107 protein-coding genes, 4 pseudogenes and 1 riboswitch (2 of these 112 running past the window's edge) are annotated in these 112,488 nt (G+C 71.7%); of the genes and pseudogenes, 64 read left to right on the top strand and 47 right to left on the bottom strand.

Annotation, left to right across the window (positions count from 1 at the left end):
- Both K4S16_RS38540 and K4S16_RS47070 read right to left on the bottom strand, forming a co-directional pair.
- Positions 1–1,205, bottom strand: partial view of a Dyp-type peroxidase gene (locus tag K4S16_RS38540; RefSeq protein WP_149264024.1) — the 5' portion only. Its footprint begins 130 nt before the window's first position; 1,205 of the gene's 1,335 nt are visible here — the first part of the coding sequence; its start codon is at positions 1,203–1,205; the stop codon falls past the left edge of the window.
- A gap of 731 nt (positions 1,206–1,936) precedes the next feature.
- A pseudogene (locus tag K4S16_RS47070) lies at positions 1,937–2,065 on the bottom strand (MFS transporter); the annotation flags it as partial.
- 283 nt (positions 2,066–2,348) lie between these two features.
- Between K4S16_RS47070 and K4S16_RS38530 the strand changes: the two are divergent.
- Complete coding sequence (locus K4S16_RS38530) at positions 2,349–2,639, top strand: helix-turn-helix domain-containing protein (RefSeq protein ID WP_200842356.1); 291 nt, start codon at positions 2,349–2,351, stop codon at positions 2,637–2,639.
- A 586-nt stretch (positions 2,640–3,225) separates the two neighbouring features.
- Positions 3,226–3,645, top strand: a complete 420-nt coding sequence (locus K4S16_RS38520) for an NUDIX domain-containing protein (RefSeq protein ID WP_149264022.1) — start codon at positions 3,226–3,228, stop codon at positions 3,643–3,645.
- Between the two features lie 253 nt (positions 3,646–3,898).
- Here the strand turns inward: K4S16_RS38520 and K4S16_RS38515 are convergent, their stop codons facing one another.
- Entirely contained in the window at positions 3,899–4,540 is a 642-nt protein-coding gene (locus K4S16_RS38515; protein ID WP_235037355.1) for a TetR/AcrR family transcriptional regulator, read from the bottom strand.
- 169 nt (positions 4,541–4,709) lie between these two features.
- On the opposite strand from K4S16_RS38515, the gene K4S16_RS38505 reads away from it, so the two are divergent.
- Positions 4,710–6,137, top strand: a complete 1,428-nt coding sequence (locus K4S16_RS38505) for an MFS transporter (RefSeq protein ID WP_235037354.1) — start codon at positions 4,710–4,712, stop codon at positions 6,135–6,137.
- A gap of 214 nt (positions 6,138–6,351) precedes the next feature.
- On the opposite strand, the gene K4S16_RS38500 is transcribed toward K4S16_RS38505, so the two are convergent.
- A complete protein-coding gene (locus K4S16_RS38500) occupies positions 6,352–7,170 on the bottom strand; it encodes an ABC transporter permease subunit (RefSeq protein WP_149264020.1) in 819 nt (272 codons plus the stop codon).
- A 38-nt stretch (positions 7,171–7,208) separates the two neighbouring features.
- Positions 7,209–8,111: an ABC transporter ATP-binding protein gene (locus K4S16_RS38495; protein ID WP_149264019.1), complete on the bottom strand. Its 903-nt coding sequence runs from the start codon at positions 8,109–8,111 to the stop codon at positions 7,209–7,211.
- Between the two features lie 83 nt (positions 8,112–8,194).
- Here K4S16_RS38495 and K4S16_RS38490 point away from each other — a divergent pair, with 83 nt between their 5' ends.
- On the top strand, positions 8,195–8,647 hold the full coding sequence (locus tag K4S16_RS38490; protein WP_149264018.1) for a GbsR/MarR family transcriptional regulator: 453 nt from the start codon (positions 8,195–8,197) through the stop codon (positions 8,645–8,647).
- A gap of 165 nt (positions 8,648–8,812) precedes the next feature.
- Here K4S16_RS38490 and K4S16_RS38485 read toward each other — a convergent pair whose 3' ends face one another.
- Entirely contained in the window at positions 8,813–9,862 is a 1,050-nt protein-coding gene (locus K4S16_RS38485) for a LacI family DNA-binding transcriptional regulator (RefSeq protein WP_149264017.1), read from the bottom strand.
- A 233-nt stretch (positions 9,863–10,095) separates the two neighbouring features.
- Between K4S16_RS38485 and K4S16_RS38480 the strand changes: the two genes are divergently transcribed.
- From K4S16_RS38480 to K4S16_RS38425, 12 genes are read left to right on the top strand one after another with little or no spacing between them, the layout of a single operon-like run.
- Positions 10,096–11,253, top strand: coding sequence for an ABC transporter substrate-binding protein (locus K4S16_RS38480; RefSeq protein WP_149264016.1), 1,158 nt, complete (start codon positions 10,096–10,098; stop codon positions 11,251–11,253).
- Positions 11,254–11,295: 42 nt separating this feature from the next.
- Positions 11,296–12,171, top strand: coding sequence for a branched-chain amino acid ABC transporter permease (locus K4S16_RS38475; RefSeq protein ID WP_149264015.1), 876 nt, complete (start codon positions 11,296–11,298; stop codon positions 12,169–12,171).
- On the top strand, positions 12,168–13,232 hold the full coding sequence (locus K4S16_RS38470; protein ID WP_149264014.1) for a branched-chain amino acid ABC transporter permease: 1,065 nt from the start codon (positions 12,168–12,170) through the stop codon (positions 13,230–13,232). The genes K4S16_RS38475 and K4S16_RS38470 overlap by 4 nt, the downstream gene beginning before the upstream one ends.
- On the top strand, positions 13,229–14,005 hold the full coding sequence (locus K4S16_RS38465) for an ABC transporter ATP-binding protein (RefSeq protein WP_149264013.1): 777 nt from the start codon (positions 13,229–13,231) through the stop codon (positions 14,003–14,005). Before K4S16_RS38470 ends, K4S16_RS38465 begins: the two co-directional genes overlap by 4 nt.
- Entirely contained in the window at positions 13,995–14,762 is a 768-nt protein-coding gene (locus K4S16_RS38460) for an ABC transporter ATP-binding protein (RefSeq protein WP_149264012.1), read from the top strand. Before K4S16_RS38465 ends, K4S16_RS38460 begins: the two co-directional genes overlap by 11 nt.
- On the top strand, positions 14,759–15,799 hold the full coding sequence (locus tag K4S16_RS38455) for a M14 family metallopeptidase (RefSeq protein ID WP_149264011.1): 1,041 nt from the start codon (positions 14,759–14,761) through the stop codon (positions 15,797–15,799). The genes K4S16_RS38460 and K4S16_RS38455 overlap by 4 nt, the downstream gene beginning before the upstream one ends.
- Positions 15,796–16,407, top strand: coding sequence for an urea carboxylase-associated family protein (locus K4S16_RS38450; RefSeq protein WP_149264010.1), 612 nt, complete (start codon positions 15,796–15,798; stop codon positions 16,405–16,407). Before K4S16_RS38455 ends, K4S16_RS38450 begins: the two co-directional genes overlap by 4 nt.
- A complete protein-coding gene (locus tag K4S16_RS38445; protein ID WP_149264009.1) occupies positions 16,408–17,802 on the top strand; it encodes an amidase in 1,395 nt (464 codons plus the stop codon). It abuts the gene before it with no gap.
- Complete coding sequence (locus tag K4S16_RS38440) at positions 17,799–20,102, top strand: molybdopterin-dependent oxidoreductase (RefSeq protein WP_149264008.1); 2,304 nt, start codon at positions 17,799–17,801, stop codon at positions 20,100–20,102. The genes K4S16_RS38445 and K4S16_RS38440 overlap by 4 nt, the downstream gene beginning before the upstream one ends.
- Before the next feature lie 47 nt (positions 20,103–20,149).
- Complete coding sequence (locus K4S16_RS38435) at positions 20,150–21,805, top strand: rhodanese-like domain-containing protein (protein ID WP_160161169.1); 1,656 nt, start codon at positions 20,150–20,152, stop codon at positions 21,803–21,805.
- Entirely contained in the window at positions 21,798–22,964 is a 1,167-nt protein-coding gene (locus K4S16_RS38430; protein ID WP_149264006.1) for a MalY/PatB family protein, read from the top strand. The genes K4S16_RS38435 and K4S16_RS38430 overlap by 8 nt, the downstream gene beginning before the upstream one ends.
- A 27-nt stretch (positions 22,965–22,991) precedes the next feature.
- A complete protein-coding gene (locus tag K4S16_RS38425; protein ID WP_149264005.1) occupies positions 22,992–23,540 on the top strand; it encodes a cysteine dioxygenase family protein in 549 nt (182 codons plus the stop codon).
- Positions 23,541–23,745: 205 nt separating this feature from the next.
- Here the strand turns inward: K4S16_RS38425 and K4S16_RS38420 are convergent, their stop codons facing one another.
- Together K4S16_RS38420 and K4S16_RS38415 are read right to left on the bottom strand one after the other, a co-directional pair.
- On the bottom strand, positions 23,746–24,768 hold the full coding sequence (locus K4S16_RS38420; protein ID WP_149264004.1) for an LLM class flavin-dependent oxidoreductase: 1,023 nt from the start codon (positions 24,766–24,768) through the stop codon (positions 23,746–23,748).
- Positions 24,769–24,840: 72 nt separating this feature from the next.
- Entirely contained in the window at positions 24,841–25,416 is a 576-nt protein-coding gene (locus K4S16_RS38415; protein ID WP_149264003.1) for a TetR/AcrR family transcriptional regulator, read from the bottom strand.
- A gap of 88 nt (positions 25,417–25,504) precedes the next feature.
- Between K4S16_RS38415 and K4S16_RS38410 the strand changes: the two genes are divergently transcribed.
- The 4 genes from K4S16_RS38410 to K4S16_RS38395 all read left to right on the top strand — a co-directional run bounded on the left by K4S16_RS38410 (position 25,505) and on the right by K4S16_RS38395 (position 30,191).
- Entirely contained in the window at positions 25,505–26,941 is a 1,437-nt protein-coding gene (locus K4S16_RS38410; RefSeq protein ID WP_149264002.1) for an MFS transporter, read from the top strand.
- 185 nt (positions 26,942–27,126) lie between these two features.
- Positions 27,127–27,723, top strand: coding sequence for a TetR/AcrR family transcriptional regulator (locus K4S16_RS38405; protein WP_149264001.1), 597 nt, complete (start codon positions 27,127–27,129; stop codon positions 27,721–27,723).
- Positions 27,724–27,959: 236 nt separating this feature from the next.
- The gene (locus tag K4S16_RS38400; RefSeq protein WP_149264000.1) at positions 27,960–29,153 is read left to right on the top strand and encodes an NAD(P)/FAD-dependent oxidoreductase; all 1,194 of its coding nucleotides are present in this window, start codon (positions 27,960–27,962) and stop codon (positions 29,151–29,153) included.
- Positions 29,154–29,288: 135 nt separating this feature from the next.
- A complete protein-coding gene (locus tag K4S16_RS38395) occupies positions 29,289–30,191 on the top strand; it encodes an RNA polymerase sigma-70 factor (RefSeq protein WP_149263999.1) in 903 nt (300 codons plus the stop codon).
- Between the two features lie 51 nt (positions 30,192–30,242).
- Here K4S16_RS38395 and K4S16_RS44710 read toward each other — a convergent pair whose 3' ends face one another.
- Positions 30,243–30,413, bottom strand: coding sequence for a hypothetical protein (locus K4S16_RS44710; protein WP_160161168.1), 171 nt, complete (start codon positions 30,411–30,413; stop codon positions 30,243–30,245).
- Positions 30,414–30,536: 123 nt separating this feature from the next.
- Positions 30,537–32,852 carry an NACHT domain-containing NTPase gene (locus K4S16_RS38390; RefSeq protein ID WP_149263998.1) on the bottom strand — a complete coding sequence of 772 codons (2,316 nt, stop codon included), beginning with the start codon at positions 32,850–32,852 and terminating at the stop codon, positions 30,537–30,539.
- A gap of 431 nt (positions 32,853–33,283) precedes the next feature.
- On the opposite strand from K4S16_RS38390, the gene K4S16_RS38385 reads away from it, so the two are divergent.
- From K4S16_RS38385 to K4S16_RS38315, 15 genes and pseudogenes are all read left to right on the top strand, one after another.
- Positions 33,284–34,558, top strand: a complete 1,275-nt coding sequence (locus tag K4S16_RS38385; RefSeq protein ID WP_149263997.1) for an MFS transporter — start codon at positions 33,284–33,286, stop codon at positions 34,556–34,558.
- Positions 34,559–35,022: 464 nt separating this feature from the next.
- Positions 35,023–35,188, top strand: a riboswitch (cyclic di-AMP (ydaO/yuaA leader).
- 13 nt (positions 35,189–35,201) lie between these two features.
- Positions 35,202–35,870, top strand: a complete 669-nt coding sequence (locus K4S16_RS38380) for a CHAP domain-containing protein (RefSeq protein WP_149263996.1) — start codon at positions 35,202–35,204, stop codon at positions 35,868–35,870.
- Positions 35,871–36,064: 194 nt separating this feature from the next.
- A complete protein-coding gene (locus tag K4S16_RS46145; protein ID WP_235037352.1) occupies positions 36,065–36,826 on the top strand; it encodes a hypothetical protein in 762 nt (253 codons plus the stop codon).
- 194 nt (positions 36,827–37,020) lie between these two features.
- Positions 37,021–37,950 carry a GntR family transcriptional regulator YhfZ gene (gene yhfZ, locus K4S16_RS38370; RefSeq protein WP_149263995.1) on the top strand — a complete coding sequence of 310 codons (930 nt, stop codon included), beginning with the start codon at positions 37,021–37,023 and terminating at the stop codon, positions 37,948–37,950.
- A gap of 24 nt (positions 37,951–37,974) precedes the next feature.
- Entirely contained in the window at positions 37,975–38,352 is a 378-nt protein-coding gene (locus K4S16_RS38365) for a PRD domain-containing protein (RefSeq protein WP_149263994.1), read from the top strand.
- A complete protein-coding gene (locus K4S16_RS38360) occupies positions 38,349–38,708 on the top strand; it encodes a DUF2620 family protein (protein ID WP_149263993.1) in 360 nt (119 codons plus the stop codon). The genes K4S16_RS38365 and K4S16_RS38360 overlap by 4 nt, the downstream gene beginning before the upstream one ends.
- 37 nt (positions 38,709–38,745) lie before the next feature.
- Entirely contained in the window at positions 38,746–40,134 is a 1,389-nt protein-coding gene (locus K4S16_RS38355; protein WP_149263992.1) for a YhfT family protein, read from the top strand.
- 1 nt (position 40,135) lies between these two features.
- Entirely contained in the window at positions 40,136–41,065 is a 930-nt protein-coding gene (locus tag K4S16_RS38350) for a phosphotriesterase (RefSeq protein WP_149263991.1), read from the top strand.
- On the top strand, positions 41,062–42,153 hold the full coding sequence (locus K4S16_RS38345; protein WP_149263990.1) for an aminotransferase class I/II-fold pyridoxal phosphate-dependent enzyme: 1,092 nt from the start codon (positions 41,062–41,064) through the stop codon (positions 42,151–42,153). Before K4S16_RS38350 ends, K4S16_RS38345 begins: the two co-directional genes overlap by 4 nt.
- The gene (locus K4S16_RS38340; RefSeq protein WP_149263989.1) at positions 42,144–43,316 is read left to right on the top strand and encodes an alanine racemase; all 1,173 of its coding nucleotides are present in this window, start codon (positions 42,144–42,146) and stop codon (positions 43,314–43,316) included. Before K4S16_RS38345 ends, K4S16_RS38340 begins: the two co-directional genes overlap by 10 nt.
- Positions 43,313–44,485: a phosphopentomutase gene (locus K4S16_RS38335; RefSeq protein WP_149263988.1), complete on the top strand. Its 1,173-nt coding sequence runs from the start codon at positions 43,313–43,315 to the stop codon at positions 44,483–44,485. The genes K4S16_RS38340 and K4S16_RS38335 overlap by 4 nt, the downstream gene beginning before the upstream one ends.
- Positions 44,486–44,703: 218 nt before the next feature.
- A complete protein-coding gene (locus K4S16_RS46635; protein ID WP_149263987.1) occupies positions 44,704–46,155 on the top strand; it encodes a glycosyltransferase family 39 protein in 1,452 nt (483 codons plus the stop codon).
- 62 nt (positions 46,156–46,217) lie between these two features.
- Entirely contained in the window at positions 46,218–46,685 is a 468-nt protein-coding gene (locus K4S16_RS38325; protein WP_235037360.1) for an RNA polymerase sigma factor, read from the top strand.
- Positions 46,682–47,821, top strand: coding sequence for a hypothetical protein (locus tag K4S16_RS38320; RefSeq protein ID WP_149263986.1), 1,140 nt, complete (start codon positions 46,682–46,684; stop codon positions 47,819–47,821). Before K4S16_RS38325 ends, K4S16_RS38320 begins: the two co-directional genes overlap by 4 nt.
- Before the next feature lie 21 nt (positions 47,822–47,842).
- A pseudogene (locus K4S16_RS38315) lies at positions 47,843–48,259 on the top strand (DedA family protein); the annotation flags it as partial.
- Positions 48,260–48,426: 167 nt separating this feature from the next.
- Here the strand turns inward: K4S16_RS38315 and K4S16_RS38310 are convergent.
- On the bottom strand, positions 48,427–48,987 hold the full coding sequence (locus K4S16_RS38310) for an SRPBCC domain-containing protein (protein WP_149263984.1): 561 nt from the start codon (positions 48,985–48,987) through the stop codon (positions 48,427–48,429).
- Between the two features lie 59 nt (positions 48,988–49,046).
- Here K4S16_RS38310 and K4S16_RS38305 point away from each other — a divergent pair, with 59 nt between their 5' ends.
- The 4 genes from K4S16_RS38305 to K4S16_RS38290 all read left to right on the top strand — a co-directional run bounded on the left by K4S16_RS38305 (position 49,047) and on the right by K4S16_RS38290 (position 52,208).
- Positions 49,047–49,517 carry a helix-turn-helix domain-containing protein gene (locus K4S16_RS38305; RefSeq protein WP_200842355.1) on the top strand — a complete coding sequence of 157 codons (471 nt, stop codon included), beginning with the start codon at positions 49,047–49,049 and terminating at the stop codon, positions 49,515–49,517.
- Positions 49,518–49,656: 139 nt separating this feature from the next.
- On the top strand, positions 49,657–50,631 hold the full coding sequence (locus K4S16_RS38300; protein ID WP_235037351.1) for a zinc-binding dehydrogenase: 975 nt from the start codon (positions 49,657–49,659) through the stop codon (positions 50,629–50,631).
- A gap of 65 nt (positions 50,632–50,696) precedes the next feature.
- On the top strand, positions 50,697–51,038 hold the full coding sequence (locus K4S16_RS38295) for an EthD family reductase (RefSeq protein WP_200842354.1): 342 nt from the start codon (positions 50,697–50,699) through the stop codon (positions 51,036–51,038).
- Between the two features lie 123 nt (positions 51,039–51,161).
- On the top strand, positions 51,162–52,208 hold the full coding sequence (locus tag K4S16_RS38290; protein WP_149263981.1) for an RNA polymerase subunit sigma-70: 1,047 nt from the start codon (positions 51,162–51,164) through the stop codon (positions 52,206–52,208).
- Here the strand turns inward: K4S16_RS38290 and K4S16_RS38285 are convergent.
- The 14 genes and pseudogenes from K4S16_RS38285 to K4S16_RS38225 all read right to left on the bottom strand — a co-directional run bounded on the left by K4S16_RS38285 (position 52,173) and on the right by K4S16_RS38225 (position 66,633).
- Positions 52,173–53,468 (bottom strand): MFS transporter, encoded by a 1,296-nt coding sequence (locus K4S16_RS38285; protein ID WP_149263980.1) that lies wholly within the window; start codon positions 53,466–53,468, stop codon positions 52,173–52,175. The two genes, K4S16_RS38290 and K4S16_RS38285, sit on opposite strands and share 36 nt — an antisense overlap.
- Before the next feature lie 207 nt (positions 53,469–53,675).
- Positions 53,676–54,134, bottom strand: a complete 459-nt coding sequence (locus K4S16_RS45305; RefSeq protein WP_200842353.1) for an endonuclease/exonuclease/phosphatase family protein — start codon at positions 54,132–54,134, stop codon at positions 53,676–53,678.
- The gene (locus K4S16_RS45300; RefSeq protein WP_200842352.1) at positions 54,088–54,474 is read right to left on the bottom strand and encodes a hypothetical protein; all 387 of its coding nucleotides are present in this window, start codon (positions 54,472–54,474) and stop codon (positions 54,088–54,090) included. The genes K4S16_RS45305 and K4S16_RS45300 overlap by 47 nt, the downstream gene beginning before the upstream one ends.
- Before the next feature lie 41 nt (positions 54,475–54,515).
- Positions 54,516–55,913, bottom strand: coding sequence for a tetratricopeptide repeat protein (locus K4S16_RS38275; RefSeq protein WP_149264056.1), 1,398 nt, complete (start codon positions 55,911–55,913; stop codon positions 54,516–54,518).
- Between the two features lie 5 nt (positions 55,914–55,918).
- Complete coding sequence (locus K4S16_RS38270; protein WP_149264055.1) at positions 55,919–56,371, bottom strand: cupin domain-containing protein; 453 nt, start codon at positions 56,369–56,371, stop codon at positions 55,919–55,921.
- Positions 56,372–56,564: 193 nt separating this feature from the next.
- A pseudogene (locus tag K4S16_RS38265) lies at positions 56,565–57,209 on the bottom strand (ABC transporter substrate-binding protein); the annotation flags it as partial.
- The gene (locus tag K4S16_RS38260; protein ID WP_149263979.1) at positions 57,206–58,348 is read right to left on the bottom strand and encodes a pyridoxal phosphate-dependent aminotransferase; all 1,143 of its coding nucleotides are present in this window, start codon (positions 58,346–58,348) and stop codon (positions 57,206–57,208) included. The gene K4S16_RS38260 and the pseudogene K4S16_RS38265, both read right to left, overlap by 4 nt.
- The gene (locus K4S16_RS38255) at positions 58,345–59,223 is read right to left on the bottom strand and encodes a carbon-nitrogen hydrolase family protein (protein WP_149263978.1); all 879 of its coding nucleotides are present in this window, start codon (positions 59,221–59,223) and stop codon (positions 58,345–58,347) included. Before K4S16_RS38255 ends, K4S16_RS38260 begins: the two co-directional genes overlap by 4 nt.
- A 13-nt stretch (positions 59,224–59,236) precedes the next feature.
- Entirely contained in the window at positions 59,237–60,001 is a 765-nt protein-coding gene (locus K4S16_RS38250) for an amino acid ABC transporter ATP-binding protein (RefSeq protein WP_149263977.1), read from the bottom strand.
- 10 nt (positions 60,002–60,011) lie between these two features.
- Positions 60,012–61,004, bottom strand: coding sequence for an amino acid ABC transporter permease (locus K4S16_RS38245; protein ID WP_149263976.1), 993 nt, complete (start codon positions 61,002–61,004; stop codon positions 60,012–60,014).
- On the bottom strand, positions 60,988–61,923 hold the full coding sequence (locus K4S16_RS38240; protein ID WP_149263975.1) for a transporter substrate-binding domain-containing protein: 936 nt from the start codon (positions 61,921–61,923) through the stop codon (positions 60,988–60,990). The genes K4S16_RS38245 and K4S16_RS38240 overlap by 17 nt, the downstream gene beginning before the upstream one ends.
- A 137-nt stretch (positions 61,924–62,060) precedes the next feature.
- Positions 62,061–62,876: an urea carboxylase-associated family protein gene (locus K4S16_RS38235; RefSeq protein ID WP_375708364.1), complete on the bottom strand. Its 816-nt coding sequence runs from the start codon at positions 62,874–62,876 to the stop codon at positions 62,061–62,063.
- Positions 62,873–64,945, bottom strand: a complete 2,073-nt coding sequence (locus K4S16_RS38230; RefSeq protein WP_149263974.1) for a hydantoinase/oxoprolinase family protein — start codon at positions 64,943–64,945, stop codon at positions 62,873–62,875. The genes K4S16_RS38235 and K4S16_RS38230 overlap by 4 nt, the downstream gene beginning before the upstream one ends.
- The gene (locus K4S16_RS38225; RefSeq protein WP_149263973.1) at positions 64,942–66,633 is read right to left on the bottom strand and encodes a hydantoinase B/oxoprolinase family protein; all 1,692 of its coding nucleotides are present in this window, start codon (positions 66,631–66,633) and stop codon (positions 64,942–64,944) included. The genes K4S16_RS38230 and K4S16_RS38225 overlap by 4 nt, the downstream gene beginning before the upstream one ends.
- A 231-nt stretch (positions 66,634–66,864) precedes the next feature.
- Between K4S16_RS38225 and K4S16_RS38220 the strand changes: the two genes are divergently transcribed.
- The 3 genes from K4S16_RS38220 to K4S16_RS38210 are packed head-to-tail and all read left to right on the top strand — an operon-like array spanning position 66,865 to position 69,456.
- The gene (locus tag K4S16_RS38220) at positions 66,865–67,611 is read left to right on the top strand and encodes a PIG-L deacetylase family protein (RefSeq protein WP_149263972.1); all 747 of its coding nucleotides are present in this window, start codon (positions 66,865–66,867) and stop codon (positions 67,609–67,611) included.
- Between the two features lie 28 nt (positions 67,612–67,639).
- On the top strand, positions 67,640–68,374 hold the full coding sequence (locus K4S16_RS38215; protein WP_149263971.1) for a 4-carboxy-4-hydroxy-2-oxoadipate aldolase/oxaloacetate decarboxylase: 735 nt from the start codon (positions 67,640–67,642) through the stop codon (positions 68,372–68,374).
- Positions 68,371–69,456 (top strand): 4-oxalomesaconate tautomerase, encoded by a 1,086-nt coding sequence (locus tag K4S16_RS38210; protein WP_235037350.1) that lies wholly within the window; start codon positions 68,371–68,373, stop codon positions 69,454–69,456. The genes K4S16_RS38215 and K4S16_RS38210 overlap by 4 nt, the downstream gene beginning before the upstream one ends.
- A 118-nt stretch (positions 69,457–69,574) precedes the next feature.
- Here the strand turns inward: K4S16_RS38210 and K4S16_RS38205 are convergent, their stop codons facing one another.
- Positions 69,575–70,249: a GntR family transcriptional regulator gene (locus K4S16_RS38205; protein ID WP_235037349.1), complete on the bottom strand. Its 675-nt coding sequence runs from the start codon at positions 70,247–70,249 to the stop codon at positions 69,575–69,577.
- A 217-nt stretch (positions 70,250–70,466) separates the two neighbouring features.
- Positions 70,467–71,432 (bottom strand): LysR family transcriptional regulator, encoded by a 966-nt coding sequence (locus K4S16_RS38200; protein WP_149263970.1) that lies wholly within the window; start codon positions 71,430–71,432, stop codon positions 70,467–70,469.
- A gap of 108 nt (positions 71,433–71,540) precedes the next feature.
- Between K4S16_RS38200 and K4S16_RS38195 the strand changes: the two genes are divergently transcribed.
- The 4 genes from K4S16_RS38195 (at position 71,541) to K4S16_RS38180 (ending at position 74,370) form a co-directional block, all read left to right on the top strand.
- Positions 71,541–72,164, top strand: a complete 624-nt coding sequence (locus K4S16_RS38195) for a LysE family translocator (protein ID WP_149263969.1) — start codon at positions 71,541–71,543, stop codon at positions 72,162–72,164.
- 30 nt (positions 72,165–72,194) lie between these two features.
- Positions 72,195–72,983 (top strand): alpha/beta fold hydrolase, encoded by a 789-nt coding sequence (locus tag K4S16_RS38190; protein WP_149263968.1) that lies wholly within the window; start codon positions 72,195–72,197, stop codon positions 72,981–72,983.
- A gap of 198 nt (positions 72,984–73,181) precedes the next feature.
- Complete coding sequence (locus tag K4S16_RS38185; RefSeq protein WP_149263967.1) at positions 73,182–73,508, top strand: hypothetical protein; 327 nt, start codon at positions 73,182–73,184, stop codon at positions 73,506–73,508.
- A 115-nt stretch (positions 73,509–73,623) separates the two neighbouring features.
- A complete protein-coding gene (locus K4S16_RS38180; RefSeq protein WP_235037348.1) occupies positions 73,624–74,370 on the top strand; it encodes a haloacid dehalogenase type II in 747 nt (248 codons plus the stop codon).
- A 38-nt stretch (positions 74,371–74,408) separates the two neighbouring features.
- On the opposite strand, the gene K4S16_RS38175 is transcribed toward K4S16_RS38180, so the two are convergent.
- A complete protein-coding gene (locus K4S16_RS38175; protein WP_149263965.1) occupies positions 74,409–74,834 on the bottom strand; it encodes a hypothetical protein in 426 nt (141 codons plus the stop codon).
- A 359-nt stretch (positions 74,835–75,193) separates the two neighbouring features.
- Between K4S16_RS38175 and K4S16_RS38170 the strand changes: the two genes are divergently transcribed.
- Entirely contained in the window at positions 75,194–76,927 is a 1,734-nt protein-coding gene (locus K4S16_RS38170) for an SAM-dependent methyltransferase (protein WP_160161167.1), read from the top strand.
- A gap of 439 nt (positions 76,928–77,366) precedes the next feature.
- Here K4S16_RS38170 and K4S16_RS38165 read toward each other — a convergent pair whose 3' ends face one another.
- The 3 genes from K4S16_RS38165 to K4S16_RS44705 all read right to left on the bottom strand — a co-directional run bounded on the left by K4S16_RS38165 (position 77,367) and on the right by K4S16_RS44705 (position 79,298).
- Entirely contained in the window at positions 77,367–78,395 is a 1,029-nt protein-coding gene (locus tag K4S16_RS38165) for an aldehyde reductase (RefSeq protein WP_200842351.1), read from the bottom strand.
- A 127-nt stretch (positions 78,396–78,522) separates the two neighbouring features.
- Positions 78,523–78,978, bottom strand: coding sequence for a MerR family transcriptional regulator (locus K4S16_RS38160; protein WP_149263962.1), 456 nt, complete (start codon positions 78,976–78,978; stop codon positions 78,523–78,525).
- A gap of 146 nt (positions 78,979–79,124) precedes the next feature.
- On the bottom strand, positions 79,125–79,298 hold the full coding sequence (locus K4S16_RS44705; protein ID WP_160161166.1) for a hypothetical protein: 174 nt from the start codon (positions 79,296–79,298) through the stop codon (positions 79,125–79,127).
- Positions 79,299–79,424: 126 nt separating this feature from the next.
- Here K4S16_RS44705 and K4S16_RS38155 point away from each other — a divergent pair, with 126 nt between their 5' ends.
- The 4 genes from K4S16_RS38155 to K4S16_RS38140 all read left to right on the top strand — a co-directional run bounded on the left by K4S16_RS38155 (position 79,425) and on the right by K4S16_RS38140 (position 81,658).
- The gene (locus K4S16_RS38155; RefSeq protein WP_149263961.1) at positions 79,425–79,649 is read left to right on the top strand and encodes a hypothetical protein; all 225 of its coding nucleotides are present in this window, start codon (positions 79,425–79,427) and stop codon (positions 79,647–79,649) included.
- Between the two features lie 443 nt (positions 79,650–80,092).
- Positions 80,093–80,932 carry a helix-turn-helix transcriptional regulator gene (locus K4S16_RS38150; RefSeq protein ID WP_235037347.1) on the top strand — a complete coding sequence of 280 codons (840 nt, stop codon included), beginning with the start codon at positions 80,093–80,095 and terminating at the stop codon, positions 80,930–80,932.
- On the top strand, positions 80,929–81,285 hold the full coding sequence (locus K4S16_RS46630; RefSeq protein WP_308800972.1) for a DUF397 domain-containing protein: 357 nt from the start codon (positions 80,929–80,931) through the stop codon (positions 81,283–81,285). The genes K4S16_RS38150 and K4S16_RS46630 overlap by 4 nt, the downstream gene beginning before the upstream one ends.
- A gap of 10 nt (positions 81,286–81,295) precedes the next feature.
- A complete protein-coding gene (locus K4S16_RS38140) occupies positions 81,296–81,658 on the top strand; it encodes a Uma2 family endonuclease (protein ID WP_149263960.1) in 363 nt (120 codons plus the stop codon).
- 243 nt (positions 81,659–81,901) lie between these two features.
- Here the strand turns inward: K4S16_RS38140 and K4S16_RS38135 are convergent, their stop codons facing one another.
- The gene (locus tag K4S16_RS38135; protein ID WP_235037345.1) at positions 81,902–82,471 is read right to left on the bottom strand and encodes a TetR/AcrR family transcriptional regulator; all 570 of its coding nucleotides are present in this window, start codon (positions 82,469–82,471) and stop codon (positions 81,902–81,904) included.
- A 60-nt stretch (positions 82,472–82,531) separates the two neighbouring features.
- Here K4S16_RS38135 and K4S16_RS38130 point away from each other — a divergent pair, with 60 nt between their 5' ends.
- From K4S16_RS38130 to K4S16_RS38120, 3 genes and pseudogenes are all read left to right on the top strand, one after another.
- Positions 82,532–83,272, top strand: coding sequence for an SDR family oxidoreductase (locus tag K4S16_RS38130; RefSeq protein ID WP_149263958.1), 741 nt, complete (start codon positions 82,532–82,534; stop codon positions 83,270–83,272).
- 37 nt (positions 83,273–83,309) lie between these two features.
- Positions 83,310–84,451: pseudogene (locus K4S16_RS47065) on the top strand (TIGR03857 family LLM class F420-dependent oxidoreductase).
- Complete coding sequence (locus tag K4S16_RS38120; RefSeq protein ID WP_149263957.1) at positions 84,448–85,479, top strand: phosphotransferase family protein; 1,032 nt, start codon at positions 84,448–84,450, stop codon at positions 85,477–85,479. Before K4S16_RS47065 ends, K4S16_RS38120 begins: the two are co-directional and overlap by 4 nt.
- 42 nt (positions 85,480–85,521) lie before the next feature.
- On the opposite strand, the gene K4S16_RS38115 is transcribed toward K4S16_RS38120, so the two are convergent.
- Positions 85,522–85,764: a hypothetical protein gene (locus K4S16_RS38115; protein ID WP_149263956.1), complete on the bottom strand. Its 243-nt coding sequence runs from the start codon at positions 85,762–85,764 to the stop codon at positions 85,522–85,524.
- 264 nt (positions 85,765–86,028) lie between these two features.
- Between K4S16_RS38115 and K4S16_RS38110 the strand changes: the two genes are divergently transcribed.
- The 4 genes from K4S16_RS38110 (at position 86,029) to K4S16_RS38095 (ending at position 90,660) form a co-directional block, all read left to right on the top strand.
- Positions 86,029–86,331 carry a WhiB family transcriptional regulator gene (locus tag K4S16_RS38110; protein WP_235037343.1) on the top strand — a complete coding sequence of 101 codons (303 nt, stop codon included), beginning with the start codon at positions 86,029–86,031 and terminating at the stop codon, positions 86,329–86,331.
- Between the two features lie 385 nt (positions 86,332–86,716).
- On the top strand, positions 86,717–89,494 hold the full coding sequence (locus tag K4S16_RS46625; RefSeq protein WP_268843302.1) for an AAA family ATPase: 2,778 nt from the start codon (positions 86,717–86,719) through the stop codon (positions 89,492–89,494).
- Positions 89,495–89,531: 37 nt separating this feature from the next.
- Positions 89,532–89,729 carry a helix-turn-helix transcriptional regulator gene (locus K4S16_RS47060; protein ID WP_149264048.1) on the top strand — a complete coding sequence of 66 codons (198 nt, stop codon included), beginning with the start codon at positions 89,532–89,534 and terminating at the stop codon, positions 89,727–89,729.
- Between the two features lie 163 nt (positions 89,730–89,892).
- Entirely contained in the window at positions 89,893–90,660 is a 768-nt protein-coding gene (locus tag K4S16_RS38095) for an SDR family NAD(P)-dependent oxidoreductase (protein ID WP_149263954.1), read from the top strand.
- On the opposite strand, the gene K4S16_RS38090 is transcribed toward K4S16_RS38095, so the two are convergent.
- The gene (locus K4S16_RS38090) at positions 90,620–91,624 is read right to left on the bottom strand and encodes a patatin family protein (protein ID WP_200842350.1); all 1,005 of its coding nucleotides are present in this window, start codon (positions 91,622–91,624) and stop codon (positions 90,620–90,622) included. The genes K4S16_RS38095 and K4S16_RS38090 overlap by 41 nt on opposite strands.
- A 314-nt stretch (positions 91,625–91,938) precedes the next feature.
- Here K4S16_RS38090 and K4S16_RS38085 point away from each other — a divergent pair, with 314 nt between their 5' ends.
- Positions 91,939–93,495, top strand: coding sequence for a serine/threonine-protein kinase (locus K4S16_RS38085; RefSeq protein ID WP_149263952.1), 1,557 nt, complete (start codon positions 91,939–91,941; stop codon positions 93,493–93,495).
- Positions 93,496–93,595: 100 nt separating this feature from the next.
- Here K4S16_RS38085 and K4S16_RS38080 read toward each other — a convergent pair whose 3' ends face one another.
- From K4S16_RS38080 to K4S16_RS38050, 7 genes are read right to left on the bottom strand one after another with little or no spacing between them, the layout of a single operon-like run.
- Positions 93,596–94,720, bottom strand: coding sequence for a molybdopterin-guanine dinucleotide biosynthesis protein MobB (locus K4S16_RS38080; RefSeq protein WP_149263951.1), 1,125 nt, complete (start codon positions 94,718–94,720; stop codon positions 93,596–93,598).
- A gap of 1 nt (position 94,721) precedes the next feature.
- Entirely contained in the window at positions 94,722–95,984 is a 1,263-nt protein-coding gene (locus K4S16_RS38075; RefSeq protein WP_149263950.1) for a hypothetical protein, read from the bottom strand.
- Positions 95,985–96,016: 32 nt separating this feature from the next.
- Positions 96,017–96,601, bottom strand: a complete 585-nt coding sequence (locus tag K4S16_RS38070) for a hypothetical protein (protein ID WP_149263949.1) — start codon at positions 96,599–96,601, stop codon at positions 96,017–96,019.
- Entirely contained in the window at positions 96,598–97,734 is a 1,137-nt protein-coding gene (locus tag K4S16_RS38065) for a hypothetical protein (protein WP_149263948.1), read from the bottom strand. The genes K4S16_RS38070 and K4S16_RS38065 overlap by 4 nt, the downstream gene beginning before the upstream one ends.
- Positions 97,734–100,436 (bottom strand): hypothetical protein, encoded by a 2,703-nt coding sequence (locus tag K4S16_RS38060; protein ID WP_149263947.1) that lies wholly within the window; start codon positions 100,434–100,436, stop codon positions 97,734–97,736. The genes K4S16_RS38065 and K4S16_RS38060 overlap by 1 nt, the downstream gene beginning before the upstream one ends.
- Positions 100,433–101,839, bottom strand: coding sequence for a hypothetical protein (locus tag K4S16_RS38055; RefSeq protein WP_149263946.1), 1,407 nt, complete (start codon positions 101,837–101,839; stop codon positions 100,433–100,435). The genes K4S16_RS38060 and K4S16_RS38055 overlap by 4 nt, the downstream gene beginning before the upstream one ends.
- 2 nt (positions 101,840–101,841) lie before the next feature.
- Positions 101,842–103,005 (bottom strand): hypothetical protein, encoded by a 1,164-nt coding sequence (locus K4S16_RS38050; protein WP_149263945.1) that lies wholly within the window; start codon positions 103,003–103,005, stop codon positions 101,842–101,844.
- 382 nt (positions 103,006–103,387) lie between these two features.
- Here K4S16_RS38050 and K4S16_RS38045 point away from each other — a divergent pair, with 382 nt between their 5' ends.
- The 3 genes from K4S16_RS38045 (at position 103,388) to K4S16_RS38035 (ending at position 105,295) form a co-directional block, all read left to right on the top strand.
- Positions 103,388–103,744 (top strand): TraR/DksA C4-type zinc finger protein, encoded by a 357-nt coding sequence (locus K4S16_RS38045; RefSeq protein WP_149263944.1) that lies wholly within the window; start codon positions 103,388–103,390, stop codon positions 103,742–103,744.
- 479 nt (positions 103,745–104,223) lie between these two features.
- Positions 104,224–104,652, top strand: a complete 429-nt coding sequence (locus tag K4S16_RS46115; RefSeq protein ID WP_305790881.1) for a pyridoxal-phosphate dependent enzyme — start codon at positions 104,224–104,226, stop codon at positions 104,650–104,652.
- A gap of 127 nt (positions 104,653–104,779) precedes the next feature.
- Positions 104,780–105,295 (top strand): hypothetical protein, encoded by a 516-nt coding sequence (locus K4S16_RS38035; RefSeq protein WP_149263942.1) that lies wholly within the window; start codon positions 104,780–104,782, stop codon positions 105,293–105,295.
- Positions 105,296–105,534: 239 nt separating this feature from the next.
- Here the strand turns inward: K4S16_RS38035 and K4S16_RS38030 are convergent, their stop codons facing one another.
- The 5 genes from K4S16_RS38030 to K4S16_RS44700 form a co-directional block, all read right to left on the bottom strand.
- On the bottom strand, positions 105,535–106,224 hold the full coding sequence (locus K4S16_RS38030) for a PaaI family thioesterase (protein ID WP_235037342.1): 690 nt from the start codon (positions 106,222–106,224) through the stop codon (positions 105,535–105,537).
- An 87-nt stretch (positions 106,225–106,311) separates the two neighbouring features.
- Positions 106,312–107,574: an MFS transporter gene (locus K4S16_RS38025; RefSeq protein WP_149263941.1), complete on the bottom strand. Its 1,263-nt coding sequence runs from the start codon at positions 107,572–107,574 to the stop codon at positions 106,312–106,314.
- The gene (locus K4S16_RS38020; protein WP_149263940.1) at positions 107,559–108,542 is read right to left on the bottom strand and encodes a hypothetical protein; all 984 of its coding nucleotides are present in this window, start codon (positions 108,540–108,542) and stop codon (positions 107,559–107,561) included. The genes K4S16_RS38025 and K4S16_RS38020 overlap by 16 nt, the downstream gene beginning before the upstream one ends.
- Positions 108,539–109,867 (bottom strand): YcaO-like family protein, encoded by a 1,329-nt coding sequence (locus K4S16_RS38015; RefSeq protein WP_149263939.1) that lies wholly within the window; start codon positions 109,865–109,867, stop codon positions 108,539–108,541. Before K4S16_RS38015 ends, K4S16_RS38020 begins: the two co-directional genes overlap by 4 nt.
- An 87-nt stretch (positions 109,868–109,954) precedes the next feature.
- Positions 109,955–110,092 carry a hypothetical protein gene (locus tag K4S16_RS44700; RefSeq protein ID WP_160161165.1) on the bottom strand — a complete coding sequence of 46 codons (138 nt, stop codon included), beginning with the start codon at positions 110,090–110,092 and terminating at the stop codon, positions 109,955–109,957.
- A gap of 297 nt (positions 110,093–110,389) precedes the next feature.
- On the opposite strand from K4S16_RS44700, the gene K4S16_RS38010 reads away from it, so the two are divergent.
- Complete coding sequence (locus tag K4S16_RS38010; RefSeq protein ID WP_149263938.1) at positions 110,390–110,779, top strand: YkvA family protein; 390 nt, start codon at positions 110,390–110,392, stop codon at positions 110,777–110,779.
- A 9-nt stretch (positions 110,780–110,788) separates the two neighbouring features.
- Here the strand turns inward: K4S16_RS38010 and K4S16_RS38005 are convergent, their stop codons facing one another.
- Positions 110,789–111,391, bottom strand: a complete 603-nt coding sequence (locus tag K4S16_RS38005; RefSeq protein ID WP_235037341.1) for a CGNR zinc finger domain-containing protein — start codon at positions 111,389–111,391, stop codon at positions 110,789–110,791.
- A gap of 56 nt (positions 111,392–111,447) precedes the next feature.
- Here K4S16_RS38005 and K4S16_RS38000 point away from each other — a divergent pair, with 56 nt between their 5' ends.
- Positions 111,448–112,488: the 5' portion of an MFS transporter gene (locus K4S16_RS38000; protein ID WP_149263936.1), read on the top strand. It continues 171 nt past the right edge of the window; 1,041 of the gene's 1,212 nt are visible here — the first part of the coding sequence; its start codon is at positions 111,448–111,450; its stop codon lies off the right edge, out of view.

The raw sequence follows: 112,488 nt of genomic DNA, 5'->3' as shown, positions 1-112,488 counted from the left end.
GCGCGGACGAAATGGGCGGGATCGCTCAGGTAGGCGCAGAAAAGCAGTCCCGCGTCGTAGGAGTCGTGACCGCTGCCGGAGTGTTTCAGCATGCCGCCGCTGTGAGAATGATCCGCGCCCGCAGCGTGGTGGTGCCCGCCGATCGGCTCCGCGATCCCCTGAACGCCATAGTCGTAGTTGTACGAGCGGCGCATCATCGGGATGTCCCGGATCAGGGCGAGATGGGAGTCGGCGGGAATGAGGGGCATGCCGTCCGGCCCGGTCTTGGCGAGGTCGGGTGCGCTGAATTCGTGCCCGCCGCTGAGCGGGGCTCCATCGTCGCGCCGCCGCCCGAATGTCAGGTCCTGCGTGTGTGCGGTAGCGGTGTCCCACTTCGGGAGGTCCATGCGGATCTTCCGGAAGGCCAGGTACGTGCCGCCGGCGAACCAGGCCGGTCCGGCCGCCGTCGCGGCCCACACCGTCCGGTCGAACTCGGCGCTCCCTGGGCGAGGGTTGGCGGTGCCGTCCTTGTGGCCGAACAGGTTGCGCGGCGTGGCGTCACCGAACCGGCCCAGGAACCCTTGCTGGCTCCAGCGCAGCCGGGCCACTCCCGGGACGCGGCTGCGGAGCGCGCGGAAGGCCCGGCTGATGATCTGCAGGTCGTCACCGCAGACCTGGATGAGAAGCTCACCGCCGCTCCACGCCGCCTCCAGCCGGTCGCCGCGGAAGGCCGGCAGGGGGGCCAGCCGTCCAGGCCGGTCCCGCTGTCGGCCGATCCGCTCGAACAGGTCAGGGCCCAGGCCGAAAGTGATCGTCAGGCGGGACGGTGCCAGGCCGTCGGCGATGCCGGAGTCCGGTGGCAGGTCCGGTCGTCGACCGGGTCTGGGTCCGGGCGGACGCCCCTGCACGAGGCGTTCGGCGACGTCCGTCCACTCCTGCATGAGCTGCCGCAGGTTCGCCTCCGTCTGCTCGATGTTCAGGCGCTCGCTGGTCGATGGGTCGGTGGTCTCCAGGTCGAAGGCCGCGAAGAGCGCGTATCGCTGCTGTGGAGTGGCGATGCCCGGCTGGTGCGCTCCGTGGAACGGCACGGTCCCAGACGGACGCGACGGCGCGGCATCGCGATCGCTCGCGGCCAGCACGCTCCCCGCCGCGGCGACACCGGCGGCCCCCGCGGCCGTGGTGATGACCGTGCGCCGCGACAAGCGGCTTGTCGGGCGATCGGACATGAGGCCCCCTTAGCGCGATCTGCATCAGCTGGTCGGGATACGCGGACCGGAGCACAAGTGTTGAAGAACGAGCGAAGTGATCTGGGTCATAGGCGATGAGGCGCCGGGGCGGCCAGAACTCATCTGAACTCGAGAGAGGCGAGGTCGTGCAGGGAATGACCGACGCGGTGCCCGTTCGCCTTGGCGGTGGTCCACCGCGCAAGGAGGCGCCCGGCGGGCGGTCAGCGGTTCGGGCTCGGCGCACAGCGGACGTCGTCGTGAGCGGCGCATGTCAGGCTCGCGGGCCGCGTCCGGCCGCGAACGCGCAGCAGGCTGATCAGTGTCGCGACCGCGAACGTGACCACGAACAACGAGTAGTCCCTGGTCGCGGTCGACAGCCCACCACCGTGCACGACGAGGATCCCGGCGACCACGGCGGGCAGTCCCATGCCCAGGTAGCAGATCACATAGATCGAAGAGAGAACGCCTGCGCGCTCGTGTTCTGCGACCAGTGGCACGACGGTGCGCATCCCGCCCTGGAACCCCGCACCGAAACCGATCCCACAGACGAGAGTGCAGGCGAAGAACCCCGTGACTGAAGACGCCTCGACGGCAAGGAGGGTACCGAGCGAGCCGAGTACGAGGAGCGTGATCCCCAGGAACATCACTGTCCTGGGCGGGATTCGCGCGAACGCGACGATGGTGACGGACGAGACCACGGTGAGCACGACCAGCCCGAGTCCGCCGATCACGGCGGAGTCCGAGCCCGACAACTGCCGGGCCAGCGCCGGGGCGAGTGACCCGTAGAAGCCGCCGAGTGACCACACCGCGAACAACACCGGTGCCACCGCGAGAAGGAGACGACGCAGATGCCGGGGCACCGCGAGTTCGGGTATGAGAGCGGCACGCAGTCCGGGCCTGCGGCCGGTGGCTTCCGTCAGCAGCGCCACACCGAGGGCCTGCGCGAGGAAGACCCCGATGAACACGAGGTAGACGAGCCGGGTGGGCGCCGGGAGATACTGGACGATCAAGCCGGACGCCAAGGCGCCGATCGACCAGGTCAGAGGCGCTTCAGACACGCTGAAGACATGACAGGACGAACCCCTGCGGTGCGTTGTGCATGCTCGTCCGCGAGTGCGTCGCACTCGGCTTCGGCAATGGGCCATGCGACGCCTCGGCGAACCGATCACGCTACGTGAACTCGCCCGGCACGCCGGCCTTTCGCAGCGCACCCTCATGCGCCGGTTCACTGAGGAGACCGGCACGACCCCGTTGCAGTGGCTGCTCAACGCCCGTCTCGGCCGAGCACGAGAACTGCTGGAGACCACCGACCACCCGGTGGACCGCGTGGCACGTGAGTGCGGACTCGGCACCGCCGCCAACATGCGGCTGCACTTCCGGCGTGCGCTGGACACCACCCCCACCGCCTACCGGCGCACCTTCGGGAGCAGTTGAAGCCGGCACCGGGTCCGCCGGCAGGCGGATCACGGCGCGGCTCACCGACACCCAGACCGATGCGCTCTGGCGGTTGAGCCGAGAGGAGGAGATGACCGCCCGCCGTTTGGCGGATCAACTCCAGGTCGATGCGTCGACTGCGACTTCGATGGATCGACCGGCTGGAGAGACTCGGTCTGGTCCGCCGGCTCCCGCACCTCAGCGACCGTCGCGTGAAGGTCATTCAGCTCACCGCCGAGGGGTGCGCCCTGCGGGATCGCGTCATCCGGCATACCGCCGAGCACTCCCCGTTCGCACGGCTGGACCGGGAGGGCAAGGTGCGCCTGCACGAGTTGCTGCGGGCCGCGGTCGACGGCGGCGCAACGGATCAACCTGTCCACGTTCATGGAGAAGCGCGGCAAGCTCGACCGCGCCGACCCGGACGTGGCCGGAACATGGGAGGCTCTCACCAAGGGCGGAGCCGGTGATCATTGAGACACCAGATGACCGGCGCCGTCGTTGAGCCACACTGGCCAAGGCCTGCCCGGCCCGGTGAGGCCGCTCCAGCCCGTTCGCGCCCTGATCGCTGACTGCGAGGACCGTCAAGGTGAGCAACCCCCCGACTTGGCCGGTATCCGTCAAAGGTGTCGCAGTGGTCGGCGGCCGCGTAGCGCTGGTGAAGAACGAACGCGACGAATGGGAGCTGCCCGGCGGCCGATTGGAACCCGGTGATGGCAGCCCCGAGGCGGCGGTGGAGCGAGAGATCCAGGAAGAGACCGGCTGGAGCGCCAAAGCGGGTCCACTCCTGGACGTGTGGATCTATCAGCCGCTGCCCGAGACGTCGCCGGAGCGGCGCGTTGTCATCGTCACCTATGGCTGCACCGTCCTGAATCCCGACACAGAACCCGTCGTGAGTCAGGAGCACCAGCAGCTCGGCCTGTTCACCGCCGGTCAGGTACACGGTCTGCGCATGCCCGACGGCTACAAACAGTCGATCGAGGCGTGGTTCAACCGGAGTCGACGGTGAGCCGGGGACGGAGGGCCGCGGTCCTTCGAGTTCGGCACCCGGGTGACGGGGGCTGACGGACTGATACCTCTTGGACCAGTGGTCGGCACCCGGGGATGCCGGCTCGGCCGTCTGATCCCGAACGGCACGCAGGCATGGAGGCGTCGCAGAGCGCGGACGCCGTAGGTGAACAGGGTGTCGTAGCGCCCGGTGTTGTCGTCGGCGCCGCGGCGATGCCCGCTGTGGCTGAGCAGGCTGACACCGGGACGGAGAATCAGCCTGGATCTCCGCTTTCCGGCAGGCGCACGCCGACGAGTTTGACGAGGAACCGGTCGATCTGGTCCGCCAGGGGCGGCAGTGCCAGGGCGGGTTCGTTGACCCGGATCGACACGGCGCCGTGCACGGCCGCGCGCAGGTCGAACGCGACCTCGGCGGCGTCGGCGGCGGGTGCGAGGCCCGCGTCGATGCACCGCTGCACGGCGGCGGTGGCGCGCTCGGCAAGTTCCTCCTTGAACGCCAGGCGCATCCGCTGGTTGAGAGTGCTCTCGTGCAGCACCTTGTACAGCCCCCCGTGGTCGTGGACCCAGGTCCCGAGGAACAGCAGGCGCGCCCGCAGCCGGGCCGCCGGGTCGTCGACTGCCGACTCGGCCTGTTCCAGGTCCTTCAGGAGGTCGCGAGTGCACTGCTCCAGTGCGGCGTAGACGAGGGCGTCGCGGTCGGCGAAGTGAATGTAGACCGAGGTCGCGGCGATGCCGACCGTGCGCGCGACGGCGCGCAGAGACAGCGCCTCGTCGTCTCCTAGTTCGTCCAGCATCCGCAGGGTGGCGTCGACGATGTCGCGGCGCAGCCGTTCTCCCTGACCTCGCCGGTTGCGGCCCCGAGCCGATGCGGGCGGGGGCGTGGATGTCGCGTCCATGCTCGGCATTGTATTGCGACGACCGTTGCCTTACAGTCGTAGCGCTACAGCCGTTCACTTATAGGAGAAGCATGGATCCGAAACTGGAGACCAACAAGCTCGTCGAGCGCCGGGACGTCATGCAGCCGATCCCGGAGACCGCCGCGAACCTGAACGGGATGTTCCAGCCGTGAGCGCCACGACCGCCGCGACGCGGCCGCCCGCCACCGTCCCGGACCCCCGGCGGTGGTGGGCGCTGGCCACGGTCGCCACGGCCCAGCTCATGATCGGTATCGACCTGACGATCATGAACATCGCGCTGCCCTCCGTGCAGCGCTCCCTCCACCTGACCGACCCGGCCCGGCAATGGGTGATCACGCTCTTCGCCCTCGGGTACGGCGGCCTGCTGCTGCTCGGCGGGCGGCTCTCGGACCTGATCGGCCGCCGGCGCGTCCTGCTGACCGGGCTGGCCGGGTTCGCGGCCGCCTCGGCGCTCGGCGGCGCCGCCACCGGCCCGGCGGCGCTGCTCACCGGACGGGCCCTCCAGGGCCTGTCCGGCGCCCTGCTCACGCCGGCCGTCCTCGCGACGCTCGCCGCCGCCTTCCCCACGCCCGGCGAGCGCGGCAAGGCGTTCGGCATCTACGGCACCGTGATGGGAAGTTCCTCCGGCCTCGGCGTCCTGCTGGGCGGGGTGCTCACCGACTACCTCGACTGGCGCTGGTGCATGTACGTGAACCTGCCGATCGCGGCCCTCGCCGCGGCCGGGGTGCTGTACACCGTGCGCCCCGCGCCCCGCACGGCAGGCGTGCGGATCGACGTCACCGGGGCGGTCCTCGCCACCGTGGGCCTGATGGCCGTGGTCCTCGGGTTCGCCCGCGCCGAGCCCGACGGGTGGACCGCCCCGTCCACCTGCGGCCCGCTGGCCGCCGGAGTCCTGGCGCTGGCCGCCTTCGTCCTGGTCCAGACCCGCGCGCGGAGCCCCCTGCTCCCTCCGCGGGTCGTCCTGGACCGCCGCCGCGGCGGATCGTACCTGGCGGTGTTCGGCCTGGCGGTGGGCATGTTCGCCGCGCTGTTCTTCCTCACCTTCTACCTGCAGAACGTACTCGGCTACTCGCCGATACGGGCGGGCCTCGGGTTCCTGCCGCTGACCGTCGGGCTCATGGCCGGAGTGCGGGCGGTGAGCCGCTTGATGGCACGGGCCCCGGTGCGGTCGCTGTTGTGCCCCGGCCTGCTGACGATCGCGGCCGGGCTCGCCCTGCTCGGTCTGCTGCGGCCCGACAGCGGCTACTGGACCCACGTCATGCCGGTGTTCCTGCTGGTGGGGCTCGGCACGGGCTGGGTGCTGGTCACCGCCAACAGCACCGCGACGCTCGGCGCGGGCCCCGACAGCGCCGTCGCCGGCGCCATGGTGATGACCTCCCAGCAGGTCGGGGCGTCGCTCGGCACCGCACTGCTCAGCACGATCGCCGGGACGGCCGCGGCCCGCCACCACCACGGCCCGCCCACCGAGGCCCTCGTGCACGGCTTCAACGTGGCCGGCGTGAGCGCGGCCGGCTTCCTCTGCCTGGCCGCGCTCGCCGTCTTCCTCATCACCGGCCCGCACGGGCCGCAGCCCTAGAGCGTGTCCGGTGGATCATGTGTTGATCCAGAGCAGAGCGGTGACCAGGACGATCGCTGCCCATCTTGTCCCGGCGGAGGCTGGGGCCTGCGGGGGCGCGGCGGCCCTGACCCTGCTGTGGAGCCGTGGACATGTCGTATCGGTGCAACGGAAGAGCCCGCCGCCCTATCGACCGCGGCGCCGTGCCGATCGTCCACCTCTTGGCGGGGCGAGGTCAGGTGAGGTCGCGGTGGGTGAAGCGCCAGGCACCGGTGGCGATAAAGGCGGCTGCGGTTGCGGCCAGGATGGCGGCGTCGGCGAGTTGGAGGCCGTTCTTCAGGGGTTCGCCGCCGATGTAGTACTGGTACGGGGTCAGGTTGCGGAGCCAGGTGGCGCCTATTTGCGGGGCGAAGCCGTGCAGGGCGTAGGCGGCGACGCCGATCCCGGCGGTGATGCCGAAGACGGTGGGGCGGCTCTTGCGTGTGGCGGCGCCGAGACCGGTGGCGAGTGCTCCGAACACGGTGGCGAGCAACGCCAGGTTGATCGCCTGGGCGGTGAAGTGGCCGAGGCTGATGGCGCCCAGGTCGGCACTGGAGCGGATGGCCGCCATCGCGGCCAGGACCACGGCGGCGATGGCGACGGCGCCGGTGGCCAGGGCGGCGAAGCGGTGCAGCAGCAGGCGGGTGCGGCCGACGGGGTGGGCCAGCAGCAGGTCCAGGTAGCCGGACTCCTCGTCGGCGGAGATCATGCGGGCTCCGGTGGCGGCGCCGTAGAAGGTGGCCAGAAGGGGGACGAGCAGGCCGAACACGGCGCCTTGGAGGTAGCCGGCGGCGCTGGAGACGTCGTCGAGACCGAAGCCCCGCATGGATTCGGGGACGCTCGCCATGGAGTCGGCGGAGATCTGCGGGTAGAAGCTGCCGTACATCATCGCCAGCAGTCCGGTGGCGGCTGCCCAGGCGGTGAAGACGCGACGGTTGTCGTAAAGGGTTTTGGCGAAGATCGAGCCGCTGAAGATGCGGGCCGGGCCGGACGTGCCGGGGACGGGGGTGGTCATGGTGCCGCCCTTTCGGGGACGCGATGGCGGAGGGTGAGTCAGGCGGCGGCGCTGGGAGCACCGGTGTAGTAGGCGTGGAAGAGCTCTTCCAGGTCCTGGGTGTCGGCGCGCAGGGCGGTGACGGTGTGCCGGGCGGCGGCCTTGACCAGGGCGTCGGGGGAGCCGTCGACGCGGAAGCTGAGCGTGGAGCCGTCGGTGGTCACCTGGGTGACGCCGGGCAGGGCGGCGAAGTCCTCGGCTCGGACCGGGTCGGCGAAGGTGATCCGCACCGTCAGGAAGGAGCGGGCGCGCAGTTCGGCGACGGTGTCCAGGGCGGCCAGTTCGCCGTCGCGGATGATGGCGACGCGGTCGGCGACCGCCTCGACCTCGCTCATGATGTGGCTGGACATGAACACCGTCTGCCCGTCGGCTCGCGCCTCGGCCACCATGTCCAGGAAGGTCTGCTGCACCAGGGGATCCAGGCCAGAGGTCGGCTCGTCCAGGACCAGTAGCTCGGGCTGGTGCATGAACGCCTGCACCAGGCCGACCTTCTGCCGGTTGCCCTTGGAGAGGGTCTTGATCCGGGCGGACAGGTCCAGCTCCAGCCGGTCGGCCAGCGCGGTGATGCGGTGCGCGGGGACGCCGCCGCGCAGGTTGCCCAGGAACGTCAGGCACTCGCCTGCCTTCTGCCGGCCGTCCACGACGAAGTCGCCGGCCAGGTAGCCGATGCGGCGGTGCAGTTCGACGGCGTCGGCGCGCGGGTCCAGGCCCAGCACGCGGGCGGTGCCCGAGGTGGGCCGGATCAGGTCCAGCAGCAGCCGGATGGTGGTGGATTTCCCGGCCCCGTTGGGGCCCAGGTAGCCGAACACCTCTCCGGCCTGCACTTGGAGGGTGAGACCGCGCAGGCCGCGCCGGGTGCCATAGGTCTTGGTGAGCTCGGTGAGCTCGATCGCCGTGTTCACGGAGCAGAAAGTATCAGAACTTTCAGAGAATTCTGAAGATTCGGAGCTGTTAGGATCCGATCAGATGAACCGAGGGGGACGGGTTGGCGGACACCACCGAGGCGGCCGAGTACCTGGCGCTGGTGCTGGCGGAGGGCGGTCTTCAGAAGGCGACCGCGCGAGTCCTGGCGGCGTTCATGTTCGCCGACCAGGACAGCATCACCGCACCCGAGTTGGTCGAGCGGCTGGGCATCAGCTCCGGTGCCGTGTCCGGGGCGATCAAGATGCTGTCCACCGTCGGGCTGATCGAACGTGTCCCGGCGCCGGGCAGCCGCCGCGAGCACTACCGGGTGCGCGAGGGGGCCTGGGCCACCCTGATGTCGTCCCAGAACGGCATGGTCCAGGCGATGTTCGAGGCCGCCGACCGCGGAATCGCCGCCGCCGGGGACGGCGGTCACGCGGCCCGCCGGCTGCAGGAGATGCGCGACTTCTACGGGTTCATGTTCCGCGAGATGCCCGCCCTGATCGAACGCTGGCGCACCGAACGCGGCACCTGACGGCTCCCTCGGCCGACGGTCGGACCGCAGAACCGTTCGCCTCTCCTGGCGTCGACCCGCAGGGCCGCAGGCCACGGCCGCAGCGACGCGGCGGACGTCCTCGGTGGTCATGACGCTCTTCAACGGTGCCGGGAACGTCCGCCCTCGCCCGGTGGTCGGCCGGGGTCAGTGTGACGAGAGTGCCGAGAACTCGGGGGCGCTCGACTGGCGGACCACCAGCTCGGGACGAAGCATGGTGGATTCGCTGGTCTCCCCTTCCAGCATGGCGATGAGCGAGCGCGCCGCCATCTCGCCCATCTCCCGCAGGGGCGTGTGAACGCTGGAGAGGGGGATGGGGAGGTCCCGCGCGATGGCGATGTCGTTGTAGCCGACCAGTGCCAGGTCGCGGCCGACGGTCAACCCGTGGTCCCTCAGCGTCCCCATGGCGCCTATGGCGGCCGAGTCGTTCACGGCGAAGATCGCTGACGGTCGGCGGGGGAGTTCGAGGAGCTGCCTGGCCGCCTGCCGGCCCCCCTCCGGATCGAAGTCCGTGTGGACGATCTGGTCCTGGCCGACGGTGATGCCCGCCCGCTCGAACGCCTCGACGCAGCCCTGGACCCGGTCGAGGGCGACGGGGTAGCGCGGCCCGGCGATGATGCCGATGTCCCGGTGGCCGCGCTCCAGGAGGTGCTCGCCCACCAGTCGTCCGCCGAGCCGGTCGTTGCCGGTCACCGAAACGTGCCCGGCCTGGCGGTGGTTGACGAGGACCTGCGAGGTCTCCGAGCGGCCCAGTTCCTCGTAGATCCCCTCGTCCAGAGTGGCGTCGCCGATGACCAGGCCGTCCACCTTGCGGCTGAGGAGCATCTCGACGCGCTTCAGGCGCTGTCCGGGGTCCCCGTGCGTGTTGGTGACGATCGTCTGGTAACCGAGGTTGAAGGCTTCGGCGTCGATCCCGCTGAGGATCGCCGCGAGCACGACGTCGTGGAGCCGGGGCATCAGGACGCCGATGACCCTGCTGCGCTTGGTCCGGAGGCTGGCCGCCGTGAGGTCCGGCCGATAGCCGAGGCGTTTGGCGATCTCGCGTACGCGCGCCTCGGTCTCCGCGAAGTCGGACCTCCGCGGTCCGGGCGGGCGGCGGAGGATCCTCGACACCGTGGAGGGATGGACCCCGGCCTCCTCCGCGATGAGCTTGTGCGTCGGTGTCCTCGGGCCGGGTCCCCTCGGCTCGTTCGTCAACTGTCGCCTCCTTGCGATGCGGCTCGAGCAGCGAGAACGCTCGGATGCACCTCTTGACAAAGCAGCTTGGTGCAGTCGATTGTACCTACACGCAGTCGACTGCAGTTACGTCCTTCCGGAGAAGTCCGGGGGAACGCCGGGTCGGCTGAAGGGTGGGCAGAACCTGTTACCTCATCCGCCGGGGTCACGAGGCGGGTGCCGTAAGGGAGACGTCCGATCGACTGGAGGCACAGATGAGGTGTACCGGAACGCTCGCGATCGCCACCGCCCTGACGCTCCTGGCCGGCGGCTGCGGCGGCGCCGCCAGGGGCGGGGAGTCGGGGCCGATCAAGATCGGGCTCTCGACTCCGCTGTCCGGCTCCGCCGCGTCGCTCGGGGAGAACGAGCGCAAGGGCGTCGAGCTCGCCATCGACCAGGTCAACGACGGCGGGGGCGTCTTCGGCGGCCGGAAGCTCGCGCTCGCCGCCGAGGACAACGCGTGCAACCCGACCGATGGCGCGAGCTCGCTCACCAAGCTCATCACCAAGCAGCGGGTGGCCGCGGTGATCGGCGCGCTCTGCAGCGGGGTCACCCTCTCGGCCATGCCGCTGGCTAAGCGCCACCGGGTGCCTTTCATCGTGTCGACGTCCACGTCGCCTGACATCACCACCGCCTCGGGCAAGGGCGGCAACGAGTTCACGTTCCGGATCAACCCGTCCGACGCGACGCTCGCGGACGCGCTGGCCACCTACCTGGCCTCGGCGGGCAAGCTCCGGAAGCTGGCGATCCTGGCCGAGGACAGCACCTACGGGCGTACCGGCGCGAAGGCCTTCAGTGCGGCGCTCGATAAGAAGGGTCTCAAGGTGACCGGTGTCGACTTCGTCGCCCAGGGAACCGCCGACTTCTCGACCCAGATCAGCAAGTACCGCAACAACGGGACCGAGGGCGTCGCGCTGTACGTCTCCGGCGCCGACCACCTGGGATTCCTGCGGCAGGCGGCCGCGGCGGGCCTGCGCCTGCCCGTGACCGGCCGGGTCGAGTTCGAGGGCCAGAACCTGGAGATCCTCAAGAAGGAGCAGTTCGCCGGATCGTCCAGCGTCTACCCCTACAGCTCGCTCATCGACACGCCGGAGAACGCGAAGTTCGGCCGGCTCTACCAGAGCCGCCACCGGACCGCGCCGACCTACGAATCCTTCGAGGGCTACAACGCCGTGATGGTCCTCGTGGACGCCATCCGGCGGGCGAAGAGCGCGAAGCCGGTCGACATCCAGAAGGCGCTCCTCACGAGCGACATGCCTTCCCTGACCGGCGGCACGGTGAAATTCGACGACCACAACCAGGCACATGACAAGGCGTTCATCCTCCAGCTGAAGGAAGGAAAGCTCACCATCGAGTCCGACGTCACCACCTGATCCGGCCGCCTCGGCGAGGTCGGGAGTTGGAGGTAATCTCCCGTGGATACGACCTACATATGGGAACTGCTGGTCAACGGGGTGATCCTGGGGTCCAGCTATGCATTGCTCGCGGCGGGCCTGGCTGTCATCTTCGGCGTTCTCAATGTCGTGAATTTCGCTCATGGCGCGCTGTACATGCTCGGCGCGTTCGTCGCCTACTTCTTGATCCCGCAGAGCGGCTATTGGGCGGGGCTCCTGCTCAGTGCCGGAATCATGGCGGCGGTGGGCGCCGCCCTGCACGAGGGCCTGCTGCGGCGCCTTCCCCCGGATGGCGCGTTCTCCAGGACCCTGCTGCTCACCCTGGGGCTGGCCATGATCGTCCAGAATGGAGCGATCATGCTGTGGGGCGCCGGTCCGCGGCAGCTCCCCGAGGACGCCAGGCCGCAGGGGCACGTGGCCCTGGGGGAGGTGACGGTCCCGGCGGGCCGCGCGCTCGTCGTCGTGGTGGCCGTCGTCACTCTCGGAGCGCTCTACCTCTTCCTCAGCAGGACGCAGATGGGCCGGGCCATGCGCGGCGTCTCCCAGAACCCCACGGCGGCACTGGTCGTCGGCATCTCGCCGACCCGGATCGGCCGGCTCGCGATGGCCCTGGGCGTGGGCCTCGCCGGACTGGCCGGCGCCACCCTCGCCCCGGTGTTCACGGTCAGCCCGCAGATGGGCATCACGATCGTGTTCAAGGTGTTCGCCATCGTCGTCATCGGCGGTCTGGGCAGCGTGCCCGGCGCAGTGATCGTCGCCTTCGCCGTCGGCGTGCTGGAGAGCTTCGCCGGAGGCTACGGGTCGGCGATGACCCAGAGCGTGAGCGTCTTCCTGTTCATGATCGTGATCATGCTGCTGAGGCCGCAGGGGCTGTTCTCCAAGGAGGTGCGGGTGTGACCGCGGCCATGAGCGCGCACGACCCCGGCACCGAGACCGACGCGGTGGCGGCGGGCGGGGCCCCGTCCCTCGCGGGCCGGCTGGTGGGAACGATCCAGCGCCGTCCGCTGCTGCTGACGACCGCGGTGATCGCGCTGCTGCCCGCAGCGGTCGCCGACGACTACTACATCGACGTCGCCAACCTCGCACTGACCTTCATAGTGCTGGGAACGGCCTTCAACCTCCTTTACGGCTACGTGGGGATGCTCTCCTTCGCGCAGGTCGCCTTCGTCGGCATCGGCGGTTACACGGCCAGTTGGCTCGTGACCCATACCGGTATCTGGCAGCCCCTCGCCTTCCTCTGCGCGGGCGTGGCCGCGGCGGTGGTCGCCGCGGCGATCGGATTCGTGACGGTGCGCCTGTCCGAGGGGGCCTTCGCCATCATCACGCTCAGCTTCACGTTGCTCTGCGCGCTGGTCGCGGCGGAATGGACCGGTGTGACCGGCGGCAGGCAGGGCATCTTCGGGCTTCCCGCCCCCGAGCTCTCGCTCGGTCCGGTCGACCTGGTGGCGGACACGCCCCGGCACTACTACCTCCTCCTCGCCGGCTTCACGGTGTGCGCGCTGTGGGCCATGCACCGGCTGGTGAAGTCGTCCGCGGGCACCGTGATGATCGCCATCCGCGACAACGAGCCGCTGACGAAGGCGCAGGGCTACGCGACGAACTCCTACAAGCTCGCCGTCTTCACCCTCTGCGCGTTCGTGACCGGGCTCGCCGGGGCGCTGCACGTCTTCAGGCTCACGGCGATCGACCCCTCCATCTTCGACTTCTACCTGATGCAGGTCATGCTCATCATCGTCATCCTCGGCGGCGCGGGGACCTTCTGGCCCGTCGTCTACAGCGCCGTGCTCTTCGCGGCCCTTCCCGAGTTCCTCCGGGTGGCGGACGAGGCCCGCCTGGTCATCTACGGCGTGATCCTGGCGGTGGGGCTCCTGTTCGCCCCGCAGGGCGCCGGGGGGTTCCTCCGAAAGCGGGCGGTGAACAAGCGCCTGCGCAGCTTGAAAGTCGAGGGGCAACGATGAACGCTTCTCAGGAAAAGGCGTCCGCCGCGCTCCAGGTGCGGGGTCTGGGAAAATCCTTCATGGGCGTCGCCGCACTGCAGGACGTCGATTTCACCCTCACACAGGGCACGATTCTCGGGCTCATCGGCCCGAACGGATCGGGCAAGTCGACGGCCCTGGACTGCGTGACCGGGTTCGTCCGCCCGGACGCGGGCCAGATCCTGCTGGACGGGCGGTCCGTTTTCGGCAAGGCGCCCCACACCATCGCGAGGTCAGGCCTGGCGCGGACCTTCCAGACCGTGCGCCTCTACGACGAACTCACCCTGGACGAGCACATCGACCTCGCGCTTCGCGGACTGACGAGGTCGAAACGGTCCCACGGTGGCCGGCGGCGGACCGACACGGACCGCGCGAGGGCCTGGTTGACGCTGTTCGGTCTCGAACGGCTGCGCACCGCGCCGGCGGGGATCCTCTCCTACGGCCAGAAGAAGCTGCTCACGCTGGCCTCGGTACTGGGTGCGCAGCCGCGGATCGCGATGCTCGACGAACCGCTGGCGGGCGTGAACCCGCGCGTCATCGACCTGATCCTCGACGCCGTCCTCCAGGCGAACAGGGAAGGCCAGACCTTCCTCATCATCGAGCACAACGTCGAGTTCATCACCTCCTGCTGCTCCTCGGTCGTCGTCCTGGACGCCGGCAGGAAGCTCGCGGAGGGCCCTCCGTCGGTCATCTGGGAGGACCCGGCCGTGTACGAGGCGTTCCTCGGCAGAAAGGCGGAGCACAATGCGAACTGAGCCGAGACTGCGCGTTTCCGCCTTCTCCGCGGGATACCTCGCGGACGTTCCCATCGTCAACGAACTGACCCACGGCTTCGCGGACGGCAGCGTCACGACCATCGTCGGCCCCAACGGGGCCGGAAAGTCGTCCCTTCTGAACGGCATCTACGGTCTGACCCGGTGGTCGACGGGCTCCGTCCGGATCGGTGACCTCGAAGTCCGCCGGATGCCGGCCTGGAAACGCCTGAAAGCGGGCATCAGCCTGGTTCCGCAAGGCCGCTGCAACTTTCCCCAGATGACCGTCCTGGAGAACCTCCGGCTCGGGGCCTACACCCTGCCGCGAAACGAACGGTCGGCGGCCGTCGCGGAGGCGTTGGACGAGTTCCCCGCACTGGCAACGTGCAGGACGCGGGCGGCCGGAAACCTCAGCGGGGGCCAGCAGCAACTTCTTGAGATCGCCATGGCGATGGTGGTGCGTCCGCAGGCCCTCCTCATCGACGAACCATCGCTCGGGCTCTCCCCGAAAGCCCGGTGCCAGGTCTTCGACAAGCTCCAGGAGATCGCCGCCGGCGGCGTGTCCGTCGTCATGGTCGAGCAGAACGTGGTCGAGGGGCTGGCCGCGTCGGACGTCGCCGTCGTCATGACGGACGGCCGGATCCACCGGAACGGACCGGCCGGCGAGATCCTCAACGACCCCGAAATGAAGAACGTCTTCCTCGGCGGACGGCCTGCCGCCGCCGGAATCCGCTCGCGATCCGCAGGAGACCCGCGATGAACTCGACGGTGGCCGACCACCTCACCCGCATGGCCGCCGGGGAGGTCGATCGAGGGCTGATGGAGGTCGGCGGGCTGGCCAGCGGCAACGCCATCGGCGTCCCCTACATGATCGCCCGGGGCACGGGCGGCGGCCCGTGCCTGTGGGTCAACGCGACGGTGCACGGCGACGAGTCCCAAGCCTCCATCGTGGCGACGGAGTTCTTTCGAGCGGTTTCGGCGCATCCGCTGCGCGGTGATGTGATCGTGACGCCCGTCGCCAATCCTCTGGCCTTCGACCAGCGGCGCAAGCACTCGCCGTTCGACGGGACGGACCTCGACCAGAGCTTTCCCGGAAGGTCCGACTTCCTCGGCACCCAGCGGTTGGCCCACCGCCTGTTCAGCGAGCTGTCGCCGCTCGCCGACACCGTGGTCAACATCCACACGATGGGCCCCTTTCTCGACGCCTGCAACTATGCCGTCTACAAACTCCATCCGGCGGCCGGTGACGAACGCGAGCTGCTGTCCCTGATCGCCCTGTTCGACCTGCGCGTCGCCTGCCGGATGGACGTCTCCGGCCCGGGCGAACTGCCCGGCCGGGTGGAGGGCGCGCTGGACTACCAGATGCTGGAGCTGGGCAAGCGGGCGTTCATGCTGGAGGCGGGCGCGGGCGGCCGGTACGACCGCCCGGCCGTGGAGAAGGCGGTGCGCGGCCTCCTCCGGTTCGCCGCGGAGACCGGGACGGCCGCGAAGACGGACGCGCCGGGCGACCGTCCCGCCTCGATCTGCAGGGCGACGCGGCGGACCCATGTCACCTCGGCCGAGGGAGGCTTCTTCCGCGCACTCGCCGAGCCCGGCGACGTGGTGCCCGCCGGGCGGCCGCTCGGGGAGATCCGCAACGTGTACGGGGACAAGGTGGAGGCGGTCTCGCTGCCCACCCCCGCGCTCGTGATCGGCATCCGGCGCGATCCCATCGTCCACTCCGGCGACCGGGTGGGCTTCGTCGCCACCGAATGGGCCGACATCGACCTGACCGCGCCGTCGGGGGAGACCTCATGACCGGGCGGCCCGCGACGGTCGGGGCCGGCGAGATCGGGACCTTCCACGTCCCGTCGGGCGGGACGATCGAGGTGATCAACACGCTCGGCGGCCAGGTCGTCGACGCCTGGTTCTTCGCGGCCGACGATCCGGCCGAGTTCGCGTCGATGAGCCACTCGCGCGCTTCCATCCGGACGATCCGCCCGGCGGTGGGGAGCACCTTCGTCACCAGGCGCCGCGAACCCTTGGTCACCCTCGTCGCCGACTCCTCCCCGGGGATCCACGACATGACGATGCCGCCCTGCGACCGGTGGCGCTATCGGCAACTCGGCGTGCCGGGGCACCGCAACTGCGCCGACAACCTGCGGTCCGCGCTCGGGGCCGAGGGACACGCGGCCATGGAGGTGCTGCCCGACCCGCTGAACCTGTTCCAGAACTCGCCGGTCGACGCCGAAGGCCGGATCACCTTCCTGGAATCGCCGGCCCCCGCCGGTTCCTCCGTCACCCTGCGGGCCCACCGGGACCTCGTCGCCTACCTCTCGGTCTGCCCCATGGACATCATGCCGATCAACGGCGGCGCCCCCCGCTCGATCGGCGTCGCCGTCCTCGATCCGGACGAGGCGGGATAGATGTCCGCGTCGCTTTCCGATCTCACCCTGGAGGAGACGCAGGCCGCCCTTCTCCGGCGGGACGCGTCTCCAACGGAGGTCGCCGCCGGCTACCTGGCCGCGATCGAACGCTGGGAGCCGACGACGGGCGCGTTCGTGACGGTCAGCGCCGAGCGTCTCCTCGCCGGCGCGAAGCGCGCGGAGGACGAGATCATGCGCGGGTCGCCCGGCCGGCTGGCCGCCATCGGGGTGAGCGTCAAGGACAACATCGACGTCGCGGGGCTGCCGACCACGGCCGGCTCCTCGTGGTTCGTCGAGCGGGCCGCGGCCGACGCCGAGTCCTGGCGGCGGCTGGCGTCCGCCGGAGCGCTGCACGTCGGCAAGGCCAACATGCACGAGTTCGCGTACGGCGCCACCAACGTCAACCCCAAGGCGCGCACGACGGTCAACCCCTGGGACCCGCGGTGCGTGAGCGGCGGATCGAGCGGCGGCAGCGCCGTCTCGGTGGCCATCGGGGCGTGCGGCGCCTCGCTCGGGACGGACACCGGGGGTTCGGTGCGCATACCCGCCGCCCTGACGGGCGTGACCGGCTTCAAGCCCAGCCTGGGGCTCGTCCCGACGACGAAGGTGTTTCCGCTCAGCCCGTCCTGCGACACCGTCGGCGTGTTCAGCCGCACGGCGGCCGGCTGCGCCCGCGTCCTCCAGAGCCTCCTCGCGGAGGGCGCGCCGGCGGACGGCGGCACCGGCCAGCGAGATCCTCACCGTCGGCGTTCGCTCCGGGAGCTTCGCCTCGGAGTCGTCAGGTCGCATCTCGCGGCGGCCTCTCCGGAGGTGTACGAGGTGGTCCACCGCGCTCTCAAGATCATCGAGGGGCTCGGCGCCGCCGTCGACTGGGTCGACCTCCACCACGAGGAGGAGGCCCGCGCCGTCACCGGCGCCGTCGTGGGGTTCGAGGCGGCGCAGGTGCACCGCCGCTGGCTCCGTGACCGTCCCGGGGGCTACGGAGACGACGTCAGGGCGCGGCTCGAGGCGGGCTCGGCGGTATCGGCCTCCCGCTACAGGGCGGCCAAGCAGGAGAGGCGGCGGCTCGCCGCGGAGATGGTCGCCGACCAGTGCCTTTTCGACGCCGTGATCGGTCCGGCGGTCCCCGTCACCGCCCCGAAGGTCGCCGAGTGCGGCCCCGAGCGGGCACCAGAGGTCCAGGCCGTGCTGCTCGCGAACACCTACTGCTTCAACGTCACCGGCCAGCCGGCGATCTCCGTTCCGTGCGGGACGGCGTCCGGCGGCCTGCCCGTGGGACTCCAGATGGCGGCCGGCCCCGGGAAGGACCGGGACCTCCTCGCCATGGCCATGGCATTGCAGGCCGCGACCGACTGGCATGAGCGCAGGCCGCCACTGAGGGAACCGGTCGCATGAGCCCGGGCAGACCGACCAGTTCCCACTGGGGCCCGCTCCGCGCCCGGGTGGAAGACGGAGAGCTCACCGTCGATCCGCACGAACTCGATCCGCACCCTTCCTCCCTCTTGCGCAACATGGGGACGGCCAACGGGCACCCGGCGAGGATCCGACACCCGATGGTGCGGCGCGGATGGCTGGAGAACGGGGCCGGTCCCAGCAGTGCGCGCGGGCACGACGAGTTCGTCCGCGTGGACTGGTCCGAACTCACCGCGCTCCTGGCGGCCGAACTGGACCGCGTCATCGATCTGCACGGCAACGCCGCGATCTTCGGCGGCTCCTACGGGTGGGGCAGCGCGGGCCGGTTCCACCACCCGCAGAGCCAAGTGCACCGGTTCCTCAACACGATCGGCGGCTACGCGCGCTCGGTGAACACCTACAGCACGGGCGCGTCCAGCGTGCTCCTTCCGCACGTGCTCGGTCACGACGTGGACGCGATCCACGGGCTGACCGGCTGGTCGGTGCTCGCCGAGCACACCACCATGATCGTGGCTTTCGGCGGGCTGCCGGCCAAGAACCTGAAGGTGGCCCCCGGAGGGATCACCCGGCACCGGGGCGCGGCCGCCCTGGGCCGGATCATCGACGACGGCACCACCGTCGTGGCCGTGACCCCGTCGCGTGCCGACTGCCCCGCCGGGCCCGACGTCCGATGGTGCCCGATCAATCCGGGCACCGACGTGGCGATGATGCTCGCGCTCGCCTGGGTCCTGGTCACCGGTCACCTGCACGACATCGAGTTCCTCCGCACGCGGTGCGCCGGCTACGAACAGCTGGAGGCGTACCTCCTCGGGGCGGAGGACGGAGTCCCGAAGACCCCCGAATGGGCCGAGGGGATCACCGGGGTCGCGGCCGCCGAGATCCACACGCTCGCCTTGCAGATGGCCGCGAACCGGACCTTCGTCTCGGTCACCTGGTCACTCCAGCGCGCCCGGTACGGGGAGCAGCCGCCGTGGACGGCCATCGCGCTGGCCGCCGTCCTCGGTCAGATCGGCATGCCCGGAGGCGGGTTCGGACACGGTTACGGATCCATGGGAGATGTGGGCCTCCCTCAGCGGCGGAACCCTCTGCCCACCCTTCCGCAGGGACACAATCCCGTCGACGCGTTCATTCCCGTCGCGAGAGTCGCCGACATGCTCCTCAATCCGGGGGCCCGCTTCGAATACGACGGAGGCGTCCACCGCTATCCGGACGCGCGGCTCGTCTACTGGTGCGGAGGCAACCCGTTCCACCACCACCAGCACATCGGGCGCTTGCGCCGGGCGCTGGCGATGCCGGACACGGTCGTCGTCCACGAACCGTTCTGGACCGCGACGGCCAGGCACGCCGACATCGTCGTCCCCAGCGCGACGTCCTTCGAACGGTCGGACATCGGCGCCTCGCGGAACGATCCCTGCTTGGTGGCCATGCATCAGGTCTGCGACCCGCCCGGCGAAGCGAGAACGGACTACGAGACCTTCAGCGAGCTGGCGGCCGCGATGGGAGTCCGGTCCGCGTTCACCGAGGACGGTTCGGAGCGCGACTGGCTGCGCCGGATCTACGAACGCTGGCGGGGCGAGGTCGCCGGTCAGAAGGCGGACCCTCCGCCTTTCGACGAGTTCTGGAGCGCGGGCCACACCGAGTTGCCGGACGCCCCGGACGACCAGGTCATGCTGCGCGACTTCGCGCATGACCCGGACGCCTTCCGGCTGAGCACGCCCAGCGGACGCATCGAACTCTCCTCCGAGACCATCCGTTCGTTCGGCTACGACGACTGCCCGGGCCATCCGACCTGGCTGCTGCCGGACGCCGGACCGAGCGAGGAGTATCCGCTCACCCTGCTGGCCTCCCAGCCCGCGCACCGCCTGCACAGCCAACTGGACATGTGCCCGGCCAGCCAGGAGACCAAGGTCGGCGGGCGCGAGCCCGTGCTGATGCATCCCGAGGACGCGACCCCGCGGGACATTGCGTCCGGAGGCCTTGTGGTCATCAGCAGCGCCCAGGGCAGCTGCCTGGCGGGCGCCGTCCTCACACGTGACATCAAGAAGGGGTGCGTCCAGCTCTCCACGGGGGCGTGGTACGACCCGCTGGACCCCTCTGACCCCGACTCGCCCTGCGGCCACGGCAACGTGAACACCCTGACCGCCGACCGCGGCACATCGCGACTCGCCCAGGGATGCACCGGTCAGCTGGTGAGCGTCGACGTGCGCGCTCACCGAGGGCCTGTCCCGCCCGTGCGGGCCCATATCCCGCCGCGCGGTGCCGCACCATCTCCCTCGCCCTAGCCGGCCAACGGCACGCCCCCGGATTTGTGGAAGACAGGAGTCATGACATGACCGCCGTAGATGACGTCGCCTTCGTCGACTTCGATGAGATCGAGCGTTGGCGCGCCGAAGGAAGAGCCCACGCGCTGCTGGACGTTCGAGAGCGGGGAGAGTACGCACTCGGGCAGATCCCCGGCAGCTGCCCCCTTCCGCGAGGCCTCATCGAGATCTGCCTCGAGCGGCTGGTGCCGTGGAAGGACGTCCCCCTGGTCCTGTACTCGAACGGGAACCTTCGAAGCGTCCTCGCCGCGCGCACCTGCCTGCGACTGGGCTACCGGGACGTCCGGGTGCTCGCCGGCGGCATCCAACAGTGGGCCGCGGACGGACGCTCACCGGCCTACGGGGTCAACGTCATCGGCAAGACCTTCGGCGAGAGGCTCTCGGTGACCGACCAGGTCCAGCAGCTCACGCCCGACGAGGTCGCCGCCCTGACGGAGGCGGGCGGAACTCTCATCTTCGACGCGCGCACCTCGCGCGAACACGCCAAAGGCCACATCCCCGGCGCCTACCACGTCCCCGGCGGCGAGCTCGTCTCCACGGTCTTCGGCGCGGGCATCGACCGGACCGACCGCACCGCGCCCATCATCGTCCATTGCGCAGGCCGCACACGGAGCATCGTCGGCGCCTATCTCCTGCGGCAGGCCGGCTTCGACAACGTGTTCGCGCTCCGCAACGGGACGATGGCATGGGTGATGTCGGGCCGAGAGCTCGAAACGGAGCACAGACCGTGGACAGGCTCGGAGCCCGGCTCCGAAGGGACGGCGAGATCCGCCGGGTTCGCGCGCGATTTCGTCACCGGCACGCACGCGTTCCCCCTCGCGGCATCCGAGCTCCCGGCCCCGGGCGACGGCCGCGAACCCTGCTACATCATCGACGTACGCCTGGTCGAGGAATTCACCGCGGGACACATCCCGGGCGCCATCTCCTGCCCCGCGGGCCAGTTGGCCAACGCGGTGGACGAGCAGATCGCCGTCCGCGACGCGCTCCTGGTGTGCTATTCCGGCACCGAGACACGGGCCAGGATCGGCGCCGGGCTCCTGGCGCGCATCGGATACCGCCGCGTCGCCTGGCTCGCGGGGGGCCTCGCGGAATGGAGCGGCCCCGTCGACGCCGGCGACCCGAACGCCTACCTGGACGACCTCGCGTTCTCCGGGCCCGACGTCCAGACGATCGACGGCGACGGGCTGTCGGAGCTCCTCCGGGACGGCACGGGCATGCTGATCGACGTCAGGCGGAGCAGCGAGTACGCGCTGAGCCACATACCCGGGTCGGTCTGGATCCCGCGGGGCGACCTCGAACGGCGGATCGGCGCCCAGGCGACGGCCGACACCCGGCTCGTGGTCGCGTCCGATCGGGAACTCCGCTCGACGCTGGCGGCGAAAACGCTATTGGAGCTCGGCCACCGGAACGTCTCGGTGCTCGCAGGAGGCGTCAACGAGTGGATCTCCTCGGGCCGGGCGGTGGAAGAGGGACTCGACGGCGCGGACGTGTCGCTGGCCGAGGCGAAGGAGGACGCGGAACTGGTCGCACGGCGTCCCAGGCTGCTCGAACGCAACCGGGACGACATGGTCCGGTACCTCGACTGGGAGGAGCGCCTGGGAGAAGAGCTCCTGGCGAACGCGAAGGCCGGCGGGTCGGCCGAACCCGGAGAAGACCATGGCTGAGCTGGTGCTCGCCGAGTCCCGGCTCCGCGCCCAGGGAGGCAAGAAATGGCGCACCTACGCCGACGACGTGCTCCCGATGTGGCTGGCCGACATGGACTTCCAGCCGGCGGAGGCCGTCAGGCGCGCCGTGCTGGACACGGGACGGGCGGGGAACTTCACCTACCCGTTCGACGCCGAGCACCGCGGTGTGGCCGAGGCCTTCGCCGCACGCATGCGCGCCCGCTTCGGCTGGGAGGCCAGGGCCGACAGGACGGCCGTCATCGCCGACCTGGTCCAGGGCCTCACGGCGGCCGTGATGGCCTACAGCGAGCCCGGAGACGGGGTCATCGTCTTCAGCCCCATCTACCCGCCGTTCGTCCGGAGCGTCGAGGCGAGCGGCCGAGAGGTCGCCGACGTGCCGATGGTGGACGGACCGGGTGGTTTCGTCATCGACTTCGACCTGCTCAGGCGGCAGGCCGCGCGTCCCGACGTGCGGCTCATGCTGCTCTGCAACCCGCACAACCCGACCGGCCGGGTGTTCACCGCCGAGGAGCTCCGCCACGTGTCGGAGGTGGCACTCGAACACGGGGTCGTCGTGGTCGCCGACGAGGTGCACGCGGACCTCGTGTTCGCCCCGCACCGCCACACCGTCTTCTCCACCGCGGCCCTGGACTCCGGCGCCACCACCGTCACACTCCAGTCGGCCACGAAGGCGTTCAACCTGGGCGGCCTCCGATGCGCGGTCGTCCACTTCGGATCCGAACGGTTGCGGCAGCGGTTCACCGCGACGTTCCCGGACCGCGTGCTCGGCCGGGTGTCGGGCGTCTCCGCCGCCGCGACCACCGCCGCCTGGAGCGACGGGGACGGGTGGCTGAGCACCGTGCTGGAGGTCCTCGAACTGAACCGCAGGACGGTCTTCGAATGGGTGACGGCCCACCGTCCGGACGTCCACGCCCACATGCCCGAAGGCACGTACTTCGCGTGGCTCGACTTCACGCGGCTGCCGCCCGGCGGCGGGTCGGCCCACGAGCACCTCCTGAAGACCGCTCGCGTGGCCCTCCAGGCGGGTGAGCACTTCGCCGGCCCCTGCACGTCGTGGGCACGCCTGAACTTCGCGACCTCGCCCCTCATCCTCACGGAGGCCCTGGACCGCATGGAGGCGGCCCTCGCCGTCCCCTGACCCGTCGATCACGAAGGAAGACGCCGCATGAACGCCCTCGACCGATTCATCCGCGACCTGACCGACCTCACCACGGCCGAAGACGGGATGCCCGACGACGCCCTGGCGACCACGGTCTCCGAGCTCCTGCAGGAACTCGTCGTGCGACCGGACCCGATCCCCGTCCAGTTCACTCGGCGGTCGGCCGCTCACAACGGGCGCGGACGCTACATCCTGCACCGTTCGCCCACCTTCACGATCAGCTCGATCGTGTGGGCGCCCGGGGAGGTCGCCCCTCCCCACAACCACGAGACGTGGGGGGCCATCGGGCTGATCTCCAACCACATCGAAGAGCGGCGCTACGAGCTCGCCGGCGACGACACCCTGAACCCGGTCGACCACCACCGGCACGCCGCGGGCGCGGTGTCCGTCCTCGTCCCCGACGACGACATCCACTCGATGCACAACCTGACCGGCACCGACACGGTGGAGATCCACGTGTACGGAAAGGACCTGACGGGCCTCCGCCGCCGCCGCTGGTCGCTGGACGGAGACGGCATGCAGGAATTCGCAAGCGGAAAGTACTTCAACTGCTGATCTGACCGTCGGCGCAGAAGCTCGGTGCGGCGGCCGCGAGGTGATCGGTGATCGGGGGCGTCCGGTCGATCGCCGACCACCCGCGCTGTCGCCACGAGCGGGACTGGCATCGGCCACAGTGTGCGTCGTCTCAACCCCGGCCGCCTTGCTCGATCGCCCCAAGCGTCCTGGTGGCCGAACTCTCAGGCCGAGGCCGGCCGGGTCCTCAGCGCCAGCCGAGTTCGGGTGCCACGTGGGTCAGGATGTTCTCCAGGACGTGTGCGTTGTAGTCCACGCCGAGCTGGTTGGGGACCGTGAGCAGCAGCGTGTCCGCGGCCTGGATGGCCTCGTCGTTGGCGAGTTGTTTGACCAGCACGTCGGGTTCGGCCGCGTAGGAGCGTCCGAAGATGGCCCTGGTGTTCTCGTCGATCATTCCGATGTGGTCGTCCGAGTCGGCGTTCCGGCCGAAGTAGGCGCGGTCCAGGTCGCTGGTCAGCGCGAAGATGCTGCGGCTGACCGACACGCGCGGTTCGCGTCGGTGTCCGGCGTCCTTCCACGCCTGCCGGTAGGCCTCGATCTGCTTGCGCTGCTGGACGTGCAGCGGCTCGCCGGTCTCGTCGTCCTTGAGCGTGGAGCTTTGCAGGTTCATGCCCAGCTGGGCCGCCCACACGCTGGTGGCGTTGGAGCCCGAGCCCCACCAGATGCGGTCGCGCAGCCCCTCGGAATGCGGCTCGACGCGCAGCAGCCCGGGCGGGTTGGGGAACATCGGCCGCGGGTTCGGCTCGGCGAAGCCCCTGCCCTGCAGCACCGTGAGCAGTACCTCGGTGTGCTTGCGTGCCATGTCGGCATCGGTCTCGCCCTCGGACGGCTCGTACCCGAAGTACCGCCACCCGTGGACGACCTGTTCCGGGGATCCGCGGCTGATGCCGAGCTGCAGCCGTCCACCGGAGATCAGGTCGGCCGCGCCGGCGTCCTCGGCGAAGTACATCGGGTTCTCGTACCGCATGTCGATGACCCCGGTGCCGATCTCGATACGCGAGGTCTTCGCGCCGATCGCGGAGAGCAGCGGGAAGGGAGAGGCCAGCTGCCTGGCGAAATGGTGCACGCGGAAGTAGGCGCCGTCGGCACCCAGTTCCTCCGCGGCCACGGCGAGATCGACCGACTGCAGCAGTGCGTCCGCCGCCGACCGGGTCCGCGAGCCCGCGCCGTCACTCCAGTGACCGAACGAGAGAAAACCGATCTTCTTCACACCGACACCAACCATCTCGGCGCCCACGAGATTCCAGGACGGCGCTCGCGGACCGCGGGCGGAAGGCGGAGATCAGGTCCGCTCCAGCAGCCGGTCGACCAGCCCGGCGATGTAGTCCGGGGTGAGGGGGCCCGCGCCGAACAGGACGCGGATGTACATCGGGGCCATGATGTGGTCGAGCACGCCCAGCACGTCGGGTGGATGCTCGCCGCGTTCGCCGGCGCGGTCGAGCATGGCCTGGACGAACCGGGTGCGTTCGGCGAGGAACTCGTCACGCGCCCGCAGGCCCCGTTCGCCCCTGTTCGACAGGGCGACGGTCAGGCGCAGCACCGCCAGGCCGTCGGGTCCTGTGATCTCGCGCGCCACCTGGGCCGCGTAGGCGTGCAGGTCACCGGCCAGGCTTCCGGTGTCGGGCATCGGCGACTGCGCGTTCAGGCGCGTGAGCACCACGTCGGTGAGCAGGGCCTCCAGGGTGCCCCACCGGCGGTAGACGCTGGTGTCGGCCACGCCCGCGCGGGCCGCCACGTCACCGACCGTGAATTCGCCGTAGCCGCGCTCGCTCACCAGCTCCGTGACGGCCTGGTGCACCGCCGTCCGGACGCGGGCGCTGCGCCCGCCGGGCCGCCGGGCCGGCCGTCGCTCCTCCATGGCCCCACCTTAGCGCAGCTCCCAGTTGCGTTTACGGGACAGACTGTCTAGATTCCTAACGCAGTGAAGGACTGCTTTAGGAGGAGCGATGAAGTCTGCACCGCCGGTGGCCGTGCCGAACCGGGCGGCGTTGCTCACGGTGACCTGCCTGGGGCAGTTCATGGTCCTGCTCGACAACACGATCGTCGGCGCGGCGCTGCCCGACATGCAGGAGCGGCTGCACACCCAGTTGACCGGGCTGCAATGGATCGTCGACGCCTATGTGCTGCTGGTCGCCATGCTGCTGCTGTCCGGCGGCGTCTTCGCCGACCGCTTCGGGCGCAAGAGGATGTACCTGGCCGGCGTCGCGGTGTTCACCGCCGCGTCCGTCCTGTGCTCCGCCGCGCCCTCGATCGGCTGGTTGATCGCCGGGCGGGTGCTGCAGGGCGTCGGGGCCGCGGCGCTGAGCCCCGCCTCGCTGGCCCTGCTGGTCGCCGCGTATCGGGTTCCGCAGGAGCGGGTCAGGGCGATCGGGCTGTGGGCCGGATTCAGCGGTATCGGCCTGGCCGCCGGACCATTGGCCGGCGGCGTCCTGGCGGAGGCGTTCGGCTGGCCCGCCATCTTCCTCGTCAACGTGCCCGTCGGCGCGGTCCTGCTGGTCGCCGGCCTGCGCGCGCTGGGCGAGTCCCGCAATCCGAGCGCGCCGGCGATCGACGTCCCGGGAACGGCCCTGTCCGTCCTGGGCGTGGGGGCGCTCACCTACGCGCTGATCGAGGGCGGCTCCCGTGGCTGGACCTCGCCGGTGATCCTGGGCGGCTTCGCCGCCGCGGCCTTGATCCTCGCCGTCTTCGTGATCGTCGAAGGGCGGGTTCCGGCGCCGATGCTGCCATTGCGACTCTTCCGGCAACGCCTGTTCACGGTCTCCAACACGGCGATGACCGTGGTCGGCTTCGCGCTCATGGGCTCGTCGTTCTTCTTCTCCCAGTTCTTCGTCTACGTCCAGGGCAGCTCGATCCTGCGAGCCGGGGTGCAGACTCTGCCCGCCACGCTCGCGATGGTCGTCGTCAGCCCGTTCGCGGGCCGGTTCGCCGCCCGGTACGGCTTCCGGATCATGGTCACCGTCGGTCTGACGCTGGCCGGGCTGGGACTGCTGGCCCTGGGCTTCGTGCACGCCGACACCGGCTACGCGAACGTGTGGTGGCGGCTGGCCGTCGTCGGCATCGGTTTCGCCCTGACCATGTCGCCGCTGACCGGCGCCGCCATCCAGTCGGTCAGCCCGCAGGAGGGCGGCCTGGCGTCGGGCGTCAGCAGCACCACCCGACAGATCGGCGCGGTCCTCGGCGTGGCGGTGCTCGGAGCCGTCGTCCGCACCCGGGACTCCGGTGGCGCCTCCTTCGAGGAGGGGCTCAACAGCGCCTTCGTCGTGGCCGGCGTCGTCACCTTGGCCGCAGCCGTCTTCACGGGCCTGTGGCTGACCAGGAGCACTGAGCCGTCGCGGCCGGCGAGCCCGGCCCCGCGCGTTCATGAGAACACCCCGACTCACTGACACGGCCAGGGGTTCTTCGGCCAAGCTCTCCACGCCGCCCGGGGCTCCACTGAAGACGCTCTGTGGCCGTGGATACGATGAGTGGGCAAGTCATCGCCACGGTAGAGGACCTGTGCGCCGCCGGTGGGGCGGTACCGGCGGCGAGCGCGGCGGCTCTGCCGTTGACGGCCTTGGGGGAGGGCGTCATGACCGAGCGCGGCGCGGAGGAGATGCGGCGGCAGATCCGGCAGGTCGCCGTCCGGCTCTTCGCGCAACTGGGGTATGACAACACCGACCTTCGGTTGATCGGTGATTCGGTCGGGATCTCCTCGGAGGCCGTCGAGGAACTGACCGGCGGCAAGCGGGAGTTGTACCTCGGCGTCCTCGCCGAGGGCGTCGAGGGTCTCCTCGCGCACATGGACATCGACAGTCCCGACTACACCCCGGATGCCGCGGGCTTCTGCCTGCTGGCCGACCGCTACTTGGCCTACCTCGTGGAGCACCCGGAACTGCGGCGCATCTGGATGCAGCGGTGGCTGTCGGACGCGGCCGACCTCAGCGACCTGGAGAACACCTACACCGCACCGGTCATCGGCCCGCTGATCGACCGGTGGCGCCCGGGGTTCCGGCCCGGCGTGGACGTCCACATGGCGATCTTCATGACCTTCTCCGCGATCAATGACTTCGTGGCCGGGGGCGTCGTCCTGGAGGACGGCAAGTGGGTCGGCACCGAGTCCAAGGCCGCCTGCAAGCGGCTGTCGGACTACGTCCACGAGCACATCGCCACCTACTTCGTGTCCTGACAGCCACCCGCCTCGGCCAGGAGCCGCCCGTAACAGCGGTGCTGCACCACGCCGCCCAGCGCGGCGCACCTTTAGGCGCAGTGGCGGAAGCCGCCGCGGCAGGTTGGCGCCCGGCGTCGTGATGTGACTTGGATTACATTTGGGGGTGTCACGGACGGGCTGGGCCTATTTGTCCCATGGGTGTCACCGGCCGGCGCATCGGGCCGGACGGGAATCGACCGTGGGAGTGAGAAGCGATGAACACCACCCAGCGCGGCACCGGGCACCGCGTCGTCATCTTGGGCGGCGGCTACACCGGCATGCTGACGGCGATACGGCTGGCCCACCGAACCCGGCGGGCCGGCGTGCAGATCACGCTGGTCAACCCCTCGCCGCGCTTCATAGAGCGGCTGCGGCTGCACCAGGTCGCGGCCGGTCACCCGCTGACCGAACACCGCATCCCCGACCTGCTGGCCGGAACCGGCGTGGCCTTCGTCCAGGGCAGGGCGACCGCACTGGACCCCGAGCGCCGCGTCGTGGTGCTCGACGAGGAGGCGGACCGGCTGGAGTACGACACCCTGGTGTACGCGCTCGGCAGCGCGACCGACGTCACCCGGGTCCCCGGCGCCGACCTGCATGCCTTCACCCTTGACGGGCCGAGGAGCGCGGGGTTCACGGCACGGGTGCGCGAGGTCGCCGCGGACCGCGGCACCATCGCGGTGTGCGGCGGCGGGCTGACCGCCGTCGAGGCCGCGGCCGAGATCGCCGAGGCCCACCCCGGCGCCCGGGTCACCCTGATCAGCCGGGGGGAGCCCGGCGCGATGATGGGCGCCAAAGCCCAGGCGTACATGCGCAATGCCCTCGACCGGCTCGGCGTCACCGTCCGGACGGGAGCGGGCGTGGCCAAGGTGCTGCCCGACGCCGTCGAGCTGGACGACGGCCGGACGGTCGCCTCGGACGCGTGCCTGTGGACCACTGGAGTCACGGTCCCCGAGCTGGCCGCGCAGGCGGGGATCGCCGTGGACGAGCACGGTCTGATCCAGGTGGACGCGACCCTGCGGTCGGTCTCGCACCCCGACGTCCACGCCGTCGGCGACGCCGCCGCGGCCCGGATGGCCTGGGGACCGATCCACGGCACCTGCCAGAGCGGGCTCCCCACCGCCCAGTACACCGCCGACGCCATCGCCCGGCTGCTGCGCGGCCGTTCGGTGAAGCCGTTCCGGTTCGGCTACGTCCACCAGCCGGTCAGCCTCGGCCGCCGCGACGCGGTCATCCAGTTCACCCGCGCCGACGACACCCCGCGCCGCGCCTACCTCAAGGGCCGCGCCGCCGTGCTGTACAAGGAGACCATCTCCGGCAGCCCTTTGAAGCTCTACCGGTACAGCAAGCGGATGAACGTCAGCGCGACCTTGTCCCGGGGCGGCCGCGCCACCCGCACACCGGCCGCCTGACCGCCGGGGACCCGGCGTGACGGCGACCTCGACCATGGCGCGCGCGGGTTTCGCCACGGCCGCCGCCCGGACGGCGGCCCCGGCCCGCCGTCCGGCATCGGCGCGCACACCCGAGAGGCTCTGAGGATGAGGAAGATGTCCGGATCAGACCCCTATCTGGAGCATCGGCGGCTCCTGTTCGGCACCGCCTACCGCCTGCTCGGCAGCGTCGCCGACGCCGAGGACGTCCTCCAGGACGCCTGGCTGAACTGGAACGCCGCCGACCGCACCGCGGTACGCAACCCGCGGGCCTACCTGGTGCGCATGGTCACCAACCTGGCGCTGAACCGGCTCAACTCCGCCCGCGCCACGCGCGAGACCTACGTCGGCCCCTGGCTGCCCGAGCCCCTGCTGACCTCCCCGGACATCGCACAGGAGACCGAGTTGGCCGACACCGTGTCCACCGCCATGCTGGTGATACTCGAGACCCTCAGCCCCCTCGAACGCGCGGTCTTCGTCCTGCGCGAGGTCTTCGGCTACACCCACGCCGAGATCGCCGACACCCTCGACCGGCCCGAGGCGACCGTCCGCCAGATCGCCCGCCGCGCCCGCACCCACGTCCAGGCCCGCCGGCCCCGCTTCGACGCCGACCCTGCGCAGCGTGAGAAGGTCACCGCCCGCTTCATCGCGGCCTGCTCGGGCGGCGACCTGAACGCCGTCATGCAGCTCCTCGCCCCGGACGTCACCGCGTGGTCCGACGGCGGCGGCAAGGTCACCGCCGCCCTCCGCCCCGTGCACGGCCCCGACAACGTCGCCCGCTGGTTCCTGGGCGTCCTGGCCAAGCCCGTCTCGGCGGGCGTCGCCCTGCGACCGGCCACCATCAACGGCGAGCTCGGCATCCTCGTCACCCTCGACGACCGGCCCCTCGGCGCCCTGACCTACGACCTCGCCGAGGACGGCATCCAGAACCTGCGCCTCCAGATCAACCCGGACAAACTCACCGGCCTGAACCCCGATCCCCGTGCTACGAGGACATCCGAGGATGAAAGAGGCCACTGATGACCGGAATGAGGATGGGACGCAGAGTCCCGTCATCTTAGGGAAGAGTTGCTAGAGGGCCTTCCTGTCGATGTGCCCGCCCTCGCAGAAGGTGCCGGAAATTCTCTCCATCTTGGGTGGACGGTCGGGAAGGTCGGCGAACATCCGCGCTGAGAACGGCCACAGACCGTGCCCGCCGTCGAGAGATATTCCCTTCTTCCCATAGTCGTTGAAGTCGAGCATGAGCCGATGCTGCGGTTCGCCGTGAGGCAGACCTGTACCAGCGGGCCGGTCTGCTCCCTATTGATCTCAGCCTGGACCGGGCCACTGAGCGGCTCCGTAAAGTAACGGATGGCGCCTTCACGACTACGGCGGGGCTTGGTAGGTGGCTGCGAGGTGGTCCTGGAGTTCAGCGTGGCGGAACTGGTAGATCGGGCCGACCGCCCGAAGCAGGCCGAGGCGGTGGCAGTCATCCAGGAACGGCATCAGTTGAGGCGGCAGGCGGCCGGCCCGGGCCAGCTTTCTGGTGGCGATCAGGTAGGCCCACCAGGCCCGGTGCCTACCGGCGACCCCGACCGTCAGTCCGCAGGTGAGCGCGAGGAGGAGCGTCTGAGCGGACCACGTCAGAGCACCCCAGGTATCGAGGTCGCCCGCGAGCGCGGCCAGGAGCACAGCCGTGGGCCAGAAACACAGTCCGCCCGCGAGTGCGCAGATGGTGATGCGCAGGAGATTGAGGTTCCGGTCGGCGCGCCAACTGTCGATCGGCGCGACGGTGAGGGTGGACGAGGCCGGTGTGGTCGCCCAATTCGGGATTTTGAGAAGCCAGGCTGTAGCCCCGAATATGAGCCCATACCAGGCAACGATCACTAGAAGGCTGGACTCGTAAGTCCCGTCCTCGGTTGGCTGCGCGAGCCAGCACGCGAGCGCGGTTGTGAGCCCGATCGCGCAATATTTCACGAGTGGGCGGAAGAGTCCTGCAGGGCGGTTTCGGATGCGTAGATCGGCGTATCCGGGCGTCTCCCGCGCCCAGAGCCGTACTTGACTCCCGAAGTAGGCCCCGGCCAATAGCCCGAACGCCAGCCCCAGTATCCCGAGCGGGAAACCTCCCAGGAACTGATCCTTCTCCTCAAAGTACCGATTTTCGACCCAGTCCACGAATCCGGTCATCAGTCCCCACATGAGCGCGAGCGAGAGGGTGATGGTGACTGTGAGGGCGAGTTGAGTGGTGAGGGTCATGGCGCGGGTGGTGGCGGCCAGGCGCCACCAGGCGAAGTCACGGGTTTCTTGGCCGCCCTCCTGACCGCCGGAGGAATCGGTTTGATTGATGAGGTGGTGCGCCAGGTAGCCCAGCCAGCGGCGGGTGTCGCAGGGATCGTGGCGGTGACGGGGCCGGAACGGCTCGGCAGAATCCTTCCTGGGCTCGCGAGTGGTGATCAAGGCGGGGATGAGGCGGTCGAACAGGGCGGCTTGGAGTGCGGCCGGGGTGGGGAAGAGGGCGGGGTCAGTCAGGTCGGTGGGGGTGGTGCCGGGCGCGGTGTAGACGGTGCGCAACAGCCACAGGCCCAGCGGGGTGGCGGTCACTCGGGCCAGCACCCCGGCCGGCCCGGGCGGCACCTGTTGGAGTGGCGTCAGGTCGGTGGGGGGTGTGGTGCGTAGTGCGGTCAGGGTCTGTTCCCAGGCGGGTCCTGGGGAGGGCGGCAGACAGTGGGTGAGGTAGTCGGCGGCGGCCGCCGGGGACAGCGGGAGTGGTTCCAGCACGGCGGCGGAGTTGACCACGTCTCCGGCCGCGGTGATGGCGGTGGTGAACTCGGTGGTGCGGCTGGTGAGGATGAGCTGGTCGTCGCCGCCCAGCGACCGGTTCAAAGCAGAGATCACGTTGGCCTGGGCGGGTGGGGGCAACTCGTCCAGCCCGTCCAGGACCGGCAGCACGTGCCCGCGCCCGGTCAGCGCGTGCGCCGCGCCGGTGCTCAGGTCGGGTGAGCGCAGTGCCGGGTAGTCGCGGGCGAGCCGGTCGGCGACCCAGTCGTGGAGGCGCGGAAACTGCTCGGTGTCCCAGCCGGCCACCGGCAGCAGCACCGGGACCGGTTCACCGGTGGTGCGGGTGGCCAGTAGATCCAGCAGCAGCTGTATCGCCAGGGTGGTCTTGCCGGTCCCTGCCTTGCCGAGGATCACAAGTCGGCCCCGTCGGGTGCGGCGGAACCGGACGGAGAGAGCGGCGATGTGGTTGCTGGAGGCCGTCCACCACACTCGGCCTGTGCTTGCGGTGGTGGGGTCGATGAGGTCGGGATGGTCCATGACCGCGGGAGTGTGTGCGTCGGGTGCGGGTGTGCGCCAGCGCACAGGGATCGGGTAAGGGTCATCCAGCGACCGCCGCCGTGCCTCGTCTTCCCACTGCTCGGCCACCAAGCCGGCCAGCAACTCCTTGGCGCGCGCCACGACCTCGGGGCCGGGGACGGCAGCGGCGACCAGCTCGCGGGAACGCTGTCGGGCCCACCGCAATGCAAGGACCAACGGCACGGCGGCGGCCAACACGAACCCGCCAGTCAGTTGGGCACGGTTCGCCGAGACCTGTAACCCCCCGTTGTCGGTCAGCGGGGTGAACGTCACCCATGCCAGGACCAGGACGCCGACCACTGCCGCCAGGACCGCCAGCCATGGCCACCAGACCTTGCCGTTGCGCATGCTGGCCATTCTGGTGTCGCCCCCATGCCGCTGGCGGCCCGAAGTCCACAACCGGCCCGTTGCGCCTGCTCGTCGACGTTTTCATCGAGGCGGCCAATGCCATCGCCACGCGGTGACGGTCTTCCTCGCGGTGCCCTGAGAATGCCATTTCCGCGCGGGGGCGTCGCCGGCGGCGCTTCGACGCCACCACCCCGATGACGATCGGCCTGTCCAGTCTGGACGCCGAGCCCGCCGACGACGCCGCGCTGGGTCTGCCAGGTGCCCGAGTTCGACCAGCAGTACCCCGACCCGGTCGGCATGGACGCGTTCGGGGTCGGCGCGTTGGCTGGGGCGGGTGGAGTGGAGAAGTCCAGTGTCTCGTGGCGAGATATTGGCGGTCGTAGGCATTTGCGCCACTTCTGTGGTGTGGTCGCGGCCATGATGCTGGTGCGATGCCGAGTGAGATCTCCGTGTCGTCCGACCGCCGGTCGTGGCGAGACTTTCGACTGCTGTGGGCCGGGCAGAGTGTGAGCCTGGTCGGGGATCAGGTCTTTCTGCTGGCGCTGCCGCTGGCCGCGCTTCAGGAACTGCACTCCGGCACGATGGAGATCGCCGTCCTCGCGGCGCTCGGCAGGTTGCCGTTCCTGCTGATCGGGCTGCCGGCCGGGGTCTGGGTGGCGCGGCTGGGGATGCGGCGATCGATGCTCGGCGCGGACCTCATGCGCGCCCTGGCCGTCCTGTCACTGCCGGTGGCGGCCTGGCTGGACGTGCTGACGCTGCCGCATCTGCTGCTGGTGGCGCTGGTGACCGGGATCGGCATGGTGTTCTTCCAGGTGGCCTACCAGTCCTACACGCCCACGCTGATCGCAGACGACGAGCGGCTGCATGCCGCCAACACCCGGCTTTCGGTCTCCGAGTCCACCTCGCTGCTCGTCGGCCCGGGCATCGCCGGGGTCGTCGTCAGCAGCGTGGGGGCCGCTCGGGCGCTGCTCACCGATGCCTGTAGCTACCTCGTCAGCGTGCTGACCCTGGCACTGATCGGGCAGCGCGACCCGGTCTTGGCGGTCCCGGTGGAACGGCGTCCATTGCGGAGGGAAGTGCTTGACGGGCTGCGGTTCGTGGCGCGGCATCCGGTGCTGCGGCCGATCATGGTCTGCGGTGCGCTGTACAACCTCGGCGTCGCCATGTACGACTCCCTCCTCGCGGTGTTCGCGGTCGAGCACCTCGGCCTGGACGCCTGGCTGCTAGGCGTGGCTCTCGGGGTCGGCGGCAGCGGATTCCCGCTGGGCGGTCTGCTGGCGCGCTCCATGGCGGACCGCTTCGGTATCGGGCCGTCCCTGACGATCGCCGGCGTGCCCTCGGTGCTCGGGCTGGCCATCGGCGCGGCGTCCGCCGGTCCCTGGCCGGGCGTGCTGCTGGCCGCCGGCACGTTCGTCAACGGAATCGGTCAGGGCATGTTCGCCGTCAACGCCATCACCATCCGGCATCTGGCCACGCCGCCGGATCTGGCCACGCGCGCGACCGCGGTCCACCGCTTCCTCACCTGGGGCACGCTCCCCATCGGCTCAGCCGCCGCCGGACTCGTCGGCACCACGTTCGGCCTGCGAGCAGCGATGCTCGCCGCCGCTGCTACGGCCGCGGTGTGCATGCTGCCACTGCTCGCCCGGCCCTTGCTGCGGACCAAGCGACTCCACCGTCAGCCGGACGCCGCCGTGCAGCCGGTCTAACCCTGGGCGCGCACACAAAGCCAACGCCGGTGAGGCGCCCCCTCGCCTGCCGCCGAGACACGTGCTTCGGCCTCACCGGCCGATGGTGCCTGCAAACGCCGAGGTGTGTCCGCCTCCACGCTTGGCGTCCGCTTGGCTCAGACCTTCGTCGATGCCTTAAAGGCAACCAGTGGCGTGATGGGCGTATCTCAGGCAACGTCCTGGGCGGTCGGGTGTGGGCTGACCCCTCTGGGCGAAGGTGCGGCCAAAAAATCATGCTTCGGCTTGACTGGGCCGGAGGCCTTGCGTTTAGGGGGTTTTGGGGAGGCTTTGCAGGTCGGACGGGTTCTTGGGGCGTGCTTGACGAAATATGGGGTCGCTTGAACCTGTTGTGAGTGTGTAACCGACGGGGAAGCCCGTACGGAGCGCCCGACCAGATCATGAAGGGCGCGTCGAGTCCCTGATCATCAGGACGGCCGATCACGGCACGTCCGCCGCCGAGTCCGCAGAGAGCCGATCATGGCCGAGCGGAGCCGGGGACCCACCGAAACACCGGGGTGAATCCGCACCCCCGCCATGCGCGGGGCCGCGGTAGGGCCACTTCCACGCCCGAACCCGACAGCTAACCCGGTAGGCGGACTGGAAGAACTCAGGAGAACCTTGCATGACCGCTCGTAATATCCGCCTGCCCAAGCGCATGGGCACCCGCGTCGCCGCCGGAGCCGTCCTCTCCCTGGCAGGTGTGTTCGGGTTCACCTCCCTGGCCCCGTCCGCCCAGGCGGACACCAAGCCCGCGAACACCGCGCAGGCCGCCCCCGCGTCCAAGGCCGGCGGCCAGAGCGCCGAGGTCGGCGCCTCCGCACAGGACGTCATCAAGCTCGCCCGCACGCAGGTCGGCACCCACGAGGACGCCTCGGGCAACAGCAAGTTCAACGACTGGTACGCCGGCTCGCCGCTGGGCGAGCAGAACGCCCACCGCATCGGCGCCAAGAGCGCCTCGGTCTACAAGGGCCAGTCCTGGTGCGACATGTTCGTGTCCTGGCTGGGCCAGAACACCGGCACCAAGGGCATGGGCGCCGACGCCTACACCGTCAGCCACGCCAAGTGGTTCAAGAAGACCGGCCGCTTCGGCGAGACCCCGAAGCCCGGCGCCGTGGTCTTCTTCGCCTGGAACGGCGGCGGCGTCAAGGGTGTCGAGCACGTCGGCATCGTCGTGAAGGACAACCACGACGGCACCATCAAGACCATCGAGGGCAACACCGGTGACGCGGTGAAGCAGAAGGTCCGCGACACCTCCACCGTCGCAGGCTACGGCTACCCCCAGTACCGGTGAGCCCGGGCCGCTCAGCGGCCCCCTAGCCCCGCACCGTCCAACGGTGCTCCCCCCTTTCTCCATCCCTCCGCGCGATCACACCCACGTCGCGAGCACGCCACGTGCCGTGCGCCGGGTCCGTCATGCCCGAACGGCGAGCCCCACACGCCCGAAGGCGCGACCCGGCGCCCCGGACCACCGAGCAAAGGATGAACATGCAGCAGCGAGTCGCCCTCATCAGTACCGCCCTCGCGGGCACGCTCGTCGCGGGAGTGGCGGTCGGGACCGCCCAGGGAGCCCTGGCGGACAGCCCGACGGCGCACAAGGTCAGCGGCCAGCAGGTCACCGGCCAGCAGGTCACCGGCCGGCAGATGACCGGCCAGCTGGTCGCCGGGCAGGAGATGGCCGGGAAGCCGGTGGCGGGGGAGCAGGTGACCGGTGAGCAGGTCACCTGGAAGCAGGTGACCGGGAAGCCGGTGACCGCGAAGCAGGTGACAGGGAAGCAGGTCACCGGGCAGCCGGTGGCCGGGCAGCACGACGCGAAGGCCCCGCGCCATGCCCCCGGCAAGGGCGCTCCGAAGGGCCACGGCGTCCTGTCGGGCAGCACCACCGCGTCCTACTTCTGGGACGACGGCTCGGGCGTGAACGGCGACACCGGCGCCCCCGCCGGCGGCAAGCCGATGCAGAAGGGCCTGTTCGCCAGCCCGAGCTGGCCCATGCACACCAAGGTCAAGGTGTCCTACAAGGGCCGCACCGTCACCGGCTTCGTCGGCGACCGCGGGCCGGGCGAGCCGTCACACCGCGGCGTCATGCTCGACCTCGACACCTACACCTTCCGCCACCTGGTGGACGGCAAGAAGCCGAGCAGCAAGTACAACACCGGCACCTCGGCGGGCCACCTGAAGGGCGTCAAGTACGAGGTGCTGTCCTGGGGCCACGGCCCCGGCAAGAAGGGCGCCCCGAAGCCCCTCGGCTGAGCCCCGTCCGGGTGATCCCTCCCAGCCCCCCGATCCTCGCCACAGACCCCGCTCCCGTCCTCGGACGGGAGCGGGGTCCGTCGTGTCCGGGCAGGAAAGGCAGGCAGCGCCGCGTCGGCGGACCGTAGTGGCTCGCCCAGCGGGTTCCCGGTCACCCATTGCCCTTGTACAGGATCCTGGTTATTGTTCGGTGCATGTTGGACGCACGGTTCCTTACACGGAACGGGATGGCCGCCCGGCAATTGGCAGCCGAACTGCTCAATCAGCAGCCGGATTCGCGGTTGCCGAGGATCCGCGACTATGCGGAGCGGCTCGGTGTCGGCAACGGCACGGTGCAGGCGGCCCTGCAGCTGCTGGAGAGCACGGGCGCGGTGCAGACCGAGGCGCGCGGGCACCTCGGCACGTACCTGCGGGCCGTCGACCGGACCGGTCTGTGGAAGCTGGCCGGGCTCGGGACGATGCTCGCCGCGATGCCGCTGCCGTACTCGCGCCGCTACGAGGGGCTGGCGACCGGGCTGCGGGAGGCGTTCGAGCAGGCGGAGATCCCGTTCGCGCTCACGTTCATGCGGGGCGCGCAGGCCCGGCTGGACGCGCTGCTGGCCGGCAAGGTCGATCTCATCGTGGTGTCCCGGCTGGCGTTCGAGGAGTTCGGGGCGGACTGCCCGATCGCCCAGCTCGCCGACCTCGGCCCCCGCACGTTCGTCGGCGCGCACGGCGTGCTGCTGCGGGCGGGCACGTCGCTGGACGATCCGGGCCTGGCCGTCGCCGTCGACACCAGTTCCGCCGACCAGCAGCGGCTCACCCGGCTGGTCTTCGCGGAACGGCCCGTCCGGTACGTCGAGACGTCGTACATGCAGCTCGGTGAGCTGTTCCGCCGGGGCGAGGTGGACGCGACGGTGTGGAACCTCGACGAGGTCCACCAGCACATCGACGAGGAGGTCACGACCATCCCGTTCGACGAGGTGACTTCCACCGGCCTCGCGGACCGGAACTCCCGCGCCGTCCTCGCCGTCCGCGCCGGCGACTCCCCGGCCCTGGAAGCCGTGCGCGACCGCCTCTCCGCCGAGCTCGTGACCCGGACGCAGCAGGCCGTGCTGTCCGGCGACCGGCTGCCTTCGTACTGATCCGCCCTGAGAGGAGGCCGTCCCATGGACCGGCAGCTGGCCGAGCGGCTGGAGATCTTCGAGAGGACCGGGCAGGTCGCGCCCGAGATCTGCCGTTTCGTACGAACCGAGCTCGACGTGCTCGACGCGGCGGGCAGCGAGATCACCGAGGAGAGCGCGGGAACGCTGACCAGCCATCTCCTCCTGGCCTTGCAGCGCTCTCGCGACGGCGGGGCACTGACCGAGTTCGCCGCCGACGAGACCGTGCGGGCGGAGCTGGCCGGCCACCCGGACGCGCTGGAGCAGGCGGCGGCGCTGGCGGAGCGGGCCGAGTCCGCGCTGGACGTCGTCCTGCCCGGTCAGGAGGTCCGCTTCCTCGCTCTGCACCTGGCCCTGCTACGACAACGAGAGGCGATGCGATGACGAAGATCCTGGTGGGGGGCGTCGGCAAGGTCGACGTGGCGAAGAGGCTCGAGGAGATCGGCGGCTTCGAGGTCGTCGTGACCAACGACATGGACGCGGCCACCCGGCTGATGGCCGGCCAGGCCGACTACTACATCGGAACGTGCCACACCGGGGCAGGGGGCTCCCTGGGCGTGCTCGTCGGGCTGCTCGGCGCGGCCCGGTGCTTCACCTTCGGCCGGGGGCAGGCCGCCGAGGCCGACGCCGAAGCCGCGATCGCCGAGGGCAGGGTCGCCTTCGGCTTCTCGATCGACCAGATCGACCAGGTCGTCCCGATCCTGGCCGGGGCCATCCACGAACGGCGGCGGAACGGGTGACCCGCCCGTCCTGACCGGTTTCCCCTCGGAGGCAGCCATGCCCTATGCCCTCTACACCCCCGCGGCGGCGGACAAGCTCGACTTCTCCCCGGCGCAGAGCCTGACCGTCATCGCCCTCTGCGCGCTCACCGCACTGATCTCGAACATGGCGCTCGCCGTCTTCAACGACGGCGCCCGCCCCTTCCTGCTGGACTTCATCCGCGGCAACACCAGGCGCGGCGAGATGACCGCGGTCTCGTTCGGCCTGTCGGCCGGCTTCGTCTTCGGGCTCGGGGCCCCGATGGCGCTGTCGACGGGGGTGCTCAACCCGTGGCTGCTGTTCCTGCCGACCGACATCCTCGGCCTGCTCGCGCCGCGCCGGTGGCTGGCGCCGATCCTGGGCGGGGCCTGGGGCGCGGTCGTGGTGTTCGGGCTGTCGGGAGCCAACAACGCGGCGCACGACCTGCCGGTGGACTTCCTCACGGCGATGCAGGAGATGGCGACGCCGATCCTCTTCCTGTTCCTGCTGTTCCCCGTCATCGCGATCGCGAGCCAGTTCGGGCGGGTGCGCGGAGCGGTCACCTTCACCGTGGAGATCACCATCGTCGTGATCTCGATGAAGGTCTGGCCGGACCAGTTCCCGGGCGCGCTGGCCATGGCCGTGGGCGTGCTGATGCTGCTCGGCTTCGCCCTGGCCAAGGACCTGCGGGCCCGGCGCGCCGCCGCGGCCCCGCCGAGGCCCGCCGACGCGCCCGGCGCCGCGCGCATCCCGGTGGAGGGGAAGGCGGACGACGAGCCCGCCGCGGACCCGATGGCCTCGTTGTTCGGGGCCAACGCCGAGCGGCTGCGCCGGCACCTGCCCTGGTTCGCGCTGCTCGGCGCCGTCCTCGCCGCGGTGGTCAACATGCACATCTTCGGCGGGGGCGAGGCGACGAGCTTCCTGGTGGCCAAGGGCGACTACGGCGAGGCAGCCCAGGTCGACTTCTACCGGGCGTTCGGCTTCCTGCCGCTCATCGCGACGACCGCGCTGGCCAGCGGCGCGTACCAGATCGTCGGCTTCACCTTCGTCTACCCGCTGGCGTACCTGGCGCCGAACGCGGCCGTGGCGGCGGTCGGCGGCGCCGTCCTGTTCACGGTGGAGGTCCTCGCGCTGTCCTACATCGGCAAGGGGCTGACGATGCTCCCGTCGATCCGGGACGCCTCCGACCACCTGCGCAGCGCGATCGGCAAGACGCTGGAGATCGCCATCCTGTTCGGCGCGATCGCGGCCGCCGCGAAGATGGGCGGCGGCCTCGGGATCACCCTCGTCGGCGGGCTCTACCTGCTGAACGAGTCGATCGGACGGCCGATCGTCCGGCTCGCGGCGGGCCCGGCGGCCGTCGTCGTCGCGGGCATCGTGCTGAACGTCCTGCACTGGCTCGACCTGTTCACTCCGCTGAAGGGCTGACATGAGGCTGAGGACCGTACTCGGGGAGGTCCCGGCACCGCGCGGACCGGTGCTCGTCCACGAACACCTGCGCCTCGACCTGCGCGGGCCGCGCGGACGCGCACCGGATCCGGCGGCGTCGCTCGACGACGAGGCGGCGGTCGGCGGCGAACTGGCGGAGCTGCGTCGCTCGCACGGCCTTGCGGTCGTGGTCGAGCTGACCTGCCTCGGCATGGGGCGGGACGCCGCCGCGCTCGCCCGGATCAGCGAGCGGGCCGGAGTGGCGGTGGTGGCCGCGACCGGGTTCTACCACGGCGCCTTCCACCCGTCCTACGTCGCCGGGTCGAGCACCGCCGACCTGACACGGCGGCTGCTGACCGAGATCGAGGACGGCCTGGACGGCACCGGGATCAGGCCGGGCGTGATCGGCGAGGTCGGCACGGGCGGCGAGCGGCCCTCCCGGGACGAGGAGCGCTGCCTCCGCGCCGCGGCCTCGGCCGCCGTCCGCTCGGGGCTGGCGGTCGCCACCCACGCCCACCTGGGCCGGGGCGGGCTCGTCCAGCTCGACGTCCTGGCCTCCGAGGGGCTGGCGCCCCATCGGATCAGCATCGGGCACCAGGACCTGCTGGACGACGCGGCGACCCACCGCAAGCTCGCCGAGGCCGGCGCGTACGTCGCGTTCGACACGGTCGGCAAGTCGTCCTACCAGAGCGACGGCGTGCGGCTCCGGCGGGCTCTGGACCTGATCGAGGCCGGGCACGCCGACCGGCTGCTGCTCAGCAACGACGTCTCCAGGGCCGGCTACCTGAAGGCGAACGGCGGCGGCGGGTACGGCGCCGTCCTCGACTCCTTCGTGCCGCGGCTCGCCGCGGCGGGCGTCGGCGAGCCGACGCTGCGCCTGGTGCTGCACGACAATCCCGTCCGGTTCCTGACCTCGGGGGAGGCCCGATGACCGCGCCGGAGCTGCGCGAGACCCATCCGCTGCCGACCGTCTCGCTGGAGGAGGCGACGGCCCGGCAATTCCGGCTCCTGGAATGTGCGGCGGACCACTTCGACGGGCGGCAGTTGTTCACCGCCGATGTCGGCGTCGACCCCCGGTGGGGGCGGCCGGACGCCACCCGCCGGACGGAGGCCGCCCTGGCCGACTTCTTCGGCGCCCCCGCCGCGGCCCTCGTCCAGGGCGCGGGCAGCGGCGCGATCAGGGCGATGCTGACCGCGGCCCTGGAGCCGGGCGCCCCCCTGATCGTGCATTCCGCGCCCGCCTACGCGACCACCGCGACGGCCTTCCGCTCGATGGGCCTCGACCTGGTCGAGACCGACTTCAACTCCTCCGCCGCCAAGGCCGCGGCCTCCTACGTCTACATCCAGCATTCGCGGCAGCGCCCGGAGGACTCCTACGATCCGGCCGAGGTGATCGCCCGGTACGCGGACCTGGGCGTGCGGGCCCTGGTCGACGACAACTACGCGGCGTTCCGCACGCCGCGCGCCGGTGTCGAGATGGGGGCGGAGGCGTCGGCGCTGTCGCTGTTCAAGCTGCTCGGGCCCGAGGGCGTCGGACTGGTCGTCGGCTCCCACGACCTCGTCGACCGGATCCACGCCGACAACTACTCCGGGGGAGGGCAGGTCCAAGGACCGCAGGCGCTCGACGCTCTGCGCGCGCTCACCCACGTCCCCGTCCTGTGGGCCGTGCAGTCCGCCGCCATCACCGAGATCGCGGAACGGCTCGGCGCGGGCGAGGTCCCCGGCGTGGCCCAGGTGCGCATCGCCAACGCCCAGGACAGGTGCGTGCTCGTCCGGCTGGACGCCCCGGTCGCCCGGCAGGTCATCGAGGCCGCGGCCGGGTACGGGGCGGCTCCCTACCCGGTCGGATCCAACTCCCGGTACGAGATCGCCCCGCTCTTCTACCGCCTCTCCGAGACCTTCCTGGCGGGTTCCCCCGAACTGGCCGACTGGACGATCCGGATCAACCCGATGCGGTCGGGAGCCGACCTCGTCATCAGGATCCTGGGCAGCGCGCTGAGGGAGGTCCGGTGTTCCTGACCGCGACGACGGCGCGCAACCCGCGGCTCGTGGACGCCGCGGTCGGGCTCCACCGCGACGGGCTCGTCCCGCCCGACACGTATCTGGTCGACCTGGACGCCGTCGCGGCCAACACCGCCGCGCTCGCAGCCGTGGCCGCCGCCCACGGCGTCCGGCTGTGGCCGGTGTTCAAGCACGTGGGACGCAACCCCTACGTGATCAGGACGGTGGCCGGGCACCTGCCGGACGCCGCCGCCATCGACCTTCGCGACGCCCACGCGGTCCGGCGGGCCGGGGCGCGGCTCGGCAACGTCGGCCACCTGGTCCAGCTTCCGATCGGCGCCGTGGACGAGGTGCTGTCGTGGCGTCCCGAGCATGTCACCGTCTTCGGCGTCGAGCAGGCCCGTGCGGTGTCCGCCGCGGCGGCCCGTCTCGGGATCACCCAGCCGCTCCTGGCCCGCGTGGTCGCCGCGACCGACCACATCTACCCCGGGCAGGAAGGCGGCGTCCCCCTGCCCGACATCGAGAAGTTCGCCGCCGAGGTCGGCGACCTGGACGCCGTCTCCCTTGAGGGCGTCACCTCCTTCCCCTGCCTGCTCTACGACGAGTCGGCCGGAGCCATCACCCCGACCCCGAACCTGCGGACCCTGCTGACCGCCAGGTCCCGCCTCGCCGTGGCCGGGTCGCCGATCCGCTCGATCAGCGCGCCCAGCGTGACGGCCGCCGCGAGCATCCCCCTGCTGGCCGCCCACGGCGTCACGCACGGGGAGCCAGGTCATGCCCTCACCGGGACGACCCCGCTGCACGCCGCCGACCTCGACCAGCCCGAGATCCCCGCGCTCGTCTACGTCTCCGAGATCGCGCACATCCTGCCGGACGGCCGGCCCGCGATCCTCGGCGGCGGCTTCTACCCGCGAGGCCGGCCGGACGTGGCCCTCGTCTTCCCCGGCAGCGGCGAACCCCTCACCCTCCCGGTCGAGCCCGCGCCGCCCGAGAACATCGACTACTACCGCCTGCTCGGCGCCCCGTCCTCGGGACCGCCGCTCCGGGTGGGCGACACCGTCGTCCTGGCCTTCCGCACGCAGATCTTCGTGACCCGCAGCACGGTCGGCGCCGTCCAGGGCGTCGCCTCCGGCAAGCCTCGCCTCCTCGGCCTCGCGGACTCCCAAGGGCGGCCCTGGTGAGCCGCGCCGTCATCCTGGTCATCGACGGCCTCGGCATCGGCGCCATGCCCGACGCCGCCGCCCTCCGTCCCGGTGACGCCGCCGCGCACACCCTCGGCCACGTCCTGGACGCCGCGAACGGCGCTCCACGCCTTCCCGCGTTTGCGGCTCTCGGCCTCGGACTGCTGCACCCGCACGAGAGCCTGGACCACCCCATCCTCCCCGGCGCGGCCGCCGGACGTTCCGCCCTCGGCTATCCCGGCGCGGACACCTTCGCCGGCCACCAGACCATGATGGGCACCGACATGAGCGGGACGGCCCTCGCCCGCTTCGCCGACCACCTCGACACCGTCGCGTCCGCCCTGCGGTCGGCCGGTCACGAGGCACGCGCCCTGGACGGCCTGCCCGTCCTCCTCGTGGACGGACACGCCGTCGTCGGCGACAACCTGGAGGCGGATCCCGGTCTCACCTGGAACGTGAGCGCCCGGCTGGACGAGCTGCCGTTCGAGGAGGTCCTCGCCATCGCCCGGACGGTGCGCGGAGTCGCCCCGACCGCCCGGGTGATCGCGGTCGGAGGTCACAGCACCGGACCGCTCCTGCGCTCCGTCCGGTCGGGCGCGGACGGCACGGCGGGCCTCGACACCCCCGCCTCAGGCTTCTACGTCAACGACGGCCTCGAGGTCGCCCACCTCGGCGTGCGGATCGACCACACCCGCCAGCTTCCCTCGCGCGCCGCCGCGGCGGGCATCCCGGTGACCCTCGTCGGGAAGGCCGCCGACATCATCGTGTGCCCGGACGCCGTGCGGCGCCCGGCCGTCGAGACCGCCGAAGTGCTCAAGGAGACCTTCACGGCCCTCACCCGCACGGACAGCGCTCTCGTCGTGGCGAACGTCCAGGAGACCGACCTGGCCGGGCACCAGCAGGACGCCCACCGATACGCGTCGCTCCTGCAGGAGATCGACGCCGGGGTGTCCCCGCTCCTCGATGCCATGCGTCCCGGCGACCACCTGATCGTCACCGGGGACCACGGCAACGATCCGACGATCGGCCACCCGTTCCACACCAGGGAGTTCGTCCCCGTCCTCAGCCACGCCCCGGGGTCGCCGTCGAGACCCCGGGCTTTGCCGGACGCCACCAGCCTGTCCAACATCGCCCTCACAGCCGCCCGGGCCCTGGGCCTCCCTTCCTGACCCGAGGACGCCCACACACCGCTCGCGACTGATCGAAAACAGGTGCCGGGGGATGCAACATCGCGGGGCTCCCTGCGTCTCTTGGCGTGGACTCAAAACTGGATCTTCTGCTCGGTGAACGCCCGGCCACGGCCGAGCGTCCCGTCCCGCCCACCGAAGACGCAGGTCGGCGAGGGGAGGCGGGGGGAGGGCGGCGGAGGGCCTGGCTCCTTCCCTCGGTGCCCGCCCTGCCGGCGCTGGCGATGGGCCTCTGGGGCGCCGGACGGTTGCCGTTGTGGCGTGACGAGGCGATCACCTCCGAGATAGCCCGCCGCTCGACCCCCGACATCCTGTGGTGCGCCTGGCACATCGACGCCGTCCATGCCGCCTACTACCTGCTCATGCACTGTGTCGTGCAGGTCTTCGGGGCCGGCGAGTTCGCGCTGCGGATCCCATCGATCGCGGCGTTCGCGGCCACGGCGGCGGGCGTCACCGTCCTCGGCCGCAGGATCATGTCCGGGACCGTCGGGCTGGTCGCCGGCCTGCTCTGCGCCGGGGCTCCGTTCGCCAGCCACTACGCGCATGAGGCCCGGTCCTACTCCCTGGTCGCGGCGCTCACCGTGTGGCTGACCGTCATGTTCGTGGATCTGGCGGAACGGGGCTCCCGGCGCCGGTACGCCGCGTACGGCGCGGGCATCGCCCTGCTGGGGCTGGTCCATCTGTTCGCCCTGCTCGTCGTGCCCGCCCACCTGGCGACCCTGCTGCTGGCGCGCCGCACCAGGCCGTTGCTGCGCCGGTGGTCCGCCGCCGCGGCGGGAGCGGTCGTCGCGGTGAGCCCGCTGATCGCGCTGGCCGTGACCCAGCGCAACGCCCTGGACTGGCTGACGCGCCCGGGATGGCGCGACGCGCTCTACCTGGCCGAGGCGTTCACCGGCCCCCCGATCGTGGCGTACCTGCTCGGCGCGGCGATGGCGGTGGGCCTGCTCACGGCGCGGCGCCGCGGACCGATCGGCCTGCGGGCCCTGGCCGTGCCGTGGCTGCTGCTGCCCGCGACGGTGCTGCTCCTGGTCTCCCAGTTCCATCCCTTCTACACGAACCGCTACGTGATCGGCAGCCTCCCCGCCATGGCGCTGCTCGCCGCCGCGGGACTCGCCCGGCTGCCCCACCGGACGTGGATCGCGCCGCTCGTCGCGATGGCCGTCCTGCTGGCACCGCTGCACGTCGAGCAGCGCCGTCCGGAGAACTGGTGGGACGACCTCCGCGGGGCCGCGGCGATCGTCGAGCGGGAGGCCCGGCCGGGCGACGCGATCCTGTTCCTCACGGCGGACCGGCGTTCGGTCGCCGAGGCGTACCCGGACGAGTTCCGCGGGCTGCGCGACATCGCACTGCGGCGGACGCCCGCCCAGGCGGGCGACTTCGGCGGCACCGAGTTCGAACCCGCCGAGATCGGCCGCCGGCTGACCGGCTCCGCGACGACCCGGGTCTGGCTGCTGGAGGGGCCCTGGCGCATGCCGTCCCTCGTCCCGCGGGACCGCGCGAAGGTCGACGTCCTCCAGCGGCACTTCCGGCAGGCCGGTGTGTGGCGCGTCCGCGGCATCACGCTGTCGCTGTTCCAGCGGGAGACGGCCCGCCCGGAAAAAGTCGGGCCGCCCATGCAACATCTTCACCCCCGACGCGTCTCTTCCTCGTGAGCCTCCTCAAATTCCGCCAGGACGGCCCCCCGGACCTGATGGTGCGTTCCCCCGAGAGAGCGGTGACGCAGTTGTACGAAGCGCACGCCCTGGACCTCGTCAGGCTGGCCTTGGTGATGGTCGGCGACAGGCCGACGGCCGAGGACGTCGTCCAGGACTCCTTCCTCGGTCTGTACCAGCGGTGGGGCCGGCTGAAGGACCCCGACAAGGCCCTGACCTACCTGAGGTCGTCGGTGCTCAACAACTGCCGGTCGGTGCTGCGCCGCCGGGGCCGCCGCCTTCTCGGCGCCCAGGACCCGCCCGTCGCGTCGGCGGAGAGCCGGGTCCTGGGCCGGGAGCAGGGCAGGGAGATCCTCGACGCGCTGCGCCGCCTCCCGCACCGGCAGCGGGAGACTCTGGTGCTCCGGTTCGTCCTCGAGCTGTCCGAGGAGGAGACCGCGCAGATCATGCGGGTGAGCCGGGGCACCGTCCGGTCCAACACGTCCCGCGGGCGCACCGCCCTTGAGCGCATGCTGGGAGAGACCCTGTGAACGTCGAACGGCTGCTGAAGGACGCCGCCGCCGCCGAGACGCGCGAGGTGACGCGCGAGTCGCTGCCGCCCCTGGTCCTGCCCGCCGCCCGCCGCCGCCACCGGCCGGCGGGACGGTGGATCGTGCCGGTCGCCGCCGCCTTCACCGTGATCATGGTCGCGGTCGTGACCGTCGCCTTCCGCGGCGTCCTGCGCGGTCCGGAGGCGCTCGGCGAGCACGAAGGCCCCCCGTACTTCCTGGCGACCCACCGGAAGGGCGGCGTCGGGGTCTTCGACTCCTGGACCGGACGCATGATCGACGACATCAAGCCCCGCGCCGGGCACTACGCCGCGCTCGCCGTCTCGGCCGACCGGCGCACCGCCTTCCTCGCCGCCGAGTCCGGCCCCTGCCGCACCCGCATCGACAAGGTGACCCTGCGCCGCGACGGGACCGTGGCGCGCAGGACGACCCTGCCCGGCGGGTTCGACACCAGGGTGGACGAGATGGCCGCCACGGCGGACGGCGGCCGCCTCGCGATCGTCTTCAACAACTTCACCGGTTGCCGCGGCGACGACATGGCGGTCGTCGAATCCTCGTCCGGTGCCCGCCGGGGATGGCGTCTGCCGTCGCCGAGCGGCGGCTCTCCGGAGTACGTGCAGTCCCCGTCATGGGCGACGGACGGCCGCACCCTCTTCTTCCTCACCGACGCTCCGGAGGACCCCCAGGCGGTGTACACCGGGGTCGTCCTGCGCGAGCTCGACACCCGCACGACGGGCACCGACCTCGCCCACGCCCGCGCCGTCCTGAGGAGCACCGACAACCTGTCAGCCTTCCGGCCGTCCCCGGACGGGCGTACCGTCATGGCGATCAAGGAGAACACCGACATCGACGACGGGAAATTCAGGTCCGTCGCGATCGTGGAGCTGTCCCTCCTCGGGGACGGGTCCCGCAAGGCGCCCGTCCGCGAACTCGCCCGCATGACCGCCGGGCAGATCGCGCCCGCGGCGCCGGTGGACTTCCGGACCGCCCTCGACGGGACCGGCAGGCACCTCCTCGTCAGCTCGCGCCACGACCGGGCCGTCTTCCGCATGGACGACGGCCGCTTCCGACGCCTCCCCGACATGCACCGCACCGACCTGGGCCTGATCGCCTGGTAGGCCCCCACGGGGGACTTCGTCGGGTACCAGATCGGGCGCCATGCCGGGCAGCCGGTTCTGGACAGCCGTCCGCTCCGCCGCCACCGCGACCGCGTGGACGGCGCCCGCGACCTGATCCGGCGCAGGGGCGGTGCCGCCGTCTTCGCCGGACGGTTCGTCGCGTTCTTCCGCGCGATCATGCCGGCGCTGGCCGGGGCCTCGGGGATGCCCGGCCGGGTGTTCCTGGTCTACAAGGCCACTGGCGGCCTGGTCTGGGGCGTGAGCTTCACGCTGCTCGGATACTTCGCCGGGCATGCCTATGCCCGGGTCGAGCGCGTTGCCGGGCGGGTCACCGCGACCGTGATCGTCGGTGTGGTCGTCCTCGCCGTCGTCATCTGGCGGCTTCGCGGTCACCTGCGCCGCAAACGCGATGGCAGCAGCGGTGCGGACGACCGTTGAGCGCTCTGCGCCGCGCATTCCGGCGAATCGTCCCCAGGTCCTGATCGCTGAACCTCAGATGCCTGCCGTGGAGGTGGCCGGGCTCAACTTGGCCGCGGCTGGGAGGTGACCAGCACCTGCCAACTCGAGCCCGGCACGTCGTACACGCGCCTGTGATCGCGGCCATCTCAGGCGCCGCCCGACTCGGTGCCGACCGGGGTGGCGGCCTGGGGTGACGGCTTGGTGCGCAGCGCGGTGGCGGTGTCCTGGTGGGCCGGAGCGTCACCGTCCTCCTTCGGGTTGGGCTGGCCCTTTCCGGTGGTGATGAGGCTCGGCAGGCTGCCGCTGAGGTAGCCGGCCCAGGCGTTGGAGCACACGTCGTAGCACTCGTACTGCGGGACGAGGCCGACGTGGGTGAAAAGGACCTCGGTGCCGCCGTCCTTTTCGGAGATGTCGAAGACGATCTCGGTGTCCTTCCACTCGGTCTGGTCCTCGATGAAGTTGAAGTAGTTCTCCAGGACGCGCCAGGCGACCTTGCGGCCGGGGACGAGCTCGGTGACGCGGATCCGGCAGCGGTGGACGTCCTTGAAGCGGTGGTCGAACTCGCCGCCGACCTGGTCGGTGACGCCCTCGATCTCCTGGGACCACCAGCCGCGGACGTCGGTGATGGCCTCGAACACTTCCTGCGGCGTCCGGTCCACGGTGAAGGAGGTGGTGTAGTTCTGGCTCGAACGATCTGCTTGCATCATGCAAGTGACCCTAGCCAGAGTTGCTTTCATGACGCAAGTACGTCGGTAGACTGGGGGGCATGCTGGGGAAGACCTACGACTCGCAGGTGTGCTCGATCGCACGCACCCTGGAGGTGATCGGCGAGCGCTGGAGCCTGCTGATCATGCGCGACGCCGTGTTCGCGGGGGCGACCCGCTACAGCGACTTCCAGCGCAACCTGGGCATCGCGACCAACATCCTCAAGGCCCGGCTGGACGGGTTCGTCGAGGCCGGGATCATGCGCCGCCACAAGTACTCCGAGCAGCCCGAACTGTACGAGTACCTGCTGACCGACAAGGGGCGCGCGCTCGCCCCGGCCCTGGTGGCCCTCACCGAATGGGGCGACCGGTGGGCGACCGACGGGGAGCCGCCGATCCTCTACACCCACTCGGTCTGCGGCGCCGGGATCACCCAGCAGACGGTGTGCGCCCACTGCGGACGCGTGGACGACCCGGCCGAGATCAAGGCCGTGATCGGCCCCGGCATGCCCGCCGAACGCGCCAAGGCCTGACGAACCGACCGGTTCGGGAGTGGCCGATTCCTTTTCGTGGCGGGTGCGGTCTACAAGGTGGGAGGCGCGACGGCTGGGTCGGTCTCTCTCACGTAAGCCGAGAAGGAAAGGCCGATCGCCGATGAGCGTCCCCGCGACCATGCGCGCGCTGCAGCAGTCCTCCCTCAACGGCCCGCAGGACATGCGCCTGATCACCGATGCGCCGGTGCCGCGCCCCGGCCGGGGTGAGGTCCTGATCCGCGTCACCGCGGCCGGGGTCAACTTCGCCGACGTCTCGAAGGCGCACGGCACGTTCGCAGGCGGTCCGCGGCCGCCGTACCTGGCGGGTTTCGAGGCGGCCGGCGAGGTCGTCGCGGTGGGCGAGGCGGTGACCGGCCCGCAACCGGGGGCCCGGGTCGTCGGTGTCGGAACCGGCGCCTTCGCCGAGTTCATGGTCCTGCCCGCGGCCGCTGCGGTGCCGGTGCCGGCGGGCTGGACGGAGCAGCAGGCGCTTGGTCTGGTCGTGAACTGGCCCACCGCGCTGGCTGCGCTCAAGCCTCTTGGCGGAATCTCTCCGGGGCAGGTCGTACTGATCCAGGCCGCGGCGGGCGGGACCGGCCAGGCCGCGGTGCGGATGGCCAAGCACTACGGTGCGACGGTCATCGCCACCGCCTCGCCCGGCAAGCACGAGACAGTGCTGGCACTGGGAGCCGACCACGTCCTGGACTCTCTCAGCGGCGACCTCGCCGCCGAGGTGATGGAGCTGACCGGCGGTTCCGGCGTCGATGTGGTGCTGGAGTCTGCCGGCGGCGCCACCTTCGCCGCCGGCCTGGCCGCGGCCAAGCGGGTCACCGGGCGGGTCATCGTCTACGGCACGGCAGGCGGCGAAGCGCCGATCACCAACTGGGAGCTGGTGTACAAGCACCAGGTCCAGATCGTCGGCCTGAACATCGGCGTGCTGATCCAGGCCGCACCGCAGATCTTCGGCGAACTGATGGGTGAGCTGTCCGCGCTGATCGCGGCCGGCGTCCTCGCCCCCGGCCGGCCCACCGCTCATGACCTGGCCGACGGCCCGAAAGCGCTGACGGAACTGGAAGCCCGCGCCACCGTCGGCAAACTGGCCCTGCTGCCCTGAGAAACCCCTAAAGCCGCGCCGGTGCCGTCGCACACCGGAGGCTTCCATGACAGGAGTTGAAACAGATGACCGCAGCCGTGGAACCGGCCGCTGAGCAGACGGCGCGATTCGTCGTGATGTACGACACCCCCTCCGACATCGACGCTTTCGAACGGCACTACAGAGATGTCCACATCCCGTTGGCGAAACGGTATCCGGGCTTGCGTCGCTTCACGCGCAGTCATGAGCCCGCGGCCGTCATCGGCGAATCCTGCTACATGGTCGTGATGCTCGACTGGGACGACATGGCCGCGCTGGAGGCCGCGCTCGGGTCCGAGATCGGGCGGCGCACCGCCGAGGACGCCGCAACGAACCTGGCCCGCTACACGGCCTTCCGGGGCCTGATCCTTCAGCTCGATGAGGTCTGATCGCGGACGCCGCCTGTGCGGAAGGGCGCCCGCGTCATCGGTAGCGGCCGATGCGGGCCGGGCGTCGTCGGCTGCGCCGGCACGCGGACCGCGCCCAGAGCGCCACGTGGCTAGGCTCGCGGCGTGACATCGGATCTGCGGGCGGCGCCGAATCGAGACCGGTTCACCGCCGAGACCGAGCGGTTCCGCCGCGAGTTGCTGGCGCACTGCTACCGCATGGTCGGCTCGGCGCACGATGCCGAGGACCTGGTGCAGGAGAGCTACCTGCGGGCGTGGCGGTCCTACTCGGGATTCGAGGGCCGGGCGTCGATCCGGTCCTGGCTCTACAAGATCGCCACCAACGTCTGCCTGACGGCGTTGAAGCCGCGCCCGATCCGGGTGCTGCCCTCGGGGCTGGCAGGCCCGGACGACCGCCCCGATCACCCGCCGAATGCCCTCCGACCGGGCGAGGTCTCGTGGCTGGAACCGCTGCCGGAAGCATGGATCGCCCCGCCCGCCGACGATCCCGCCGCGGTGATGGTCGAACGCGAGTCGGTGCGGCTGGCGCTCATCGCGAGCCTGCAGCACCTGCCCGCCCGCCAGCGCGCCATCCTCATCCTGCGCGAGGTGCTGGCGTTCTCGGCGGCCGAGACCGCCGAGATCCTCGACACCACCACGGCGGCGGTCAAGAGCGGTCTGCAGCGCGCCCGTGCCCGGCTGGACGAACTGGAGCCCGACGCCGAGCGACTGCTCGAACCGACCGACCAGAGGGCACGCGCGCTGCTCGACGGCTACATCGCGGCCTTCGAGCACTCCGATGCCGGCCTGATGGAACAGGTGCTGCGCGCGGACGCCACGCTGGAGGCGACGCCCTTCCGCGACTGGCAGTCGGGAAAGGCGATGTGCATCCGCATCCTCGACGCGTACGTGCTGGGCGCACCGGGCGACTGGCGGATGCTCGCCACTGTGGCCAACGGCCAACCCGCCGCCGTCGTGTACCACCGCGACGCCGACGACGCGCTCCGAGCCGACGGCGTAGTGGTCCTGGCCCCTACCGCCACCGGCGTCTCCCGCGTGGTCAAGTTCCACGATCCCGCACTGGTCGCGACCTTCGGCTTCCCAGACGTGCTCGCACCCCTCCAAAGGCGGTGCCGGTCAGGCGGTGGTCCTGCCGTCGGGGGCGGCTGCTGAGTTGACCCACCACAGGGCGGCCAGTGCTACGGCCTGCACGTTCAGCACGACTGGTACCAGGGCGGCGTGGGCGTGGCCGTAGAGGGCGCCGAGGGCTGCTCCGCCGACGAGCCAGGCGGTTCCGTAGACCGCGGCGAAGGCGCCGTAGGCCGTCGGGCGGCGTGCGGCCGGGACGAGGTCAGCGACCGCCGCCCGCATCGTCGACTCCTGGACGCCCATCGCCGCGCCCCACAGCGCAGCGCCCGCCAGCGCCGGGAACAGCGAGCCGGCGAACGCCAGTGCGGTGCCGGCACCGGCCAGCACCGGCAGCGTCACCAGGACGCGCAGACCCCACCGGTCGAACAGCCGGCCCGTCGCCAGCGCCGCCACCGCGTCGACCGCCATCGCCCCGGCGTACACCAGAGGCACGGCCTGCGGTCTCACCAGGTCGGCCTCCACCAGATGGAACCCGATCAGCCCGAACGTGGCGAACCCCGCCATCGTCACGGCCGAGAACACCGCGTAGCGCCAGAAGACCCGGCCCAGCCCCGCCAGCGGAGCACGGCCGCGCACCGCCGCGGATCCCATCGCCGGAGGCTCGGCGGGCGTCCGCTCGGCGCCGGCCTCGTAGACCCGCGGGTCGGGGACGCGGCGGGCCAGCCAGAGGAGAACGATCATGACCGCGATGCCGGGGACCGCCAGGATCGCGAAGCCCAGGCCGTACCCGTGCCAGGCGACCGCCGCCGCGACGAGCAGCGGACCCGCGAACGCGCCTGTCTGGTCCAGCGCTTCGTGCACCGCGAACGCCGTCCCGCGCCCCATCGGGCTTCCGGCGTGGGAGAGCAGCGTGTCCTTGGCCGGGCTGCGCGTGGCCTTGCCCACGCGTTCGGCCACTACGAGCACGCATGCCCCGGCCAGTCCGACCGGCAGCGCCAGCGCGGGCACCGCCACGACCGTCAGGCCGTACCCGGCGATCGTCCAGCCCCAGTACCGGCCCGACCACTCGGTCGCCGGGCCGCTCACCAGCCGGAGAACCAGGCCCGCCGCCTCGCCGGCGCCCGTCACCACTCCCACCAGGACGGCGCCCGCGCCGAGCGATCCCAGATACGGACCGGTGATCGATCGGGCCCCCTCGTAGACGGCGTCCGCCAGGAGGCTGACCACACCGAAGACCACGACGAACCGCCACGGCGACAACGCCGCAGCCCGTCCGGAAGCCGCCCGCTCGGCGCCGGCCCCCGAAGCATCACCGGTGTGTTCGCGAGCGTTATCGCCGGCCATGGGCTTCTCCTACCGGGCATACAAGAGGGACACAAGGCAGGGACTGTTGGCGGAGCCCACTACGCGGTCGCGCACTTGTGGCCGCAGGCGCTGGTGCAGGCCCGCATCGTGCGTCTGCTGCGCAACTCCTCACGCTACGCCTCCCGGAGCGGTGGCTGGAGTTCGCCGAGTACCGGGGAAACAAGCGCCCCGGTACTGTCCGAATGCCTAGAGGTCGAGCATCAGTGCGCGGTGGTCGGACACCTCAGGCCGGGTGATGATCTCGAACCGCCGGACGGCGCCGGGGTCGGAGATCAGCATGTAGCTCGCGTGGCGTAGCGGCTTGGGGTAGCGCGAGGTTCTCGTGTCGGCGTCCTTGACGAGGTCGACCAGGCCGAGCTTGGCGAGGATCTGGAACGTCTCGCTGTCGGGCAGCAGGTTGAGGTCCCCGCAGACCACGGTCAGGTCGTCGTCTTGGCGGATGCCGGTGATGAGGTCGGCGAGTCGGCCGGCCTGTGCTCTCCGGGCGGGAGTGTCGGCCTTCCCGTTCGGGTCCCGCAGGCCGTGCAGGTGGGTGATGGTGACGAACCGCTGGGCCCGGCGGTCGAAGACACGCAGTGCCTGGGCGGCGCGGGGGCGGTCACCGGTTGGCCAGTGGCTCCGGTACTCGATGTAGTCGCCGTGCACGAAGGCCGTCCGGATGGCGACGAGAGGATAGGCGGGGGGCCGTGAGGGCCATCAGTCCGAACTCCTGCTGATGCAGGTCGCCGGCCTGGTCCTGGACGGGACCGGCGTCGCTGGGGGTGAAGACCGCGTGGTGCCCGGGAAACAGCGAGCGGACGTCGGAGAGGAGATCCGCCCGCTGTGGCAGTGACCGTTCGGCGTCGTCGAAGCGCGTCCAGCCGTTCGCGGTCGGGGTGTGGGTCGCCTCCTGGAGGCAGAGGACGTCGGTGTCGTTGGTGGCGAGCCAGCGGCTGAGGTCGTCGAACATCGCGCCGCCCCAGGCGTTGAGAGAGATGATCCGCACAGGACACGAACCTAGCCCCGTGAGGTAGGGCGATGGCCGTCCTAGGCCCGGCGGAGCGTCGTCGCGTGCGATCGGGCGGTGGCCGCGGTGGCCGCGTCGCCGAGGGCCTCGGCCACGGCGGCGTGCTTGAGCCAGTTGAACGGGCTGGCGGGCCGTATGCTGATCCGCTCGCTGACCAGGACGCGGGCCAGGTCGAGGCGGCCGGACCGGAGGGCGGCCTCCAGCAGGGTCTTCTGCAGCGCGTCGCGTTGCGCGTGGCTGCCGCCGAATTCGTTGACGTGGTGCCTGACGGGGGCGAGGAGGTCAACGGCGGTGGTGTAGTCGCCGCGGCCGAAGGCCACCAGGGCGCGGCAGGCCGGAAGGCCGACGCGTGCGGTCATCGCCTGGTTGGTGACATCGGGCAGGGTAGCGGCCAGGTAGGACTCGCGGTCGGCGATCAGCCGGTCGGCGTCGCCGAAGCGGCCGGCGCCGACGAAGGACATCACCGCGTGCATGTCGTTGAACGCGTAGAACGGCTCCCGGGCCTTGGGCGCCCAGCTGTCGGCCAGGGCGTTCCACCTCGCGGTCTGGTCATCGCCTTCGAGGAGCAGCCGCCAGAGCAGGGCGGCGGCGTCCAGCAGCTCCATCGCGGTGCCCGTCGACTCCGGGCCGTGGAGGACGGCGTCGTAGATCTCCAGGGCCCGGGCCGCGTCCCCTGCCTCCAGCGCGTAGAGCGCGTAGTGCCACCACGCGTGCACGTTGAAGAACGTGCCGGTCGACCAGTCGGCCAGACGTTCGTCCATATAGCCGATACCTCGCCGGAACCGGCCCTGCATCTCGTAGGTGTGGACGACCGCATGGATGCCCCACACGTCCTTGGGGTGGAGTTCGACCGCGCGCAGGCCGACCTCCTCCGACCGGTCGTAGTGGCCCGCCTCCTCCAACCCGAAGGCGTACATGCCGAGCAGGTGACCGAAATGCCGGTCGGCCTCGCTCCACGACGTCAGCGCACCGCCGACCCGGTCGCGCAGTGCCCGGGCGTCCCCGGTGAAGTAGTCGATCTGGTGGCCGACGAACAGCGCCAGGACGTCCCGCGGGTACTCCTCGCTGATCTGGCCGAGCAGGCGGCCGCAGCCGAGGAAGTCGCCCTTCACCAGGCGTTCGAGCGCCGCGACGTGTGCGCGTTCCCGGGGAAGCAGCCCGGAGTCGTCCACGCGCGACCGGAAGCGCTGGAACCGTTCCGCCGCGGCCCGCGCGTTGTCGGGCTCGGTGCTCAGCAGTCCGAGGTATACCGACAGGACGTTGCCCAGCGGGAAGTCGGGATCCGCTTCGAGCGCCCGCTTCGCCTCGGCGTCCACCTCCGGGCGGAAGTGCAGCAGTTCATGGACGGCGTTGTCGTAGTGTTCGAGTGCGCTGCGGCTGCCCGCCCCGATGGCCAGCCCGTGCTCGTCGGACTTCATGGTCGTCAGGAGTCCGTCGGACGCTCGACGTCCGCCCACAGGCTGGGAAGGTTGACCACGATCCCCTCCTGCGTGCTGCGTGCGATGACCACGACCGCCTCCTCGTCGGGGGAGGGGTTCTCCTCGCGGTGCGGGACATAGGGCGGGACGAAGATGTAGTCGCCCGGCCGGGTTTCGACGCGGACCTCCTCGGCGCCCTCGGCGAAGACGAAGACCGGGCGGCCGGAGACGACGTAGATCGCCGTTTCGGCCTCGCCGTGGTGATGGTCGCCCGAGCCGGTCGCGGGCGCGACGTGGGTGCGGCCCATCCAGAGCCGTTCGGAGCCCACGCTCCTGCCCGAGATCGCCTCGTACCTTCGCATTCCCGAGGTCTGCGCGGTGTCTTGGTCCAGGTCGGATCCGCGGACATGCTCGATGCGCCCATGCCAGGCGGCCGTCCCCCGTGCGTGATCGGTCACCGGTGTTCCTTCTGTCGGCCGTTCCGCTAGAGATGGGCAGGCGGAACGGTCCTTGTGAGGACGATTCAGCCTTGCACGTGATCGTCCATGGGGGCAACAGGCCCTCGCCGAACCGATGCGCCCCCTCATCGGCCGCCTCGCGCGGGTTCCGCCGCACCCACGCGTCCGACTCCTGCAGCGCCGAGACGATCGCGGCGGGCTCGTCGCGGCGCCCCGTGGCGAACGCGCGGCTGGTGAACCAGAGCGAACGGTGGCTGAACAGGCCGTCGGTCTCGATGACCGTGCGGACCGGCACGCGCCGCTCCACGTCGGTCAGGTACGGGTACGAGCCGACCCAGGCGTCGACCTCGCCGTTCAGGAACAGCTCGGCGGCGTTGCCGTAGGCGTCCACCGGCTCGATGTCGCTCCAGCTGAGCCCGGCCTTCTCCAGCGCGAGGAGGAGCCGGGTGGTCTGCCAGGAGCCGTGGCCGAGCGCGACCCTGCGCCCCTTGAGGTCGGCGGCCGCGGCGACGGGGGAGTCCTCGCGGACGACGAGCCGCCCGTTCTCGATCCGCGGCCCGGACACCGCGACGTACACCACGTCGTGCCCCCTGGCCTGCGCGGTGACCGGTGGCGTGGACCCGGTGCCGATGAAGTCGTAGCCGCCGTCGAACAGGTGGTCGCCGTGCGCGGACGGCAGGCCGCGGGCGGGGTCGGGCCGCTCGCCTGCGGGCAGCGAGCACGCCCGCGAGGATGAAGGCGTCCACGCCGAGGTCGATGAGCTCGTCGAGCCGTCCGCCGCCACTGAAAGCCCCGCGGGCTGAGCGCGGCCGGGGGCACTGCCACGCCTCCGGATCATGGCGCCGCCGTGTCCTCGAACATGTCGCGCAGGGCGAGGAGCCCCTTGGTCAGGGTCTCCCGGTCCGTGGCGAACGAGAGGCGGACGGAGCCTTCGCCGCCGAACTCGCTTCCCGGGCGGACCGCCACACCCCTCTCGCGGGCGGCCGCGGCCACCTGCACCGACGTCAGCCGCGGGCTGTGGGCGACGAACGCGTAGAACGTGCCGTCGGGAGCCCGCAGCCGGGTGCCGGGCACGTCACCGAGCAGCCGCATCACCAGCTCGCGCCGCCCCCGGTACTCGTCGAGCATCCGCCGGACGGGCTCCTGGGGCCCGGTGAGCGCAGCCAGCGCGGCATGCTGCACCGCGGTGTTGAGGGGACCGGCCATACGGGTGTGGACCACCGCCGCCGCGGCGACCACCTCGGGCGGCGCGAGCAGGTATCCGACGCGCCAGCCCGTCATCGCGTACGTCTTGGAGAACGTCTGGACGTACAGCACCCGCTCGGCGAGGCCGGGGATGTCCAGGACGGAGGTGAAGCGCCGGGGGTCGTAGACGATCTGGTCGTACGCCTCGTCGGCCATGACCAGCAGACCGTGCTGCTCGGCGATGTCCCTCAACCGGGTCAGTTCCTCCGCCGAGTAGACGACGCCGGTCGGGTTGCACGGGTTGCAGACCACGACCATGCGGGCGCCGGGAGCGGCCGCGGCGACCGCGTCCAGGTCCAGGTGCAGGTCGTCCTGCTGCGGCACGAGGACGGGCTCGCCTCCCGCCATCCGCACCAGGTCGGCGTAGAGGGAGTAGGTCGGGACGGGGATGACGACCCGGTCGCCCGGGTCGACGCAGGAGAGGATCGCCGCGGCCAGGGCGCCGCTGCCGCCGTGGGTGACGAGGACCTGGCCGGCCGCCCGCGCGGGCCGTCCGGAGCCCCCGGCGTGTGCGGCCAGGGCCTCCCGAAGGTCCGGGGCGCCGTTCCAGGCCGCGTAGTGGGTGGCGCCGGCTTCGACGGCGTCGGCGTGCGCCCTGCGGATGTGCTCCGGGGTCGCGAAGTCCGGCTCGCCGGACGCGAGTGAGATCATGCCCGCCGGGGGGCGGGTGGAGGGCCGCAGCGAGTGCCGGAGGACCCGCTGCACGCGGTCCGATGGGGTGAAGGCGGTCACGGGCGCTCCTGCCGGCTCGTCGTTGTCGTTTCCGGTGCGATGGGGGTGAGGTCGCCGTAGACGTCGGGCCGCCGTTCGCGGGCGACGTCCACGACGCGACGGGCATCGGCCAGAGGCCGGCGGTGGAGGCGGGCGCGGACGACGGGGTCCCGCTCACCGTGGGCGGCGCTGAGGATCTGACCGGTGGGCCCGGCGATCACGCTGCGGCCGGCGAAGTCCGCGCCGTACTCGCTGCCCAGGCGGTTGGCGAGGACGTAGTACGCGGCGTTCTCCCACGCGCGTGTCACCGTGCGGTGGGTGAGGATGTCGGCCGGGACCCCCGGGTCGGGGGCGTAGGCGAAGACGCAGATCAGGATCTCGGCGCCGGCCACCACCTGCTGGCGGGTGGCTTCGGGGAAGCGCGAGTCGTGGCAGACGGACAGCCCGATCCGGCCCAGGCCGGTGTCCAGGACGCCGAAGCGGCGCCCGGTACCGAAGTACCCCGGCTCCTGGTCCCATAGATGCACCTTGCGGTGCGCGCCTATGGTCTCGCCGTCCGGGCCGATGAGCAGGAGCGTGTTGAACAGCTCTTCGTCCTCCCCGCGCTCGGCGAGGCCGACGACGATGTGGGTCCCGGTCTCGCGGGCGACGCGGCCGAGCGTCTCGGTCGTGCGGCCGGGAATGGTGTCGCTTGCGGAGGCCAGCCGGCGCCGGAAGTCGTCGCTGTAGGCCGGCGGGAGGTAGCCGGTGGTGGCGAGCTCGGGGAAGACGACGAGGTCGGCGGGGTTGCCGGCCGCCTCCGCCCGTACGGCTTCGGCCATGGCTTCGAGGTTGCCCGCCAGGTCGAGCGGGCGCGGTTCGAACTGGACGATCGCGACGTCGACGTGGTCCTTCATTCCGTGCCGCCCCTCACAGGATCGTGGAGAGGAACCCGCGGGTCCTCTCGTGCCGGGGGGCGGCGATCACGTCGCGGGCGGGGCCGACCTCGATGACGCGGCCTTCGTCCATGAAGACGAGGCTGTCGCCGGCCTCGCGGGCGAACCCGGTCTCGTGGGTGACGACGATCATCGTCATGCCGGTGCGGGCGAGGTCGCGGATCACCGCGAGCACCTCGCCGACGAGTTCGGGGTCCAGCGCGGAGGTCGGCTCGTCGAACAGCATCACCTTGGGGTCCATCGCGAGGGCGCGCGCGATCGCCACGCGCTGCTGCTGTCCTCCGGAGAGCTGCCGGGGATAGCTGCCTGCCTTGCCGGCGAGCCCCACGTCGGCGAGGAGCTTCCTCCCGGTGGCCTCCGCGTCGGCAGGCTTGACCCCCTTCACGCGGATCTGGGCGGCGGTGACGTTCTCCAGCACGGTCATGTGCGGGAAGAGGTTGAAGTGCTGGAAGACCATGCCGATCTGGGACCGCTGGCGGCAGGTCTCCCTGCCGCCCAGCTGCTGGAGGCGCCCTCTCGTGTTCCGGTAGCCGACGAGGTCCCCGTCGAGGTAGATGCGTCCGGCGTCGATCGTCTCCAGGTTGTGGATGCAGCGCAGGAAGGTGCTCTTCCCGGAGCCGGACGGCCCCATCACGCAGACCGTCTCGCCCCGCTCCACCGTCAGCGAGACCCCGTTGAGGACCGGCGTGGCACCGTAGGACTTGTGCACGTTGTCGGCGCGCACCATCGGTTGCTCCATGGCGGCCCTCCTAGAGCCTTCGCAGAATGGGCATGCGCCGCTTGAGGACGGCGAAGCGGTCGGCGCCGTCGTCGAGGTGACCGCGCGAGAAGTACCGCTCCACGTAGCGCTGGCCGATCGAGAGGACGGTCACGAGGACGAGGTACCAGATCGAGGCGACGATGAGCAGGGGGATCGTGCCGAAGGTGCGGTTGTAGATGGTCTGGGCGGAGTGCAGGAGTTCGGGCACCGCGATGACGCTCGCCAGGGCCGAGTACTTGAGCATGGCGATGATCTGGTTGCCGGTGGGCGGGACTATCGCCCGCATCGCCTGCGGGAGCACGATGCGCCGGACGACCTGGACGGGGGTGAAGCCGAGGGCCTTGGCGGCGACGGTCTGCCCCCGGTCGACCGAGAGGATGCCCGCGCGGACGATCTCGGCGTAGTACGCCGCCTCGTTGAGGCTCAACCCGATCACGGCCGCGGTGAAGGACGTCATCACGCGGTTGCTGTCGACGGATGCGAACTCCGGTCCGCCGAACGGGATCCCGAGCTTGAAGTGCGGGTAGAGCGTCGCGATGTTGTACCAGAAGATCAGCTGGACCAGGACGGGCGTCCCCCGGAAGAACCAGACGTAGGCGCTCGAGGCGAGGTAGGCGGCCGAGTTGTTCGACAGGCGCATGACGCCGAGGACGATCCCCAGCGCGATGGCGATGAGCATCGACAGGGCGACGAGCTGAGCCGTGACGGCGGTGCCCTTGAGGATCTCCGGAGCGAAGAGGTACTGGCCGACGACGTCCCACTGGAACCCGGGATTGGTGATCAGGGCGTGTGCCAGCCACACCGTCGCGAACGCCAGGAGGAGCCACGCGATCCAGTTGCCCGGCTCCCGGGCGCGGCCGGCCTCGATCGGGGTCGCCTCGCCCGGGTCGGGGTGCCGGACGACCTCGTGGGCGCGCGGGCGACCCGGCCGCCGGCCGCCGTCGGAGACGAGCGGCCTCCCGCCGTCAGGATCCTGTTTCATTGCGGATCTCGCTCGTCTTGAGGGCCTGGTCGGTGACCTTCCACTTCTCGAGGATCTTCTGGTACGTGCCGTCGTTCATCAGGGACAGCAGCGCTGCCTGGACGGCCCTCCCGACCTCGGGATGCTTCTTGGAGTAGGCGATTCCCGAGAGGGTGCGCGAGCCGGGAATCGTCTCCTTGCCCATGACCAGGCCGTTGTTCGAGGTGGCCGCCACGTACTCGCCCACAGCGCGGTTGGTGAGGAAGACGCCGCGTTTGTTGCCGACGGCGAGAATCGTGGCCGCGCTCTTGTCGAAGACGTGGATCGTCATCTCGGGCTTGCCCTTGGCGACGCATTCCTTCTCGGAATACTGCCGGGTGAAGTCGAGCGGCCCGGTTCCCTGGGTGCCCACGAACGTCTTGCCGCACATGCTCTCGGGGGTGACCTTGGGGGAGTAGTCCTTGTGCTGGATGATGCCCAGGGTGTTCTGGATGTAGTCGACGAAGTTCACCGCCCGCAGCCGTTCGGGAGTGGTGACGAGCTGGCTGACCGCGACGTCGTAGCGGCCGTTCTGCACGCTGGGGATGATGGTGTCGGCGCCCAGGTCGGCGATGGTGGTCTTCAGCCCGAGCTTCCTGCCGATCGCCTGGATCATGAGGACGTCGATGCCCGTGGTCTTCCCGCTGTCGTCCTTGTAGGAGAACGGCGGCCAGTCGAGTTCGCTCGCCACGTCCAGGGTGCCGGACTTCCTCATCTCCTCCGTCAGTTCGGCCTGTGCCTTCTTGTCGACGGCTATCGCGTCGATGTCGATGGCCGCCCCGGTGTCGCGGTCGCTGGTGTCGGCGGTGGAGGTGACACCGCAGCCCGCGAGGGCCACCGCTGCTGAGACGGCCAGGAGCAGCGCGCGGTCACGTCGTCGAGGGTGTTGCAGTACGTTCATGGGGTCCTCGTTTCCCACGTCTCTGCTGCACGGAGTGCACTGTCGTGTATGCGGAGTTTCGAGCGGGTCTTCTCGGGCGGCCGGCGGCCGAGGCGTCGGCCGGCGGGTGACGCCCCGGCGGCTCGGGTGGTGTCGTGTCAGCGGCGGCCGTAGGCGGAGGGCTCGGGCATGGTCCAGCCGTCCAGCAGGGACGGGTCCAGGTCGAAGATCTCGATGTGCAGCGGGCGGCAGTGCTCGGCGGTGTCCTTCGCGGCCGGTCCCCACCGCGGTTGGGAGAGGTCGCCGCCGCGGCAGTTCGACAGCGCGCACAGCAGGGGGATCTCGGCCAGGAACTCGATGTGGTCGCCGGCCTTCGCGGGGGACGCCGCGGTGTAGTACTTGCCGTCGACGAGTCCCGTGAGCTGGAAGACGTTCAGAACGTCGTGCACGTCCATCTCGTCCAGCCCGAACGGCGCGACGGCGGAGACGAGGTTCGTGTGGCAGTGGTCGTCCACGTCCTCGCCGGTCAGCAGCTTCTTCATGTGCGGATCGCAGCGCGAGCCGAGCAGGTCGTGGCAGCCGCCGCCGTACTCGTCGACGCCGTAGGCGACGCTGTCGCCGGTGATCGTCAGCATCGGCCGCAGGTAGGGCAGGCAGGACCAGAGGCGGTCGCCGGTCGTGACGTGGGTCCCCTGGATCTGGCGGGTGCGGGCGGCCCAGAACCGCTCGCGCGGGTTCTCGGCGTTCCAGAAGTTGAAGTCGCCGACCTGCGGACCTTCCGGCGTCGACACCCGGCAGACCTGGCCCGCCTCGACGCGCCACGCCTTCCCCGTGCGGATGGGGAGGGTGAACTCCTCGACGAGGGTGCGGCCGCCGGTCGCCTCCCCGATCGCCTCGTACATCCCGGTGTCGGTGTACTTCTTCGGCAGGATGCCGGCCGGGTAGATCGGCTCGGGCCGCTGGGAGGCGGTCATCGGCTCTCTCCGTGTCCGCTGGTGATGGTCATGACGAGATTGCCCATGTCGTCGACCCGGACGGATCCGGCGGGGCCGACGACGACCGTCGACTCGGTCTCCTCGATGAGCGCGGGCCCGCTGATGGCCGTGCCCGGGGCGAGACCGGCGCGGCGGTACACCGGTGTGTCCGTGTAGCCGCCGACTTCCGTGAAGTACGCGGGGCGGGCGCCGGCGGGGGCCGCGGAGTGCGCGGCGTCGCCGGCGGCGAGTTCCACGGTCTTCACGACAGGGGACGAGAGCGCGCGCAGCCGCCAGGAGATGACCTGCGCGGGCATGCCGTGCAGGACCCGGTCGAACCGTGTGCGGTACTCGGTCTCGAAGGCTTCGACGAGGCCCGCCGTGTCGTGGTCGCGGAGGACGTCGAGCGGCAGCGGCACCGTCAGCTCGTATCCCTGGCCCACGTACCGCATGTCGGCCGCGGCCTCGAGCCGCACGTCCCCGGGCTTGACGTCCGCCTCTTCGAGCTGTGCGCGTGCCTGGCCCTCCAGGTCCTTCAGGACGGCGTCCACGGCGTCCCAGTCCGGCTCGTCGAGGGGGACGACCAGCGACGTCGTGCATTCGACGGCACGGGGCGCCACCAGCATGCCGATCGCGGACGCGACGCCGGCCCCGCGCGGGAAGACGACCTCGCCGATGTGGAGGAGGCGGGCGACGTCGTAGGCGTGGACCGGTCCGGCGCCGCCGAAGGCGACCATCCGGTAGCGGCGCGGGTCGCGGCCCTGCTCGGAGATGTAGAGGCGGGCCGCGGTCGCCATGGCGTTGTTGACGACGTCGGCGATGCCGGCGGCCGCGGTGCGCCTGTCGGTGTGCAGGCGGGTGGCCAGGGCGTCGAGGGCCTGGCCCGCGGCGGCGGTGTCCAGGGTCATGGCGCCGCCGAGGAAACTGTCGGGTGCCAGGTAGCCCAGCTCCAGGTCCGCGTCGGTGACGGTGGGATCGGTGCCGCCCTTTCCGTAGCAGGCGGGGCCGGGCACGGCGCCGGAGCTGCGGGGGCCGACCTTGAGCAGGCCGAGGTCGTCGACCCAGGCGATGCTGCCGCCGCCCGCGCCGATCTCGATGAGGTCGACGGTCGGCACCCGGACGGGGAACCCGCTGCCCCGCTTGAAGCGGTGGGCGCGGGCCACCTCCATCAGGTGGGTGCGCGCCGGGACGCCGTCGTGGACCAGGGAGACCTTCGCGGTCGTGCCGCCCATGTCGAACGCCACGACGTCCTTGAATCCGCAGGTCGTCGCCATGTGGGCCGCGGCCATGGCGCCTGCGGCCGGGCCGGACTCGACCAGGGCGATCGGACGCTCGGAGGCGGCGCGGGCCGTGGTGATGCCGCCGTCGGACAGCATGATCATCGGCGGGGTGCCGAGCCGGTCGGCGAGCCGCCGCAGGTAGCCGGTGGCCAGGGGCTGCACGAAGGCGTTGGCGGCCGCGGTCGAGAACCGCTCGTACTCCCGGATCTCGGGCGCGACCTCGGAGGATGCGCAGACCGTGAGGCCGGGGAACGCCTCCCGCAGGATCTCGACCGCGCGCCTCTCGTGCACGCCGTTGCGGTAGGAGTTGATGAACCCGACGGCGACCGCCCGCACGCCCTGGCCGACGAGCCGGCGGCCGGCTTCGCGCACCGCGTCCTCGTCGAGCGGTTCGACCTCGGAGCCGTCGGCCCCGATCCGCTCGGCCACCGTCAGCCTCAGGTGCCGGGGCACCAGGGCCTCGGCGCGGCGGAGGAAGAGGTCGAAGGTGTCGTAGCGCAGTTCGTTGGCGATCTCGAGGACGTCGCGCCACCCGGCGGTGGTGATCAGCCCGGTCGGTGCGCCGCGGCGCTCGATCAGCGCGTTGGTGACGAGGGTGGTGCCGTGGACGACGAGCGGGGACCCTCCGAGGGCGTCCAGGCCGTCGATGATGGCCTGGGTGGGGTCGTCCGGCGTCGTGGGGAGCTTGTGCACCTCCACCACGCCGCGGACGGGGTCGTGGACGGCGACGTCGGTGAAGGTCCCGCCGACGTCGACACCGGCGATCCTGGGCGCCTGGCTGTCGTTCATAGTCCGTACACCTCTCGGGCCGCGGCCTCCGAGACGAGCCCGGCGTGGACGTCGGCCCGGACCGCGTCGCGGTCGCGCTCGGCGGGGTCGCCGTAGCCGCCGCCGCCCGGATAGTTGATATTGATGCGGTCTCCGGGGCGGATGCGGCTCCGTCCCTTGAGGGGGAAGCCGTCGGCGCGGCCGTTGACCGTCACCCGGGAGGCCGCGCCCGCGTGGCCGCCGAGGATGCCTTCGGGGCGGTTGCGGACGTGTTCCACGAAGAGGGACAGCGTGCACTCGCCGGGGGCGAGCAGCTCGATCTCGACGTTCTGCCCGAGCCCGCCGCGGTACTTCCCCGCTCCGCCCGAGTCGGGGAGGAGCTCCTTGCGCCGGATCCGCAGCGGGGCGGTGGCTTCGAGGGCCTCCATGGAGCCGGCCTCGATGTTCGAGGGGAAGCACGTCGTCGACAGGCCGTCGGCGACCGGGCGGGCCCCCATGCCGCCGTTGATGAACGGGATGGCGGTGAACTGCCGGCCGTGCTCGTCGCAGGGGCCTGAGATCACGGCGCGCAGCGACGGCGCGCTGCCCGATTCGGCGATGACCCGGTCGGGGATGACGGGTGCCAGGGCCTTGTAGAGGGTGATGGCCAGGCAGTGGCCGACGAGTTGGCGGGCGTTGACCGGTGCGGGGTAGCGCGGGTTGAGGATCGAGCCCTCGGGGGCCGAGACGGTGATGCAGCGGTAGGAGCCTTCGGCGCGCGGGGTGTGCGGGTCCAGCACGCATTTGAGGGGATAGCAGGTGTACGCGTCGGTGTAGGGCTTGACCACGTTGAGCGCTCGCGTCACCTCGGGTGAGGTGCCGGTGTAGTCGACCGTCATGCCGTCGCCTTGGACGGTGACGGTGACCTCCAGATGGACGGGCTCCCCGTCCATCGTCCCGTCGAGGTCGTGGCCGGCGCGGTAGGTCCCGTCGGGGATCGCGGAGACGGCCCGGCGCATCGACCGCTCGGAGAGCCGGCAGATCTCGCCGGAGATCTCGTCGAGGGAGTCGATGCCGGTCTCGTCGGCGAACTCGACCAGGCGCTGGGCGGCGGTGCGGCCGGCCGTGACCTGGGCCATGAGGTCCCCCACGACCTCGACGGGCATGCGCAGGTTCGCCCGCAGGATCCTCAGCAGGGTCTCGTTGAGTTCGCCCTGCTCGATGAGCAGCATCGGCGGGATGAACATGCCCTCCTCGTAGACCGAGCGGGTGTCGGCGGACCAGAGGGCGCCGCTGATGTCGGCCATGTGGGCGATGCTGCCGGTCCAGCCGAGGAGGCGGCCCTCCCGGAAGACCGGGGCGATGACCGTCACGTCGGGGAGGTGGCCGGAGGTGATCCAGGGGTTGTTCGTGCAGGCGACGTCGCCGGGCCGCCACTGGTCGGCGGGACGCCAGGCGAGCATCTCCGCGAGGGTGACGCCCATCGTCATGTTGAAGCTGGGGATGCCGATGGTGTTCTCGGCGATCGCGTTGCCGCGGGCGTCGAAGACGACGCAGGCGAAGTCGTTGGATTCGGTGACGATGGGTGAGAAGGCCGTGCGCTTCAGGGTCGTCGCCGCCTCGTCGGCGATGGCGATCAACCGGCTCCAGAGGATCTCAAGGGTGATCGGGTCGATACGCGCAGAGGGCGTCAGATCCTCATCGGCGGTGCCGATGTCGACTGCGGTCATGGCCCACTCCCTCCGTTGACCTGGGTAAAGGTGGGTGCCCTATGGTTGGCGCGCCCGCATCGCGCTGTCAACTATTCTCACGAACAATTTTGTGAACCCAGATTGTTGACAATCTGGTGGGCACCTCACATGCTGAGGGCGGCCCGCCTTCTCGCGGCGCCTCCGCCGCACCCTCCGTAGCGTCCTGCCGGATCGGCGAGGGGAAGCGGCCACTCAGAGATGAGGTAGAGCATGTCCACACGTCCACCGGAGAGTTCGGCATCGCTCCTGGTCGTCAGCGCCCACGCCGGCGACTTCGTCTGGCGCGCGGGCGGCGCGATCGCGCTGGCCGCCGAGCGGGGCGAGAGGGCCACCGTGGTCTGCCTGAGCTACGGCGAGCGCGGTGAGTCCGCCCGCGCCTGGCGCGAGGGCAAGGGACTGGCGGAGATCAAGGAGATCCGCCGGGCCGAGGCCGAGAACGCGGCACGGGCCCTCGGGGCGGAGGTCGTCTTCCTCGACGCCGGCGACTACCCCTTGCGGGAGACCCCCGAACTCGTCGACCGCCTCGTCCGCGTCTACCGCGACGTTGCCCCGAGCGTCGTCCTGACCCACACGCTCGCCGACCCTTACAACGGCGACCACCCGGCCGCCGCGCGCATGGCCCTGCAGGCGCGCGTGCTGGCTCAGGCGATCGGTTACGACGCACCGGGGGAGCCGCTCGGTGCGCCACCGGTGTTCTGCTTCGAACCGCACCAGCCGGAGATGTGCGATTTCCAACCCGACGTCCTGCTCGACATCACGTCCACGTTCGAGCGCAAGCGCACCGCGATGGAGTGCCTGCCCGCCCAGCAGCACATGTGGGACTACTACACCGATCTGGCCCGGCGGCGCGGCGTGCAGCTGAAGCGGAACGCGGGGCCGAACCTCGGCCTGCCGCACGCCACGATGGGCGAGGCCTACACGCGGCTCTACCCGCAGGTCACGGGAGCGCTGGCATGAGCGGCGGCCGGATCCGGGAGGGGTCCTGATGGACAAGGTGATCGTCACCGACCCGCCGCGCGCCCCGCTGGACCGGGTCGACGCGCTCGCCGCGTACGGCGTGGCCACCGTCCACGAGGCGCTGGGCCGCCGCGGCTACGCCGGGACGGGCATCCGGCCGGTGCACCTCGGCTCGCGCATCGGCGGGACGGCCGTGACCGCGCTGTGCTGGCCCGGCGACAACCTCATGATCCACGCGGCGGTCGAGCAGTGCCGCCCCGGCGACGTCCTGGTCGTCGCGACGACCTCGCCTTGCACGGACGGTCTGTTCGGCGAGCTGTTCGCCACCGCGCTGATGGAGCGGGGGGTACGCGGGCTGGTCACCACGACCGGTGTCCGCGACGTCGACGACCTGCACCGTCTCGGCTTCCCCGTGTGGTCCGCCGCGGTCAGCGCCCAGGGGACCGTCAAGGCCACCGCCGGATCCGTCAACACACCCGTCGTCGTCGGCGGGCAGCGGATCTGCGCGGGCGACGCCGTCCTGGCGGACGACGACGGAGTGGTGTGCGTCCCACGGGCGTTGGTCGACCAGGCCCTGACGAGGTCCCGGGCCCGCGCGGAGAAGGAGGAGGCCACACGCGCCGCCTTCCGGAAGGGCGAGCTCGGCCTGGACCGGTACGGGTTGCGGGCCACGCTCGACCGGCTCGGCGTGCGCTACCTCACCGCTCAGGAGTACGAGGCTGAGCGCGCGGCCGAGGAAGGCGGGACGGGGGCGACCCCGTGACGGCGGGAACGGCGGACGGCGGTGTGCGCTGCATGCTCCTGCGCGGGGGCACGTCCAAGGGCGCGTACTTCCTCGCCGGCGACCTTCCCGGCGACCCCGCGGAACGGGACGACCTGCTGCTGCGCGTCATGGGGACGCCCGATGCCCGGCAGATCGACGGGCTGGGCGGGGCGACCTCCCTGACCAGCAAGGTCGCGGTCGTCTCGCGCTCCGCCCGCCCCGGCGTCGACGTCGACTACCTCTTCCTCCAGGTCGGCGTGGACGAGGCCGTGGTCAGCGACCGCCAGAACTGCGGCAACCTCCTGGCGGGGGTGGGCCAGTTCGCGGTGGAGCGGGGGCTCGTCCCCGCCGGCGACCCGGAGACCGTGGTGCGCGTCCGCATGGTCAACTCCGGCAGCGTGGCCCGCACGCGGTTCCCCACTCCCGGGGGCGCCGTGCAGTACGCCGGAGGCACCGCGATCGCCGGCGTCCCGGGGACGGCGGCGCCGGTGGTGCTGGAGTTCGCCGACACCGTCGGGTCGGCGACCGGGCGGCTGCTCCCCACCGGCAACGTGCGGGACGTGGTCGACGGCATTCCCGTCACCTGCGTCGACAACGGCATGCCGGTGGTCGTCGCCGCGGCCGCGTCGTTCGGCCTGAGCGGCCACGAGACCCACGGCGAACTGGCCGCCGACCAGCGGCTGCTGGAACGCGTCGACCGGCTGCGGATCCGGGCCGGTGCGCTGATGGGGCTCGGGGACGTCACCGCGTCGTCCGTACCGAAGACCACGCTCGTGGCCGAGCCGAGGGACGGCGGCATGCTCGCCACCCGGACCTTCATCCCCGTCAGTCCGCACACCGCGATCGGCGTGCTGGGCGCCATCTCCGCCGTGACCGCGGTGCGCCTCCCCGGCGCCGTCGGCCACGACCTCACCGCGTCCTGGCCGGCCGGCGGCACCCGGGTGGACGTCGAACACCCCACGGGGCACCTGGTCATCGAGGTGGACGTCGACCCGAGCGCCGATCCGCCTGCGGTGCGGCGCAGCGGCGTCGTACGGACAGCGCGCAAGCTGTTCGACGGGACGACGTTCCCCCGCGGCTGAGGATCCAGGCCGTCTCCCGTATGCGGAGGTCCGCCCGCGGAGGGGCTTGGTCGGGATCGTGCGCGCACAGTCAGCTGCCGACGAGCGCCTTTCTGCTCAAGCCCTTCCGCGGCCTCGCTCAGCCGCCGAACTGCCCCAGCGCCGGCTCGTCGCTCTCGCCGAGGGCCCTGATCACGTCGAGCACGTGGTCGCGCATGGCCGTCTCGGCGGCGTCGGCGTCCCCGGAGGCGACCGCCGCGATGATCTCCAGGTGCTGGGGCAGGGACTGCCCGGACCGCCCGGGGCGCAGGGCCAGCCGGAAACGATGCCGGACCAGTTGCGCGTGCATCCCTTCGAGCATCTCCTTCGCGACCGGCTGGGCCGCGATCTCCCGGATCTGGGTGTGCAGCCGCTCGTTCAGCTGCGAGTACTGGAGCGGATCGCCGTTCCGGACGGCCGCCTCCATGCTCGCGCCGATCGCACGCAACCGCTCGGCACCGTCCTCGGTGATGTTCTCCGCGGCCTTGCGCGCGCACAGGCCTTCCAGCACCATGCGGCACTCGTACATCGCGATCGCCTCGGCGACGGTGACCACGCGGACCCGGGCGCCGCGGTTCCTGATCCGCTCGACGAGCCTCTCCGCGGTGAGCTCCACCAGCGCCGCGCGCACGGCCGAACGCTTCACCTGGAGCAGTTCGGCGAGGTCGCCCTCCACGAGCCGCTGCCCGGGGGCCATCTCGCCGGCGAGGATCAGCGCGCGCAGACGGTCCGCCGGACTCTGGTCGTCACCGGCCGGACCGCTGCCTTGGGACACCAAGGGGACTCTCCCTCCGGATGCCCGCCGGATCTCGACGGGCGACTATATGGGCAACAATATTAGCGCCATTCCATCGGGAGCGGGGCGGTCGGGAACTCCGCACCGCGCCCCGGAAGCCACCGGGGCGCGCGGGGACGGCTCCCGGCAGCGCGACGTCGACGGTCGATCGAGGCGAGTCGGCTGCTCCAGGCCGGACGATGAGAACCGGGTCCTTTCAGGCTCCGCGCGGTGAGCGTGGTTCTTCTTGCAGGGGAGCCTCCCAGGTGGCCGTGATGTCACGGGCGACATCATGGAGGAGGTCGATGAGCATGTCCGCGAGTGGTGTGAGGCTGGCGTCGGTTCTGGTCACGGCGTAGAGCTGGCGGTAGGGCCTGGGGCGGACCAGTTCACGATGGGTGGTGCCAGGCGCATGCGTCAGGGCCAGCCGCGAGACCAGGGCCACCGCGATGCCTGTGCCGACGAGCGCTTGGGCGACGTCGTAGGACTCGGTCTCGAACCGCACGGTGGGAGTGAAGCCGGCCTCGCGGGCGGCGTCGTGGAACTGTTCGCGGGCGGCATGGCCCGCCAGGATGGACACCCACGACTCGCCGCGCAGTTGCTCTAGGTGGAGCTCGGTGTCCGCGGGCTGCCCGGTGGCCAGTGGATGGTCGTCGGGGAGGACCACGACCATCGGGTCCGACAGGAGCGGGTGGGCCCGCAGGTGCGGGGGCGGCGCGAGCGGCGTGCCCCAGGACGCGACGATGGCGACGTCCAGGCGCCCCGCGCTGATCTCGTCCGCTCCTCGTCCGGACACCACGTCGATGACGGAGACGTCGGCGTCCGGATGGCGGTGCCGCAGAGCCGTCAGGGCTGGCGGCAGCAAGTGCAGGGCGGCCGCCTGGAACGTCCCGATCCGCAGGCGGAGCGAGAGGTGGCCGAGCAGTGCGGCCAGCTCCGCTTCGGCCCTGTCCGATGCCTCCTCCACGGTTCGGCCGTGGGAGGCGAGCAGCGTGCCGGCCGCGGTGAGCGTCGCCCCGCGAGGACCGCGGATGACCAGGGGCACCTGCCAGTCGCGCTCGGCCTTGGCCACCTGCTGGGTGACCGCCGCGGGCGTGAGCCGGAGTGCGTGAGCCGCCGCCGCCAGGGAGCCGTGCCGCTCGATCAGCGCGAGAAGCCGCAGCTGCCCCGGATCCACATGCATTCACTAATGCTAACGCTGTGCCATCACTTTTAACTTCTCTTAGGGCTGCGAGGCGTGAAGCCTGGTGGTGCACCCATTGGCCGCAATCCCCGGAAGGGGTTCATTCCCATGCCCACGCATGTGCCCGTCTTCGTCGTCACCACCTTGCTGCTGGCGATGCTGCCAGGCGCGAGTCAGGCCTTGATGATCCGGCAGGTTCTGGAAGGCGGCCCCCGTACGCTCCGAGGCACGCTCGCGGGCAATGCCAGCGGCTTCCTGCTGTGGTCCACGGCCGCCGCGGCCGGGTTGTCCGCCGTCCTGCTGGCCAGCCCCACCGCGTACGCGGCGCTCCGGATCGCGGGCGGCGTCGTGCTGATGATCCTCGGGGTGAAGACGCTGCGAACGGCGCTCACCACCGACTCCACCCGTCCGCCCGACGAGGACGGGCGCAGGACCGGCTTCGCGGGCGGATATGTCACCGGTCTGGCCACCAACCTCGGCAACCCCAAGGCGGGGGTGTTCGCCATCTCGGTGCTGCCCCAGTTCGTGACCGCAGAAGGCCCGGTGCTCCTGTCGACGGTCGCCCTGGGCGCCCTGTGGGCGCTCGTCAGCGCCTCCTGGTACATGCTGCTCACCTGGGCCGTCGGCCGAGGGCGCGCCCTGGTGTCGCAGCCGACCGTCCTGCGGGGCCTCAGCGTGACCACCGGCGTCGTCCTGCTGGGGCTGGGCACCGCGGTGGCGGCAGGCCTCTGAGGGCCGACGGCACGGGAGGGAGGAAGCCGAATGACGTACGCCGTGGCACCGGACGGAACCCGCATCGCCTACCAGCTCCAGGGCCAGGGGGCACCACTGGTCCTGCTCGCGGGCCAGGCCAACGACCACCACTGGTGGGATGGGGTTCGCGGCGACTTCCATTCCGTCCGCAGCACCCTCACGCTCGACTACCGCGGTACCGGCGACAGCGACAAGCCCGACATCCCCTACAGCACCGAGCTGCTCGCCCAGGACGTCATCGCCGTCCTCGACGAACTCGGCATCGACCGGGCCGACGTCTACGGCACGTCCATGGGCGGACGGGTGGCCCAGCAGCTCGCGGCCCGCCACCCCCATCGGGTAGCCGCCCTGGTGCTCGGCTGCACCTCACCCGGCGGCCCGCACAGCGTCGAACGCGGCAACGACGTCCGCCGAGCCCTGGCGCAACCTCGGCCCGAAGCCGCGCGGCAGGCCCTGCTGGAGCTGATGTACACCCCGCGATGGCTCGCCTCCCACCCCGGCCCGCACCACACCCTCGGCGACCCCCGCATGCCTGCCCACGCCCGGCGCCGCCACCTCGTGGCCGGCAACCAGCACAACGCCTGGGAGCTCCTGCCGGACATCAGCGCCCCCACCCTGGTCGTCCACGGCAGCGACGACCTGCTCAACCCCGCCGCCAACGCACCCCTGCTCGCCGCCCGCATCCCCGGCGCCCGACTGCACCTGATCCCCAACGCCCGCCACGCCTACTTCGAAGAGTTCCGCACCCATGCGAGCCCTCTCGTCCTGGACTTCCTCACCACCACCCACAAGCCGTGAGCGCCTGGGGGGCGGCGCATCCGCGGGCCGGCCGGTCACGTGGCGTCGACCGCTCCGAAGACGGTCGCCCCCGATCGGTCAGCCTGGCCTGCGGGGCCGACGCGGGCCAGGCGTGCCCGGCGAGGGTGAGGGCTCGTGCGTGTCCGAGCGCCGCGGCCGCGGGCGCGCGGGAGCTCGCCGCCCGGCTACTCTCCGCCCATGGAGCAGGACCATCCCCTCGTTCGTGGCGTCTTCCCAGATCTCATCGCCGAGCTGACGGCCCTCCTGGAGGAGGAGGGAGAACATGAGCTGGCCGACTGCGCGCGGGATCTGCGTCTGGTCGACGAGTGCGGCTGCGGCGACGATTTCTGCCAGAGCATCCGGACGGCGGATCATCCGCGGGGCCGGCCGTACGGTCCGGGCCATCGGTGCGTGTCCCTCTCGCCCTCGAAGGGCATGCTGATCCTGGACGTCGTGGACGCCCGGATCATGTACATCGAGATACTCGATCGCCCCCCGATGCACCGCCGGAACGCACAGCCGTGACGTCCGCCCAGGCGGAGCGCGAAGTCCTGTTGCTGCTCAAGCCTGCCGCCCAGCACGGGCATGTTAGGACTGGGTGGGGGCACCAGTCGGGCGCTCCCGGGCGAGGGAGGCATCGGTGGGATTCGACGTAGGAGCGATCCGAGTGGTGGCCTGCGACATCTTCGGGACGACCGTCGACTGGCGGACGGGGGTCGCCGAGCAGGTGGCGGCGATCGCCGCGGAGCGCGGTGTCGCGTTGGACGGCGGGGCCTTCGCCGACGATTGGCGGGAGCGGTACCTGCCGTCGATGCAGCGGGTCAGCGGCGGGGAGCGGGAGTGGGTGTACCTCGACACCCTGCACCGCGAGTCGCTGGACGAGCTGCTGGAGTCGCACGGCGTCGCGGACGCCTTCGACGAGGACGCGCGGCGGCGGCTCGTCCGGGCCTGGCATCGCCTGCCCGCGTGGGACGACTCGGTGGAAGGCCTGGCCCGGCTGCGGGAGAGGTACGTGGTGGCGGCGCTGTCCAACGGCGGGTTCGCCCTGCTGACGAACCTGGTCAAGGGGGCGGGGCTGCCGTTCGACTGCATCCTGTCGGCCGAGCTCGCCCGCACGTACAAGCCCGAGCCGGAGGCGTACCTGACAGCCGTGCGGCTGCTGGACGTGGAACCGGCGGAGGTGCTGATGGTCGCCGCGCACAAGTGGGACATCGACGGCGCCAGGGGAGCCGGGCTCGCCACCGCGTTCCTGGAGCGTCCGCTGGAGAAGGGCCCCTCTCTCACCGCCGACCGTGCCGACGACGTGAAAAGCGACCTGGTCGTACGCGGATTCGACGAGCTCGCCGCTCTCCTGATGGCCGGCGGCGAGCCCGGTGCTGCGCCGTGAGTGCACCTCTTTGATCGCCTCGCGGGCGGGCTCTTCGGTCAGAAGCGGTAGCGGAGTAGGCGGCCCATGTTGCGGAGGGTCGGGACGCGGTTCATCAGCTTGAACACCGTCCGGCTGGCCTTGGAGAAGGCCGCCATCTCGGGGATGTCCAGGAAGGTCTGCTCGGCGTCGAAGCGCAGGCCGGGTGCCAGGGTCTCGATGACGTGCGGGTCGTTGATGCCGAAGCCGCCGAGTTCGGCGCCGGACGCCTTGATGGCCTTCTGGCGGGACCCGCTGCGCATGGCGAGGGAGTTCCACGCGTCGAACATCGGCACGCCCGACGGGAAGTGCGCCACCAGGCGGGTGAAGAGTTCGGCGATCTCGTCCTTGGTCAGGTACTGGACGGACAGCGCCATCGGCATGGGGTCGCAGCCGAGGTTGCGCTTCGGCGGCTCGTCGTAGATGGCGGCCGAGAGGCTGAACATCGGCAGACTGACGCCCGCCCATCTCCCAGCGCTGAGGCCCTGACGCCAATAGTAGATCTCCGTCCTCAACTCGGGCCTGGCCGTAACCGAGCAGGTCCGATCACCCTCGGAGTAGGAGGATCTCAGGCTCTTGCTTGGCCCAGTGTCCTTTCTACGGATGAGCGCCTCCCGGGACGAGCGACTTGTGCTACGTTACGCGTGCACGGGATGATGCACGTGCATCTGCACGGTCTTGGGGCAGTCCGCGAAGGCCTGGTTCTGTCCAAAGTGGATCTCGGGTGGGTGGGGCCTTGGAGGGTGGAATGGGGAGTGCACGACCACTGCGGTCTACCGACCCGCGCCACTTAGGTCGCTATGAGTTGACCGCACGGCTTGGCGAAGGCGGCCAGGGCATCGTTTACCTGGGAACCGCTGGTGATCAGCAGCACGTGGCCATCAAGGTGTTGAAGGTCTCGCCGGCCGAAGACCCGCAAGCCGGCAAGCAGTTGGCGAAGGAACTGGCTGCAGCGCAAAGGGTGGATCCATTCTGGACGGCGCGGATCATCGATGCCGAGATCAATGGCGACACGGCTTACATCGTGAGCGAGTACGTCGAGGGGCCATCTCTGCGGGAAGTGATCCAACAGCAGGGGCCACTGTCTGGAGCAGATCTGGATCGTGTTGCGATAGGCATGGCAGGCGCGCTGGTGGCGATCCACCGGGCAGCCGTGATACATCGGGACTTCAAGCCCGGCAATGTGCTGCTAGGTCCAGACGGGCTGCGTGTCATCGACTTCGGGATCGCGCGGTTGCTGGATGCGACCAGTACGTCTGTCAGCCGAATCCTGGGGACACCGGCCTTTATGGCTCCAGAGCAGATCCGTGGTGAACGTGCTGGACCGCTGAGTGATGTGTTCTCTTGGGCGTGCACCGTTGGATACGCTGCCAGTGCGCACCCTCCGTTCGGCGATGACTATATTCCGGCGATCATCAATCGCATCCTGCATGAGGAGCCTGACCTCGGGCTTCTCGATCGCCGGCTTCGTGAGGTGGTCGTGGCGTGCTTGAGCAAGGTTCCCGCGCAGAGGCCGACCGCGCACGAACTGCTCACCCGCCTCCGTGACGAGGAGAGCCTCCGTCCAACTTCGATGTGTTCGGTCGTCTCAAGTCAGCGACTGATGAGTGTGGAAGGCGACCACACCGACCACACCGATCGTGCCACGGCAACGGACGGGCGGCCCTCGGTGCCGCATGAACCTGCCGTTACCGACCTTCGCCCCCGAAACGATGTCATGCGGCCTTCCGCCTATAAGGAGAATGGGTCGGCTCCTTTTTTGAAAAATGACATCCTGGCGCCGCATGCGTCGCGCATCTATGACTATCTGCTGGGCGGCAAGGACAATCTTGCAGTCGACCGGAAGCGGGCAAAGGAAGCCATCGCGGTAGATCCACTGCTTCCCGAGGTTGTTCGGGAGAACAGAGCGTTCCTGCAGCGGGTAGTGCGATATCTCGTCACGGAATGTGGAATTGATCAATTCTTGGACATCGGCGCCGGTCTGCCGACTCAAGACAATGTTCACCAGATCGCGCAAAGTATCAATGACAAGGCCCGCGTCGTTTATGTTGATAACGACCCGATCGTTCTCTCTCATGGCAGGGCTCTGCTGGCTGACAACGACCAGACCATCATTGTCAATGCCGACCTTCGTGACGGCCGAACGATCTTGGCGAATCCAGATGTGCGGCGATTCATCGATTTCGATCGACCAGTTGGTCTTCTGCTGACCGCGATTCTGCATTTCCTGATCGACGAGAAAGAGGCGCAGGCGGTCATGCGGGAGTTGTGCGAAGCCCTCCCTTCTGGCAGTCACCTTGCCATCAGTCACGGATCAGCCGATCTGCGTCCTGACATCGTGCACCGCGTCGAAGAGATCTACAGGAGTACCGCTTCCCCCGCGGTAGCCCGCTCACATGACCAGGTGCGCAAGTTCTTCGGCGACTTCGACTTCGTGGAGCCAGGGCTGGTATGGATTCCCTGGTGGCGCCCCGAGGCAGGGCCCGGCCAGGATGCAGATCTAGTCTGGTTCCTGGGAGGCGTGGCCCGTAAATCGTAGACTCGGTTCGATGGAGATCGAATTCTCCGAGTCGCTTCACACTGACGAGGTCGCCGGTATCGCCTGCTTTTCTCAGCTCAGAGGCTCTCGCTCTCGTGGAGGGCGAGTTGTAGGGGGTGTTCGGCGGGCCGAAGAGGTCACTGGAGTCGGGGGCGCGACTCCGTCCCCCAGGTAAGCGATCGTCCACTGCGTCCCGCGTGCGGCTTCGGGGTCAGGGGTCGGCATTGTTGATGGCGTTGACCGTGCAGGCGCGGATTGCCTGGGAGCCGTAAGAACTCCTCCACCCAGGCCGGCCACAGGCCCGGGGGCGGCGGTGAGCGTGGCGAGTTGCGGGGGTGGCGCAGCAGGGTGAAGACGCCGAGCGGCAGCGTGCGGGCGGTGGTCTGGTGCCCCGCGACGACGGTATGCGGCGGGAAGCGTGGGGCGGGCGGCGGACGGGCTAGGTGTGAACGGTGTCTGGGGCTTCCACGAGGCCCAGGCGGAACAGGCTCTCGGCGGTGTCGACGAGGGTGGTGGCCGTGTCGCGCGGTTCCCAGCCGAGGACGGTCCGCGCTTTCCCGGTGTTCACGGCGGGGATCTCGCCCAGCCGACCGGCGGCCTCGCGCATCGCGGGGTCAGTGCGGGCCGCCTCGCGCACCTCGTCGGCGGTCAGTTCGCGGGACGGCACCCGGGCGGCGCGCCCGCCGAGGCGCTCGGCCAGGATGCGCGCCATCCCCAGGAAGCTGATCGCCTCGCCGGCGGAAGCGAGGAAGCGCTCGCCGGCGGCGGCGGGGGAGGTCATCGCCCGCACGTGGAGGTCCGCGACGTCCCGCACGTCGACCACGCCGAAGTACAGCGGAGGGACGGACGCCATGGTCCCCGCCAGCATCGCCTTCACCATTCCGGCGGAGGCGGACAGGCGCGGCCCGAGCACCGGGCCGAAGATTCCGGTCGGGTTGACGACCGCCAGTTCCAGGCCGTCGCCTTCCGCGGCCACGAAGTCCCACGCGGCCCGCTCCGCGATGGCCTTCGACCTGACATATGCGGAGTTGTCGTCGGCGGGGTCGGTCCAGTCGGTCTCGTCGTACGCGCGGCCGACCGCCTTGCGGCTGTAGCCGACCGCGGCGAACGACGAGGTCAGCACCACCCGCCGCACGCCGCCGTCCCGCGCGGCCCGCAGGACCCGGAGCGCGCCGTCCCGGGCGGGGACGATCACGTCGTCGTCGTGGGCTGGCCGCGCGGCGGGGAACGGTGAGGCGACGTGCAGGACGTGCGCGCACCCCGCCACCGCGGCGTCCCAGCCGCCGTCCGCCGCGAGGTCGGCCGCGACCATCTCCAGCCGTCCGTCCGGGTCGGCGCCGAACACCTCCAGCGCCGCCCGCACCTCCGCCGCGCGGTCCAGGGACCGCACCGTGGTGCGCACGCGGTAGCCGTCCCGCAGCAGGCGCCCGACGACGTGCGCTCCGACGTAGCCGGTTCCGCCGGTCACCAGGACTCGGTCTTGTGAAGTCTCGCTTGTCATTTCTTCCCCCTGTTGACGTGCGCTTTTTTTCGGAGCGGTGCCGGGCAGGCCGCATCGCCGCGGCGCGGCGCGGCCGTGCCTCGGTGGCGCCGCGTCAGCGCAGTTCGCGCATGACCGGCAGGATCGCGTCGACGGCGCGGTGCTCGGCCGCGAGGTCGGCGCGCTCCCTCGCGTCCCACAGATCGGCCTTCAGCCGCAGGTACCGCAGCCGGATCCGCATGCGCTCCAGCTCCTCGGCGACCCGGTCGGCATTGCGCTGGAACAAGTCCCGCAGCTGCGCGGCCTCCTCGTCGCCCTCAGTGAGATGCCGGAGATAGGACCGCATGTCCTGGACGCTCATGCCGGTCGCCCGCAGGCAGCCCAGCGCCTCGATCGTCCGGACCGCCGCCGGGTCGTAGCGCCGGTGGCCGCTGCTCTCGTCGCGGTCCACCGGGTCGATGAGGCCGATCTTCTCGTAGTACCGCAGCGTCGGTTCCGAGAGGCCGCTGAGCCTGGAGACCTCCTGGATCGTCAGCGGAGCGGCGTCCTCGACGTTCTGTGTCGCTGCCATGGGTCCACTCTCGGATACTTCAAGCGCTTGAAGTCAAGCCGGGACTCGTCCCGGACGATCCGGCAAGGCCGCAGCCTGCCCTAGCAAGGGGAAGCCGCGCGGCCGGGATGTGCGGGGAAGAATCCCGGCCGCGCGGCGGCTTGGGGCTACCGGCGCTTCCAAGCCTTGAGGATCTCATGGAGCAGGGAGTCCGGTTCTTCGGCGTTGACGATCGTCCACTGGGTCCCGCCGGGGACGATCGCCCACCACTCGTATGTGTAGCGGCCCCACCAGCAGACGACACCGGCGAACCGGTGCTCCAGTTCGGCGATCGTCGTCACGTGGGCAGGGTCTGGCACGGCCGGGGGAGCGGGGTGCGAAGCCCCGGTTCTCCGCGTCCGGTGCGACCGCGCGGCGCGTATGGCGGTCACGTACGGGATCAGGATGCGGGTTATCTGCCTGGCCGCATGGGTCGGGTCGGTGTGCGGGGCGAGATCCTCGCCGGTGCTGGACCTGAACCACCAGACTCCCGCCGTCGATCCCGGTACGAGCGTGATGCTCTCCCCGAACTGCGGGACTTCCCGATCGAAGACGTGGACGAGCGGGTGCGGCCCGTCATAGCGCGGGACGGCCTGCCAGCCCTGCCGGGCGACTTCTTCGGCAAGTCGGTCAAGATGGCACGTTATAGATGAAGCTGGGGCGCCGACGTTCCGTTGCTTCGGTTCGACCCATTTCATTTACCAGCTCACCCACTTAGTGGGTTGGCTGCTAGGTCGACTGGACGCCCGACTACGTTCGTGGACTAGAGCCTTGCGTAGCTCCTCTGCGCTTCCACATACAACAGTCGCGTCTATACCTTCCTTGGGGTCGTGCAGAGTGGCGACCCAGTCGCCGGCCTTTCCGTCCTGGCGTCTTGCACGCCAGATGCGATGCCCTTGGAAGTCTTCGCGGAGTTGCGCTAACGCCTGGTCAGCGGGGTTGACGGGCGTCTCCATGATCGTTGGACTTTCGTGTGTGATTTCTCTCCGTTATGGCTCTGCATCTTGCTGTGATCGGACTATCTTTGGGAAGAGCAAGAAGTCCAACGAGAGAAACCCCTCGGTGGGGCGTAAGAAAATCGCCCTGCTTTCGAATCTTGGAGATCGTCATGCCGCGCCGCCCCCGCGATCCCGGTGTTCCGTCCTCCCCGGTCGAGTACTTCGGTACGGAGCTGCGAGCCTTCAGAGAGGCTGCCGGCCTGTCTCGACCGCAACTCGCCGAAAAGCTCGGATACACCCCGCAATGGATCGGTCAGGTCGAGTCAGGTAAAAACGGACCTTCGGAGGAGTTCGCCAAGGACTGCGACACCTACTTCAAGACCAACGGGACCTTCTACCGCATCTGGGAGTGGACCCGAGACTCCGGACGCCTTGCTGTCCTGCCACCAGGCTTCCCGGACTTCATCGTGCGCGAGCGTGAGGCCGAGGTGATCCACATCTTCGAGACCATGGTCATCACTGGACTGTTCCAGACGCCCGAGTACGCGCACGAGGTCCTCAAGCTGGGCAAGACCTCCGAGGCGGCCGAGCAGCTTGTATCAGCGAGGATGGAGCGACAGGAGATCCTCGACCAGGAGGACGCGCCCCACGTCTTTGCGATCTTTGACGAAGGTGCCATCCGTCGCCCAATCGGAAACTCAGAGGTGATGAAGAGGCAACTGCAGCACCTCATCGAACTGGCGGAGTTGCCCAACGTCACGATCCAGATCGTCCCAACGGCTAAGGGGGCCTACCCGGGATTGCCGGGTGCGTTCACGATCCTGGCTTTTCAAGACGCACCAGACGCTGTGCGCGTCGAGGGGCATGTGGGCAGTCAACTCGTCGATCACCCTATGGTTGTCCGGAAGTATGGGGTACGTTTCGATTTGATCAGGGCCTCGGCGATGAGCGCTGAGGACTCCCTGGGCCTCCTCCAGACGATCTTGGAGAGTCTATGAGCGCACAGGACTCGCAGGCCATGCAAAGGTTGGCCTGGCGCCACGGTGGTGAAGCTCGAGGGCAGTGTGTTGAGGTTAAGTCGGTTCCTTCAAAGTGGCGGAAGAGCAGCTACAGCACCGATACCGGAGACCAGTGCGTCGAGCTAGCGCCTATAAAGGCGATCTCGACTGAATGGCGTAAGAGCACATGGAGCGCCGATACCGGAGGCCAATGCATCGAGGTGGCGGATCTGGCGTCCGGGGTGGCGGTGCGGGACTCCAAAGACCCGGACGGGCCGAAGCTGGTCTTCGGTGCCGCCGCGTGGGAGGTGTTCGCGGGCAAGGTCAAGGGCGGGCACCTCGACCTGACCTGAGACCGGCCAGATGAGAGACCCGATCGTCGCGCGACGGCCGGGCCCTTACGGGTATGCCACGCCGCAACCCAAGGGCGCGTTCGCGGGACGCGAGTGGCACAGCAAACCCGATGGGGTGGCGATGGTCCTGGAGGTGACGTCCGGGAGTCGGCGGGAGCGCAAGGGCGCCGAACAGGACCGCGGGCCCGAGCGGCGCGGCTACGCCGCCGCCGACATCCCGCTTTACCTGCTGATCGACCGCCTGGACGGCAAGGCCGTGATCTTCACCGAGCCGCGCGGCGACGACTACGCCCACATCCTCTCGGTCGCTCTCGGGGAGGACCTCCCCATCCCCGCCCCGCTCGAAGGCGTGCTGCGCACCCGCGATTTCTGACCCCATCGCCCCACCGGCCTGCCGCTTCATCGGCCTGCCGCCCCGCCGCACGGGCGCCCGTGGACCTGGCCGCAGCGGGAGGGACCTGCACGGAACTGGTCCCCGCCGTGATCGAGGGGGGCGGGGCCGCTCACCGGCGGGGAGTCGCCTACTCCCTCGTCCCGGGCGATGGCATGGGTCCATTGCAGGCTTCGGTGCGGGTTCCGAGCATTGGAGTGAGTACCCGCTCGCGGTGCGTCCGGTTCAGGGGCGGGGGGTGCGGAGGCCGTCTACGAGGATCGACAGCAGCCGTGGTGCTCGCGCGTCGAGTTCGGTGTCGTCCAGTCGGGACAGCCAGCTGATGAGCACGATGACGTCGCGTGCTTCGGCGTCGGCGCGGACGCTGCCGGCCGAGCGGCCCGCGGCCAGCAGTAGTTCCACCGCCTCACCGATCGGGCCGAGGCTGTGGGCGGTGAGGTCCTGCCACGTCGCCGCCTCGACGGCGGCGAATATGTCGCGCTTGACCCGGGCGTAGGCGGCCACCCGGTCGAACCATGCCGCCAGCGCGTCGAGCGGCTGGTGGGTCGCCAGCAGCCGCGGAGCCTCGGCCACCAGCTCTTCCACCTCCCGGCGGTAGACCTCGGCGAGGAGGTCCTCGCGTGTCGGGAAATGCCGGTACAGCGTGCCCTGCCCGATGCCGCAGGCCTTGGCGACCGCGTTGAGCTTCAGCTCTCCCGGCTCGTGGACGAGATCGCGGGCCGCCTGGAGGATCCGCTCCCGGTTCCGCTGCGCGTCCGCACGTCGCGATCCACGGCTCTGAGCAGAAGCGGACACGTGTCCGCTATGGTGGTCGTCGTAACCGGACATGTGTCCCATTCTAGTTGGAGGTTCGTCATGACCGTTCAAGGCAAGGTCATCGCCATCACGGGCGCCAGCAGCGGAATCGGTGAGGCGACGGCTCGCCACCTCGCCTCGCTGGGTGCGGCCGTCGTCCTCGGCGCCCGCCGCACCGAGAGGCTGGACCGGCTGGCCGCCGAGATCAAGGCCGCCGGCGGGGAGGCCGCCGCCACGCGCGTGGACGTCACCGACCCCGAGGACCTCCGGTCGCTCGTCTCCCTAGCGGTCGAGCGCTTCGGCCGGCTGGACGTCCTGGTCGGCAACGCCGGGATCAGCAAGATCAGCCCCGTCGCCGACCTGGACGTCGAGGGCTGGGCGGCGATGGTCGACGTGAACGTCAAGGGCGTCCTGCACGGGATCGCCGCGGCCCTGCCGGTGTTCCGCCGCCAGGGCGGTGGCCATCTTGTCACCGTCGTCTCCACCTCCGGCCTGAAGATCGTTCCCACCCAGGCGGTGTACGCCGGGACGAAGAACGCGGTACGCACCCTTATGGAGGGCCTGCGGCAGGAGAGCACCGACGGGGTCCTGCGGACGACGTCGATCTCCCCGGGGTACGTCCGCACCGAGTTCGTGGACAACGCCGTCGACGACCCGGCCCTGCGCGAGCAGGCCAGGCGGAACATGGCCGATCTCGGCATCGACCCCGTGGCGGTGGCCCGGGCCATCGCCTTCGTGATCGACCAGCCCGATGACGTCGAGATCGGGGACCTGACCATCCGGCCCGCTCGCCAGGGCTGAGTGAGGGCGTCCCGCATCTGGACAGCCTTTCGGACAGGTGTCCAATTCGGGTACGGTCGAGCCCGGTGCGGGCGGAGGAGGCCTCGTGGACGATCTGCCAGAGCTCGGGTTCTATGGACTGGCCGGGCATTCGGGAGCCCCGCGTGACCTGCTCGGCGAGGTCGCCGAGGCCGAGGCGCTGGGGCTCGGCTCGGTGTTCCTGTCGGAGCGCTTCAACACCAAGGACGCGGCGGTCCTGGCGGGAGCCGCGGCGGCGGCCGGCACCCGGATCGGCATCGCCACCGCGGCGACCAACCACAACACCCGCCATCCCCTGGTCACCGCGACGTTCGCCACGACGATGCACCGGATGACCGGCGGGCGGTTCGCGCTCGGCCTGGGCCGGGGCTTCGACATGCTCTTCGACGTGATGGGCCTGCCCCGTGTCACCCAGGCCCAGCTGGACGACTTCATCGGCATCATGCGCCGGCTGTGGCGGGGAGAGGCGGTCGTCGGGCACGACGGTCCCGCCGGGAACTACCCGTACCTCAACCAGGACCCGGCCTTCCGCGAAGACATCCCGGTCATGCTCATGGCGATGGGCGGGCGCACGCTGGAGTTCGCGGGCCGGTCGCCGACGGGGTCGTCCTGCACACCTTCTTCACCGACGAGACCCTGGCCTGTGCGGTCTCCGCGATCCGCCGGGGCGCCGCCGAGGCGGGCCGCGACCCCGCCTCCGTGCGGGTGTGGTCGGTCCTGGCCACGGTCGGCGACCATCTGGACGAGGAGGCCCGCCTGCGCAAGCTCGCCGGCCGCCTGGCCACCTACCTGCAGGGTTACGGGGACCTGCTGGTCCGGGTCAACGGCTGGGATCCGGCCGACCTGGCCCGTTTCCGCGCCGATGACCTGGTCGACGGCTACCCTGGCGCCTTCGACGCGCTCGCCACGCCGGACGAACTCCGCCGCCTGGCCGAACTGCTTCCCCAGGAGTGGCTGGACGCGGCGGCGACCGGCTCTCCCGAACGGTGCGCGCGACGCGTCCTCGACCAGTTCGACGCCGGTGCCGACAGCGTCGTCCTGCACGGAGCGACCCCCGCCGAACTGGCCCCGGTCATCGACGCCTACCGGGCGGTGCGACCCGCTGACCGGTTCGACGGACTGCCTCGCAACCCCGGCCGCACCCGTGCGGGCGACTCGTGAGTGACGCCGAACCGGCTCGGCTGAACGCCGCCTGGCTGAGCGAAGTGCTCGGTGCGACGGTGACCGGCGTCCGGTGGCGGCCGGTCGGGACGGGGCAGATGAGCGGCTGCTTCCGGGGCGAACTGACCGGGGACGGAGTGCCGGCGCGGCTGGTGGCCAAACTCCCGGCGGCCGACCAGGCCACACGGGAGATGCTCAAGGGCATCTACCGGACGGAGACGCGGTTCTACCTCGACCTGGCCTCCACGGTGGCCGTGCGCACCCCGGCCTGCCGGTACGGGACGCTCACCGAGGACGCCACCGATTTCGTCCTGCTCCTGGAGGACCTGCACCCCGGTACGCAGGGCGACCAGCTCGCCGGTTGCACCGCCGCAGAGGCGCTGGACTGCGTGGTCAACCTGGCCGGACTGCACGGCCCGCGCTGGTGCGACCCGGCCCTGCTGGAGCTGGACTGGCTGCACCGCACCGGCCCGGAGGACGGCGAAGGGGTGACCGGCGCGCTGGCCCCGGCCACCGAGATCTTCATCGAACGGTTCGCGGACCGGCTGTCCGCCGAGGACAGGGCGACCCTGCGGTCTGTCGCCGTCCACGCCGGACGGTGGATCACGGCGCGGCCGGAGCGCTTCGCCCTCGTCCACGGCGACTACCGGCTCGACAACATCATCTTCGCGGCCGGCGGCGGAACCGGGGTCGCCGCGGTCGACTGGCAGACCCTCACCGTCGGCCTGCCCGCCCGCGATCTCGCCTACTTCCTGGGAACCGGCCTCACCGTCGCCGACCGCCGGACCCACGAGCGCGATCTGGTCGCCGCCTACCATCGCGCTCTGGTCGGCCACGGCGTCACCGGCTACTCCCTGGAGCAGTGCTGGGACGACTACGCCTTCGCCTTCCTTCAAGGCCCACTGATCACCGTGCTCGGCTGCGCCTACGGAACTCCCACCGAACGCGGCGACGAGATGTTCCTCGCCATGGCCGCCCGCTCCTGCGCCGCGATCCGCGATCACGGCTCCCTCGGCAAGGTTCCCTGACCCGTCCGCCGAGGCGGAACACGCCCTCGCCGCTGACCGGTCCTAAGCGGGCCTGCCCATGTCGATCCAGCGCTGGAGCTTCTCCACGTCCGCCTCGGGCCACGTGCCGTCGCAGGGCATGTCGCCGGCCACCAGGGAGACCATGATGGCGTCGGCGTGCTTGGCGACATCGGCGTGGTCGAACAGGTCGAAGTAGCTCAGCATCGCGTTGCGGTCCTTCGTCCGGAACAAGGGCTTGATGTCCTGCTCGAAGCTGAGCTTGTCGTCCTGCGTGGGGGATGGCATGTCCTGCGCTCCATTCGCGGAATGGCGGGATCGGTCTCCTGGAAAGACCGGTCAGCTCCCTGATCCGTGACAGGCCTCGCGCAGATGCGGACGAACGCGCGATTTCCGCTGGAGCTGTCACAGGCGAGGCGGATCGGCTGTCTCTGGCTGGTGACCGGGCGGCGACGGACCCCCGGTGAACGGCGTGACTGGAGGGACAGTGACGACCAACGACGGCACCGGCACAGGCCGCGCCGGACGGCCTCTTCCCGCGCGGGTGCGGCCATGAGCAAGACCACCCTGAACTGGGAGGAGGCGGCGGCATGCCGATCGCTCGATCCCGAGCTGTTCTTCCCCGTGGCGGAGGAGAACGTCTACGCGACACAGATCGCGGCGATCCGCCGGCTCTGCGCCGCCTGCCCCGCCAGGAGCCGCTGCCTTGAATGGGCCCTGACCACGGGCGAGCCGCATGGCATCTGGGCCGGTACCACCCCGGCCGAGCGCCGCCGCCTCCGAGCGGCCCGGAGGGCGTCCCGTCCCACGGACGACCCTGCTCACCTTCGCGCCCGGGAAGCCGATGCCGCATGACCGGCCGGGCATAGCCCCAGCCAGGAAGACCATGGCGGACGCGTTCGGCGCCTACGCACCGGCGTTCCGCGCGCCGGTGACCGGGCCGAGCGGCGCCGGTCGCCGACGCCTTCGCCGTGGTCCGTTTCTTCGCGGATCGGGCGGCGCCGCGGGGCTGGCATCGCCCATGACCTGCGGGTACCGTCGGCGGCGAGGAGCCGCCCGGTTCAGTGCGGCCGCAGGACCGGCCGACGACGGCCGGGCGGTCGGCGCGCTCGCCCCGGGGCCGCCCCAGGGGCCGCCGACCCTGGGCTCGTGGAATTGGTGCGGGCGACCATTCTGGGTCACGATAAGGCGTCCCGATATGCGGTCGAACGGGTCCGGGCGCGCGACGAAGGCGGTAACGGTGGAACAACGCAGGCACGGCGCGGGCCACGGGGAGAACGCCGCGCTGCTCGGGCGGGAACCCGAGCGCGCCGTCGTCGACCGGTTGCTCGCGGCCGTCGACACCGGCGAGAGCCGCGTGCTCGTGGTGCACGGCGTGCCGGGAGTCGGGAAGTCGGCGCTGCTCGGGTACGCGGAGAAGGCGGCGACGGGCATGCAGGTGCTGCGCGCGTCCGGCGTCGAGTCGGAGATGGAGCTGCCGTTCGCCACGCTGCACCAGTTGTGCGCGCCGCTGCTGGACCGGCTGCCGCACCTTCCCGCGCCGCAGCGCACCGCGCTCGAGACGGTGTTCGGTATCCGGGCGGACGCGCCGCCCGAGCGGTTCCTGGTCGGGCTCGCGGTGCTCAGCCTGCTGTCGGACGCGTCGGGGGAGCGTCCGCTGCTCTGCGTGGTCGACGACGCTCAGTGGGTGGACCAGGCGTCGCTGCAGGTCCTCGGCTTCGTGGCCCGGCGGCTGCTGGCGGAGTCGGTCGTCCTCCTGTTCGGAGCGCGGGAGCGCTCCCAGGACTTGCTCGGGCTTCCCGAGATGGAGGTCGCCGGCCTCCGGGACGCCGACGCCCACGCCCTGCTGGACTCGGTCACGTACGGGCGTCTCGACCAGCGCGTCCGCGAGCGGATCGTCACCGAGACCAGGGGCAACCCGCTGGCCCTGCTGGAGCTGCCGCGCGGGCTGACCGTGACGCAGATGGCGGGCGGGTTCGGTCTCCTGCGCTCGGACACGCTGCCCGGCCGGATCGAGCAGAGCTTCCTGGCCCGGATCCGCGGCCTGCCCGACCAGGCGCGGCTGCTCCTGCTGATCGCCGCGGCCGAGCCGGTCGGCGACCCCACCCTGGTGTGGGGCGCGGCGGCCCGGCTCGGCGTGACGCCGGCGGAGGCGCTCGCCGACGGCACGCGGGAATGGCTGTCGCTGGACGCGCGCGTGACGTTCCGCCATCCGCTCGTGCGGTCGGCGGTGTACCGGTCGGCGTCGAAGGAGGACCTCCGGGCGGTGCACCTGGCGCTGGCGGAGGTCACCGACCCGAAGGTCGACCCCGACCGCCGCGCCTGGCACCTCGCGGCCGCGGCGCCCGCGCCGGACGAGTCCGTCGCCGCGGAACTGGAGCGGTCCGCCGACCGGGCGCAGGCGCGCGGCGGGCTGGCCGCCTCCGCGGCGTTCCTGCAGCGGTGCGTCGCGCTGACCGTCGACCCGTCGCGGCGCGCCGAGCGCGCGGTGGCCGCCGCCGAGGCCACCCTCCAGGCCGGCGACCTCGACACCGCGCGCCGGTTCGCCGACATCGCCGACCGCAACGCCCGCGACGAGTTCCAGCGCGTCCGGGCGCACCTGGTCAGGAGCCGGATCACCTTCGCGGCCGGGCTCGACCAGGAGGCGCCGCCGCTGCTGCTGTCGGCCGCGCGGCGGCTGGAGCCGTTCGACATGGACCTCGCGCGCGAGACCTACCTGATCGCGTGGGGCGCCGCGGCGCTGATCGCCGCGCACTCCGACAGCCTCATGGCGATCTCGAAGGCGGTGAAGGCGCTTCCGGCCCCGGCGGGCCCCCCGCACGCCCTCGACCTCGTGCTGGAGGGCTACGCGCTGCTGGTCACCGAGGGCCGTGCAGCCGCCGCCCCGGCGCTGCGGCGGGCGCTGGCCGCGCTCGCGGACCTGCCGGTGGGCGAGGTCCTGAAATGGGGCTGGGTGGCCAACGGCGTCAGCGCCGCGGCCTGGGACGACCGGGCGATGCGCGTCCTCGTCGGCCGGGTCGTCGAGGGGGTGCGCGCCGCCGGCGCCCTGACCGAGCTGCCGTTCTGCCTGACCTCGCTCGGGATCGCCATCGCCTGGACCGGGGACTTCACCGCCGCCGCCGCGGTCGTCGCGGAGATCGAGGACGTCTCCGCGGCGACCGGGGTGCCCATCGCGCCGCACGTCGAGCTGCGGCTGAACGCGCTGCGCGGCCGGGAGGCCGAGGCCGAGGCGCTGATCGCCGCCACGATCGAGGAGGTCGGCGCCGGCGGCCAGCTGATGGGCGTCACGGTCGCCCAGTGGGCGGCGGCGGTGCTCTACAACGGTCTCGGCCGCTACCGGCAGGCGGTGGCGGCGGCCCAGGTCTGCACCCGGATGGCCGAGCTGTGGGTGTCGGTCTGGGCGCTGCCCGAACTGGTCGAGGCGGCGGTGCGGGCCGGTGAGGACGAGATCGCACGGGCGGCGCTGGACGACCTGGCGGACACCGCGGAGCCGTCCGGCACGGACTGGGCGCTCGGCGTGCTCGCCCGCTCCCGGGCCCTGCTCAGCGACGGGGCGGCCGCGGAGGAGCTCCACCGCGAGGCGGTCGAGCGGCTGGGCCGCACGGAGCTGCGCCCGGAGCTCGCGCGCGCCCACCTGCTGTACGGAGAGTTCCTGCGCCGGAACCGCAGGCAGGCCGAGGCGCGTGAGCGGCTGCGGACCGCGTACGACATGTTCGCGGCGATGGGCATGGAGGCGTTCGCCGAACGGGCCCACCGCGAGCTGCTCGCAACGGGGGAGAGCGTCCGCAAGCGCGCGGTCGACGTCTCGTCCAGCGAGGAGCTGACGCCGCAGGAGCGGCAGATCGCGCTGCTGGTGCGGGAGGGGTTGACCAATCCGGAGATCGGCACCCGGCTCTTCATCAGCCCGCGCACGGTCGAGTGGCACCTGCGCAAGGTCTTCACGAAGCTGTCGATCACCTCCCGCAGGCAGCTGCGCGACGTCCTGCCGCCCACCGAGCACGCTCTGACCGCGAGGTGAGGCGCCGGCGAGGGACGAGAGCGCGGCGGGCGCGGGGCTGACGCCGCAGGAGCGGCAGATCGCGCTGCTCGCGCGGGACGGCCTGTCCAACCCGGAGGTCGGCTCTCGCCTCTTCCTGAGCCCCCGCCCCGTCGAGTGGCACCTCCGGAAGGTCTTCGCCAAGCTCGGGATCAGCTCCCGCAGGCAGCTCGCCGACGCCCTGCCCCGCGGGGAGTTCCGCACGGGGCCGGGCTGACCGCCGCTCCCTGGTCCCGGCCGACCAGGGAGACACCCTGGTGCGGACATGCGGTGACCGCCGCGAGGCTTGCGATGTCGGCGGCCACGCCGCACGCAGCCCGGGAACGCCTGGACCCTCGGTCACCGCGCCTCCCTTGATCGCGGAAGGGAATGAGGCAGTCATGTCCGATCAGCCGCTGGACGGAGCCGTCGCGCTCGTCACGGGCGCCAGCAGCGGGATAGGCGCCGCGACCGCGCGCCGCCTGGCCCGGGAGGGCGCGGCGGTCGCCCTGGTCGCCCGCCGCCGCGACCGCCTGCGGGAGGTCGCGAGCGGCATCGCGGCGGCGGGCGGGCACGCCGTCGCGGTGGAGGCCGACATCACCGAGCCGGACCGCGCGGAGGGCGCGGTGCAGGAGACGCTGGACCGGCTCGGGCGCCTGGACATCCTGGTCAACAACGCCGGGATCAGGCTCCTCAGCTCGGCGCTGCACACGGCCGTCGAGGAGTGGGACCGGATGGTCGCGCTCAACGTGGCGGCGCTGCTGCACATCACGCACGCCGCCGTCCCGCACCTGATCTACGCGGCGTCGACGTCGCCGCGGCAGACGGCGGACGTGGTGAACGTCGGCTCCGCGGCCGCCCGGGCCGCCCGGCCGTCGAGCAGCGTCTACAGCCTGACCAAGTCCGGGCTGAGCGCGTTCAGCGAGTCGCTCCGCCGGGAACTGCTCGGCGAGCGGGTCCGGGTCAGCGTCGTGGAGCCCGGCGCCGTCGACACCGAGCTGGTGGACCACCTCAACGGGACCACCCGGGACGCGGCCCGCCGGCAGCTCGCCGGCATGGAGGCGCTGCGGCCGGAGGACGTCGCGGACGCCATCGGCTACATCGTCACGCGGGAGCGGCGGGTCGCCGTCAGCCAGATGCTGGTCCGCGCCGGGGACCAGACCTGGTGACCGCGTCCGCCAGGCGTTCGGCCGCGGTGGCGCGGCCCGCTTCGAAGGCCGCGTGCAGCAGGGCGCCGTCGGACTCCAGGCGGCTGATGCGCGGCGAGTCCTCCGGCGGGCGGATCGACAGCACGGCGGGCTTGTCGTGGTCCTGGTCGGCGTCGTACCCGGCGAGGAGCAGGTCCGCCTCCGCCAGCCGGGTGTCGCGGGCGAGGAAGGTGGCCTTGAGTTCCGCGGTGTAGCGGCGGAGCCCGACGTTGGCGAGCAGCCGGGAGCCGAACGAGGGGGCCTGACGCTCGGGCGCCCGGTCGCTCAGCCTGCGCGAGCGGAGGACCAGGACGTGGGTCGCCCCGTCCCGCAGTGCCTGGCCGAAGGGGATCGCCTCGGCGACCCCGGCGTCGTAGTAGAGCCCGGGTCCGATGGCGACCGGGCGTCCCGCCAGCAGGGGCAGCGCCGCGCTGGCCCGCAGCGCCAGCCGGAGCGCGCGCTCGTCGACGAGGGCGGCGTGCAGGTCCACCGGGCCGCCGGTGACGACGTCGGTGGCCAGGGGATGGAACTCGACGGGGTTTGCCAGCACCGAGGCGTAGTCCAGCGGGAACCGGCGGATGTAGACCTCCTCGACGAGCTGCTCGACGTTCACGATCGGACGGCCCCGCAGCAGGTTGCGCTTGCGGATGAGCGTCCGGGCGAAGACGGGGTCGGTCCAGCCGCGCACCCCCTCGGGAGTGGAGCTGAGCAGCCAGGCCGCCGAGATCGCGCCCGCCGACGAGCCGTACACGGTGTCGAACAGCGGCAGCAGCCCGAGCTCGTGGACGGCCAGGGCCATGCCCGCCGAAACTGTGCCGCGCATCCCGCCGCCCTCGATGGCCAGCGCCACGCGGTGCCCGTCCTCCCGGGCACCCGGCCGGCTGCCCGCGGCGGCCCGTTCGGCAAGGACCGACAGCAGCCGGTGCCGGGTCTCGACCCGTCCCACGTTTCCTCCTCTGTGCGGCGGGCGCCGTGCTCGGGCGCTCCCGCCGAAGGTCATCGTGCCGCCCGCACGCCGGGCAGGTCCAGCGCGATGACGATGATCACACCTCCGGCCGAAGGCGAGGACGGGCCCGCCCGGACGGCCGGACGTCCGCGGCGGGGCGGCGCCGGAAGGGTTCATCTCGCCGTGGCGATTCGGTGGGAAGGGTGTCGGAGGACCCATTTCGGGGCGGGCCGCCGACATAGGATCGGGGGATTCGGGGCGGATGGGGAAAGGGTCGTTCTTTGGGGCTGGGCGGCGGCGCCGGTGAATTTCCGGTGGCATTGCGGGGGAGATACCGGCCGGTTCGGATCGAGGCGGTCGGCGCCGAGTCCGTCGTCCACCTGGCGGAGCCGCTGGGCGGCGGGTGCGCGGGCGCCGACCTGGTCGTCGTCAAGGTGCACCGGGAGTCCCGGCTGGAGACCGACCAGCTCGTCGTGCTGGGGCGGCTGGAGGCGACCCGGCACGTCCCCCGGATCCACGACTACGGGAACGTCACCGTGGACGGCGCCGAGGTCGGCTGGATGGCGCAGGAGTACTGCGCGCACGGTTCGCTGGACGCGCTGATCCGGGACGCCCTCCCGCTCGGCGATGCGGAACTGCGGGCGATCGTCGCCGAACTCGCCGAATGCCTGAACTTCTGGCTCGGCGCCATGGGACTGACGCACACGGACGTGAAACCGGCCAACATCCTGGTGCGGTCCCGGAACCCCTACGAACTGCTGATCGGCGACTTCGGGGGCATCGCCCGCAACGTCCGGGTCCACGGGCGCGATCCGGGCGGGCTGCTGACCACCTGGGCCTACGCGGCGCCCGAGACCGCCCGGGGCCGCCGCGGCGCTCCGGCCGCCTGGTGGGCCCTCGGGATCATCGCCTACCAGCTGCTCCTCGGGCGGACGCCGTACGAGGGGACGCCGTCCGCGCGGGTGCGGGAGCTGCTGCGCGCCGGGCGGCGGCCCGCGCTGGACGCCGTGACCGACCCGGAGTGGCGGCGGCTGATCGACGGGCTGCTCGTCGTCGACCCGGCGCGGCGCTGGACGTACGAGCACGTGGTGGCGTGGGTCGCCGACGAGCACCGGCCGCCGCGGTTCAACGGCCGCACCTACCGGGACGTCCGCGGCCTCGCCGACGACCTGGAGCGGAACTGGCGGGACGGCGCCGCCTGGCTGGCCGGCAACGGCGGACGGCTGGCCGACTGGCTCGTCCGGCAGGGCGCCGACCCCGCCGACGTCCGGTACCTGCGCGGGCTGGGCGGCGACCGGGCGCGGCGGGCGCTGATCAGGCTCACCGCGCAGGTCATCCCGGACGTGACGCCGCGCTACGAGGGCCGTCCGATCGACGCGCCGGGGCTGCTCGGGCTCGCCCGGGGCGGCCCCGCCGACCGGGAGCTGCTGCGGGAGGTCGTGGACGGCGGCGTGCTGGCCGACGCGGCCCGGCACCGCTGCGGGCATCCCGGCTGCCGGGGGCGCTGCGCCGTCCTGGACCGGGTGCACGCGGACGTCCCGGAGATCGTCGCGCGGGCGGAGGGGAAGCTGAGCTGGCTGCGCGGCCGGGTCCTGCGGAGCCGTGCGGGCCGGCCGCCGGCGGAGCTGCCGTCGGAGCGGGAGTGGCCGATGCTGTGGGCGTGGGCGGCGGAGCTCACGCTGCTCGCCGACGCCGCGGAGCGGGCCCGCGCGCTCGCCGCGGCCGTGCCCCGCGAGGTCCCGTGGTGGCCGGACCGGCTGCGGCTCGCCGAAGCGGCCGACCCCGCCACCGTGGAGGGTCGCGCCGACCTCGTGGTGGCGCAGCTCCTCGCCCCGCATGCCTGGCGTGCGGCGGGCCCGCAGCGGAGCTGACCCGCCGCCCAGGCCCCAAGCCGGGCCCGGAGGCTCGGCTCCGCCGCGGGGCCGCAGCGGAGCCGAGCACCCGCCCGGCGTCGAGCGGGCGCCCGGAGGCTCACAGGTACTGGCCGGGCTCCTCGGTGTCGATCCGGGGGATCAGCCCGGTGGCGCTGAACAGCGACAGCAGCGGGCGCAGCACCCGCGTCGGGCGGAAGTTCCGGTGCGGGAACACCCCCTCCTCCGGGATCGGCGGCACGCCCGACGCGGACGCGAAGTGGAGGGACGTGGGCGAGCCCGAGTGGAACGGGGCGAGCCACAGTTCGGCGTCGTGCCGGTGCAGGAACGCGTAGGCGGCCTCGTTCTCGTCCTCGACGGTGCGCAGGTCGCCGAGCACCGTCTCGTCGTCCCGCGCGAGCCAGTGCGCGACGGTGCCGTCCACCTCGGCCAGCATGTCAGACTTGGCGACGACGATGGCGCCGGGCGGCAGCAGGCCGTCGCTCGCCTGCCGTGTGTGCAGCAACTGGGTGATCGCGTGCGTGAAGCCGGGGTCGGGCACCCACGGGTTCCAGTCGTCGCCCGTGCGGAGCTGCTGGCCGTCCGCGACGTAGAGGATCGCGTCGGCGAGGCTGAGGAACGGCGTCTCCCCGTACTCGTAACGGTGGTAGTGCTCGCCGGGGACGTCGAAGAACCCGACCGCGTGGGTCCGCCCGGTGTACTCGCTGGACACGCGCAGCGCGTAGACGAACTCGGCCCGCGCGGAGCGGCGTGTGGCGGGCAGGACCTGGCGCTGCTCCAGGAACGGCCGGATCCGCTCCTCGTAGAACCGCTGCCGCAGGTGCCCGTCGAGCGGCTCGATGCGCAGCTCGGGCGCGAGCATGGACTTGCGCCGTTCCAGCTGCGCGATCATCGCGGTGAGCAGGTGGGTCTTGCCGGCCGCGCTGGCGCCGACCAGCCCGATGATGAGCGGGTCGAGGTCGCCGTAGTCGGCCGGGAGGAAGTGCGGGTCGCCGTCGCCGTGGCACTGCCGCATCGCGCCGAGCGTCCGGTGCCGCCAGCGGACCTCCGGCTCGTCCGGCGCCCGCGTCAGCACCTCCGGCCCTTCGGGGGTGTTCCTGACGAGCGGGACCTCGCCGTAGTCGGACCAGTCGAGGTGGTTCAGGCAGTACGGGCAGAGCGTGCGGGCGCGCGGGTCCGGGCCGGGGTAGGCGGCGGGGCCGGGCTGCCAGGGCGGGGCGATCATGTCACAACACCACCAGGAGGACGAGGACGACCAGGACGAACACCACGGGCCACACCAGCGCGGGGTGCGGCGTGCGCCTGCCGTCGTCGCCGACGCGGAAGGGGAAGTCGCGGGGCAGGGAGGGGACGCCGATCCGCTCCGCGGTGTCCGGCCGCCCGGTTCCCGGCCCCAGGCCCCGTCCCGTGCCCGGCGCAGGAGGCAGCGGGGGCGCGGCTCCCCTGGACGGGTGCGCGGGCGCGCCGTGCCTCCGCTGGCCGAGCCACTGCTTCTCCCTCCGGTAGTTCTCGATGGCGCGCGCGGCGCCGCTTGCCGCCGGGGGCGCCGGCGGGGGCACGGGCGGAGACGGCGGCTTCGGCGCGGCCCGTTCCGCCGTCCCGGCCTGGCCGGTGCTCGTGTTCCGTCCGGCCTGCGACGCATGGGCTGGGGCGTGGATCTCTACGGTGCGCGTGTCGTCGTCCTCGGGGACGTCCTGCTCGGTGGGGGAGTCCTGCCCGGCGGACGCGTCCCGCTCCGTCGTGTCGCCGGAGACGGGCCAGCCGTCCATGCGGGCCAGCACCTCCACGGCCGTCGGGACCTCCTCGTCGAAGACGGGACGCAGCACCATGCCGAGGTCGGGGTGGTGCCGGATCAGCCAGCTCAGCTCACTCGCGTCGGCCGGTCCCGCGCCGTCCGGCCCGAACGAGGACACCTCGCCCGACGCGAGCCAGAACAGCAGCCCCGCCGCCGCGCGCACGTCCCGTGCCGCCCGGAGGTCGTCGGGCTGGCCGACCGCGTTGCCCAGGTCGGCGATCTGCAGCCGCCTGCCGTCCCACAGGAGCATCCCGGGGGACAGCTCGCCCAGCGCGTAGGCGTTGTCCGCCAGCACCCGGAGCGCGGTGAACAGGTCGTGGGCCGGCTGCCGCAGCCGCTCGGCGGTGAGCGGGGAGGTCCCGGCGAGCGGACGGCCGCGCCGCGTCTGCACCAGCCGGGCCGGGCCGTCGGGGGAGTCGACGTCGAAGCCGAGCAGCGTCCCGAACTGGTCGGCGCGCACGTCCTCCATACGGAGGCCGCCCCAGACGGCGACCTCGTTGCTCAGCGCGCGCTTCCCCGTGGCGCCGGTGGCGACCTTGTAGACGCACTCGACCTCGGCGCCGCCCGCGGGCCGGACCGTTCCGTAGTGGCTTCTGTAGCGGGCGCCGACGCGGCTCCCCTGGTCGAGGGTCAGCGCGAACTCGACGCGTCCCGCGCCGGACGGCGTTTCGAGCAGTGCGGTTTCGGTGGTCACCCCGTCACGTCCCTGTGTCGATCGATCTGGGATCAGTTCTGGTAGAAGAAGACGACGAGCTGGACGGAGCCGTCGCCCTCCCCGCCCGTCCACGCGGCCCGGTAGATCGCCTCGCGGAACCGGGGGTTGCCGGACTTGATGGCCTTGGCGGCGTTCCTGCCGAGGGTGACGCCGCTGCCGGTGTCGTTCCGCGCGCCGTAGGCGAGGAAGAAGCCGACCTGGAGCCTCTGCCGGAGCTGCTCCGTGCAGGCGGCGCGGGGCCCCTCGCGCCGCATCTCGTCCCCGTACAGCCAGGACGGGTGCTCGCCGCGCAGCGCCTCGTCGACCTTCTTCAGCAGGTCGGCGCGGGCCCCGCCGGAGCCGGAGAGCAGCCCCCCGGCCTGCACCGGGATCAGGAAGTCGCAGAAGTCCTGGCCGAGGACGCGCGGACCGGACGGCCGCGGCTTCTTCTGCTCCGGCAGGCCGGTGGTGAGCTGCGCGCGCGGCTGCACCGCCATGGCGACGAGGAACAGCACGAGCATCAGGTCGGCGAACAGCCACCCGGCGAGGTGCGCCGCGCCGAACCGGGAGGTCCGCCGTCCCCGCCGGGACGCGCGCCTCCCCGCGGGCCCCGTCACCGGTGCGCACCGCCGTCGTGCCGCACGTAGGCGACGAACTCGCGGGTGTCGTCGACGAGGTACTCCAGCTGCTCGAGCGCCTTCGACAGCCGGTCGGTGCCGGCGGACAGCCGGGTGACCGCGTCGGCGAGCACCGCGTTGCCGGCGTCCTGGTAGTGCTGCGCGGCTTCGGCGTGGTCGGTGGTGGCGAGCGTCGCCCGCTCCACCTGCGTCACCATGGCGGCCAGTTCGGCGCGCAGCTCGCGCTGCCCGGCCGCGATGTCGCCCTGCAGCTCCCGGAAGCGCTCCAGCGTCTCGGCGGGCGCCTGCATGCCCGCGATCGCCCGTTCCAGCGACTCGGCCTTGTCGATCCAGGTCTGGACGGCCTCCTCGATCCGCTTGCCGGTGCTGCCCTCCAGCGCCGCGCGGACGTCCTCGGCGGTGGCCGCGAGGCGGCCGATCAGCCCGCCCACGCTGGTCTCCATCCGCCGCACGAGCGCCTGGAGGTCCCGGTAGGTGACCCGGTCGTCCCGGGAGCCGGACAGCAGGTGCGACGCGAGCGCCACGTCCTGCGCGATCTGCACGCGCTCGGCCTCGTAGCGCGGACGGTCGAGAAGGTTCTCGCAGGTGGTGACGAGGGCGGTGAACCCGATGACGACGAGGACGGCGAGGACGACCCACCACGCGGTCTCCGACAGCGGCGCGAAATCCTGGACGCCGCGCCGGATGTGGTCGGGGTCGAACGAGCCGGCCTGCCAGCCGAGCAGGAACGAGCCCTCGCTGTGGGCCCGGCCGTAGGCGTTCAGGGCGTCGTGCAGCTTCCACCAGGTGACGACGATCGGTGCGAAGACCAGCACGTTCTGGAAGAGCCGGCCCCAGAACAGCGCGATCTCCAGCGACCGGCGCGGCGCCGGGTCGGGCAGCAGCGCGTCCGCCGGGTAGGCGGTGACGAGGTCGACGCCGGCCGGCGGCGGCCCGCCCGCCGGGTCGAGGTCGTCGGCGAGGCGTTTCAGCAGCGCGGGGCCGCTGGCGGCGTCCCCGGGGGAGTCCCGCAGCGCCCGGTCGGCGTACCGGTGGAACCGCGTGCTGATGCCTCTGAGGATGTCGTCGGAGGTGAGGGGCTCGGTCGGGCTGATCGTCTCTCCAGGCGCCATCAGGGGGTCTTTCCAGTCGTCGGTTGCGGGGACCGGCCGCCGCCGGCCGGCGTCCCGCCCTCGGCGGCGGGCGACTCGGCGCCGGCCGCCGGGGAGGTGGACGTCGGGGAGGCGGACGGCGAGACGGTGACGGTCACGGTCGGGGCGACCCGCCGCGGCGGCGGGGCCTCGTCCGAGCCGCCGAACAGCCAGAGGCCGAGCAGGACGGCGACCCCGAGGCCGAGCACCGCGATCGCCCACTCCTGGACGGTGCGGCCGGTGATCCAGGCGACGACCGGGTGCCGGCCGTCGCCCGGCAGCTCCCGCTCGGAGTCGGACGGGAAGTGGTCGCGGCGCGGGGCCGGCGGGTCGAACGCGAAGTGTTGCGGCGGGATCGACTGCTCGGGGAACGCGGAAGCGGCGCGGGCCGGGCCGCCCCCGACGGGCTGCCCCTGGGGCGCGCCCTGCGGCTGCGGCAGGGCGCCGCGCGCCGGTTCGGCGGGGGTCCTCGCGGCGGTCCGCGCCTCGGCGGCCCGGTGCGGCCCGCGCAGCGCGAACTCGACGGTCTCGGACGGCAGGCCGAGGTCGGCCGCGTGCCGGTGGGCCGCGTGCAGGAGGGCGGGCACGACCGCGTCCCGCGCCGCGTGGGCGACCACGGCCAGCAGGAACGGCCCCGTGCCGCCGTCCCGCACGAGTTCGTCCACCTCCGCCCGCGTGAGGCCGCCGCCGTCCGCCCGGTCCCCGGCCTGGTAGACGGCCTTGAGCAGGTACGAGTACGCGTCGAACCGCGTCCCGGGCTCGTCGGGCCACGCCTCTTCCACCAGGCCGGCCAGGAACCGCTCGGCCAGGGCGGCCTCGCGGATCGCGCGCTGCTCGGCGGGCGTGGCCGCACGCTTGCGCAGCACCTGGCCCACGGCCCCGAGGAGGCTCGGCTGCCCGGACTGCTCGGCCAGCCCCCGGACGAGGTCGGCGCTGGACAGGACGCCGAGCATGTCCTCCAGCACCGGCGCCGGGGCCTTCCGGCGGCGCGCCTGCGCGACGAGCTGGAAGACGTGGGCGCGGTCGCCCGCGAGCACCTCGGCGAGGGCCGCCCACGGCCGGAACTGCGTCGCCTCCGCGTCGGCGGGCAGCGCGCCGAGCACCGGGGCCAGGTCCGTGACGGGGTGGCCGTACGCCAGGTGCAGGACGTTCCGGTACAGCTCGTTCTCGGCCTCCGGGCGCAGGCCGCAGCGCGAGACGATCTCGTGGATCGTCTCGTGGAACATCTCGGTCTCGCGCATCAGCGCGCGGACGTCCTCGTCGCCGCGGCGGTCGCCGCGGCTCCACTGCCGGTGCGCGGTGCGCAGGAAGTGCAGGGCGGCGCTCACGTGCTCGCTCGGTGCCAGCACCCTGCTCCACCCCAGCAGGTCGGCCGCCTTCATGCCGGGCAGGAGCCGGGCGAAGGTGTCGTCGGAGGCGGGGTCGATGCCCGCGTCGACCGCGAAGTACACGGCGCTGTAGCGGTCCGCCGAGGTGGCCTCGGGCAGCCCGGCGTACCAGTTCGCGAGGACGCGGCCCGCCTCCGGCGCCGTGAGGCCCATCCGGCGAGCGGCCTGCAGCAGCTGTTCGGCGGCCTCGCGGTCCTTCCCTGCCTCCGCCAGGTACCGGGCGGCGGCGACCTGCCGGAGCGTGCGGGCGGCCTCGGTCAGCCCGTGCGGGTTCGCCTCCGTCCAGCGCAGCAGCCGCTCGGTGAGCCACTCCATGCCGGCGTTCCGCAGATGGGCGCGCAGTTGCTCCTGCGCGTCAGGGCCGTTCAGGTAGTGGCGCGCGCGCTCGTCCAGCTTGCCCGCTATCGCCCGGTCGACGAGTTCGAGGACGCCGGTGGCCCGCTGGTGCTCCGCCTCCACCCAGTCCGCGAGCGCCGCGGCGGTCGTCAGCGGCGCGCGCGGCCGGGTCAGCGAACCCGGCGGCAGGTCGGCGAGGAGCCCGGCCACCCGGGCGGCACCGGGTTCGGCGCCGCCCGCGGTCGTCAGCGGCGTCCGCCCGTTCCTGGCGTCGGGCAGGCCGACCGCCAGCAGCCGGGGCCGCAGCTCGGGACGGGTGACCTGCGCGCCCAGCAGCATCGTCAGCGGGGTCGTCCCGGCCACCCCGTCCAACCGGCGCACGAGCCCGGCGGCCAGGCCGACGTCGTCCGGGGAGATGTCGGCCAGGTACGAGTCGCAGGGCGCGGCGAGCACCCCGGCGAGCAGGCCGGCCAGCGCGTCGCGGGGCGCGGCCGGCTCGTCCAGCCCGGCCCGGGCGTGCGTCCACAGCGCGGTCGCGTCGAGCGGTTCGAGGTCCGAGGGCGTCCCGTCGAGCCGCTCCGGCGTGCTCCACCCCGGCCAGCGGTGCAGCCCGAGCACCAGGGCCGCGTTCACCACCGGCGCCGGGCCGACGAGCGCGTGCACGAGCTGGGAGGGCCGGCCGTTCGGGTCGCGGGCCGGGACCAGCCGCAGCGCGGCGCCGTGCTCGCCCCGCCGGCCGAACCGCAGCGCGCCGAGCGCCGCGCACTCGGCCAGGCCGGACAGCCACTGCCCGACGGCGACGTCGCCGCCGGCCAGCCGCTCGTTCCACACGCGCAGCCCGTCGGCGTCGAGGGACGTCGCGACCGGGCCGAGGCCGCGGCCGCCGGCCAGCAGCCGGTCCGACCAGGCGAAGACGATCTGGTCGACGCGGTCGGACGCGGGAAGGGGACCGGTGGTCATGACGCCGCCCCCGCCCGGTCCGCGGACGCGTCGAGCACCCCGCGCGGCAGCACGCCCTTCATCGCGAGCAGCGACAGCAGCGGCCGCAGCACCCGCTGCCGCCGGAACGACTGCTCGGGGTACTCGCCGCTCTCCAGGTCGACGCCGACGCCGGTCGCCGACGCGAAGTGCAGGGTCGCGTCCTCGCACTTCTGGACCGGGACGAGCCACGACCCCGCGCCGCGCGAGCGCAGCAGGGCGTAGGCGTCCTCGGACTCCTGCTCGACCGTGCCGAGTTCGAGGTCGTCCCGGCGGTCGAGCCACCGGTCGACCTCCTTGAACGCGCGCAGCGTGTCCGACTTGGCGATCACCAGCGCGGCGGGCAGCGGCAGGAACTCCAGGCCCTGCCCGGCGCGGACGTGGTCGATGTGGCTGAGCACCGCGGTGAACCCCGGGTCGCCGGTGTGCCGGCCGTGCCGGACGTCCAGCTCGGTGCCGTCCGCCACGAAGATCAGCCCGTCCGCGATGCTCATGAACGGGGTGTCGTCGCGGGTGTGGCCCTGGCTGAAGATCTCCCCCGGCACGTCGAAGACCAGCAGCGCGTACTGCTCGCCGGTGTGCCCGCTGGTGATCCGGTAGGCGCAGGTGAACTCCGGGCTCAGCGCCCGGCGGGTGACCGGCAGCGGCTTGCGGTCGCGCAGCAGGTCGAACCGGTTCCTGGCGAACAGCTCCCGCTGCAGCCGCGGGTCGAGCGGCAGCACGTCCAGCCGGTGCGAGATCTTCAGCGCGGCCTGGTCGAGCTCCTCGGTCATCGCCGCGAGCAGGTGCGACTTGCCCGACCCGGACGTGCCGACCATCCCGACGATCAGGACGGTCATGCCGCCGAGCGACGCGGGCACGAAGTGGTCCTTGCCGGTGGCCTCGCAGACCCGCCAGGCGTGCATCGTCCGGGTGCGCCAGCGGACGTCGCCCTCGCCGGGCTCCCGGGTCAGCGCGATCTCGTCGCCGTCCACGGTGCGGTCGACGAGCGGGGCGGTGTTCCAGTCGAACTCGCTCAGGCAGTACGGGCACACCATGGTGCGGTCGGGGCCGTCCGGCGGGCCGGGCACGCGGGGCCGGTGCGGGGACGCCGGGCCGAGGTCCTCGCCCATCACCGTCTCGGGGCGCGGCTCGTACGGGGGGTCGGCGGTCCAGTCGCCGGCCGCCGTGCCCTCGGCCGCGGTGCTCTCGGCCGCCGTGGCTCCCGCCGCCGTGGCGCCGGCGAGCGCGTCGCCGGGCGCGGCGCCGTTCGGCCGGGCGTCCAGGCCCGGGGGCGCGACCTGGGCCAGGTTCAGCTCCAGGTCCGTGTTCGCGGCGGGCATCGGGAAGGGCGGCCCGTCGAGCTTCGGCGGAAGCTTGGGCCTGGGCGGTTCGGGGTCGCTCACGTTCACCTCACGAGCAGGACGGCGCTGACGATCAGGGCCACGGCAAGGACCCCGAGGAGGAGGAAGAGCAGCGGGCCGTGCCCGCCGGCGGGGGGCGTCCCGTCCGCTGCCGGGAGCCGGGCCGGCCGGGGCGGCGCGACGGGCCCCTCCGGGGCCTGCGCCCGCGGCGGCTCGGCCGCGATCCGGCGGCTCTCGCGGAACTCCCGCTGCCGGCGGCGCAGCTCGCGGAACTCGGCCCGTCCGTTCTCCTGCGCGGCGAGCCGCTGGTCGCGGACGGCCGATGGCGGCCTGGCCTCGGGCCGCGTCGTCTGAGGGGCGGTCGCGCCAGAGGTCGCCTGGTCCGGGGGCGGCTGCCGGGGCGGGGCCTCCGGAACGTGCCGATCCTCCGGGCCGCCCGCGGGCGGCGGCGGCATCGGACGACTCCGCCACAGCCGGTCCTTGATCTCACCGGGGGAGACGGAATGGCCGTTGGTGGCGTGGAAAGCCGGTTCGAGCGCCTGCGCGAGGTCGGCGTCGAGCTCGGCCAGCTCCGCGACGAGGGCCGCGGGCGTGCCGCCGCCGGGCGACCCGGTCGCGAGCCGGAGCAGCAGGTGGGCAGCCGCATGGACGTCCGGGACGTCGCTGACCGGCAGCCCCGTCGGCGAGCCGAGCGCGGACCCGGCGAGCGCCTCGGGCGGGCCGAGCGGCTCCACGTGCCCGAACCCGTGCAGCTCGACGCGGCGGCCGTCCCAGAACACCGTGTCCGCCGAGAGGGCCCGGTGCGCGAAGCCGAGGTCGGCGAGGAACGCGAGCGCGCCGAACAGGTCGCGCGCGGCCCGGCCGAGCTGCGCGGCGTCGAGCCGCGGCGCCGGGTCCCACCGGGAGACCGGCACGCCGCGGCGGGTCACCATCAGGCGCACGGGGCTCTGCGCCGCCTGGAAGCCGATCATCCGCCCGGCGGACGCCTGCCGCCCGGCGATCCGGTCGTAGACCTCGGCCTCGCGGCGCAGCACCTTCGCCCCGGCGGGCGAGAGGGCCGTCTTGAGGAGGACGTCGCGGTCGTCGGCGCGGCCGTAGCGGTGGCTGAGGAGCGCGTCCCCGTGCTCCAGCTCGCCCTGCGTGAAAGTGACCGTGACCCGACCGGATTGCCCGAAAGATGACTTCTGCAGGGTGAATGTCTCTTCCACTGGCGCCCCCGCCCGTTCTGTGTAGATAGCGCCCCCTCCGGGTCATATTTGCGGCGTGACGATTAAGTGCTGCATGCGATCCGGTAGGTGTGACGCTCGGAGTTGGGGGAAGGTTGCCACTTTTTTCGATTTGAGATCGACCCAGGCCAGAGCGGGAACCGCCCCGGCTGCAGTGGCCCGCCAAGCCGCATCGGCGGCGTGCACGGCGCTCCCGCCGCCGCCCCCCGTCCCGCCGCCCCGGCCGTCGCGGCCGGACATGGACGAATGTCCGTGAGTGTGTAAAACGCAATGGACAAAGCGCCACGAAATGCCACACACCCTACGGGGACGTCCGACCGGCTCGGTGTGGAATGAGCCCGCCGGCCAGGGAGTTCTACTAAAGATGAGCGACGGGACGGACGTGGAAGCGGCGCGGACGCGCGAGGCGCTGGAGGCCGAGCGCGAGCGCACGCTCGCCGCCGTCCGCGCGCTCGACCGCGACCGCGAGGGGATCGTGGAGTCGGCGCGGCTGTCGGCCGTGGACGACGAGCACGACCCCGAGGGCGCGACCCTCGGTTTCGAGCGAGCCCACGTCGAGGCGTTGCTGGCGGCGGCCCGGAACCGTCTCGACGACCTCGACCGCGCTCTCGAACGCCTCGCCGCGGGGACCTACGGCATCTGCACCTCCTGCGGCGGCCCCATCGGCTCCGGCCGCCTGGCGGCCCGTCCCGCCGCGGCCCTCTGCATCTCCTGCGCCTGACCCGCCTCCCCTGCCGCCGGACGAGGCCGGATTCCGGGGCGGCGAGGACGCGCCACGGCAGGAGGAGTGGATCCGTCGGGCGTCGGCGACCGTGATCGCCCTGCGCGTGGTGATGAGGTCGGCGAGCAGGCGCCACGGGGACGCCGAGGCGGCAATTGTTCGCAATCTTGATCAGCCCGTGCCTTGCCCCTGGATAGATGCCGGCCGCCTGGCCGGTTCTTCGGCGGCTACCGCCGTTTCAGGGTGCCGCTCGCCCGCCTCCTCGCGCCGTCCCGCGGCATCCCCTGCCACGAGCGGAGTACCGCCATGCGTCCTTCCACAGCCTGCCCGCCTCAGCCCGGCGCGGATCGGGACAAGACCGAGGTCCCCGCGTTGCGCTCGGACCACCCGAACCATCGGACCGCCGCGGCGGTCGGCGCGTACCCGGCACCCTCGCCGGACGCGTCGCTCCTGTACGCCATCGGCAACACGCCGCTCGTATGGACTCCGTCCCGGGCCTCGCCCTGGCCGCCGAGGCATCGCCCGGCGGCGTTCCCGGCGCCTGGTGCCCCGACCAGTACAGCAATCCCGACAACGTGGCCGTCTACGCGGCCCTGGCGGCCGAGCTGATCGGTGCCCTGCCCTGGATCGACGCGCTGATCTGCTCGGTCGGCACCGGCGGGCACAGCTCGGGGGTCTCCCGCGTGCTGCGCCAGTCGTTCCCGGATCTGCGGCTGGTCGGCGTCGACACCGTCGGCTCGACCATTTGTCAACCAGGTCGGCATCAACATCGGGTTCTGCATGCCCATGCCGTATCTGGCGGCCCACCTGGCCGGGGAACCAGGTGTCGCCGTCCCCGGCCGAAGCGGGATCTACGCTCCAAGGTCGGACGGCTCCTGCTTGGCATCGGACGCTTCGTGGCGTGGTGAGGGGTCACACGGTGCTCACCTTTCGGCATGCTCGAAATGCGTCACGCTCTGTGTTGATGCGAACACTGTGCGGGCAGAAGTGGGGAGACCGCTAGGCCGCCTGGAAGCAAAGGAGCAGGGGAAACTCATGCGCATCGCCACTATGGCCGTTGTCGGCACGGCCTCCGTCCTCGGACTCGTCCTCACCGCGGGCTCCGCCGTCGCCGGGACGGGTGCGGTGCTCGCCGCCGGCGAAGCCGTCCAGCTCACTTCCCAGGGTTACGGTGCTCTGAAGATCGGCAGTTCCGAGCGGGACGCGCTTCGCTCCGGGATGCTGGTGCGCAAGTTCACCGGACAGTGGTGCGACGGCTTCGACCTGAAGGACCACCCCACGGGCCGCGACGAGGTGTCGGTCTACATCTCCAAGAAGTACGGGGTCGCGATGATCGCGCCGCCCCGCGCCACCCGCACTCCGCGCGGCGTCCACGTCGGTTCCACGTTCCGGGAGCTCAAGCGCGCTTATCCGGGCGTCCAGCGTGACGTCCACGGCTTCTGGGACGTCACCGCGCCCGGCAACCGCCGCGCGCTGTACCAGTTCGAGGTGGAACGCGGCCGGGTCACCATGATGGCGCTGAACCTGAAGGACCAGGACTGCTTCAACTGATCGGCAGGAGATCCTCCTCGCCCGTCGACCGGTAAGGGGCGCTGGGACCGCATCGCGTCGAAGGGCGCGGCGAGCATCCGGTTGAGCGGCACCGCCTCCAGCCGGGCGGGCCGCCCTGTTCGATCCGCATGGGGACTCCACCGGTGACAGGTTCTCCTTATCGCCCCGGCACTGACCCCCGCCTGACTCGTGGTCGCCGCCAGAAGACGCGACCGCGATGGACGAAGACATGGCAGGCTCTATGTGCTTGGCTGCTCCGGCGGGCTATCGCCCGTCGTCCCCGCCGGCTGGATGAACACCCCTTCGGCCTCGACGGTCACGCCGTCGGCGTCGGCGATCGACCCCGCCACGAACACCTTGCGCCCCTCCTCGCGGACGATCTCCGCTTCGAGGCGGAGGGCGCCGAGGGGGGTGCCGCGCCGGTAGCGCATGGTGAGCGTTCCCGTGAAGGTCGCCCGGCGCATCCCGGACGCCGTCTCGCCCATGATGTGGTCGAGGAGCATCGCGGAGACCCCGCCGTGCACCAGTCCGGGAGGTCCCTCGTAGGCCGCGCCGAGGACGACGTCGGCGTGGCATCCGGACGGGCCGTGGACGACGCGGAGGGGCGGCGCGATCGCGTTCGCGGCCCCTATCACGGCATTGCCCCAGTTCCACGCCCGGAGTTCGGCGTTGTACCGGATGCCGGCGGGACCGGGCAGCTGGGCGGCCCGCAGCCGGTCGACGAGTGCGGCGAGGTCGTCGCGGACCCGCTGCACCTCCTCGTCGTCGACGGTCGTGCGGATCGTGGCGTCGACCAGCTCGCGGACGGTTCCGGCCAGCGACGCCATCACCGCCTCCCGGCGGTCGACCTCGGCGGTCGGCGTGTCGTCGCGGACGAAGCCGCCGACGTTCATCGCGGACGCTTCGGGCGAGGGGCGGCGGCTCGTCATGCGCCGACCGTATACCGCCGGGGCCGGCGCCGACCTCGTCATACCTCGAAGCTCCGCACTGAGAGCGCGGGACGCCGGGGGCGCGACTCAGCCGCGGTTCCGCAGACCGTCCGCGCGCAGGACCACGAGCAGGACGACGGCGAGCGCGGCGGCGAGGACGCCCAGCCCCGGGAGCGGGCGCGCGGCGACTCCGAGGCCGCCGCCCGTCCAGGAGCCCGCCAGCACGCCCAGCGACGACAGCGCGAACGACCAGCTCATGACGGCGCCGAACTCCTCGCCGCGGAACGACGCCTGGCGCAGCGTGGTGATCAGCACGTCCCGCATCCGGCCGAGGGCGGCCCCGGTGGCGACCTGGCCGAGGGCCACGGGCCAGACGGCGGCCGGCGGCAGCAGGACCAGGCATGCGGCGAGCACCGCGACCCCGGTGATCGCCCCCGTCAGGGAGAGCACCAGCGCGCCCCGGATGCCCAGCCGGCGCTGCGCCAGGGGTGCGAGGTGGGGGCCCAGCGTGGCGCCGACGCCGAAGCAGGCCACGACGAGTGCCAGCGAGGCGGCGGGCGGCCAGGGCATCGCGCGGGCCGTCCAGAGATGGACGAAGACGCCCGCGCTCGCGTGTCCGGCCGTCACCACGAACGCCACGGCGGGCGACGTCGGCCCCGAGCGGACGAGCACCGCCGCTACGTCCGTCCACGACCTGCGCGCTCCAGAGGTCTCCGGCTCTCGCGCGGGGGTGGTCGGCACGGTCCGCCTGCTGACGAGACGCAGGCAGGCCCCGGACGCCGACAGCACCAGGTTCAGCCCGACGAGCAGCGCGAAGGAGCTTCCCGAGACCAGGCCGCCCATGGGTGCGCCGATGACGACCCCGACGAACCCCAGCATGGAATAGACCGCGGCGTTGAACGACAGCGCGTGGGCCGGTGAGAGGCGTGCCAGTTGCCGGGCGTAGAGCTCCTCGACCACGTCGCAGATCGCAGGGAAGACGAGCGCGAGCAGCAGATAGCAGATCATGACGGGGCCCGAGCGGGCGGGCGCCAGCACAAGCGCGGCCAAGGCGGCGGCGGAGAGGACGGCCTCGGCCATGTCGGAGGCCACCAGGACGGCGGCCGGGGGGAACCGGGAGAGCAGCCGCGTCGTGAGCGGGGCGGCGAAGCCCAGCGCCTCGGCCGCGGTGGCGAACACGGGCAGCCACATCACCGGCAGCAGTCCCTGGACGACCGTGCCCGCGGCGCCGCCCTCGACCACCCTGCTGCCGACGATCGACACCGTGAGCCCGGCCAGCATCCAGCGCCGGGCGCGCAGGACCGCGGGCAGCGGCGCGGCCCGCCGTCCGCCGGTCAGCTCGTGAAGCACAGCGCCCGCTCGGCGCCGGGGAACGACCGCAGGTCCAGGCGCAGCGCGGCCGCCCCCGCCGCGTTCAGGCACGGGGGTTCGGGCACCGCTTCGGCGAGCCGGCGCACGAGGGCGCGCCGCTCGCCGTCCAGCAGGCGGTCGTCGAGTTGGAGGACCAGGTTCGCCAGGTACCTGGCGCGGAAGGACGTCCGCTGGAGGCAGTGCAGCGACCCGTCCCGCTCCGGATCCGCCGACAGCCGCACGACCCGCTCGTAGTAGTGGCTCAGATGCGCGTACACCGGGAAGGCGGAGAACGCCCGGTCGCTGTCCCAGCGTCTGCTGGAGGTCTCGGTCCGCCACCACGGGATGTCGATGAACTCGGGGGTCGACTCGATGAAGACCCTCTCGAAGCCGCGGGTGAGGCGGTAGGTCTTGGCGTGCACGGCCTCGTGGAGCAGCGCTTCGGCGGCGGCGTCCGGGCGGTGCTCCAGCCGCGTGCCGAGGACGACCGCACCCGCGAGGTCGTCCCAGGACGCACCGGCGATGTGCTCGTCGCGGGTGAGCGCGGCGCGTGTGACGAAGCACCGGACCTGGTCCCACAGCTCGGGGATCCTGGCTCTGAGCAGAGCGTCGGCCTCGGTGAGCAGCGCCTCCAGGGCGGTCCGTCCCTGCTCGTCCTCAGGCTCGACGCGGCCGTGCTCCCGGTCGGCGAGGGAGTTCAGCGTCCTCATGAGGGCGGCGTCGGCGGGATGGCCGCGGTCCAGCCACGCCCGGACGGTGCCGTTCCCGACCGGCTCCAGGTACTCGGGCGGGACGGGCCCGGCGTCCCCACCGCACCACCGCGCGCACGCCAAGTGGTCCACCATCGGATGGAGGGCGAGGCCGGACGCCGCCCCGGGGTCCACGCCGGCCGCCGTGTAGAAGCGCGCCGAAGCCCGGACGATCTGCTGGGCGTCGCAGTAGGGCCCCTCGGTCAGGTTCGGTTTCATCCTCGTTCTCCCTCCAGGCGTTCTCTTCGTAGGAGCAGAGCGCACGTTCGCGGCGAGTGCAGCCGCCCGGTGGGGACCAGCGGACGGCAGAACAAGACACCGTGGAACTGCTCCAGACCCGGCGCGATCACCTGGACGACGTGCACGCCGTGCTCCTCGTCCCGCGTGCCGGCCACGTGCCGCCAGACGGGTCTCCAGAAGACCTCGAAACCGCGGTTCCGCAGGGTGTGCAAGAGGTGGACCGGCGTCCCGTCCGCCGGCCCGCTCCGGCCGCGCCCGCGCACGAACTCCTCGTAGCCGAGCCGTTCCCCGCACACCGGTCCCGGGATGGTGGCGGCTCGATGGAGCAGGGGATAGGAGGCGAGATTCGCCGGCTCGTGCCCACCCTCGTCGGCGAAGGTGACGCCCCTGGTGAAGGCAGTCCACTCCTGGTGCAGCTCCGTCACAGCCCGCTCGTAGGCGATCTCGGGGAAGGGGGAGCAGCCCAGCCCGGCCAGACCGGACGGGCCTTCCGGGGGGACGAGGTGTGCCATGACGACGCACCCGGTGTGAGCGGTGATGTCCACCACCGTCGCCTTCGTGCCGGCCTCGGCCTGGACGGTCTCCAGTGCCCGCCGGAGCGGGCCGGGCGCGCCGCCCTCGATGCGCGGCAGCGGCCGGGGCGGCCCTAGGACCGACGACAGGAGGTACTGGCTGAACGCGTCCCGTTCCACCAGCTCGTTCACCGCGTGGACGAGCGCGTCGTCGAGCGTGGCGCCCGCCGCATAGCCGTTGGTCGTGGTGTACCGCTGCAGGACGGCCAGGTCCGCTTCGTCGTCGCCGCAGTGGTAGGCGAGATCGGTCACCGCCCGCGGGTAGGCGACTCGGCGTCCCGCCCTGGCCGGGTACAGCCCGGTGAGCGTGCGGAACTCCGCCGTGGCCTGCGGTGCGGCCGTCCGGACACCGCGAGCGTGGTCGTAGAGCAGGTCGAACTGCTGGAAAGGGGACGGAGGCAGCACCTCCCGTCCGAGTCCGCCAGGTATGCCGGGGAGCGTCCCGTATGCCGCCGCGTGCTCGAACGCCTCGAACAGGGCACTGGCCAGCGATCGTCTCCCCACGCCCTTGCCAGTCGCCTTCCCGACCGGCGATCCGGCCGCGTCCGACAGGACGGCGGTGAAGACAGTCACCCGGTCGTCGAGCGTGTCGTCCGGGGGGCTCCAGGCCAGGTGCAGTCCATGGGCCCGCGCGGCGTCGAGGGCGAGCGCGAGCGCCTCGGCGACCGGGACGGACCGCTCCCTGTCGCCGACGCCGCCCGGATGCGGGCACGACGGTCTCGTACGGGTCAAGAGCGACACCTCCCAGGTGATGGGCGGCCGGTCGCCGCACCGCGGCTGCGGCGCGGCGACCGGGGGCGGCGTGTCCGCCGCCGCGGGCTACCGCTTCTCCTGCTCCTTGGCAGGGACGGCCCGGACGGCGGTGGACCTGGCGAAGAACGCGTCCTCGGCCGTCTTCCGCCCGCCGCGGGCGTCGGCGAGGTTCAGGTGCCCGCTCGCGGATTTCCCGTGTCCCATCGCGGTGTCCTCTCTGTTCTTTCCGGTGGTCGCGGCCCTGGGGCCGCCTGGACGGGCGGCTCGCGGGCGGGTCCCGTCCGCGAGCCGTGATCCGAGGGTCCCCGCCCGCGCTGACGCCGCGGTCACGCGCCGGTCACTCGAAGTCGCGCACCGGCCGTGCGCCCACCGACCGCCGACCGTTGCCCGCCGCCCGTGTGCGCGGCGCCTCGCCGCATTCACGCCGGGCAGTGGCCCCTGAATCGGAGTGAACTCGGCTGGGGCGGCAATACCGGAGGACACGTCCCCCCGGAGGTGCGCATGGTTTGGCTCGGGCTTGTCCTCCTTGTCGCGGGCGCCGTCCCGGCTCTCACCGCGGAAGGTGACCTGGGCGGCGTCGACATCACCGTGGCGGGCGCCGCCGTCATGGCCGTCGGCGCGGTCCTGCTGATCGCGGGCATCCTGCGGCTGCGCAGGCGCCGCCGTGTCGGGCCGGCCGGCAGGGCCGCGCAGGCGTACTACCGGACCTCGACCGGCAAGATCGTCGCGATGGTGGTCGCGGTGATCTACATCGTCTCCCCGGTCGACCTGATCCCGGACGTCTTCCTGCCGTTCGGCATCGTCGACGACGCCACCGCCTTCACCTGGCTGCTGTTCGCGCTCGGCCAGGAGTACACGCGGCGTTCCCGCACGGAACGCCGCGCGCCCTGAAGCGCGGCTTCAGCGGCGGCGGTGTCCTTCCTCGCCGGGGTCTACGGGCTGCATGGCGGAGTGGGCGCGCCGGTGGGCCGCAACGCGTTCGCGGGTCGCGCATCGGCGGGAGCAGTAACGGCGTTCCGGTCCGCTGCCTTGCGCGATGAAGACGTTCTGGCAGCTGGACGACGAGCAGATCCGGCCGGGCGGGCGTTGCCGGTCCCAGACCAGGACGGTCAGGGCCATGCAGGACGAGGCGAGGAGCCACTCGCCCCACGGGGCTTCGTCGTCGCGGTCGAGGTGCGGATGCCAGGGCGTGCCGCCGCCGTGCGAGGTCAGACGGAGCGGCCCGGTGTGCTCGCGCAGGAGGCGGTTGAGGGCGGTGGCGGCGTCGTCCGCGTCCTCCGCGGCGAAGACGTCCCGGAGCAGAGCGGCGGCCGCGTGCATCTCGGCGATATCGCCGGTGCTGAGGCCCGGCGAGGGGACCGTCTCGCCGTAGGCGCCGAGCACGCCGGCAACGGTCGCCGGGTCAGGGCGGTCGTCGGCCAGGGCGTTGACCAGGGCGGCGGTCCGCCGGGCCATGGACAGCACGGAGTGCCGGGTGGACCAGTCGTCGACGGTGGGCCGCATCCAGTCAATGTAACGCATATTGCTATGTTTTAAGTTACTTCCGTAACGTCCTGTCGATGAAGAGGCGTTACTCGTTGTGCTCGTACCTCGCCGGAGCGGTGGCGGCCCGTCTCGGGGACGAGATGTCCGGCCCGGCGCTGATGCTGGCGGGCTTCGCCCTGGCCGGATCGACCACCGACGCCTCGTCGCTGCTCGCGGGCATCACGGTCTCCGCGGCGGTCGGGGGGCCGGTGCTCGGGGTGCTCCTGGACAGGGTGAGCCGGCCGGGCCGCCTGCTGGGCGGAGCCGTCCTGCTGTACGCGGCGGGGCTGGGTGTGATCCTGCTGGGGCTCGGCCGCGTGCCGTTCGCCGTGACCATAGTGATCGCCGTGGCGGCGGGGCTGCTGGGACCGGCCCTGTCCGGCGGATGGACGGCCCAGCTTCCCCGGGTGGCGCCCGGCGACCGTCTGCCGCGGGCGAGCGCCCTCGACGCCATGACCTTCAGCGCGGCGAGCCTGGCAGGTCCCGCTCTCGCGGGCGGTGCGGCGGAGGCGCTGGGGGCGCCGATGGCCGTGGTGGCCGCTGCCGCACTCATCGTCTCGGCGCTGCCCGCCGCGTGGCGGCTGCCCTCCCCGCCCGTCCGGGCCCGGACGGCTCAGGCGACCTCACTGATCGGCGATCTCGCCGCCGGCGCACGGGTCATCATCGGCAGACGGCTCCTGGCGCGAGCGACCCTCGCCTCGGTGGTCTGCTGCGCCGCTCAGGGCATGCTGACCGCCTGCGTCCCGCTGCTGGGGGAGCGCGTCCTGGGCGGCGCGGGGCGCGGCATGGTCCTGCTGTCCTGCTCGGCGGTCTCCGCCCTGGCGGCCAACGCCCTGCTGGCCCGGTTCCCGCGCGCCGTCGACCCCGACACGATCATCTGGGTCGCGGCCCTGGTCCAGGCCGCCGCGTTCGCCCTGGCGGCCCCGGGACGGCCGGCCGCGCTGATCGCGGCCGTCGTCGTCGCCGGTATCGGTGAGGGCCCCCAGCTGGCCGCGCTGTTCGCGATCCGGCACCGGGAGGCCCCGGAGAAGCTGCGCGGCCAGATCTTCACCACCGGCGCCAGCCTCAAGATCACC

Origin of the sequence: Actinomadura sp. K4S16 (assembly GCF_008327685.1) — a bacterium.
Lineage (GTDB): Bacteria > Actinomycetota > Actinomycetes > Streptosporangiales > Streptosporangiaceae > Spirillospora.
Note: the sequence above shows the minus strand (reverse complement) of the source record. Positions and strands in the feature narration are given on the sequence as shown.

What these genes read in the sequence shown, in the direction of transcription:
- K4S16_RS38530 (WP_200842356.1), top strand. Translation starts at nt 2,349, where the DNA reads ATGCGACGCCTCGGCGAACCGATCACGCTACGTGAACTCGCCCGGCAC.
- K4S16_RS38515 (WP_235037355.1), bottom strand. Translation starts at nt 4,540, where the DNA reads ATGGACGCGACATCCACGCCCCCGCCCGCATCGGCTCGGGGCCGCAAC.
- K4S16_RS38500 (WP_149264020.1), bottom strand. Translation starts at nt 7,170, where the DNA reads ATGACCACCCCCGTCCCCGGCACGTCCGGCCCGGCCCGCATCTTCAGC.
- K4S16_RS38480 (WP_149264016.1), top strand. Translation starts at nt 10,096, where the DNA reads ATGAGGTGTACCGGAACGCTCGCGATCGCCACCGCCCTGACGCTCCTG.
- K4S16_RS38465 (WP_149264013.1), top strand. Translation starts at nt 13,229, where the DNA reads ATGAACGCTTCTCAGGAAAAGGCGTCCGCCGCGCTCCAGGTGCGGGGT.
- K4S16_RS38460 (WP_149264012.1), top strand. Translation starts at nt 13,995, where the DNA reads ATGCGAACTGAGCCGAGACTGCGCGTTTCCGCCTTCTCCGCGGGATAC.
- K4S16_RS38455 (WP_149264011.1), top strand. Translation starts at nt 14,759, where the DNA reads ATGAACTCGACGGTGGCCGACCACCTCACCCGCATGGCCGCCGGGGAG.
- K4S16_RS38450 (WP_149264010.1), top strand. Translation starts at nt 15,796, where the DNA reads ATGACCGGGCGGCCCGCGACGGTCGGGGCCGGCGAGATCGGGACCTTC.
- K4S16_RS38445 (WP_149264009.1), top strand. Translation starts at nt 16,408, where the DNA reads ATGTCCGCGTCGCTTTCCGATCTCACCCTGGAGGAGACGCAGGCCGCC.
- K4S16_RS38440 (WP_149264008.1), top strand. Translation starts at nt 17,799, where the DNA reads ATGAGCCCGGGCAGACCGACCAGTTCCCACTGGGGCCCGCTCCGCGCC.
- K4S16_RS38435 (WP_160161169.1), top strand. Translation starts at nt 20,150, where the DNA reads ATGACCGCCGTAGATGACGTCGCCTTCGTCGACTTCGATGAGATCGAG.
- K4S16_RS38430 (WP_149264006.1), top strand. Translation starts at nt 21,798, where the DNA reads ATGGCTGAGCTGGTGCTCGCCGAGTCCCGGCTCCGCGCCCAGGGAGGC.
- K4S16_RS38425 (WP_149264005.1), top strand. Translation starts at nt 22,992, where the DNA reads ATGAACGCCCTCGACCGATTCATCCGCGACCTGACCGACCTCACCACG.
- K4S16_RS38415 (WP_149264003.1), bottom strand. Translation starts at nt 25,416, where the DNA reads ATGGAGGAGCGACGGCCGGCCCGGCGGCCCGGCGGGCGCAGCGCCCGC.
- K4S16_RS38410 (WP_149264002.1), top strand. Translation starts at nt 25,505, where the DNA reads ATGAAGTCTGCACCGCCGGTGGCCGTGCCGAACCGGGCGGCGTTGCTC.
- K4S16_RS38405 (WP_149264001.1), top strand. Translation starts at nt 27,127, where the DNA reads ATGACCGAGCGCGGCGCGGAGGAGATGCGGCGGCAGATCCGGCAGGTC.
- K4S16_RS38400 (WP_149264000.1), top strand. Translation starts at nt 27,960, where the DNA reads ATGAACACCACCCAGCGCGGCACCGGGCACCGCGTCGTCATCTTGGGC.
- K4S16_RS38395 (WP_149263999.1), top strand. Translation starts at nt 29,289, where the DNA reads ATGTCCGGATCAGACCCCTATCTGGAGCATCGGCGGCTCCTGTTCGGC.
- K4S16_RS44710 (WP_160161168.1), bottom strand. Translation starts at nt 30,413, where the DNA reads ATGCTCGACTTCAACGACTATGGGAAGAAGGGAATATCTCTCGACGGC.
- K4S16_RS38390 (WP_149263998.1), bottom strand. Translation starts at nt 32,852, where the DNA reads ATGCGCAACGGCAAGGTCTGGTGGCCATGGCTGGCGGTCCTGGCGGCA.
- K4S16_RS38385 (WP_149263997.1), top strand. Translation starts at nt 33,284, where the DNA reads ATGCCGAGTGAGATCTCCGTGTCGTCCGACCGCCGGTCGTGGCGAGAC.
- K4S16_RS38380 (WP_149263996.1), top strand. Translation starts at nt 35,202, where the DNA reads ATGACCGCTCGTAATATCCGCCTGCCCAAGCGCATGGGCACCCGCGTC.
- K4S16_RS46145 (WP_235037352.1), top strand. Translation starts at nt 36,065, where the DNA reads ATGCAGCAGCGAGTCGCCCTCATCAGTACCGCCCTCGCGGGCACGCTC.
- yhfZ (WP_149263995.1), top strand. Translation starts at nt 37,021, where the DNA reads ATGTTGGACGCACGGTTCCTTACACGGAACGGGATGGCCGCCCGGCAA.
- K4S16_RS38365 (WP_149263994.1), top strand. Translation starts at nt 37,975, where the DNA reads ATGGACCGGCAGCTGGCCGAGCGGCTGGAGATCTTCGAGAGGACCGGG.
- K4S16_RS38360 (WP_149263993.1), top strand. Translation starts at nt 38,349, where the DNA reads ATGACGAAGATCCTGGTGGGGGGCGTCGGCAAGGTCGACGTGGCGAAG.
- K4S16_RS38355 (WP_149263992.1), top strand. Translation starts at nt 38,746, where the DNA reads ATGCCCTATGCCCTCTACACCCCCGCGGCGGCGGACAAGCTCGACTTC.
- K4S16_RS38350 (WP_149263991.1), top strand. Translation starts at nt 40,136, where the DNA reads ATGAGGCTGAGGACCGTACTCGGGGAGGTCCCGGCACCGCGCGGACCG.
- K4S16_RS38345 (WP_149263990.1), top strand. Translation starts at nt 41,062, where the DNA reads ATGACCGCGCCGGAGCTGCGCGAGACCCATCCGCTGCCGACCGTCTCG.
- K4S16_RS38310 (WP_149263984.1), bottom strand. Translation starts at nt 48,987, where the DNA reads ATGATGCAAGCAGATCGTTCGAGCCAGAACTACACCACCTCCTTCACC.
- K4S16_RS38305 (WP_200842355.1), top strand. Translation starts at nt 49,047, where the DNA reads ATGCTGGGGAAGACCTACGACTCGCAGGTGTGCTCGATCGCACGCACC.
- K4S16_RS38300 (WP_235037351.1), top strand. Translation starts at nt 49,657, where the DNA reads ATGCGCGCGCTGCAGCAGTCCTCCCTCAACGGCCCGCAGGACATGCGC.
- K4S16_RS38295 (WP_200842354.1), top strand. Translation starts at nt 50,697, where the DNA reads ATGACCGCAGCCGTGGAACCGGCCGCTGAGCAGACGGCGCGATTCGTC.
- K4S16_RS38285 (WP_149263980.1), bottom strand. Translation starts at nt 53,468, where the DNA reads ATGGCCGGCGATAACGCTCGCGAACACACCGGTGATGCTTCGGGGGCC.
- K4S16_RS38275 (WP_149264056.1), bottom strand. Translation starts at nt 55,913, where the DNA reads ATGAAGTCCGACGAGCACGGGCTGGCCATCGGGGCGGGCAGCCGCAGC.
- K4S16_RS38255 (WP_149263978.1), bottom strand. Translation starts at nt 59,223, where the DNA reads ATGAAGGACCACGTCGACGTCGCGATCGTCCAGTTCGAACCGCGCCCG.
- K4S16_RS38250 (WP_149263977.1), bottom strand. Translation starts at nt 60,001, where the DNA reads ATGGAGCAACCGATGGTGCGCGCCGACAACGTGCACAAGTCCTACGGT.
- K4S16_RS38245 (WP_149263976.1), bottom strand. Translation starts at nt 61,004, where the DNA reads ATGAAACAGGATCCTGACGGCGGGAGGCCGCTCGTCTCCGACGGCGGC.
- K4S16_RS38240 (WP_149263975.1), bottom strand. Translation starts at nt 61,923, where the DNA reads ATGAACGTACTGCAACACCCTCGACGACGTGACCGCGCGCTGCTCCTG.
- K4S16_RS38235 (WP_375708364.1), bottom strand. Translation starts at nt 62,876, where the DNA reads ATGACCGCCTCCCAGCGGCCCGAGCCGATCTACCCGGCCGGCATCCTG.
- K4S16_RS38230 (WP_149263974.1), bottom strand. Translation starts at nt 64,945, where the DNA reads ATGAACGACAGCCAGGCGCCCAGGATCGCCGGTGTCGACGTCGGCGGG.
- K4S16_RS38225 (WP_149263973.1), bottom strand. Translation starts at nt 66,633, where the DNA reads ATGACCGCAGTCGACATCGGCACCGCCGATGAGGATCTGACGCCCTCT.
- K4S16_RS38220 (WP_149263972.1), top strand. Translation starts at nt 66,865, where the DNA reads ATGTCCACACGTCCACCGGAGAGTTCGGCATCGCTCCTGGTCGTCAGC.
- K4S16_RS38215 (WP_149263971.1), top strand. Translation starts at nt 67,640, where the DNA reads ATGGACAAGGTGATCGTCACCGACCCGCCGCGCGCCCCGCTGGACCGG.
- K4S16_RS38200 (WP_149263970.1), bottom strand. Translation starts at nt 71,432, where the DNA reads ATGCATGTGGATCCGGGGCAGCTGCGGCTTCTCGCGCTGATCGAGCGG.
- K4S16_RS38195 (WP_149263969.1), top strand. Translation starts at nt 71,541, where the DNA reads ATGCCCACGCATGTGCCCGTCTTCGTCGTCACCACCTTGCTGCTGGCG.
- K4S16_RS38190 (WP_149263968.1), top strand. Translation starts at nt 72,195, where the DNA reads ATGACGTACGCCGTGGCACCGGACGGAACCCGCATCGCCTACCAGCTC.
- K4S16_RS38185 (WP_149263967.1), top strand. Translation starts at nt 73,182, where the DNA reads ATGGAGCAGGACCATCCCCTCGTTCGTGGCGTCTTCCCAGATCTCATC.
- K4S16_RS38175 (WP_149263965.1), bottom strand. Translation starts at nt 74,834, where the DNA reads ATGTTCAGCCTCTCGGCCGCCATCTACGACGAGCCGCCGAAGCGCAAC.
- K4S16_RS38160 (WP_149263962.1), bottom strand. Translation starts at nt 78,978, where the DNA reads ATGGCAGCGACACAGAACGTCGAGGACGCCGCTCCGCTGACGATCCAG.
- K4S16_RS38155 (WP_149263961.1), top strand. Translation starts at nt 79,425, where the DNA reads ATGGGTCGGGTCGGTGTGCGGGGCGAGATCCTCGCCGGTGCTGGACCT.
- K4S16_RS46630 (WP_308800972.1), top strand. Translation starts at nt 80,929, where the DNA reads ATGAGCGCACAGGACTCGCAGGCCATGCAAAGGTTGGCCTGGCGCCAC.
- K4S16_RS38140 (WP_149263960.1), top strand. Translation starts at nt 81,296, where the DNA reads ATGAGAGACCCGATCGTCGCGCGACGGCCGGGCCCTTACGGGTATGCC.
- K4S16_RS38130 (WP_149263958.1), top strand. Translation starts at nt 82,532, where the DNA reads ATGACCGTTCAAGGCAAGGTCATCGCCATCACGGGCGCCAGCAGCGGA.
- K4S16_RS38115 (WP_149263956.1), bottom strand. Translation starts at nt 85,764, where the DNA reads ATGCCATCCCCCACGCAGGACGACAAGCTCAGCTTCGAGCAGGACATC.
- K4S16_RS38110 (WP_235037343.1), top strand. Translation starts at nt 86,029, where the DNA reads ATGAGCAAGACCACCCTGAACTGGGAGGAGGCGGCGGCATGCCGATCG.
- K4S16_RS38095 (WP_149263954.1), top strand. Translation starts at nt 89,893, where the DNA reads ATGTCCGATCAGCCGCTGGACGGAGCCGTCGCGCTCGTCACGGGCGCC.
- K4S16_RS38080 (WP_149263951.1), bottom strand. Translation starts at nt 94,720, where the DNA reads ATGATCGCCCCGCCCTGGCAGCCCGGCCCCGCCGCCTACCCCGGCCCG.
- K4S16_RS38065 (WP_149263948.1), bottom strand. Translation starts at nt 97,734, where the DNA reads ATGGCGCCTGGAGAGACGATCAGCCCGACCGAGCCCCTCACCTCCGAC.
- K4S16_RS38060 (WP_149263947.1), bottom strand. Translation starts at nt 100,436, where the DNA reads ATGACCACCGGTCCCCTTCCCGCGTCCGACCGCGTCGACCAGATCGTC.
- K4S16_RS38045 (WP_149263944.1), top strand. Translation starts at nt 103,388, where the DNA reads ATGAGCGACGGGACGGACGTGGAAGCGGCGCGGACGCGCGAGGCGCTG.
- K4S16_RS46115 (WP_305790881.1), top strand. Translation starts at nt 104,224, where the DNA reads ATGGACTCCGTCCCGGGCCTCGCCCTGGCCGCCGAGGCATCGCCCGGC.
- K4S16_RS38035 (WP_149263942.1), top strand. Translation starts at nt 104,780, where the DNA reads ATGCGCATCGCCACTATGGCCGTTGTCGGCACGGCCTCCGTCCTCGGA.
- K4S16_RS38030 (WP_235037342.1), bottom strand. Translation starts at nt 106,224, where the DNA reads ATGACGAGCCGCCGCCCCTCGCCCGAAGCGTCCGCGATGAACGTCGGC.
- K4S16_RS38020 (WP_149263940.1), bottom strand. Translation starts at nt 108,542, where the DNA reads ATGAAACCGAACCTGACCGAGGGGCCCTACTGCGACGCCCAGCAGATC.
- K4S16_RS44700 (WP_160161165.1), bottom strand. Translation starts at nt 110,092, where the DNA reads ATGGGACACGGGAAATCCGCGAGCGGGCACCTGAACCTCGCCGACGCC.
- K4S16_RS38010 (WP_149263938.1), top strand. Translation starts at nt 110,390, where the DNA reads ATGGTTTGGCTCGGGCTTGTCCTCCTTGTCGCGGGCGCCGTCCCGGCT.
- K4S16_RS38005 (WP_235037341.1), bottom strand. Translation starts at nt 111,391, where the DNA reads ATGCGGCCCACCGTCGACGACTGGTCCACCCGGCACTCCGTGCTGTCC.